The organism is Centipeda flueggei ATCC 43531, assembly GCF_000160695.1.
In the GTDB taxonomy this organism is placed as follows: Bacteria; Bacillota; Negativicutes; order Selenomonadales; family Selenomonadaceae; genus Centipeda; species Centipeda flueggei.
In genome coordinates, this window is the sequence record NZ_GG694006.1 from 724,049 (window position 1) to 838,576 (window position 114,528).

The 114,528-nt window shown below is 56.6% G+C and carries 115 protein-coding genes, 9 tRNA genes and 2 riboswitches (2 of these 126 only partly in view); of the genes, 11 read left to right on the forward strand and 113 right to left on the reverse strand.

Going from position 1 to position 114,528, the window contains the following annotated elements:
* From HMPREF0908_RS03405 to rny, 21 genes are all read right to left on the reverse strand, one after another.
* On the reverse strand, positions 1-166 hold the 5' portion of the coding sequence (locus HMPREF0908_RS03405; protein WP_006690041.1) for a DUF1385 domain-containing protein. Its footprint begins 758 nt before the window's first position; only the first 166 of its 924 coding nucleotides appear in the window; its start codon is at positions 164-166; its stop codon lies beyond the left edge, outside the window.
* A 154-nt stretch (positions 167-320) separates the two neighbouring features.
* A complete protein-coding gene (gene rpmE / locus HMPREF0908_RS03410) occupies positions 321-521 on the reverse strand; it encodes a 50S ribosomal protein L31 (protein ID WP_006690042.1) in 201 nt (66 codons plus the stop codon).
* A gap of 150 nt (positions 522-671) precedes the next feature.
* Positions 672-1,955, reverse strand: coding sequence for an NAD(P)/FAD-dependent oxidoreductase (locus tag HMPREF0908_RS03415; RefSeq protein WP_006690043.1), 1,284 nt, complete (start codon positions 1,953-1,955; stop codon positions 672-674).
* A gap of 160 nt (positions 1,956-2,115) precedes the next feature.
* A complete protein-coding gene (locus tag HMPREF0908_RS03420) occupies positions 2,116-3,489 on the reverse strand; it encodes an MATE family efflux transporter (RefSeq protein ID WP_006690044.1) in 1,374 nt (457 codons plus the stop codon).
* 35 nt (positions 3,490-3,524) lie between these two features.
* Positions 3,525-4,664 carry an N-acetylmuramoyl-L-alanine amidase gene (locus HMPREF0908_RS03425; RefSeq protein WP_040572383.1) on the reverse strand — a complete coding sequence of 380 codons (1,140 nt, stop codon included), beginning with the start codon at positions 4,662-4,664 and terminating at the stop codon, positions 3,525-3,527.
* A gap of 249 nt (positions 4,665-4,913) precedes the next feature.
* The gene (locus tag HMPREF0908_RS03430; protein WP_006690046.1) at positions 4,914-5,507 is read right to left on the reverse strand and encodes a MotE family protein; all 594 of its coding nucleotides are present in this window, start codon (positions 5,505-5,507) and stop codon (positions 4,914-4,916) included.
* Positions 5,508-5,555: 48 nt separating this feature from the next.
* Positions 5,556-6,164 carry a lytic transglycosylase domain-containing protein gene (locus HMPREF0908_RS03435; protein ID WP_006690047.1) on the reverse strand — a complete coding sequence of 203 codons (609 nt, stop codon included), beginning with the start codon at positions 6,162-6,164 and terminating at the stop codon, positions 5,556-5,558.
* Positions 6,161-6,628, reverse strand: coding sequence for a flagellar export protein FliJ (fliJ, locus tag HMPREF0908_RS03440; protein WP_006690048.1), 468 nt, complete (start codon positions 6,626-6,628; stop codon positions 6,161-6,163). The genes HMPREF0908_RS03435 and fliJ overlap by 4 nt, the downstream gene beginning before the upstream one ends.
* On the reverse strand, positions 6,625-7,998 hold the full coding sequence (gene fliI / locus HMPREF0908_RS03445; RefSeq protein ID WP_006690049.1) for a flagellar protein export ATPase FliI: 1,374 nt from the start codon (positions 7,996-7,998) through the stop codon (positions 6,625-6,627). Before fliI ends, fliJ begins: the two co-directional genes overlap by 4 nt.
* Positions 7,995-8,786, reverse strand: a complete 792-nt coding sequence (locus tag HMPREF0908_RS03450) for a FliH/SctL family protein (protein WP_006690050.1) — start codon at positions 8,784-8,786, stop codon at positions 7,995-7,997. Before HMPREF0908_RS03450 ends, fliI begins: the two co-directional genes overlap by 4 nt.
* Positions 8,779-9,798 carry a flagellar motor switch protein FliG gene (fliG, locus tag HMPREF0908_RS03455; protein WP_006690051.1) on the reverse strand — a complete coding sequence of 340 codons (1,020 nt, stop codon included), beginning with the start codon at positions 9,796-9,798 and terminating at the stop codon, positions 8,779-8,781. The genes HMPREF0908_RS03450 and fliG overlap by 8 nt, the downstream gene beginning before the upstream one ends.
* 2 nt (positions 9,799-9,800) lie before the next feature.
* Positions 9,801-11,381, reverse strand: a complete 1,581-nt coding sequence (gene fliF, locus HMPREF0908_RS03460; RefSeq protein WP_006690052.1) for a flagellar basal-body MS-ring/collar protein FliF — start codon at positions 11,379-11,381, stop codon at positions 9,801-9,803.
* Between the two features lie 65 nt (positions 11,382-11,446).
* Complete coding sequence (gene fliE, locus HMPREF0908_RS03465; RefSeq protein ID WP_040572384.1) at positions 11,447-11,749, reverse strand: flagellar hook-basal body complex protein FliE; 303 nt, start codon at positions 11,747-11,749, stop codon at positions 11,447-11,449.
* 33 nt (positions 11,750-11,782) lie between these two features.
* A complete protein-coding gene (gene flgC / locus HMPREF0908_RS03470) occupies positions 11,783-12,238 on the reverse strand; it encodes a flagellar basal body rod protein FlgC (RefSeq protein ID WP_006690054.1) in 456 nt (151 codons plus the stop codon).
* Between the two features lie 17 nt (positions 12,239-12,255).
* Entirely contained in the window at positions 12,256-12,675 is a 420-nt protein-coding gene (flgB, locus tag HMPREF0908_RS03475) for a flagellar basal body rod protein FlgB (protein WP_006690055.1), read from the reverse strand.
* A 146-nt stretch (positions 12,676-12,821) separates the two neighbouring features.
* Positions 12,822-13,679, reverse strand: coding sequence for an Asp23/Gls24 family envelope stress response protein (locus HMPREF0908_RS03480; protein WP_006690056.1), 858 nt, complete (start codon positions 13,677-13,679; stop codon positions 12,822-12,824).
* 45 nt (positions 13,680-13,724) lie between these two features.
* Complete coding sequence (locus HMPREF0908_RS03485; RefSeq protein ID WP_006690057.1) at positions 13,725-14,555, reverse strand: PHP domain-containing protein; 831 nt, start codon at positions 14,553-14,555, stop codon at positions 13,725-13,727.
* A 19-nt stretch (positions 14,556-14,574) separates the two neighbouring features.
* Complete coding sequence (locus HMPREF0908_RS03490) at positions 14,575-15,357, reverse strand: TIGR00282 family metallophosphoesterase (RefSeq protein ID WP_006690058.1); 783 nt, start codon at positions 15,355-15,357, stop codon at positions 14,575-14,577.
* A gap of 27 nt (positions 15,358-15,384) precedes the next feature.
* Entirely contained in the window at positions 15,385-15,942 is a 558-nt protein-coding gene (locus HMPREF0908_RS03495; protein ID WP_006690059.1) for a hypothetical protein, read from the reverse strand.
* A 26-nt stretch (positions 15,943-15,968) separates the two neighbouring features.
* Positions 15,969-17,744 carry a sensor domain-containing diguanylate cyclase gene (locus tag HMPREF0908_RS03500; RefSeq protein WP_040572385.1) on the reverse strand — a complete coding sequence of 592 codons (1,776 nt, stop codon included), beginning with the start codon at positions 17,742-17,744 and terminating at the stop codon, positions 15,969-15,971.
* A 114-nt stretch (positions 17,745-17,858) separates the two neighbouring features.
* Complete coding sequence (gene rny / locus HMPREF0908_RS03505) at positions 17,859-19,415, reverse strand: ribonuclease Y (RefSeq protein ID WP_211204780.1); 1,557 nt, start codon at positions 19,413-19,415, stop codon at positions 17,859-17,861.
* Positions 19,416-19,617: 202 nt separating this feature from the next.
* Here rny and HMPREF0908_RS03510 point away from each other — a divergent pair, with 202 nt between their 5' ends.
* A complete protein-coding gene (locus HMPREF0908_RS03510) occupies positions 19,618-20,694 on the forward strand; it encodes a M48 family metalloprotease (protein WP_040572386.1) in 1,077 nt (358 codons plus the stop codon).
* A gap of 55 nt (positions 20,695-20,749) precedes the next feature.
* On the opposite strand, the gene HMPREF0908_RS03515 is transcribed toward HMPREF0908_RS03510, so the two are convergent.
* The 44 genes from HMPREF0908_RS03515 to motA form a co-directional block, all read right to left on the reverse strand.
* Positions 20,750-21,202 carry a hypothetical protein gene (locus HMPREF0908_RS03515; RefSeq protein WP_006690063.1) on the reverse strand — a complete coding sequence of 151 codons (453 nt, stop codon included), beginning with the start codon at positions 21,200-21,202 and terminating at the stop codon, positions 20,750-20,752.
* 10 nt (positions 21,203-21,212) lie between these two features.
* On the reverse strand, positions 21,213-22,211 hold the full coding sequence (gene floA, locus HMPREF0908_RS03520) for a flotillin-like protein FloA (protein ID WP_006690064.1): 999 nt from the start codon (positions 22,209-22,211) through the stop codon (positions 21,213-21,215).
* A gap of 20 nt (positions 22,212-22,231) precedes the next feature.
* Positions 22,232-22,870: an NfeD family protein gene (locus HMPREF0908_RS03525; RefSeq protein WP_006690065.1), complete on the reverse strand. Its 639-nt coding sequence runs from the start codon at positions 22,868-22,870 to the stop codon at positions 22,232-22,234.
* Positions 22,871-23,179: 309 nt separating this feature from the next.
* Positions 23,180-23,256 (reverse strand) — tRNA-Pro (locus HMPREF0908_RS03530).
* A 35-nt stretch (positions 23,257-23,291) separates the two neighbouring features.
* Entirely contained in the window at positions 23,292-24,095 is an 804-nt protein-coding gene (locus HMPREF0908_RS03535) for a hypothetical protein (protein WP_006690066.1), read from the reverse strand.
* Between the two features lie 59 nt (positions 24,096-24,154).
* Positions 24,155-24,487, reverse strand: coding sequence for a hypothetical protein (locus HMPREF0908_RS03540; protein ID WP_006690067.1), 333 nt, complete (start codon positions 24,485-24,487; stop codon positions 24,155-24,157).
* A gap of 15 nt (positions 24,488-24,502) precedes the next feature.
* Complete coding sequence (locus tag HMPREF0908_RS03545; RefSeq protein WP_006690068.1) at positions 24,503-26,101, reverse strand: flagellar assembly protein A; 1,599 nt, start codon at positions 26,099-26,101, stop codon at positions 24,503-24,505.
* Between the two features lie 65 nt (positions 26,102-26,166).
* Positions 26,167-26,925 (reverse strand): FliA/WhiG family RNA polymerase sigma factor, encoded by a 759-nt coding sequence (locus tag HMPREF0908_RS03550; protein ID WP_006690069.1) that lies wholly within the window; start codon positions 26,923-26,925, stop codon positions 26,167-26,169.
* 29 nt (positions 26,926-26,954) lie between these two features.
* A complete protein-coding gene (locus tag HMPREF0908_RS03555; RefSeq protein WP_040572388.1) occupies positions 26,955-27,362 on the reverse strand; it encodes a hypothetical protein in 408 nt (135 codons plus the stop codon).
* A 15-nt stretch (positions 27,363-27,377) separates the two neighbouring features.
* On the reverse strand, positions 27,378-27,863 hold the full coding sequence (locus HMPREF0908_RS03560; RefSeq protein WP_006690071.1) for a chemotaxis protein CheD: 486 nt from the start codon (positions 27,861-27,863) through the stop codon (positions 27,378-27,380).
* Between the two features lies 1 nt (position 27,864).
* Positions 27,865-28,491 carry a chemotaxis protein CheC gene (locus HMPREF0908_RS03565; protein ID WP_040572389.1) on the reverse strand — a complete coding sequence of 209 codons (627 nt, stop codon included), beginning with the start codon at positions 28,489-28,491 and terminating at the stop codon, positions 27,865-27,867.
* A 53-nt stretch (positions 28,492-28,544) separates the two neighbouring features.
* The gene (locus HMPREF0908_RS03570) at positions 28,545-29,009 is read right to left on the reverse strand and encodes a chemotaxis protein CheW (RefSeq protein ID WP_006690073.1); all 465 of its coding nucleotides are present in this window, start codon (positions 29,007-29,009) and stop codon (positions 28,545-28,547) included.
* A gap of 19 nt (positions 29,010-29,028) precedes the next feature.
* Entirely contained in the window at positions 29,029-31,068 is a 2,040-nt protein-coding gene (locus tag HMPREF0908_RS03575) for a chemotaxis protein CheA (protein ID WP_006690074.1), read from the reverse strand.
* 18 nt (positions 31,069-31,086) lie between these two features.
* Positions 31,087-31,698 (reverse strand): CheB methylesterase domain-containing protein, encoded by a 612-nt coding sequence (locus HMPREF0908_RS03580; protein ID WP_006690075.1) that lies wholly within the window; start codon positions 31,696-31,698, stop codon positions 31,087-31,089.
* Positions 31,688-32,383 (reverse strand): flagellar brake protein, encoded by a 696-nt coding sequence (locus HMPREF0908_RS03585; protein ID WP_006690076.1) that lies wholly within the window; start codon positions 32,381-32,383, stop codon positions 31,688-31,690. The genes HMPREF0908_RS03580 and HMPREF0908_RS03585 overlap by 11 nt, the downstream gene beginning before the upstream one ends.
* An 18-nt stretch (positions 32,384-32,401) precedes the next feature.
* Entirely contained in the window at positions 32,402-33,316 is a 915-nt protein-coding gene (locus HMPREF0908_RS03590; RefSeq protein ID WP_006690077.1) for a MinD/ParA family protein, read from the reverse strand.
* A 1-nt stretch (position 33,317) separates the two neighbouring features.
* Positions 33,318-34,679, reverse strand: a complete 1,362-nt coding sequence (gene flhF / locus HMPREF0908_RS03595) for a flagellar biosynthesis GTPase FlhF (RefSeq protein ID WP_006690078.1) — start codon at positions 34,677-34,679, stop codon at positions 33,318-33,320.
* Complete coding sequence (flhA, locus tag HMPREF0908_RS03600; protein WP_006690079.1) at positions 34,680-36,764, reverse strand: flagellar biosynthesis protein FlhA; 2,085 nt, start codon at positions 36,762-36,764, stop codon at positions 34,680-34,682.
* 99 nt (positions 36,765-36,863) lie between these two features.
* Positions 36,864-37,988, reverse strand: a complete 1,125-nt coding sequence (gene flhB, locus HMPREF0908_RS03605; protein WP_006690080.1) for a flagellar biosynthesis protein FlhB — start codon at positions 37,986-37,988, stop codon at positions 36,864-36,866.
* Positions 37,951-38,733, reverse strand: coding sequence for a flagellar biosynthetic protein FliR (fliR, locus tag HMPREF0908_RS03610; protein ID WP_006690081.1), 783 nt, complete (start codon positions 38,731-38,733; stop codon positions 37,951-37,953). Before fliR ends, flhB begins: the two co-directional genes overlap by 38 nt.
* A gap of 12 nt (positions 38,734-38,745) precedes the next feature.
* Positions 38,746-39,015 carry a flagellar biosynthesis protein FliQ gene (gene fliQ / locus HMPREF0908_RS03615; RefSeq protein ID WP_006690082.1) on the reverse strand — a complete coding sequence of 90 codons (270 nt, stop codon included), beginning with the start codon at positions 39,013-39,015 and terminating at the stop codon, positions 38,746-38,748.
* 15 nt (positions 39,016-39,030) lie between these two features.
* Positions 39,031-39,801 carry a flagellar type III secretion system pore protein FliP gene (gene fliP, locus HMPREF0908_RS03620; RefSeq protein ID WP_006690083.1) on the reverse strand — a complete coding sequence of 257 codons (771 nt, stop codon included), beginning with the start codon at positions 39,799-39,801 and terminating at the stop codon, positions 39,031-39,033.
* A 6-nt stretch (positions 39,802-39,807) separates the two neighbouring features.
* The gene (locus tag HMPREF0908_RS03625) at positions 39,808-40,320 is read right to left on the reverse strand and encodes a FliO/MopB family protein (protein WP_006690084.1); all 513 of its coding nucleotides are present in this window, start codon (positions 40,318-40,320) and stop codon (positions 39,808-39,810) included.
* A complete protein-coding gene (locus HMPREF0908_RS03630; protein WP_009753940.1) occupies positions 40,320-40,682 on the reverse strand; it encodes a response regulator in 363 nt (120 codons plus the stop codon). The genes HMPREF0908_RS03625 and HMPREF0908_RS03630 overlap by 1 nt, the downstream gene beginning before the upstream one ends.
* Before the next feature lie 199 nt (positions 40,683-40,881).
* Positions 40,882-42,072 carry a flagellar motor switch phosphatase FliY gene (gene fliY, locus HMPREF0908_RS03635; RefSeq protein ID WP_006690086.1) on the reverse strand — a complete coding sequence of 397 codons (1,191 nt, stop codon included), beginning with the start codon at positions 42,070-42,072 and terminating at the stop codon, positions 40,882-40,884.
* Positions 42,065-43,066, reverse strand: coding sequence for a flagellar motor switch protein FliM (gene fliM, locus HMPREF0908_RS03640; RefSeq protein WP_006690087.1), 1,002 nt, complete (start codon positions 43,064-43,066; stop codon positions 42,065-42,067). Before fliM ends, fliY begins: the two co-directional genes overlap by 8 nt.
* Before the next feature lie 39 nt (positions 43,067-43,105).
* Positions 43,106-43,627 carry a flagellar basal body-associated FliL family protein gene (locus HMPREF0908_RS03645; protein ID WP_006690088.1) on the reverse strand — a complete coding sequence of 174 codons (522 nt, stop codon included), beginning with the start codon at positions 43,625-43,627 and terminating at the stop codon, positions 43,106-43,108.
* Positions 43,628-43,746: 119 nt separating this feature from the next.
* A complete protein-coding gene (locus tag HMPREF0908_RS03650; protein ID WP_040572391.1) occupies positions 43,747-43,947 on the reverse strand; it encodes a flagellar FlbD family protein in 201 nt (66 codons plus the stop codon).
* A gap of 152 nt (positions 43,948-44,099) precedes the next feature.
* Entirely contained in the window at positions 44,100-44,831 is a 732-nt protein-coding gene (gene recO / locus HMPREF0908_RS03655) for a DNA repair protein RecO (protein ID WP_006690090.1), read from the reverse strand.
* Positions 44,831-45,511 (reverse strand): DUF502 domain-containing protein, encoded by a 681-nt coding sequence (locus HMPREF0908_RS03660; protein WP_040572392.1) that lies wholly within the window; start codon positions 45,509-45,511, stop codon positions 44,831-44,833. The genes recO and HMPREF0908_RS03660 overlap by 1 nt, the downstream gene beginning before the upstream one ends.
* 21 nt (positions 45,512-45,532) lie before the next feature.
* Positions 45,533-46,432, reverse strand: coding sequence for a GTPase Era (gene era, locus HMPREF0908_RS03665; RefSeq protein WP_006690092.1), 900 nt, complete (start codon positions 46,430-46,432; stop codon positions 45,533-45,535).
* A complete protein-coding gene (gene ybeY / locus HMPREF0908_RS03670) occupies positions 46,429-46,890 on the reverse strand; it encodes an rRNA maturation RNase YbeY (RefSeq protein ID WP_006690093.1) in 462 nt (153 codons plus the stop codon). Before ybeY ends, era begins: the two co-directional genes overlap by 4 nt.
* Positions 46,853-47,860, reverse strand: coding sequence for a PhoH family protein (locus HMPREF0908_RS03675; protein WP_006690094.1), 1,008 nt, complete (start codon positions 47,858-47,860; stop codon positions 46,853-46,855). The genes ybeY and HMPREF0908_RS03675 overlap by 38 nt, the downstream gene beginning before the upstream one ends.
* Positions 47,861-47,872: 12 nt before the next feature.
* Positions 47,873-48,502, reverse strand: a complete 630-nt coding sequence (locus HMPREF0908_RS03680) for a hypothetical protein (RefSeq protein WP_006690095.1) — start codon at positions 48,500-48,502, stop codon at positions 47,873-47,875.
* Positions 48,499-49,404 (reverse strand): DMT family transporter, encoded by a 906-nt coding sequence (locus tag HMPREF0908_RS03685; protein ID WP_006690096.1) that lies wholly within the window; start codon positions 49,402-49,404, stop codon positions 48,499-48,501. The genes HMPREF0908_RS03680 and HMPREF0908_RS03685 overlap by 4 nt, the downstream gene beginning before the upstream one ends.
* 4 nt (positions 49,405-49,408) lie before the next feature.
* Complete coding sequence (gene glmM / locus HMPREF0908_RS03690) at positions 49,409-50,764, reverse strand: phosphoglucosamine mutase (protein ID WP_040572393.1); 1,356 nt, start codon at positions 50,762-50,764, stop codon at positions 49,409-49,411.
* Between the two features lie 90 nt (positions 50,765-50,854).
* The gene (locus HMPREF0908_RS03695; protein WP_006690098.1) at positions 50,855-52,456 is read right to left on the reverse strand and encodes an NAD(P)/FAD-dependent oxidoreductase; all 1,602 of its coding nucleotides are present in this window, start codon (positions 52,454-52,456) and stop codon (positions 50,855-50,857) included.
* Positions 52,453-53,382, reverse strand: coding sequence for a CdaR family protein (locus HMPREF0908_RS03700; RefSeq protein WP_006690099.1), 930 nt, complete (start codon positions 53,380-53,382; stop codon positions 52,453-52,455). The genes HMPREF0908_RS03695 and HMPREF0908_RS03700 overlap by 4 nt, the downstream gene beginning before the upstream one ends.
* On the reverse strand, positions 53,379-54,221 hold the full coding sequence (gene cdaA, locus HMPREF0908_RS03705; protein WP_006690100.1) for a diadenylate cyclase CdaA: 843 nt from the start codon (positions 54,219-54,221) through the stop codon (positions 53,379-53,381). The genes HMPREF0908_RS03700 and cdaA overlap by 4 nt, the downstream gene beginning before the upstream one ends.
* 238 nt (positions 54,222-54,459) lie before the next feature.
* A complete protein-coding gene (locus tag HMPREF0908_RS03710) occupies positions 54,460-55,485 on the reverse strand; it encodes a branched-chain amino acid aminotransferase (RefSeq protein ID WP_006690101.1) in 1,026 nt (341 codons plus the stop codon).
* Between the two features lie 69 nt (positions 55,486-55,554).
* Positions 55,555-57,111 carry a bifunctional ADP-dependent NAD(P)H-hydrate dehydratase/NAD(P)H-hydrate epimerase gene (locus tag HMPREF0908_RS03715; protein ID WP_006690102.1) on the reverse strand — a complete coding sequence of 519 codons (1,557 nt, stop codon included), beginning with the start codon at positions 57,109-57,111 and terminating at the stop codon, positions 55,555-55,557.
* Positions 57,111-57,485 carry a holo-ACP synthase gene (gene acpS, locus HMPREF0908_RS03720; protein WP_006690103.1) on the reverse strand — a complete coding sequence of 125 codons (375 nt, stop codon included), beginning with the start codon at positions 57,483-57,485 and terminating at the stop codon, positions 57,111-57,113. The genes HMPREF0908_RS03715 and acpS overlap by 1 nt, the downstream gene beginning before the upstream one ends.
* A 108-nt stretch (positions 57,486-57,593) precedes the next feature.
* Positions 57,594-58,520: a flagellar motor protein MotB gene (locus HMPREF0908_RS03725; RefSeq protein ID WP_006690104.1), complete on the reverse strand. Its 927-nt coding sequence runs from the start codon at positions 58,518-58,520 to the stop codon at positions 57,594-57,596.
* 1 nt (position 58,521) lies between these two features.
* Complete coding sequence (gene motA / locus HMPREF0908_RS03730; protein WP_006690105.1) at positions 58,522-59,313, reverse strand: flagellar motor stator protein MotA; 792 nt, start codon at positions 59,311-59,313, stop codon at positions 58,522-58,524.
* A gap of 225 nt (positions 59,314-59,538) precedes the next feature.
* On the opposite strand from motA, the gene HMPREF0908_RS03735 reads away from it, so the two are divergent.
* Positions 59,539-60,435, forward strand: coding sequence for a LysR family transcriptional regulator (locus tag HMPREF0908_RS03735; RefSeq protein WP_006690106.1), 897 nt, complete (start codon positions 59,539-59,541; stop codon positions 60,433-60,435).
* Between the two features lie 177 nt (positions 60,436-60,612).
* Here the strand turns inward: HMPREF0908_RS03735 and HMPREF0908_RS03740 are convergent, their stop codons facing one another.
* From HMPREF0908_RS03740 to HMPREF0908_RS03780, 9 genes are all read right to left on the reverse strand, one after another.
* The gene (locus HMPREF0908_RS03740) at positions 60,613-61,956 is read right to left on the reverse strand and encodes an anaerobic C4-dicarboxylate transporter (RefSeq protein ID WP_040572395.1); all 1,344 of its coding nucleotides are present in this window, start codon (positions 61,954-61,956) and stop codon (positions 60,613-60,615) included.
* Between the two features lie 360 nt (positions 61,957-62,316).
* Positions 62,317-64,359: a flagellar hook-basal body complex protein gene (locus tag HMPREF0908_RS03745; RefSeq protein WP_006690109.1), complete on the reverse strand. Its 2,043-nt coding sequence runs from the start codon at positions 64,357-64,359 to the stop codon at positions 62,317-62,319.
* Positions 64,360-64,522: 163 nt separating this feature from the next.
* The gene (locus tag HMPREF0908_RS03750) at positions 64,523-64,900 is read right to left on the reverse strand and encodes a TIGR02530 family flagellar biosynthesis protein (protein WP_040572396.1); all 378 of its coding nucleotides are present in this window, start codon (positions 64,898-64,900) and stop codon (positions 64,523-64,525) included.
* 112 nt (positions 64,901-65,012) lie between these two features.
* Entirely contained in the window at positions 65,013-65,816 is an 804-nt protein-coding gene (locus HMPREF0908_RS03755; RefSeq protein WP_006690111.1) for a class I SAM-dependent methyltransferase, read from the reverse strand.
* Complete coding sequence (gene mutL, locus HMPREF0908_RS03760; RefSeq protein WP_006690112.1) at positions 65,813-67,681, reverse strand: DNA mismatch repair endonuclease MutL; 1,869 nt, start codon at positions 67,679-67,681, stop codon at positions 65,813-65,815. Before mutL ends, HMPREF0908_RS03755 begins: the two co-directional genes overlap by 4 nt.
* Positions 67,678-70,260, reverse strand: coding sequence for a DNA mismatch repair protein MutS (mutS, locus tag HMPREF0908_RS03765; protein WP_006690113.1), 2,583 nt, complete (start codon positions 70,258-70,260; stop codon positions 67,678-67,680). Before mutS ends, mutL begins: the two co-directional genes overlap by 4 nt.
* Positions 70,261-70,688: 428 nt before the next feature.
* Positions 70,689-72,002, reverse strand: a complete 1,314-nt coding sequence (miaB, locus tag HMPREF0908_RS03770; RefSeq protein WP_006690114.1) for a tRNA (N6-isopentenyl adenosine(37)-C2)-methylthiotransferase MiaB — start codon at positions 72,000-72,002, stop codon at positions 70,689-70,691.
* 75 nt (positions 72,003-72,077) lie between these two features.
* Positions 72,078-72,151, reverse strand: a tRNA-Cys gene (locus HMPREF0908_RS03775).
* A gap of 6 nt (positions 72,152-72,157) precedes the next feature.
* A tRNA-Gly gene (locus tag HMPREF0908_RS03780) sits at positions 72,158-72,232 on the reverse strand.
* Between the two features lie 143 nt (positions 72,233-72,375).
* Between HMPREF0908_RS03780 and HMPREF0908_RS03785 the strand changes: the two genes are divergently transcribed.
* Positions 72,376-73,365, forward strand: a complete 990-nt coding sequence (locus HMPREF0908_RS03785; RefSeq protein WP_006690115.1) for a DDE-type integrase/transposase/recombinase — start codon at positions 72,376-72,378, stop codon at positions 73,363-73,365.
* 86 nt (positions 73,366-73,451) lie between these two features.
* Entirely contained in the window at positions 73,452-74,849 is a 1,398-nt protein-coding gene (brnQ, locus tag HMPREF0908_RS03790; RefSeq protein ID WP_006690116.1) for a branched-chain amino acid transport system II carrier protein, read from the forward strand.
* A gap of 90 nt (positions 74,850-74,939) precedes the next feature.
* On the opposite strand, the gene HMPREF0908_RS03795 is transcribed toward brnQ, so the two are convergent.
* The 5 genes from HMPREF0908_RS03795 to codY form a co-directional block, all read right to left on the reverse strand.
* A complete protein-coding gene (locus HMPREF0908_RS03795; protein ID WP_040572514.1) occupies positions 74,940-75,548 on the reverse strand; it encodes a DedA family protein in 609 nt (202 codons plus the stop codon).
* 80 nt (positions 75,549-75,628) lie between these two features.
* Positions 75,629-75,704: transfer RNA gene (locus HMPREF0908_RS03800), tRNA-Phe, on the reverse strand.
* An 11-nt stretch (positions 75,705-75,715) separates the two neighbouring features.
* Positions 75,716-75,792: transfer RNA gene (locus HMPREF0908_RS03805), tRNA-Asp, on the reverse strand.
* A gap of 5 nt (positions 75,793-75,797) precedes the next feature.
* Positions 75,798-75,872, reverse strand: a tRNA-Glu gene (locus HMPREF0908_RS03810).
* A gap of 116 nt (positions 75,873-75,988) precedes the next feature.
* Complete coding sequence (gene codY, locus HMPREF0908_RS03815) at positions 75,989-76,819, reverse strand: GTP-sensing pleiotropic transcriptional regulator CodY (RefSeq protein WP_006690118.1); 831 nt, start codon at positions 76,817-76,819, stop codon at positions 75,989-75,991.
* 339 nt (positions 76,820-77,158) lie between these two features.
* Here codY and rpmB point away from each other — a divergent pair, with 339 nt between their 5' ends.
* Positions 77,159-77,350: a 50S ribosomal protein L28 gene (gene rpmB, locus HMPREF0908_RS03820; protein ID WP_006690119.1), complete on the forward strand. Its 192-nt coding sequence runs from the start codon at positions 77,159-77,161 to the stop codon at positions 77,348-77,350.
* 154 nt (positions 77,351-77,504) lie between these two features.
* Positions 77,505-78,053 carry a beta-class carbonic anhydrase gene (locus HMPREF0908_RS03825; RefSeq protein ID WP_006690120.1) on the forward strand — a complete coding sequence of 183 codons (549 nt, stop codon included), beginning with the start codon at positions 77,505-77,507 and terminating at the stop codon, positions 78,051-78,053.
* A gap of 42 nt (positions 78,054-78,095) precedes the next feature.
* Here HMPREF0908_RS03825 and HMPREF0908_RS03830 read toward each other — a convergent pair whose 3' ends face one another.
* The 11 genes from HMPREF0908_RS03830 to htpG all read right to left on the reverse strand — a co-directional run bounded on the left by HMPREF0908_RS03830 (position 78,096) and on the right by htpG (position 87,822).
* Positions 78,096-78,830, reverse strand: a complete 735-nt coding sequence (locus HMPREF0908_RS03830; RefSeq protein ID WP_006690121.1) for a M48 family metallopeptidase — start codon at positions 78,828-78,830, stop codon at positions 78,096-78,098.
* A complete protein-coding gene (gene hslO / locus HMPREF0908_RS03835; RefSeq protein WP_006690122.1) occupies positions 78,827-79,732 on the reverse strand; it encodes an Hsp33 family molecular chaperone HslO in 906 nt (301 codons plus the stop codon). The genes HMPREF0908_RS03830 and hslO overlap by 4 nt, the downstream gene beginning before the upstream one ends.
* Before the next feature lie 6 nt (positions 79,733-79,738).
* The gene (yfcE, locus tag HMPREF0908_RS03840; protein ID WP_006690123.1) at positions 79,739-80,302 is read right to left on the reverse strand and encodes a phosphodiesterase; all 564 of its coding nucleotides are present in this window, start codon (positions 80,300-80,302) and stop codon (positions 79,739-79,741) included.
* Positions 80,303-80,306: 4 nt separating this feature from the next.
* A complete protein-coding gene (gene ribH / locus HMPREF0908_RS03845) occupies positions 80,307-80,771 on the reverse strand; it encodes a 6,7-dimethyl-8-ribityllumazine synthase (RefSeq protein ID WP_006690124.1) in 465 nt (154 codons plus the stop codon).
* A gap of 12 nt (positions 80,772-80,783) precedes the next feature.
* Positions 80,784-81,401, reverse strand: coding sequence for a DJ-1/PfpI family protein (locus HMPREF0908_RS03850; RefSeq protein WP_006690125.1), 618 nt, complete (start codon positions 81,399-81,401; stop codon positions 80,784-80,786).
* 17 nt (positions 81,402-81,418) lie between these two features.
* On the reverse strand, positions 81,419-82,633 hold the full coding sequence (locus HMPREF0908_RS03855; protein WP_040572398.1) for a bifunctional 3,4-dihydroxy-2-butanone-4-phosphate synthase/GTP cyclohydrolase II: 1,215 nt from the start codon (positions 82,631-82,633) through the stop codon (positions 81,419-81,421).
* Between the two features lie 132 nt (positions 82,634-82,765).
* Complete coding sequence (locus HMPREF0908_RS03860) at positions 82,766-83,401, reverse strand: riboflavin synthase (protein WP_006690127.1); 636 nt, start codon at positions 83,399-83,401, stop codon at positions 82,766-82,768.
* A gap of 9 nt (positions 83,402-83,410) precedes the next feature.
* Positions 83,411-84,514 (reverse strand): bifunctional diaminohydroxyphosphoribosylaminopyrimidine deaminase/5-amino-6-(5-phosphoribosylamino)uracil reductase RibD, encoded by a 1,104-nt coding sequence (ribD, locus tag HMPREF0908_RS03865; RefSeq protein ID WP_040572515.1) that lies wholly within the window; start codon positions 84,512-84,514, stop codon positions 83,411-83,413.
* 110 nt (positions 84,515-84,624) lie between these two features.
* A riboswitch (FMN riboswitch) is annotated at positions 84,625-84,765 on the reverse strand.
* A 37-nt stretch (positions 84,766-84,802) separates the two neighbouring features.
* Positions 84,803-85,189: a dihydroxyacetone kinase phosphoryl donor subunit DhaM gene (gene dhaM, locus HMPREF0908_RS03870; RefSeq protein ID WP_006690129.1), complete on the reverse strand. Its 387-nt coding sequence runs from the start codon at positions 85,187-85,189 to the stop codon at positions 84,803-84,805.
* Between the two features lies 1 nt (position 85,190).
* A complete protein-coding gene (locus HMPREF0908_RS03875; protein WP_006690130.1) occupies positions 85,191-85,862 on the reverse strand; it encodes a TerC family protein in 672 nt (223 codons plus the stop codon).
* Between the two features lie 10 nt (positions 85,863-85,872).
* Positions 85,873-87,822 (reverse strand): molecular chaperone HtpG, encoded by a 1,950-nt coding sequence (gene htpG, locus HMPREF0908_RS03880; protein WP_006690131.1) that lies wholly within the window; start codon positions 87,820-87,822, stop codon positions 85,873-85,875.
* Positions 87,823-88,027: 205 nt separating this feature from the next.
* Here htpG and HMPREF0908_RS03885 point away from each other — a divergent pair, with 205 nt between their 5' ends.
* From HMPREF0908_RS03885 to HMPREF0908_RS03895, 3 genes are all read left to right on the forward strand, one after another.
* Entirely contained in the window at positions 88,028-88,330 is a 303-nt protein-coding gene (locus HMPREF0908_RS03885) for a hypothetical protein (RefSeq protein ID WP_006690132.1), read from the forward strand.
* 83 nt (positions 88,331-88,413) lie between these two features.
* Positions 88,414-89,148 carry an SIMPL domain-containing protein gene (locus HMPREF0908_RS03890; protein ID WP_006690133.1) on the forward strand — a complete coding sequence of 245 codons (735 nt, stop codon included), beginning with the start codon at positions 88,414-88,416 and terminating at the stop codon, positions 89,146-89,148.
* Positions 89,135-90,271, forward strand: coding sequence for an acyltransferase (locus tag HMPREF0908_RS03895; protein ID WP_006690134.1), 1,137 nt, complete (start codon positions 89,135-89,137; stop codon positions 90,269-90,271). Before HMPREF0908_RS03890 ends, HMPREF0908_RS03895 begins: the two co-directional genes overlap by 14 nt.
* A gap of 87 nt (positions 90,272-90,358) precedes the next feature.
* Here the strand turns inward: HMPREF0908_RS03895 and metK are convergent, their stop codons facing one another.
* From metK to dapF, 7 genes are all read right to left on the reverse strand, one after another.
* Positions 90,359-91,543: a methionine adenosyltransferase gene (metK, locus tag HMPREF0908_RS03900; protein WP_006690135.1), complete on the reverse strand. Its 1,185-nt coding sequence runs from the start codon at positions 91,541-91,543 to the stop codon at positions 90,359-90,361.
* A 90-nt stretch (positions 91,544-91,633) separates the two neighbouring features.
* A riboswitch (SAM riboswitch) is annotated at positions 91,634-91,740 on the reverse strand.
* A 73-nt stretch (positions 91,741-91,813) separates the two neighbouring features.
* A complete protein-coding gene (gene coaBC, locus HMPREF0908_RS03905) occupies positions 91,814-93,010 on the reverse strand; it encodes a bifunctional phosphopantothenoylcysteine decarboxylase/phosphopantothenate--cysteine ligase CoaBC (RefSeq protein WP_006690136.1) in 1,197 nt (398 codons plus the stop codon).
* A gap of 1 nt (position 93,011) precedes the next feature.
* On the reverse strand, positions 93,012-93,242 hold the full coding sequence (gene rpoZ / locus HMPREF0908_RS03910; protein ID WP_006690137.1) for a DNA-directed RNA polymerase subunit omega: 231 nt from the start codon (positions 93,240-93,242) through the stop codon (positions 93,012-93,014).
* A gap of 15 nt (positions 93,243-93,257) precedes the next feature.
* Positions 93,258-93,851 carry a guanylate kinase gene (gene gmk / locus HMPREF0908_RS03915; protein ID WP_006690138.1) on the reverse strand — a complete coding sequence of 198 codons (594 nt, stop codon included), beginning with the start codon at positions 93,849-93,851 and terminating at the stop codon, positions 93,258-93,260.
* Complete coding sequence (locus HMPREF0908_RS03920) at positions 93,848-94,099, reverse strand: DUF370 domain-containing protein (RefSeq protein ID WP_006690139.1); 252 nt, start codon at positions 94,097-94,099, stop codon at positions 93,848-93,850. The genes gmk and HMPREF0908_RS03920 overlap by 4 nt, the downstream gene beginning before the upstream one ends.
* A gap of 3 nt (positions 94,100-94,102) precedes the next feature.
* Positions 94,103-94,984 carry a YicC/YloC family endoribonuclease gene (locus HMPREF0908_RS03925; protein ID WP_006690140.1) on the reverse strand — a complete coding sequence of 294 codons (882 nt, stop codon included), beginning with the start codon at positions 94,982-94,984 and terminating at the stop codon, positions 94,103-94,105.
* Entirely contained in the window at positions 94,981-95,820 is an 840-nt protein-coding gene (gene dapF / locus HMPREF0908_RS03930) for a diaminopimelate epimerase (protein WP_006690141.1), read from the reverse strand. Before dapF ends, HMPREF0908_RS03925 begins: the two co-directional genes overlap by 4 nt.
* Before the next feature lie 267 nt (positions 95,821-96,087).
* Between dapF and HMPREF0908_RS03935 the strand changes: the two genes are divergently transcribed.
* Complete coding sequence (locus HMPREF0908_RS03935) at positions 96,088-97,842, forward strand: Rqc2 family fibronectin-binding protein (RefSeq protein WP_006690143.1); 1,755 nt, start codon at positions 96,088-96,090, stop codon at positions 97,840-97,842.
* A gap of 79 nt (positions 97,843-97,921) precedes the next feature.
* Here HMPREF0908_RS03935 and HMPREF0908_RS03940 read toward each other — a convergent pair whose 3' ends face one another.
* From HMPREF0908_RS03940 to HMPREF0908_RS03995, 13 genes are all read right to left on the reverse strand, one after another.
* Entirely contained in the window at positions 97,922-101,689 is a 3,768-nt protein-coding gene (locus HMPREF0908_RS03940) for a PolC-type DNA polymerase III (protein ID WP_006690144.1), read from the reverse strand.
* The gene (locus tag HMPREF0908_RS03945) at positions 101,686-102,303 is read right to left on the reverse strand and encodes a lytic transglycosylase domain-containing protein (RefSeq protein ID WP_050755855.1); all 618 of its coding nucleotides are present in this window, start codon (positions 102,301-102,303) and stop codon (positions 101,686-101,688) included. The genes HMPREF0908_RS03940 and HMPREF0908_RS03945 overlap by 4 nt, the downstream gene beginning before the upstream one ends.
* Positions 102,248-102,850: a dephospho-CoA kinase gene (gene coaE, locus HMPREF0908_RS03950; protein WP_006690146.1), complete on the reverse strand. Its 603-nt coding sequence runs from the start codon at positions 102,848-102,850 to the stop codon at positions 102,248-102,250. The genes HMPREF0908_RS03945 and coaE overlap by 56 nt, the downstream gene beginning before the upstream one ends.
* Positions 102,851-102,853: 3 nt before the next feature.
* Positions 102,854-105,478: a DNA polymerase I gene (gene polA / locus HMPREF0908_RS03955; protein WP_006690147.1), complete on the reverse strand. Its 2,625-nt coding sequence runs from the start codon at positions 105,476-105,478 to the stop codon at positions 102,854-102,856.
* Positions 105,475-105,984: a cob(I)yrinic acid a,c-diamide adenosyltransferase gene (locus HMPREF0908_RS03960; RefSeq protein ID WP_040572399.1), complete on the reverse strand. Its 510-nt coding sequence runs from the start codon at positions 105,982-105,984 to the stop codon at positions 105,475-105,477. The genes polA and HMPREF0908_RS03960 overlap by 4 nt, the downstream gene beginning before the upstream one ends.
* A gap of 80 nt (positions 105,985-106,064) precedes the next feature.
* Positions 106,065-106,478 (reverse strand): nucleoside-diphosphate kinase, encoded by a 414-nt coding sequence (gene ndk, locus HMPREF0908_RS03965; RefSeq protein ID WP_006690149.1) that lies wholly within the window; start codon positions 106,476-106,478, stop codon positions 106,065-106,067.
* A complete protein-coding gene (locus HMPREF0908_RS03970; RefSeq protein WP_006690150.1) occupies positions 106,478-107,008 on the reverse strand; it encodes a gamma carbonic anhydrase family protein in 531 nt (176 codons plus the stop codon). Before HMPREF0908_RS03970 ends, ndk begins: the two co-directional genes overlap by 1 nt.
* 58 nt (positions 107,009-107,066) lie before the next feature.
* Positions 107,067-108,299 carry a tRNA nucleotidyltransferase/poly(A) polymerase-related protein gene (locus tag HMPREF0908_RS03975; RefSeq protein WP_040572517.1) on the reverse strand — a complete coding sequence of 411 codons (1,233 nt, stop codon included), beginning with the start codon at positions 108,297-108,299 and terminating at the stop codon, positions 107,067-107,069.
* A 59-nt stretch (positions 108,300-108,358) separates the two neighbouring features.
* A tRNA-Ile gene (locus tag HMPREF0908_RS03980) sits at positions 108,359-108,435 on the reverse strand.
* Between the two features lie 73 nt (positions 108,436-108,508).
* A tRNA-Gly gene (locus tag HMPREF0908_RS03985) sits at positions 108,509-108,583 on the reverse strand.
* 4 nt (positions 108,584-108,587) lie between these two features.
* Positions 108,588-108,662: transfer RNA gene (locus tag HMPREF0908_RS03990), tRNA-Gly, on the reverse strand.
* Between the two features lie 56 nt (positions 108,663-108,718).
* Positions 108,719-108,883: a hypothetical protein gene (locus HMPREF0908_RS11015; protein ID WP_006690152.1), complete on the reverse strand. Its 165-nt coding sequence runs from the start codon at positions 108,881-108,883 to the stop codon at positions 108,719-108,721.
* A 4-nt stretch (positions 108,884-108,887) separates the two neighbouring features.
* A complete protein-coding gene (locus HMPREF0908_RS03995; protein ID WP_006690153.1) occupies positions 108,888-110,606 on the reverse strand; it encodes a HAMP domain-containing methyl-accepting chemotaxis protein in 1,719 nt (572 codons plus the stop codon).
* A gap of 180 nt (positions 110,607-110,786) precedes the next feature.
* On the opposite strand from HMPREF0908_RS03995, the gene HMPREF0908_RS04000 reads away from it, so the two are divergent.
* Entirely contained in the window at positions 110,787-111,116 is a 330-nt protein-coding gene (locus HMPREF0908_RS04000) for a hypothetical protein (protein WP_006690154.1), read from the forward strand.
* A 43-nt stretch (positions 111,117-111,159) separates the two neighbouring features.
* Here the strand turns inward: HMPREF0908_RS04000 and HMPREF0908_RS04005 are convergent, their stop codons facing one another.
* From HMPREF0908_RS04005 to HMPREF0908_RS04015, 3 genes are all read right to left on the reverse strand, one after another.
* Positions 111,160-111,945 (reverse strand): response regulator transcription factor, encoded by a 786-nt coding sequence (locus tag HMPREF0908_RS04005; protein ID WP_006690155.1) that lies wholly within the window; start codon positions 111,943-111,945, stop codon positions 111,160-111,162.
* On the reverse strand, positions 111,938-113,641 hold the full coding sequence (locus HMPREF0908_RS04010; protein WP_245522901.1) for a sensor histidine kinase: 1,704 nt from the start codon (positions 113,639-113,641) through the stop codon (positions 111,938-111,940). The genes HMPREF0908_RS04005 and HMPREF0908_RS04010 overlap by 8 nt, the downstream gene beginning before the upstream one ends.
* A 131-nt stretch (positions 113,642-113,772) precedes the next feature.
* Positions 113,773-114,528 carry the 3' portion of an ABC transporter permease gene (locus tag HMPREF0908_RS04015; RefSeq protein WP_006690157.1) on the reverse strand. The gene runs 909 nt beyond the window's last position, so 756 of the gene's 1,665 nt are visible here — the last part of the coding sequence; its start codon lies off the right edge, out of view; it ends in the stop codon at positions 113,773-113,775.

A 114,528-nucleotide genomic window follows, 5' to 3' on the forward strand; every position in this document is an offset into this window, starting at 1 on the left:
TGAGGATGGGATAACGGTCGCGGATAGAGGAAACGGTACGCGTCTCGACATCGATGTCACCGCTTGGCAGGCGCACGGCGGTCGCTGTCTTTGATGCATTGCGCATCATTACCCCCTCAATGACCGCCTGACCCCCGACGGCAAGATCTGTCATTTTCTTTGGCATAGTTTTCCTTTATCGAAAATTTTCATATATCAAAAAAGACGACTGCACGATCTCTCGCACAATCGTCCCTCCCTGTTTTCGTGCACGAGGAATCACCGGAGTATTTCGCGATGATTCCTTAACAGGCAAGGCGCAATGCACCCTACCGCCGTCACTATTTCTTTGCGTAGCGTTTCTGGAACTTCTCGATGCGCCCGCCCGCCTGGACGTCACGCTGACGTCCCGTGAAGAACGGATGGCACTTGGAGCAGACATCGATACGCAGATCCTTCTTCGTCGAGCCGGTCTTGAACGTATTGCCGCAGCCGCACGTCACCGTCGCCTCGAAGTACTCGGGATGAATACCTTCCTTCATGTTGATACACCTCGTTTCTTTTGCCGGATACAAGCACCCTTGTGTGCGCTTGGTTGAACTCGGCTGTCTCGCCGAGAACGAGTCATGGAAACAAACGCCCTGCGTTCATTACCGCGCAAGTATAGCATAAAATATCGATGCGCGCAAGGGCTACTCCAACTTACTGTGGATGATGCGTGCCAAACGTGTACCGAAGAAGAAATTCCAAATCCACTTGACTGAGACGGTAAAGTCCGCATACCTCCCCGCAAGTCGGATGAGATGAACGAGCATCCACGCAAACCATGCAAAGAATCCGCTTGCTTTGATATTAAAGCCGAGCACGGGCATCGGGCCGTTCATGACCGCCTCGCCCCTGCCGATCGTCGCCATTGCGCCGAGATCGTGATAGACAAACTTGCCGAGCTGGTCCGGCGTTTTTCCCGCGATAAGCGCCATGATGTTCGTCTTGACCTGCATTGCTTCCTGTGTCGCCACGGGCGCGACCGTGGGGAGAGGACGCTCCGTCCCATGCTGGAAGTTTGCACAGTCACCGATCGCAAAGACGCAGTCACTGCCCTTCACGAGGAGGTTCTCCTCAACGATGACGCGTCCCGCACGATCAACCTCACCGCCGCAGTCCTTGATGAAGTCCTGCGCACGCACACCTGCTGCCCAGATCACCGTCTTGGTTGGGATGATCTCTCCGTCCTTAAGGACGAGGTCATTGCCGTCGTATGCCGTTACCGCCGTGTTAAGGCGGACATCAACGCCCTTTTTGCGCAGAACGTCGATCGTATGCTGCTGCAGATCGGGCGGCACCATCGGCAGGACGGAGCCCATCGCCTCAAGCAGAGTAACGTGCACCTCGGAGAAATCGATGGTATGGAACTCCTTCTTGAATACATCGATGAGTTCCACGATCGCGCCTGCCATCTCAATGCCCGTCGCACCGCCGCCGACAATGACAAAGTTGAGGTGACGAAGGCGCTCTTCTGTATGGGATGGATCCGTCTTCTTCGAGGCGCGCTCGAACTCATGCACAATATGTCCGCGCAGGGCAATCGCCTCCTGCAGCGTCTTCATCCCATAAGAGTTGCGTGCGACACTCTCGTTTCCGAAAAAGTTCGTCGTGCCGCCCGCTGCAAGGACGAGGTAATCGTAGGAGATCTCGCCGTGATCCGTCAGCAGCACGCGCCGCCCCTGATCGACCCCCGTCGCCTTTGCCATAAAGAAATTAACATTGTTGTTGTTCCGGAAAAACGCACGCGTCGGATAGGCAATCTCAGATGCAGAGAGCACTGCCGTACTCACCTGATAGAGGAGCGGCTGAAAGAGATGGTAATTGTGGCGGTCAACCAGTGTAATTTGTACATTCTCCTTGGCGAGTTCCTTGGCAAGATGAACTCCTCCAAAACCGGCACCAACGATGACGACGTGTTTCTGATCCGCCATGATAAACCCCTCTCCTTATTATAAAAGTGAAAAAAATCACATGGTCAAACCATACCCCATTTACGAAGAAAGTACATCCTATGTCCCCTCCGCATATCGTACATCATATCACATTTCAGGGGAAATTCAATAGAACTTTTTTCACAGACCTGCGGCAAATTTATCTTTTTCCCGGTACCGCATGCATCGCTCGGCGCATCCGTTCCTCAATGATACGCAGACGAATCATAAGAAGAAGTGCACCGACGACGATGCCGCCGATGAGGCCGATCCAGTATCCATATGGTCCAACTCCCATACACTCAGCGAGTACATAACCGCTCGGCAGTCCAATCCCCCAAAATGAAAGTACGGCGAGCCAGAACGTCACAGTGACATCTTTGTATCCCCGCAGGGCCCCCTGCAGCGGTGCATTGACACAGTCGCTGAACTGCATGAGGAGCGCATAGAGAAGAAATACCCGCAGAAGTTTCTGTACCTCCGGATTCGTCGTGTAGAGCGCGGCAACGGCATCGCGCATTGCTGCAAGGATGAGTGCAATGGCTCCGACAAAGATAAGGGTTAATACACGGCTGAGTCGGATGTAGGCACGCGCGCCGCTCTCACGCCCACCACCGATTTCAAAACCAACAAGGATCGTGATCGCCATGGAGACCGAGAGCGGCAGCATATAAACGATCGTTGTGAAGTTCATTGCCGCTTGGTGGGCCGCGAGCACAGTTGTCCCATACGCCGCCATGAGGAGCCCTACTGCACCAAAGATGCTCTGCTCGCAGAAGATGGTCAGCCCGATCGGAATACAGATTTTCAGCAGCTTCCACCAGTCGTGCAGAAGGGGCTTCGGCGGGCGCGCAAACACATGATAGCGCGCAAACTGCTTGATCGAGAGTGCGACAATAATATTCAGCACAAGGAACACACCATAACTCAGTGCCGCACCAAGCCCCGCCCCCGCACCGCCGAACGCGGGCACGCCGAACACTCCGTACATAAAAACGTAATTCAGTACGATATTGATGGGAATGGTCGCCATCGTGATGTACATAGTGAGATGCGTCCGTCCATGCGCATCAATAAGGTTGCGCAGAACAACGGCAGGCGCAACCGGCAGCAGTCCAAATGATATATAGGAGAGATATTCCATTGTGATGTCTTCGACGACAGGGTCGAGCGCAAGTGCATGAACAAATGCCGGAACGGTCAAAACACCAAGGACGAGGATGAGCACAGCAAGAAGCGTCGCCCAGTAGAAGCTCTGCTGAACGACGCTCCGAATCGCGCGCATCTGCCGCGCGCCGTAGTGCTGTGCAATCACGGGAGTCAGCCCCGAGATAAGTCCCATAAAAGCGCCGAATATGGGGAAGAAAATGCTCGCCCCGACCGCAATGCCCGCGAGATCCTCCTTGCTGATATGCCCTGCCATGACAGTGTTGAAGAAGCCCGGCGCCATGAGAGAAATCTGTGTAATAAGGATCGGAAAGAGCACGATGAAGAACTGCCACGCACGCGCCGGATAGCCGTGAACCTCCTTCAAGGTCCCCCTCCTTTCACCACAAGTCTATATTGTCCTTAACCAAAGTAGTCGGCAATGCCGTCAGCGATCCCCTGCGCAATCTTCTTTACCCCGGTTTCACTGTTCATCATACGTTCCTCGTCCGCGTTCGAGATGAAGGAGATCTCCACAAGTGTTGCGGGCATATCCGTATGCTTGACCACGTAGAAATTACAGGTCTGTGTTCCGCGGTCGAGGGTTCCGATGGAATCAATGAGCGCAGTACGTACACAATCAGCAAGACGTTTGGACTGCTCCGATCCTTTCACATAGTAGTAGGCGGTCGTTCCCTTTACGTCACGATTGGTGAAAGCATCTGCATGAATGGAAAGGAAGATATCCGCCCCTGCACGGTTGGCAATATCACACCGCGCCTCAAGTTCCTCGACCGCAGTGGCGTTTGCCCCCTTAACAGAGACTTCCGTATCGGCCGATCGTGTGAGCACGACCGTCGCCCCCTCCGTTTCAAGGAGACGTTTCAGTTCACGGCTGACACGCATCGTGATATTCTTCTCCATGACCCCCGTCGGTCCGATCGCTCCCGAATCACTGCCGCCATGTCCGGGGTCTATGGCAATTTTTTTCCCCTTCAGTCCGGTAATGACGGCAATATCATGCCCTATGTCACCACCGTCCTCGGTGTCCTGTTCATCCGGCTGCTGCGGTTTTGGCAGCGGCGTCATTACGGGCGGTACTGTCTTGGGCGGTGCTGTTCTCCCGGCACCTGGCGCGGTGCCGAAATCCATAACAATACGCGGCTTTCCTCCATCCAGAGAAAAGGTCTTCCAGCCGCCCTTTCCCACTGATGTTTCCACCACAATACGCACCGTCTTTGCATCGAACTGTGCGACACGAATGGCGGAGACAAGCGATGAGTCCACCGTAATATTCTTCTTCAGCGTCGGCATAATCCACGCATTTTGGAGATCCAATACCACACGTGTCGGATTGGCGAGAACGATCTGCTTGTAGGCAACAGGATGATCAGAGTCCACGACAATACGGACATTGCCGTCAGTACGTCCGATGCGGATATTCGTAATCTTCGCCATGTCCTTCGCACGATCACTGAATGCAGCATCCGCTGTACCGGCAGGAAGCAGGATACTGAGCACCCCAATAAGTAATGCAGCAGACAATAAAAATATGCGGTGCAAGCGTATACCCCCTATCGGAAGCACCGTCCATCCCCATGGCCGAACTTCCAAAAAGCCTGCGAAGAGCTTTTCAGCAGCTTCGCAGGCTATCCCGTTACGGATAAATTCAATACCGTCATCTTAGCGCATTTTCCCATAGTCGGGCGAAAAATCTTCCGCAAGGCACCACGCCGCATCCGATTCTCCGCCTCGGCCGGATGAAAAATCTGCACCCATCTGACGGACTTCATTTTATCAATGATTTCTTAACTATTCCTGTGACGTGTTCGCCGTTTCGTCTGCTTCGCCTGCCTCGCCTGGCACGGCAGGCTTACGCGGAGCAGCCGCTCTGCGCGGCACCCCTTCATACATGATCTGCGTAATCTGCGCTGCTCGATCCGGCTCAAACTCCGTCAGGATCTTCGCTGCAGTGCCCTCATCCATGCGTTGGAGAATAGCAATGCACAAGTCCAGATCCAAGGACTCCATGACCTTCGCTGCATCTGCCGGTTTCATATCATTATAGAGACGGGCAAGCTTGCTGACGCGCTTCTTCTCCGCAGCTTCACGCGCTTTCTGCTGCTTTTCGATCTCCTCTTTGGTGATCTTCACAGTCTCCGGCGTTTTCTTCGGTTTCGTCACTGTGCTCGCTGAGGAAGACGATGAAGACGACTGCGCGCCTGTCTCATCATTTCCCGCAGGCGGAACAAAGTACTCACCGATCACAGGCAGTTCATGGAGTTTATACTCCTCGTTGAGTGTCTTCGTATCAAAGAGGCGGAGATAGACACCGAGAGCAAATCCGCCTACAATCAGTACGAGAATTAAGATCAGTACCAATAGGATCTTCAATTTCTTCCGCATGGATTTCCTGCCCTCTTTCTCTTCCCCTTACTTGCCTATCTCACTTGCTCAGCGGTATATATCGAGCACGCGATTAACATAGTCCTGTGTTTCCGCATACGGCGGCACACCGCCGTACGCCTTGACGGCATTGGGCCCTGCGTTGTAGGCGGCGACTGCCTTCTTCACATCACCGCCGAAAGTATTCATCAGCTCGCCCAGATATTTCGCGCCGCCCTCGACGTTGCCTTCCGCCGTGTATGGGTCGACCCCAAGTCCGGCAGCCGTTTCCGGCATCAGCTGCATGACACCGACTGCTCCTGCGGGAGAGACGGCATCCTGACGCCCGCCGGACTCCACCTCAGCAACGGCAGAGACGAGTTTGGGATCCACATGATATTTCTGCGCAGCAGTGTGAATCATCTGCGCCAGATCCGGATGAGCGAGTTCTGACCGATTCACCTTCTTCGACGGAGCAGCCGACTGCACCGCCTGCGTCTCCTGCACCTGCTGGACAGGATGCGCCTTGGAGGATGCCGCAGCCGCATTCTTATGAATTTCCTGTTGAAGTTTCGATGCGAAATCCAGCCCGGGGAGATTCTGCTGCTTTAGATTAAACTGTCCCTCAATCTCCGCAATGCGTGCCTGGATCTGCTTGATCCCCGAAAGGTCTATCATACTGCTTCCTCCCATTCCCTGTTTCGCATAGTCAGCTGCAGACCGATTTCATCAAGCATCTTCTGCTCTTCCTGCAGCACCTCCGCCTTGTATTCAGCAAGACGCTTTTCCCTTAGTTTCTCTATGCTCTTGAGCGCACTCATCTGTTCCATGAGAACCTTCAGTGCTTTTTGCCGCACAGCGTTTGCCTGCAGAATCACCTGCTGCTGCTCTTCAATCTGCTGTCGCTTCCATCCAAAGAAACGATTAAAACTCATGAGACGCCCAATTTTGATGTGCGTTCCTGCCTTGGAAAGTTCTTCATAGTCGCGTTGTCCCTGCGCCATCTCTTCAAGCAGCTGGCGCTGATAGGCACGTTCCTCCTCGAGGGCACGCACGGCTTTTGCGAAGGCGACCTCCGCCTCTTCCTTTTTCATGCGTGTTACCTTGAGAAGCGTCTCAAGCTGAAATCGAAATCTCTTCATGATGCTTCCTCAGCCGCAGGCTGCTCTTTTCCGGTCAGCCCGATGAGCCGCTGCTCCGTCTCCTCATAAGAAGTCACCTCGTAGATGCCCTGACAGAGGAATTCGTTGATTCCGTCGATCTTTTGGATCGCCGCGTCAATCTTTGGACTGGAACCTTTGACGTACGCACCGATATGAATGAGGTCTTCCGCTTCCTGATAGACTGCCATGAGCTGGCGCATCTCCTGCGCTGCCTCCAGATGTCTCTTTTCAACCACCTCATACATGACGCGGCTGACACTGCTGAGAACATCAATCGCCGGGAAATGGTTCTGAGCGGCAATCCGACGTGAAAGGACAATGTGTCCGTCGAGAATCGAACGCACCGCATCGGCGATCGGCTCATTCATGTCATCGCCGTCAACAAGGACGGTGTAGATGCCTGTAATCGATCCCTTCTCGCTGGTTCCGGCGCGTTCCAAAAGACGCGGCAGCATAGCAAAGACTGATGGGGTGTAGCCGCGCGTTGCCGGCGGTTCCCCAATGGTGAGCCCGACCTCACGCTGTGCCATAGCAAAGCGCGTCACCGAGTCCATCATAAGGACAACCCTGCGTCCCTGATCACGGAAATACTCCGCAATTGCAGTCCCTGTCATCGCGCCCTTGATACGGACAAGTGCGGGCTGATCGGAGGTTGCCACAACCACCACCGATCGTTTCAATCCTTCTTCGCCGAGGTCACGCTCAATGAAGTCACGCACCTCGCGTCCGCGTTCTCCCACAAGGGTGATAACACTGATATCTGCCTCAGTATTGCGTGCAATCATCGAGAGCAGCGTGGATTTGCCGACGCCGGAACCTGCCATAATGCCAATGCGCTGACCATCGCCAAGCGTAATCAGTCCGTCAATCGCACGCACGCCGACATAGAGATTGTCGTGAATGCGCGGTCGTGTGAGCGGCGGCGGCGGTGCCTGCAGCGGGTACTCTTCCTTGGCAAGAATGGGACCCTTTCCGTCGATCGGATTGCCGAGGCCGTCGAGCACACGTCCAAGGAGCTCCATACCGACCTTTACACGCAGGCGTCGCCCGGTCGCTACGACTTCACAGCCAGGGCCGATGCCCTGCATCTCGCCGACCGGCATGAGGAGAACACTTCCCTCACGAAAGCCAACGACCTCGGCCGGCACTGGGGGCATTCCGGAAAAGTGTGAACTCACATAACAGAGTTCGCCCACGGTCACCGTCGGACCCTGGGACTCAATGACAAGGCCGATGATCTGTGTCACCTTGCCCGTCATCTTCATCGGTGAAGCCGCGCGAAGTGCATCCTGGAACTTATGGATATTTATGGAAAATGGGGGATTGCCCCCCGTCTCACTTGTATTCATAGCATAACTTCCCGCACCGCCTTCTTCAGCTGTTCAATCTGTGTCTGCAGGCGTGCATCGACACTGCCGTTAGGCGTCTCCACAAGGCAGTCGCCAGGCTTAAGCCCATCGTCGGATGTGATGGAGAGGTTCGTATCACCGGCGGTCAGAATGCCGCGCAGTTCATCCCGTGCCATCAGAACGAAATCATAGCTGTCCGGCGGAACGTGAACAACGATTTCCTTTTGATCCTTAACGCGTTCGATGGCATCGCGTACAATCGGCAGCACCATTTGAGGCACATCAATGAAGTGCTGGGGAAGAACTCGCTCGACCGCCGTCATGGCGATGGAGACAATATCCTGCTCAGCCTTAACGAGATAGTCACGCGTCGCATCATCTGCATCGCGCAGGGTCTTTTCCGCCTTCTCATTGGTCTGGCGGATAAGCTCCTCCATCTCCTCACGTGCGGCAGCTTTACCCTCTTCTTTTCCCGCAGCAAAGCCCTCGTCATACCCCTGCTGACGCGCCTCTTCACGATCCTTTTCAATCTGTTCCTTCGCCTCATTGAGAAGGCGGTCGCGCTCCTGGGCTATTTCACCGCGGCGAACGGAGATCTCCATGTCCAGTTCTTCACTGCGCACGTCCATTGCGTGTTCACGCTCTTCGATACGGGAAAGAAGGTACTGAACAGTCTCTTCACTGACCCCATCTCCGCTGCCGTCCTCTGAGGACGAAACAGCCGGTGGCGGGACATCGATAAGATGCGGGTTTTCTTCCCAGACAGCAGCCTTGATAACTCTAGACAATCATCTCGTCTCCCTTGCCGCGCGAAATCACAATCTCGCCCTTGTCTTCGAGGACGCGGATGACGCCAACGACCTTCTGCTGTGCTTCTTCCACATCGCGGATCTTGACCGGTCCCATGAACTCGATCTCCTCACGCAGCATATCTGCCGCACGGGTCGACATGTTCTTGAATACCTTCTCTGCGACTTCCTGCGGTGTTGCCTTGAGCGCGAGCGAGAGGTCCTTGGTATCGACCTGACGCAGAACGAGCTGAAGTGAACGGTCGTCGATCTGCACAATGTCCTCGAACACGAACATCAGCTTCTTGATCTCTTCGGCGAGCTCCGGGTTGTCGACCTCGAGCGTCTCGACGATCGCCTTCTCCGTGGTACGGTCGACACGGTTGAGGACTTCGACAATCGCCTTGATGCCGCCTGCTGTAGTAAAGTCCTGCGTCACAATGGATGACAATTTGCGCTCCAGCACGCGCTCGACTTCGCGGATGGAATCCGGCGAAGTGCGATCCATTGTCGCAATACGCTTCGTGACCTCAACCTGCGCTTCCGGAGGCAATGCCCCAAGGACAAGTGCTGCCTGGTCCGGCTCGAGATATGCCATAATGAGCGCAATCGTCTGTGGGTGCTCGTTCTGGATAAAGTTGATGATCTGTGCCGGATCGGTCTTGCGCAAAAAGTCGAACGGACGCACCTGAAGGCTCGTCGTAAGACGATTGATGATCTCGAGGGCCTTGTCCGGCCCAAGTGCCTTCTCCAGAACGTTCTGCGCATACTGCAGGCCGCCCGAGGAGATATAATCCTGTGCCATGCACATGGAGTAGAACTCTGAGATGACTTCGGCCTTGAGTGCAGCTGACACCTGCTTTTGGTTCGCGATTTCGAGTGTCAGATGCTCGATCTCATCATCGTCCATATGCTGAAACAGCTTTGCAGAATACTCAGGACCAATGGCGATAAAGAGGATCGCCGCTTTTTGCTGGTTGGTCAGATCACCGCTGCCATACATATCCGGCATGGTTACTCCTCCTCCGTAAGCCACGTCTTGACAAGAAGCGCCACCTCTTCGGGCTTGCTGTCAATAAGCGCGAGCAGTGCGAGCTTCTGGTTCATCTGCTGCTGCTCTTCTTCAGAGAGATCTTCTTCCTCGACCTCGCCGGCGGCAATTGCTGCGGCCCGCTCTTCTGCAAGGCGTTCTTCTTCAAGACGCTGTGCCTCCTCGGCCGCCTCACGCTCGAGGCGCTTCTTGCGGCGATACATGAGGACGGCAGCAACGATGAGTGCGATGATGAGGAGAACGGCGCCGACCTGCATATAGAAAATACGATCCTGCCGGTCTTTCTCTGCCTGCAGTTCTGCAGCGCGGCGTTCTGCTGCCTCCGTACTGAACGGCAGCGGTTCAACGGAGATCGTGTCACCACGTGCCTGATTGATGCCGGCAGCACTGCTCACGGTGCGCAGGATGCTCTCCTGCTGCGGCTGCGTCACGTCATCATTAACGAGAACGGCGACCGTCATGCGGCGAATCGATCCCGGAGAGGCGATGACATGCTGACGCTCCTCATTGATCTCATAGTTTTTCGTGGATTCTTTTTTCTCATAGGCAGCATTCGCATTCGATTCCTGCTCTACATAGCCCGGCACATTGCTCTGTACGCCCGCCGGGCCGCCCGGATTCGTTGAGCTGCCCGTATAACTCTCGGAGATATCCTGCTGGCTGCGCACGATCCCCGAATCATCCACCACAGGCGTGAAGGTCTGACGATCCGTCAGGCGGTCATCAAAGTCAAGTTCCAAGCTGACACGGGCAAATGCGCGTCCCTCCCCCAGCGTCTGGTCGAGGAGGGTCTGTATCTTTTTCTCGATGCTGTCCTGCATCTTGCGCGTCATATCGAGCTGCGTGATCGTCTTTACGCCAAGCCCCTTCTCGTCCTGATCGTCCGGATCATTTAAGATCTTGCCTGTATCGTCGACGATGGTGATATTCTCGGGCGTCAGCCCCTTGACGCTGTGTGCGGCAAGATTGACAATCCCCTTGATCTCTTTCTTCGTCAGCTCCGTGTTCGGCTTAAGACGCAGCATAATAGAAGCCGTCGCAGGCTTTTCCTCTTTTTTATAGAGGCTGTCCTCCGGCAGCACAATGTGTACACGTGCCTTATCTACAGCCTCGATCTGCTCGATGGTACGTGTCAGTTCTCCCTGCAGCGCCTGAAGATAATTGACACGATTCTGGAACTCGGTCACGCCAAGCTTGCTGTCATCGAAGATCTCAAACCCCTTGTTGCCCCGCGGAAGTCCCTGCACGGCCAGGTTGAGACGAGCTTCATGCACGTTTGCTGTCGGAACGAGGATCGTTGTCCCCGACTTATTCTCTTGTATCTCGTAGCTGATCTTCGACTCACGCAGCTGATTGGCAACCTCGCCTGCATCCTTTGTTTCCATATCGGTAAACAGCGGCACCATATCAGGTTTGCTGCCATACCAAAAACTCAGTCCAAAGATCAATGCGAGGATTACGAGTGCCGAGCCGAGCATGATGTAGCGCTGTCGCTTGTCAAAGCGTTTCCACAAGGCAAGGCCGCGCTCTTTCCACTCTCCCATATTTTCTTTCCCTTCAAGTCATCACGGTGTGCTTCCCTACCGGGGTGTGCAAAACAGCGTTCTTCTTACACCTGCATCCGCATGATTTCCTGATAGGCAGAAAGTGCACGATTGCGCATCTGCAGCGTGAGCTGCAATGCGATATCAGCCTTCTGCCCCGCCACTATGACCTGAGAAACATCCTGAACTTCACCCGCCGCCAGAAGCTTCGTCTGCTCCTCCGACGCGAGCTGAAGATGATTGACCTCGGAGAGGGCATCCTTAAGATACATACCGAAACTCTTTTTTTCGGCCTTATCGATGGTCTCACCCAGATGGCTGGTTGCACGCATCGCAACAGGGGTCATTTGCAGTGCTTGTACTTCCATATACATTGATCTCCCTTATCATGTGCGCAAAAATCAGTTGCCGCTGCCGATGCGAAGTGCCGCCGAAACCATGGACTTTGCCGCGTTTATGGTGGTGGTATTCGCCTCATATCCACGGGAAGCCGATATCATATCGACCATCTCTGCCACGATATTGACATTCGGACGCTCCACATACCCATCTGCATTTGCATCCGGGTGCCCCGGCTCATAGACGAGCGGTCCCTGTGTATTATCCGCCTGAATAGAGACAGCGCGTACGCCGTCTCCGGGGCGAAGGCGATTCGAAGCGCGCGCCAAAAAGGACTCAAATCCAATTCCGGTGCCCTTCTCACGCGGCTGAAAGACCACGTAACGGCGGTGATAGGCTCCCCCGCCCTGCGTGCGTGTCGTATTGGCATTTGCAATATTGTTGGAGATCACGTCCATGCGCAGACGCTCTGCCGTGAGTCCGGAAGCCGCCGCATCAATACCCAAAAACATTCCCATATCATGTCCTCCTGCTATCAGCCCTGACCGCTGGTGATGACACTCTTCAGTTTGCCGATATGGCTGCTCATCTGATTCGCCAGTGCATTATAATAAAGCTGATTTTTGGCAACTTCAGCCATTTCAATATCGATATCGACGTTATTCCCATCCAGCCGCATATTGGTCGTCGATTCCTGCTCAATGAACGCATGTGTCTTCCCATGATAGGGAATGGGGAGATGCCGGTCATGCGTACGTACAAGTTTCATCAGAGGGTCGTCCTCCAACCCCAGTTCTTTTCTCAGCAGATCTTCAAAGCGGACATGACTCCGCCTAAAGTACGGTGTGTTCACATTGGCGATATTATTACTGAGCACCTCATGGCGAAGGTTCGCAGCCGACAGTGCACGGCTGCTGACGTCAATTACCGAAGTGTTTACCACCTGCTCAAGCATGAAACGTCACATTCCTTTCTCCCATTTTTTATGCGTGAAAAAGACTGCACACACAACAGATATATATTAGTTCTACATTTCTAAAAAAAATCCTTTTCATTCTAACATTTTTTCCATAAAAAGTGAAGAAAGGATTTCGCCCCCCACTATCTCTTCAGCGGCAGGGGGCTGTGTGTATCGACATGCAGCGTTTTGACAAGAATATTAATCTCATGGACCACCATCCCCGTCATCCGTTCGATCTCTGCCTGCAGTCTGCTGCGGAGCACAGCCATCAGATCAGGGATCGTATGCCCATAGGAGAACACAACTTCCAATGAAACGGTTATGCCAAGATCGTCATCCCCGCTGACAATATGACGGACGCGCGTCTTTCCTACATGATACACCGCATCGAAGCGTTCTGCAACAATGCGCACAATGTTCTTGATCACCGAGTCATCAATAACGAGCTTGCCATAGTAGCTGAAAACAGGACGCACGATGGAGCGCTCCCCAAGCCGCCGCCGCTTCGCCGAAGAGGTCTTGAAAAAACTCCTGAGCGGGTCGATGAGGTAGCCCGAAAAATGCGGCTTCAGTTCAATGCTCGGAACGGGAATGATGTGTTCTCCGCGTTTCAGGCGATGGTATTGGGCGATCTCCATATCCTTTTTGGAGGCGACGTCCTCGATGCGGATGATCTTTCCGACAGGGCCGATATGCAGTGCCTTCGCAATCTTCTGCACCATATTCTCTGATGTTCCGAGAATCAGGATGCGGCGCGGTGTACACTCTTCAATCGCATGCCGCACAGCGGCGGCGTGTCCCGGAAGGACAAAAATAGCACGTCGTACGGCCATGATGCGGTTCTTCTCTTTTTTTGCCGACGTGCCGCCGACCACTTTTCCGTCTTTGATGAGGATGCCGTCATCAATAATGGCATCCGCACCATTTTTTCGGGCAACCCACAACGCACGGTGACTTTTTCCTGTCCCGCTGGGGCCGACCAGGGCAATCACGTCCATCGTGTCCCTCCTCTGCTTCTCTCATCTGCATATCGCTGATGCAGATCATGTATGCTGCGGCGGTCGATAAAAATTCTCCGCGTAGATATCGTCGATGGCGAACTGTCCAATTTTCTCTGCCCCGCGTCCAGAAAAGCCGCGGTAATCTGAACCGCCTGACACGAGAAGACCATGTTTCTGCGCAACGTCCAAGTAATGCTGCGTATCCTGGCAGTCATAGGTTGGGTAATACGCCTCGATCCCTTGGATTCCTTGTGCGATGAGCGCCGCAATGGCCTGCTCATCCCCCAGTGCCTTTGGGTTGGCAAGCACCGGAATCCCGCCCGCCTCTTTGATCAGGCTGATGAGTTCCTCGGCGGGAACACGAAAATGCGGAACATAGGCAGGCCGCCCGCGCTTCAGCAGCTGATCAAAGCACTCACGTATTGAACTGAAATATCCCTTTTTAACAAGTACTCGTGCCACATGAGAACGGCCGATTGCCTTGCACAGTCCCTCATCCGTCAGCACCTCGGTTTCACCAATCTCATAGCCAAGCCCCCGCAGGAGTTCCACGATCTCCGTGAAGCGTGTCCACCGCGCCTCGCTGATCTCTTCAAGTTTTTCCTGCAGTCCTGCATCGTAGATGTCGATGTTATAGCCCAGGATATGAACATCATGTCCGTCATCGCCTGTACTGAAGCCCACGCCGGAGATAAGCCGCAGACTGCCGGAGGCAAAATGTCCGCTCTCATACAGTTCCGTTACGCCCTCAACCGTGTCGTGGTCCGTGATGGAAATATAACGCAGCCCCGCTTCCTTTGCTGCCTCTACGATCTCCTCCGGCGTATTTCTTCCGTCGGAAAAGGTCGTATGGATATGCAAATCGCTTGGCATATATCTTCTCCTTAGCTGCCTATCCTGCTTCCCGCAGCAAGATCGGCTCAATCGTTGCGGGCCGCTTTCCTGCAACGTCAATATCCACAATAACCGCAGCATACTCTGCCGGCCCCTCTGCCGTCTCGAACCGTACGGGCATTCCTGTGCGGAATTTTTGGATGACAAGATCTGTGCGCACACCGAGCACGGAATCCTGCGCACCGACCATGCCAAGATCCGTGATGTACGCCGTCCCCCCTGGCAGGATGCGGGCATCCGCCGTCTGTACATGCGTATGTGTGCCGACAATGATGTCCGCACGGCCGTCCAGATAATGCCCCATCGCCAGTTTCTCCGATGTAGTCTCCGCATGAAAGTCCAGCACAATGATATCAGCCTGTCCCTCCAGTGCGGCGAGGATCTCGTCTGCCTTCTGAAAAGGGCAGTCCATCGGCGGCATAAACGACCGCCCTGAAAGATTCAGCACACCAATGTTCGCTGTTTTTGCGGGAAAGACGCAAACCCCTTTCCCCGGTGTCCCCGCAGGATAATTTGCGGGGCGGATGAGGAATGGCTCATCATCGACAAAAGAAAATACATCCTTCTTGTCCCAGACGTGATTGCCCGAGGTCACAACATCAGCGCCGCCTGCATAAAGCTCATCCAGCGCCTTGCGCGTATAGCCCTTGCCGCCCGCCGAGTTCTCCCCGTTGACAATGACCGCATCGATGCCGCGCTCCGCACGCAGGCGCGGCGTAAAGGAACGAAAGGCGCGCCGTCCCGCACGTCCGACGACATCGCCGACCAATAAAATGCGCACAGTGCCCCTCCTCCGACCATAGATACATCAGCGATTATAAACCACGACCTGGTCACGTTCCCGTATACCGACGAGACGCTCACGCAGCGGCATCTCGCGCACGGCGGTCAACATGCGGTCGAGCGTCTCATGCTGCATCTGCCGAAACTCCGCATCAGGCACATCCGCTCCATGCGGATCTACGAGCAGCGCCTCACCAAAACGATCCACAAGCAGCTGTACTGCAAGACCGATCTCCTGCTCTGTCACCTCATCCATCCGACGTGCCAGATGCAGCATCGTAAGCCCCTCATGCCGCTCATAGGAGAAGTCCATCGCCGTCACAACACTCCCCTCGATCATCTGGAAGGTCTCAATGCTCTCACCAAGAAACGCAGTGAACTCCTCCGCCTCTGCGGGTGACAGCTGTGCACGCACGAAAAAGTCCATCGTCAGCATCCCCTCGCATGGATCGTAGGAAACCGCCTCGATCTCAGGAAAGCAGACGAGCACGGAAGCAAGCAGCTGCACGCCCGGACGTGCCTGTTCACGAGACGTTCGAACCGATCTTTGCCCCAAAAACATGCTGCGAAAAAAATCCCACATGTTGCGGTCCCCCCTTCCATGACCGGCTATTCCTCACTGCTCACACGCCCGAAACCGAGCGCATATACCACATTGCGCCCCGCCTTCTTCGCCTGATAAAGTGCTTCGTCAGCATTCTTGAATAGCTGGAGCTCATTGTCCTGCTCCGGATCGAAGGCAGCTGCGCCGACACTGATCGTGACATTGTGGTGAAACGGCATCTTCGCCTCCTCCACCCTGCGGCGGATGCGCTCTCCGACCCTGCCCGCAACCGCGAGCGGCGCCCCTTGGAGAATAATGAAAAACTCGTCCCCGCCCCAGCGGCAGCCCGCATCTGAGCCGCGGATCGTGCGGGAGATTGCATCCGACACCGTAAGGAGCACCTTATCCCCCATATCATGCCCATAATTGTCATTGACCGCCTTGAAGTGGTCGATGTCCATAAGGATGACCGAGAGTGGTGTCTTTTGTGCCTGTGAGAGTGCCACCGCCTCCTTCAGGAGGCGCTCCATCTCGCGGCGGTTCAGCAGATTCGTCAGTGTATCGCGGATGGCAAGCTGCGTGAGCTGCTGGTTCGCCGTATGCAGCTCCTCCTCCGAAACACGGATGAAGTGCGACATGAACGCAAGCATTTTCCGATCGTAGGACAGCGGTGCCACGCGCTTGGGCTCCAGCTTGGCAGCCTTGACGTAATTGGATTTCTCCTTCATGCCTACAAGCAGGACATTCAGATTCGCCGGAACAATGCGTCTGCCAACACGCCGAACCTCCCCAAACACAAATATGGTCGACGAGGGGAGCCCCGCACAAGGAGACATTTCCGTCACGACATCTTCGCCGAGCAGGAGATAGTGCCCGATGCACGCCGTCCCGAAAATCGCCTGCGGTGAGAACGCAGACATATCACGTGCATTTTCTGCCGCTTTCGTGAGAATGCCGTAGGGGTCGCCATAGGCAAGGCGAAACTTCGTCCCCGCCTGCATGGGCAGGCCGAAGGTGAGTTCTCCCGACCCCGCCTCGATCTTAAGAGGGACCCGCGCGGAGACCGAGCCATCCTCCTCCTCAAAGCAGAGCGGGAAGAGTGCTGCATCGGAACTGAAGTCGCCGTCCCCCTTGATGCCGAAATAACGCTCATAGATGCGCAGCGGTATGCCGCCGTCCAACTCCTTGATCGTGTAGCCGTCCACACGTGTCGCAACAATCTCACGGCCGAGTTCATTCCAGCCGAAGTTGCATACTGCATGCGCATCCAGCGTCTCACCGTGAAACACAATGGCGGCCATTCCGAACCGCAGCTCCGCATCGTCCGCAATCAGATAGCCGTGCACTCCCATAGGCGGCGAATCAACAAAGGCTCCAAACACTGCGATGTGTTCGTCCATCACAGTGCATCCCTCAAGCAGTGCGCCGAGCTGATCCATAAGGCCGACCACAAAGAATTCGACTGCCTTGGTATGCGGACGTGCGCCGACAAAGCGGGCAATACTCTCCTTTGCCTCTGATGCCGGCGTATTTCCTTCGACCGTGACAAACTCCACCCGCGATGACTCAAACGCCGTAAAGGTAAGCATGGCCCCTTCCGTATCAAGGGACAGATCTGCCATCTTGAGGGCACAGGTATGCGCCAGAATTCGCGCATGCGGGAACAGCTCCCGCACAGCATTCACCATGCTCCCTGCCTTCTCAGCAGCCATCTCACAGGGGGCGGCAATCGTAATGAGCAGAGACTCCACACGCGGAATCCGATCCAGTTTTTCCTTTGCCTGTTCCGCCTTGCGCTGCGCATCGGCAGTCCCGGAAACAATATAGGTCAGCTGCTGCATGATGCACTCCTTGTTGAACGTCGGGCAGTTCCGCTTCTCCGCCGCGGATATTGTCCATCCTCCATATTTCCCACAAATAGGGGGCATGTGCCCCCTATTTGTATATTTCTCGCCTTACTTCGCATAATCGACAACGCGCGTCTCACGGATCACCGTTGCCTTAATCTGTCCCGGATACTCGAGATCGCCCTCGATCTTCTTTACAATATCATGAACGAGAACTGCCGCTCCCGCATCATCCACCTTGTCCGGCTTTACCATCACGCGGATCTCACGCCCCGCCTGAATGGCAAAGCAGCGCTCTACGCCGTCAAATGACTCCGCAATCTCCTCGAGCGCCTTCAGTCGCTTGATATAGGACTCAAGACTCTCTCGCCGTGCCCCAGGGCGTGCTGCAGAGACAGCATCTGCAGCCGCGACCAGCACAGCCTCCACCGTCGTTGCCTCCTCATCACCGTGATGTGAGGCAATGATATTGATGACTTCCTTCGACTCACGGTATTTGCGCGCGAGTTCGGCGCCCACCGTGACATGCGGGCCCTCGATCTCATGGCTGACCGCCTTGCCGATGTCGTGAAGAAGTCCACCGCGCTTGGCGAGCATGACATCGCAGTCCAGCTCCGCCGCCATCAGCCCTGCAAGATGTGCGACCTCGATGGAGTGTGCAAGCACGTTCTGCCCGTAACTCGTACGATAGCGCATCCGCCCCAGCAGGCGCACCAGCTCGGGATGAATGCCGTGAACGCCCGTCTCGAACGTCGCCTGCTCGCCCGCCTCCTTGATGCGCTGATCGACCTCACGGCGTGCCTTCTCGATCATCTCCTCGATACGCGCCGGATGAATACGCCCATCCTGGATCAACTTCTCGAGAGCGATGCGCGCCACCTCGCGGCGCACGGGATCAAACCCTGAAAGGATGACCGCCTCGGGCGTATCATCGATAATGAGGTCAATGCCCGTGAGGGTCTCAAGTGTGCGGATATTGCGTCCCTCACGCCCAATGATGCGTCCCTTCATCTCGTCATTCGGCAGGGCGACGACCGAAACCGTTGTCTCTGCCACATGGTCAGCGGCACAGCGCTGGATGGCGACACTCAAAATCTCGCGTGCTGCCTTGTCTGCCTCATCCTTCGTCTGCTGGATGTATTCCTTGATCTTACGTGCCTTCTCATGCTTCAGCTCTTCCTCCGCCTCCGCCATAAGAACGGTGCGCGCCTCCTCGGAGGACAACCCCGAGATACGCTCGAGCTCCTGGCGCTGGCTCTCATAGAGTGCGTTGATCTCCGCCTGTGTCTTGTCGATACGCGCCTCCTTGCGCGACAGGCCTTCCTCCTTCTTTTCGATCAACTCCAATTTGCGGTCGAGATTCTCCTCCTTCTGGATTGTGCGGCGCTCCATGCGCTGCAGTTCACTGCGCCGCTCCTTTGTGTCACGCTCGAAGTCCTGCCGCTGACGCTGGATCTCCTCCTTGGCTTCAAGCAGCGCTTCCTTCTGTTTTGTCTCCGCCGCCTTTCCGGCCTCTTCGACAATCCGTTTTGCTTCACTTTCGGCTGATCCTATCTGTGCCTCTGCCGCACGCCTGCGCGCCGTATAGCCGGCAGCAGCGCCAACGGCAACAGCGATAATTATCATGAGTATTTCCGTAATGATAACGGCCACCTCCTCGTTCATAAATAAGCGCATATTCTTATATATTTTAATGTTTTTTGCCTATGGTGTCAAGAATGGCACGCCCTCTGTGCATGCGGCGAAAAAATCCCGCAGGCTGGGCCCCTCGTTTGCATCTCCCTATGCCGTACTTTCACGGAGGTACTGGACAGAAATATTTTCATTCGGTATAATATGTTCATCGGTTCATATGTTAGGAGGAATTATGAATAAGAAAAAATTGATGCGAAGCGGAGTCGCACTTGCTCTCTCCATCTCCATGGCGAGCGGCATTACCCTCAGTACCCCGGCGGTGGCCGAGGCAGGCACGGGCAACATCATTGGTGCGATCGTCGGCGGTATTGCGGCGTCCGCGGAGATGAACAAAGAGATCAAGTACTACAATACGACGGAAGAGGGTCGTCAGGCACTAAACAATCAGCTGCGTGAGAAATACGGAGTCAACAACGACTACACGCTCAACAGCCAGCTCGACCGCATCTTCACGAATCTGACGGCAGCGATCGGTTCACAGGACGCGACCATCTATGACCGTCCGTATATGTATTTCATTAACAACGAGGACAGCTTCAACGCATTCTGCACCCTTGGACACAACATGAGTGTCAACACAGGGCTTTACAACTACCTCAACAACGAGGATGAGATCGCCGTCGTCCTCGCACACGAAATGGGGCATGGGCAGAAGGATCATCCTGCGAAGGGGATGAAGCGTTCTCTCGGGCCTGCGATCCTTGCGAGTGCGACAGGCTCGGTGCTCGGTGCAATCGCCGCAAACATCTGGAACGGACAAGGGCTCACAAAACCGATGGAATGGGAGGCGGACAACCTCGCCTTTGACTACATCTCACGCTCTCCGTACAACCCGGGAGCAACGGCTGCCGTGTGGCAGAGGATCATCGACATGGACGGCAACAACTCTTCCAATGTCATCGCCATCATGTCCGGTGCTGCCGACCATCCGTCGAACGCTTCGCGCCGCGACAACTATGCCAAGAAGCTGACAGAGATGAGCGGCGGCAAAGTTACGGTAAACAACGGTACGGTCTACATCAACAAGAAGGAATTCGTCACCCCCGCCCCCGCCTATGGCATGACCTCGGCAGAACGTGCCTACTTTGTCATGGGCAACCTCGCCGCTGCCTATAAGAACGGTCATGCTGCCTCCGATGCCTACGCAGACGGCTCTACCGTTATTCTTGGTGCGCAGCCCATCATCACTGCCGTGAACGGTGACCGCAGTGCATCAGACATGGCAAATCAGCTGAATAAGATCAAGTAAGAGGAACACAAAAAAAACGAGGATTGCCCGCATCGGCAATCCTCGTTTTTCTCTGTTATCGCTGTGGAAAACGGCGCAGTGCGCGCGGTTTACCCAAGATCTCCGCCATCACTACCGCCTGCTGCATCGTCTGCGGTGTCCACTGCGGCAGCCCCTTTATCGCAGGAGATGCTGCAGCGGACAGTACCTCAGCGCGCCGTTCCTGTGTGGCGCGCTGCTTTCCCGCTTGTCGGAGCGCCGCCTCTGCCTTCTCGGCAGCTCTGCGCTCCGCCTCCCACTTTTGGCGCAGTGCACGCTCTGCCTCCGCCGGATCAACCGTCCCAATCTCGATGCGGCTGGGGATGCCGCGCATCGGAGGGATCTCGAACGCACCGCCCTTTGTCGCTCCGCGTTTATGACGGGGAATCTCCTGCGGCACGGTCGGCGGCGGAACTTTTTTCTTTCCGCGCACACGATCATCGAGCACACTGATCGCGATCAGGATGCCGACTACGACGAGAAATTCCATGGTGCATGCCTCACTTTACGGGAACAGACGGATGCTTGTCATCCTGCTTCCCCGACGCGCTGATCGCATGGCGCATCTCCGTATCCGACTGAATGTTGTTCAGCTGATAGTAATCCATGACACCGAGTTTCCCATCACGGAGTGCCTGAGCCATAGCGTGGGGTACCTCTGCCTGTGCCTCGACTACCTTCGCCTCCATCTCCTGCGTGTACGCCTTCATCTCCTGCTCACGAGCAACCGCCATCGCACGGCGTTCCTCTGCCTTTGCCTGGGCGATACGTTTATCTGCCTCTGCCTGATCGGTTTGCAGCTCTGCGCCAATGTTGCGCCCGACATCAACATCGGCAATGTCAATGGAGAGAATCTCAAATGCCGTTCCCGCATCGAGGCCTTTCCCCAAGACAGTCTTGGAAATATCGTCCGGATTCGCAAGCACATCGTTGTGACTCTGCGACGAGCCCACTGTCGTAACAATCCCCTCGCCGACGCGTGCAATGATCGTCGGCTCACCCGCGCCGCCGACAAGGCGGTCGATATTTGCCCGCACTGTCACACGTGCTTTGATTTTCAGCTCGATGCCATTTGCTGCCACAGCAGAGACAATCGGCGTCTCAATCACCTTTGGATTGACGCTCATCTGCACTGCGTCAAGGACATCGCGTCCCGCCAGATCAATCGCCGCCGCGCGCTCGAATGGGAGCGCAATCTGCGCGCGGTGAGACGCGATCAGCGCATCGACCACCTTATCCACATTGCCGCCTGCGAGATAGTGTGCCTCAAGCTGGTTGACACTCACATCCAACCCTGCTTTATTTGCCTTGATGAGCGGCAGAACAATACGGCTCGGCGGCACACGGCGCAGGCGCATCCCGATCAGGGAAACGATACTGACCGAAACATTGGCTGAGATTGCCGATACCCACAATCCAAGTGGGACAAAGTGCAAAAAGATGGATACCGCCAGAATGATAATGACAATGAGGAATGCTCCGCCAAACAATGTGCCCATAAATACCTCCTAAATATGTCTTACCTGTCTGCTTCACGCACTACAACACGGCTGCCGCTCACCGAAAGCACAACAACGTGCGTTCCCTTCGATATAAACGTCCCTTCGGAAACGACATCCACAGGATGCCCATCGATTCGTACCGTACCCGCAGGACGAAGCTCCGTGAGCACCTCTCCCGTCTTTCCGACAAGATCGACGGCTCCAACGCTGCTGACATACCCCTCCTCCGTCCGTGAGCTATTGTGAAGCACCAACTTGTTCCACAGACGGCTCGACGGCAGACGCGCAACAATGAGGAGAAAAGCAGCCACAGAGATCGCAAGAGCGATTCCCAGTGCCGCGAGTGCGCCGATGTCGCCGCCGAGCGCGAGCACAATACTATAGAGCATCGCTGCAACGCCCAGCCCCGCGAGCAGTCCGACCGTCGGCAGCAGAATCTCCACAATGATCATCAGCACACCAACAAGAAATACTGCGATGTGATAGAACTCCACCAGACCGCGCGTATACTGACTTCCCCAGAACACCGCCGCCGCGACAATGCCGAGCAGGACACCGACCCCCAGACCGCCCGTCTTGATCTCCACCATAATGGAGAGAAACATCACGGCGAGCAGCAGCACCTGCAGTACGCCGCGATCCACGATAACATCCATACCTGCCCTCCTTCGACAGATGCCGCGCACACCATCCGTCCATCACGCTGCAAAAGAAAAACCGCCCCTGCGTCCCAAACGTGAGCGGTGTATTACCTAGCCTTGTGAAGAAGCAGCCGCCAGAGAGGGGTTCTCCTTTCCTGTCTGTATGATAACAGATTCACACGGTGTTCGCAAGATATTTGTACAATTCTCCTAATTATCAAGCAAAACGACTGTATGAACCATCCGCCGCATCTCTTTTCCATCAAAAAACAGAGGATTCAGCATTACATACTGAATCCCCTGAAATTCCATTCCCCAAATAAATGGTCGGAACGACAAGATTTGAACTTGCGGCCTCTTCCACCCCAAGGAAGCGCTCTACCAAGCTGAGCTACGTCCCGAACAGTGGCTATTATACCGACCTTTTCACTTCTTGTCAATCCTTTTGTGTCATCTGCTTCATCAGCCGCAGAGCCCCGATCTCGACGCCAGTCTCGCGTGCCACCTGTTCGATGGTGCGCCCGGCACGCAGGAGTGCACGCGCCTTGATGATGGTCTCATCCTCCGGCAGTTCTTCCTCCTCAGTCGGCGGAGCAGGCTGCTCCATCCGTTCCGGCGGCATCTGCTGCACGGAGGCTGCAGATGCCGGCATAACTGCGGATGAAACAGACGGCGGCACGGCACGCGGCGAAGGAGATGCCTGCGCCGGCGGTGGCGGTATCGGTGCAGGTGCCGCAGGTGGTGTCCCACCGCGCATTTGTTCACGCAGGATGGACTGGTGCAGCACAGCAGCAAAAGCATCGCCGTCCGTACGCTGTGCCTCTGTCGGCTGCATGACAAGGGGAGGCACCTGTCCCCCGAGCACTCCGCTGATCTGTGGGGACGATGCCGGCGAAACAGGAACTGCGGCACGTCGCTGCGGCTGAATGGCAGGAGGCAATGTCTGTCCCATGTCACTCAGACGACGTTCCAGCTCCTCAATGCGCTGATGAAGTGCCCATTCAAGGCGCTGCGCCTCTGCAGCACGGGTCTCCAGCTGAACACGCCGATCATCCGCCTCGCGCAGAAGTCCCTCAAGTTTGGTCACATGACTGCCAAGACGCTTGATGATGGTGTCTGCGGACTGCTGCAGTTCCTTTTTCAGTTTCTCAATGGACTCTGCCAATTCCTCGTCATCCTCCTCGCTGCGCTGGCGGCGATGGATGACATAGCGCACGATGAGGAGCAGGACTGCTCCCATGATGATGAGTGCGCCCAGAATTTCGGTGATGGAAATAATAGCAGGCCGCCTCCCTTATCCTATAAGCTAATATCGAGGTGCACACCACGGTTGGGGTCGACGGCAAGACGCTGCAGCAATTCCTGTCCATGGTCTTCCTGCCTTCCGCGCCTCCCTTGACCGCCGCGTCCGCCCTGCCGGCGCTCACGCTCAGGATCGTCCTTGACGCGCGCATCGTCACTTGCCTTTTCCTTCGCACGCACCTGCTGGCGGGCAAGTTCCGCATCCTGCTTCTGTCGGAGAGATTCAAAGGTCTGCTGAACGTTGACCTGGTTCTGCATATTGCTTTGAACATTTCCCGCCTCATTGGACTGCGGAATCATCATCTGCATACTGATTGGCGTGACATTCATGGCGCTGTCCTCCTTTTATAGGATACCTACGACGACTTCTCCTTCGACAACCTGAAGCTTTGCATGGCGAAGTTCACTGTCAACGGACTTTTTCACCCCACTAATGACAATATTTACCCCAGGGAAAATAGTATCCGACGCCTCAATGGAGCCATTCTTCATCTGGTCAAGGGCATCATGCATCTCCTGCAGTCTCTCCTGCATCCGCTTGATCTTGGCCGCCAGAGGAAATTGCAGATGTGTCAGCTCAACGAGCTGTTCACGCCGACGCTCCGACAGACTCATAAGAGGTTGTTTCTTCAATGTCTCAAGAGAGCGACGTACTTCCGACAATTGTTTGCTCGATGTTTGGTAATCCTTCAAAAGTGTGTCATATTCCTGCTTGAGATTCGGATCTACACCGACCTGCAGATTTGTTTGCACAAAGAATGCATTCCCAAAGATCTTTCCTCGGATGGATTCTCCTGCACCGACGGAGCCGCCCGTGATAAAGCCGCGCTGCCCCTCAACAATGACATGGTGTCCTGCTCGCATCTCAGAGTGAAGTACCACATCGTTGACAAAGATATCCCGCCCCGCCATAATATTTGCGTTTTCGACAAAGGCGATACTCACATCCTCGCGGGCACGAATTTTTCCCACATTCATACCGCGGATGCCGCCATGCACAACGATGTTGCGCCCCTCGACCTCCGCGCCGCCGATCATTCCCTTGATCTCGACATCACCCGCCGCCTTGACGGAGAATCCACTCTCAACATCGCCGCAGATCTCGACACTGCCGGCAAAGTCGATGTTGCCCGTACCAACATCGACACCGCTGTCGATGACAAGATGCGGATCGACGCTGATCTTCTTTCCATCGTCGACGATCTGCCCATCAATCATCGCAACGAGTTCGTTGCCATTGACCACCTTGGTGTTTTTCCCTTGTGGAAGATTGATCGGCTTTCCAGGTCTCGGGGCGACCTCTTCACCGAATACATTCTTGCCGGGTGTTCCAGCCGTCTCCGGGATGCGTACGACAAGGACATCGCCCGTGACTGCCTTAATAAAGATGTTCATATCCTTATAGTCGACGCGGTCATAGGCGCGCTCGGCAGGACGTCCCTTGGCCCCCATATCGAACTTTCTCTCAATGCGTGCATCCTCTCCCGCAATCGGTGCCGTTCCACGCGCCGCCATAAACGGCGTCAGACGTGCAACGCCGCGGCCAATGGCAGCACGGTCAATGCCATAGACGACTTTCTTTGCTCTGAGTCCATCCAGTACATCGGAAACACTTGGCGGCAAGTTTCCCTTGCTGTCGTCAAAACGAATCGCCGCCGACATTCCATCCGCGGCAATCTCGACAGAAAAGGGAATGACAAGATTCTCTTCTCCATCTTCCGGGGCAGGATCGAGTTTGGTCTCTATTCCCTCTGCTGCACGCACAAGGTATGCGAGCTGGAGGACATCATAATCTGTGACTCCTTCACGCTCCAGCTTCTCACGAAGAGACGAAAGGTCAACAACTTCTGTCCCCTCTTCCTCCGGATAGATGGTAAGATATGCACCGTCTTCACGCAGGATGAGCTGAAACCCCTCTTTTCGTTCCCCAACGATACGTTCCATAATACACTCCCTTGTCCTCAAAATTGCGCTTCGATTACAACGATTTTCGTTGGGGCGATGCGCTGTTATTCAACATCATTCATACGTGCAAGCGATCCGCGCATACGGAAAATCGCCTTTGTATGCAGCTGCGAAATACGCGCCTCAGAGAGGTGAAGAATCGCCGCGATTTCCTTCAGTGTCATTTCATCATAGTAGTAGAGGGCAATGACGGTGCGCTCCTTCTCGGGAAGCTTTTCAATCGCTGCTGCAAGGGTCTCCTTGACCTCCGTCCACTCTGCATGTTCTACGGGACCGTCTTCCAATGAGGCCTGCGTGTCTGCACGCAGGTATTCCTCCAGAGGAATGACGGTGGCAGCACTGACCTGACTTTCCAGGTGATGCAGTTCCTCGATTGACAGGTTAAGTTCTTCTGCCAGTTCTTTATCTGTCGCTGCTCGGCCAAGTTCTCCTTCCAGCTGCGCAACGGTTTTTTCATATTTTTTGATGTTCTGACGCACGCTGACAGGCACCCAGTCCTTTGCGCGCAGGTGATCAAGCATTGCACCGCGCACACGCACACCTGCATAGGTTTCAAATTTATTGCCGCGCGCGAGTTCATAGCGCTCAATCGCATCCAGAAGGCCAAAGAATCCGCTGCTCAGCAGATCCTCCCGATCGACATGCTGCGGAAGACTGATGGCGATGCGTCCAGCAACCAGACGTACAAGCGGCAGATAATACTCGGCAATGCGGTTTCGTACAGCAACGGTTTTTTCCCTCTCGTACTCCTGCCACAGTGCTTCAATATTCTCTTCTTCCGTCTGTTCCGCCATCTGCATCATCTCCTCTCAGCACTGCCAAGACACCTAGTTCATGCAGGTGCCGCTTCCGATGTGTCTTTGTCCTGCCGATCCTCCTCTGCGGGCGGAGTCTTCATGTGAACAAACCTCTCCTCAGAAAGCGGCTGAAAATCTTTTGAGGAAGCAAAGGCCTCTACATCCGCCTCATCATCATCCTCTGCATCGAAGTCAATGTCATCTGTATCATAAAGAAGCTGCTGCATATCCTTCATGCGCTCCTCCGGAACTTTATCAAACGCAGCCCAGCCCTTTGCCTCAAGGATAAACGTAACAAGATAAGTGAATACGCCGGCACAGACGAAGGCAAGCAAGCTGCGCACGAGCGCAGTCACAAGACGCGCATCACTCAGCAATCCTGTCAAAAACACAATGAGTGCTGCAATAACAGAAAACAGGAGTGCCATCCCCACTTTAAACAAAAGATCACCTTCTCCCTAGATTGTTTTATCCCCTTTGCTGACAGTCTTGACCGTATAGCTGCCGTCATTCAGATCAATTGAAACAGTACGTCCATAGTTCAGTCCCGTGTCCTCAGCAATAAGCCGAATCCCCTGCGCGGCCAAGAGCTCCTTTGCCGCCTGTGCATTTCGCTCACCGACGCGCATGACATTCGTCGTATTGGAGAATGCAAACATCTGCGCACCGCCGGCTATCTTGGCCACAAGGCGCGACTTCACTGCACCGAGTTTCAGGACATCCGCCAGCATGAGAGGAAAGCCCGTATCGATGAATTTCGCCGGCGTATCTGACGGGCGCGCCTGTGTGCTGTCCGGCAGCATATAATGGAGCAGTCCTCCGACTTTTACACTAGGGTCGTAAATGGAAAGGCCGATACAGGAGCCCAATCCATAGCTGATCAGCGTGGAAGGAGCTTTGCCGACTTTGTAGTCGGCCATACCGACTTTAATCAAATCCGGCATATCATCCAACTCCTACCGCATCCATAATGCAGCCCAGTGACCCAGGGTCGGGCACAAGAAAGAAATGACCGCTGATGCTCCGATCATTCGCCACGAAATTTGTCTCGATGAGAAGTGCATGATCCCCCAGTTCACCGAGCTGAACCAAAACAACATTGAGAATAGCCCCCGCCATATCTACGGCAAGCGCTGGGACAGACGGAAGCATACTGATTCCCGTAAAGCTGTAAAACGCATTGAGATACGATCCCGCCAGGATGTTGCCGATCTCCATCAGCGCCGATTCGTCCATCAAATCAAATTCCGAGGTTGCGCCGCGTTCCCGCCCGTACAGGGTATCCACAAGTGCAAAGGCACTCTCCCGCGGGATGAGAAAGAGGATATTACTTGGCGCCTTTCCATAAACGCGCAGGAAAATACCGGCGACCACAAGTTCCGGCCCGCCGACAAATTCCGGTACTTCTTCAATTGGCACGAGCGCCACATGCGGCACATTCATTTCAATGCGATACTTAATAAGACGAGAAAGTGCCGTCGCAGAATTTCCTGCACCGACATTCCCAATCTCCCGCAGCACATCCAGCTGCGCCTCAGACAGCGCCGCCAGCTCCTCCTCATCAAAAGTCATGAAGATACCTCTCATCGTGGGACAGATTCCATCCCCACATGAATTTCCGGCTTTTATTTGGAATCTCTTAATCCAACGATCTCCTCAAGGTTAAGCAGAACAATCAGGCGACCGTTAATATTGCCGATGCCGCTGAGGAATTTGCTGCTCTCGCGTGCGTTTGTCGCCTTTTTCGTATCGACGGGCGCATTCTCTAGGCTCAGCACCTCGGTCACCGCATCAACGAGCATGCCGACGTGGACATCTTCGACCGACACTGTGACAATGCGCGTACGGTCCGTATAGGGTGTCTCCGCGAGGCCAAGACGCTGCTTCAGGTCAATGACCGGGAGAACCGAACCGCGCAGATTGATGACACCCTTGATAAAGTCCGCCGCATAGGGAACACGTGTGATATCCGTAAGATTACGGATCTCCTGCACATTCAGAATGCTGACGCCATATTCCTCATCACGCAGATTGAATGCCACATACTGATTATTCTGCGGTGCATTTCCCTGATTCATATCCTCTGCCATCTTCTTTGCCCTCCCCTGCTCACTGCTGAATCATCGTTGCGACATCGAGAATGAGCGCAACCCTTCCATCGCCAAGCACGGTCGCCCCGCCGAAGAGCTTGAGTCCGGCGAAGAGATTGCCAAGTGTCTTGATAACGATTTCCTGCTGACCGATCAGATTGTCAACGACAATCCCCGCCTTCGCCTCGCCCGCATGAACGACAACCACGAAATGCTCGTCGGAGTCTTTTGTATGCGGAACTTGAAGTGCCTCCTCCATACGGATGATCGGGATGATCTCTCCGCGCAGAACGATGACCTCCTTGTTCTGGACCGTCTGGATATCCGTCGGCTCAATGTTGATCGTACTGTCGATCGAGGTGAGTGGGATGGCGTACATCTCCTCCTGCACGCGAACAAGCATCGCCTGAATGATGGCAAGAGTCAGCGGCAGCTTAATCTTAAAGATAGAGCCTTCATCGATGTGTGTCTCGACATCCACGTGTCCAGAGAGTGCTTCGATCTTACTGCGCACAACGTCCATACCGACGCCGCGTCCGGAGATGTCTGTAATCTGTTCCGCTGTCGAGAACCCCGGCAGAAAGATCAGGCGAACGGCATCCGCATCGTCGAGGCTGTCCGCCTCACTCTGCGAAATCATTCCCTTCTCGACCGCCTTTCGGCGAATCTTGTCCGCATCAATGCCCGCACCGTCATCCGTGATCATGATGACGACGTTATTTCCCTCATGACGCGCGATGAGTCCGACCTCGCCGACGCGCGATTTTCCCTTTGCCTCACGCGCATCGGGGCTCTCAACACCGTGGTCGAGGGAGTTGCGCAGAAGGTGCATGATCGGATCCCCGATCTCATCGATAACGGTGCGGTCAAGCTCCGTCTCCTCGCCCTCGATGGTGAGGTTGATCTCCTTCCCCAGTTCCTTGGACACATCGCGCACCATACGCGGGAATCGGTTGAACACAGCACTGACCGGAACCATACGGACCTTCATAACAATGTTCTGCAGGTCGCCCGTCACGCGGTCCATCTGCTCGAGCGTCTCCATAAGATCGCTCATGCGATGCGTTTGTCCGATCTGTTCAAGACGCACCTTGTTGATGACCAACTCACCCATGAGGTTCATCAGAGTATCAAGTTTTTCAATGTCGACACGGACGCTCTGACTCTGATGCGGCTTCTTCGCCGCGGGCGCAGATTTCGCGCCTGCCTTCTTCGCTGGAGCTGCCGGCTTCTTCGCCGCAGGTGCGGCTGCCGGTGCAGTCTGCGCGGGAGCTGGCTCAATCTGCTTGCCAAGTGCATCGGGATCGAGTTCCTCTACACCGATATCCTCGATCTCTGAGACCGTATCAACGGCGTTCTTCACCGCCTCCGTGTCAGCACTTGTGGCAATCACCACGTCGAAACTGTGCTCAAACTTTTCCTGTTCGAGATCCTCTGCCGGAGGAACACTTTTGATAACATCGCCGACCTCATCCAGGGCATGCATGACCATGACCGAACGCGCCGCCTTGAGCACACAGCTCTCCATCAGCGTAACCTTGACATGGAAGATATTCATGCCGGCCTCTTTGGCCTTCTTCATGACATCGATATCAATATCATCGATTCCCAGATCGGATGACGCTCCGTCCGCCGCAGGAGCCGCAGCAGCAGAGGGAGCCGCCTCTGCCGGAGCCGGTGTCCCCTTTGAGATGGAACTGAGTTTGGCGACGAGATCCGAGACATCGACAACATCCTCTGCCTCACCGTTGCCAACGCTGTCCACCATCTGCTCAAGTGAGTCCAGGCACTTAAACAGCGTATCCATGATGTCCTCATTGAGCTTCAGCTGTTCCTTGCGAACAAGATCCAGGACATCCTCCATCTCATGCGTCAGTTCAGCGATCTTGGCAAAGCCCATCGTCGCCGACATACCCTTCAGTGTGTGAGCATTACGGAAGATGTCATTGACGGCACTGATCTCCTCCATGTTCTCTTCGAGGCGCAAAAGCCCTTCATTCAGGGACTGCAGATGTTCATGCGACTCATCCAAGAACATGTCCATATACTGGTTATCCATTGATACTCCCCCTACTTCCTATCTTCTCACAGCTGCCTCAATCGCATCAGCGATCTGCGGCAATGGGCATATCTCATCGGCCAGCCCCGCGTCAACTACGGATTTTGGCATTCCGTAGACAACACAAGTTGCTTCGTCCTGCGCAATGCAGTAGCCGCCATTTTGCTTGATCCGGCGCATCCCTTCTCTGCCGTCACACCCCATCCCAGTGAGGATAGCAGCGACAACGTCGTTTCCCAGATGTGCCACGGAGTCATACATTACGTCCACCGCAGGACGGTGGTTCCCAACAGGCGGCTCATCACTGAGGACGATACGCCGTACTCCTGCCTCCTGCTGAATGCGCAGATGCCGATCCCCCGGTGCAATATAGACACACCCCGGGCGCAGCACCTCACCATCACTGGCCTCCCGAACCTCTACCTGCGAGATGCCGTGCAAGCGCTGTGCGAGCGCATGTGTAAACCCGGCCGGCATGTGCTGCACCACCACAACAGGACAGGGAAAATGCTCTGTGAATCCTGTGAGAACCGTCTGCAGTGCCTGGGGCCCCCCTGTCGAGGAGCCGATCACGACGAGCCGTTTATGGGAGCGAGGTGCTCCTCGAACATCCGCTTCCTTATTCGTCATTGTCTACGCGCTCCACCTGAGCACGCTGCACTTGGAAGAGATATCGGATAATCTTATCCCTCATGCTGCGTGATACCGCCTGAAATTGAATCCCTATATGATAGATTGGCATATCATCCTCACGCTCAATACGTGTGACGCGCATGACTTTCGACATCAGCTCAAGCGTTCCGACGCCGGGGATATCGTTTATATCCAGTGCTACCCCCGTACCGACTGACACGCGCCTTGTCCAGGCAAAGGACATTCCGCTGCCGCTGAGATCAATGATCGGCACGCGCTCCGGCGCATCAATCGTTCCCTCGGCATCGACGTGACGAATCGTCGCCATGAGATTCACCTTAATGCGGAACAGACCGCGCTTCTGAAACTTTTCCGCAAACTCCGGGATAGTAATGCGCAGCGTTGGAATGTGTCCATCATAATGCCCATGACTGCGATGTACACTAAAGAAGCGATAGTGACAGCCATCGCCCCCGGCAAGTACATATAGATTCTCACCGGGACGGGGAATGACAGGGATAAGCCGCTCATCCACGGGCATGGCAATGACAAGTTCGTCACCGACAATATCCTCTATACGGCTAGTATAGCCAGGAGTTCCCTCCTCGGTGTTTTCAAAGAATATTTCAAGCCTCTGTCCGATTGCTAAAATACTCCTTGCCTCTACCAATTCGCCTGCCATCCAGAATTTCCTCCTTGACTACGCTGAAAAGTTGAAAATTTGCTGTAAAAAACCTTTCCAGCCTCGTTTCACCTGCATCTCTTCCCCGGTAATAAGAGCGTCTGCCAGGGCATCAATGCAGCGAGCTGCGGCAGAACTCGGTGCCGCCTTAATGAGCGGCTGCTGACGCCGCACTGACTTGGTTACCGATGCATCCTCAAAGACGTAGCCGAGACAGTCCACCGACATGCGCAGGAATTTCTCAGCGGCACGCTGCAGCTTCAGTGCGACCTCCCGGCTCTCCTTCGGTTCATAGACGCGGTTGATGACAAGTCGGAGATTCTTTTGCGAGGCGTAGATGCTGTACGCCTTCATCACGGCATAGGCGTCCGTGAGCGACGTCGGTTCAGGCGTTGTCACAAGGAGAACCTCATCTGCCGCGAGGATAAAGTCCATCACGTTGCGTCCAAGACCTGCCCCCGTATCAACGAGAATCACATCAGCACGCGCCGCACAGTCGGCAAGTTTCTGCTGCAAAAGCAGCTTTTCTGCCCGATCATACTCCAGTGCCTTTTCGATCCCCGAACCGCCGGAAATGTACTGAACGCCATGCGATGTCTCGACGATGACATCGTCCAATGAGACGTCCGGGCGCAAAAGATCAAGCAAGTTCCGCCGCGATGATACGCCAAGGAGCACATCGACATTGGCCATGCCGAGATCGGCATCGATCACAAGTACACGATAGCCTTTACTCCGCAGAGCAATGGCAAGATTGACAGCAATATTCGTCTTGCCGACGCCGCCCTTACCGCTTGTGACTGCAACGACACGTACGTCTGCCCACGCATTCACCTGCGCAGATGAAAGCGTTGGCTGTGTCTGCACAGCTGCATGAGCGGCCTCTCCCTCAGCGCCGACCATCTGCCGCAGGCGCGTTGCCTGATCTGTCATGTCATTCCCTCAAAAGCAGTTCCGCCAGCCGTTCTGCTGTTGCCGGAATGATGTCGTCCGGCACACTCTGTCCGTTGGACAAGAACGAAAGGGGAAGGCTGTGGTCAGCGAGAAGATTGAGCACCATGCCGACGGTCTGCGTCTCATCCGTTTTTGTAAAGATGATCCGGTCCGGATGACACGGAGCGAATCGTTCGATGATCTGCGCCGCATCCTGTTCCTTTGTCGTCGCACTGACGACAAGGTGCTTCTCCATGCGCGGATGTGCGGCAAGGAAATCCTTCAGTTCATCCATCTGAAATTCATTGTACTGACTGCGTCCCGCTGTATCGACGAGAATAAAGTCCTTGCTGCGGTGACGTGTGATCGCCTTTCTGAGATCCGCGGCCGAGTATACGACCTCCACAGGAAGCCCCAAAATCTCCGCGTATTTCTTTAGCTGCTCCACCGCTGAAATGCGGTACGTATCCGCTGTGATGAGTGCGCCCTTGAGATTCTGTTCCAGGACAAAATGCGCCGCGATCTTAGCCAATGTCGTTGTCTTTCCGACACCGGTGGTCCCAATAAAGGCAAAGACACGTGCCCCATGTGTCCCGGGATGCAGCCCGTCGGTGAATTTCATCACCTGGGCAAGGTAGCCCGCAAGAACTTCTGTCGCGCGCGGATCAAGACTGTCAAGATTCGCGTCAGCGATTGGGATTTTACCGGAAAGATCTTCACAAAGCTCGTCACGGACATCCTGTCGGCGAAGTGCATCACGGATGGAGACGATTTCCTTTGGTTTACTCTCCGCCATCATAGAAGCGAGCATCGTCTTCATCTGCGCAAGCTCATCCTCGAGCATGCGAATGCGCTCCGCGGAACCATTCTGTTCCGCGGCAGAGGGCGGCACCGATGCCGCGGGAGCCGGGGGCGGGGACGTCTCATAGACAGGCGCTGACTGTACGGAAGCCGCCGGCTGCACCGGATACTGTCCCTGCGGGTATACGGGTGCTGCGGGCACTGCCTGTGCCGCTGCATAAGCCGACGGAACCTCCTGTGCATAGGCGTCATACGCGGGAGGAACACTCCCGCCCGCCATCATGCCGCCATCCGTCATGGGCTGTTCATTCATCCGATACTGATTCACAACATTGGTCGGCAGGATCGGCGAAGCCGGCGGAACATAGGCGGACGAAGCACGCGGCGTACGCGGCTGGGTCTCATCAACAGCTGCAGTCACCTCAATCATCTCCTCACCGCCCAGGACACCCCCTTCACGATATTTCTTCGTATGAAGGAGCACGGCATTGCTGCCAAGTTCGTCCTTAATTTGTTCCATAGCTTCCTTCACAGAGGATGCACGTACGGTCTTAACCTGCACTTAGATTTTCACCACCCCGAGAATTTGGATTTCAACGTTCTGTTCAATCTCTGCATGGGAGAGAACAATGAGCCCCGCAATGGAGCGTTCGACCAGGTTGCGGAAATATGGACGCACCGTCGGGCTCGTAAGCACAATGGGCTGATACCCCTGATCCGTCAGCTTCTGCAGTTGTTCTTGGAGTGCCGTGAGCAGCTTCTGCATGGTATCCGGATCAAGGCTGACATAAGAGCCGTGCTCCGTGCGCTGCACGCTGCCCGCAATCTTGTTTTCGATGGCAGGATCAAGGGTAATGCAGGGAAGCACGCCATTCTGCACATTCTGCTGCGTGATCTGACGCGCCATTGCATGACGAACGTACTCCGTCAGGACGTCGGTATCCTTCGTCGCCGGAGCATAATCGGCAAGAACCTCCAATATGGTGCTCATATCGCGTATCGATATGCGCTCGTGCAGAAGGTTGGCAAGAACCTTCTCCACCTCGCCCACCGTGAGCAGGTTCGGCACAACCTCTTCAACAAGAGCTCCATTGGTTTTCTGGAGATTGTCAAGCAGGTTCTGCGTCTCCTGACGTCCAAGAATTTCTGCCGCATGCTCCTTGATAATCTCCGTGAGATGCGTAGCCAGGACGGAAACGGCATCCACCACGGTATAACCGTTCAGTTCTGCCTGCTCGCGCTCACTCTCCGCAATCCAGAGTGCAGGCAGACCAAATGCCGGCTCTGTCGTCTCGATGCCCGGCACCTCCTCAAAGACCGTGCCGGAGTTCATCGCAAGATAATGATCGAGCATCAACTCGCCGCGCGCAATCTCAACGCCCTTCAGCTTAATGATATAGGCATTGGGCTTGATCTGGATATTGTCTCGGATGCGGATGGTTGGCACGACAAGGCCGAGCTCCAGCGCGCACTGACGGCGAATCATGACGATACGGTCGAGAAGGTCACCGCCCTGCCCTGTATCAACAAGAGGAATAAGGCTGTAGCCGATCTCGAGTTCCATCGGGTCAACCTGAAGGAGCGAGACGATATTCTCGGGCGTTGTTGCTTCTTTTTTCGCCTTTGCCTTCTGCTCGACCTTCTGTACCTCTTGCTGGACAGTCTGCCCGCGGTACAGGTTCCACGCAATGAACCCGCAGAGTGCTGCAAGGACAGAGAACGGAATCCCAGGCAGTCCCGGCATGATTGCAAGAAAGAGAAGGACCCCCGTCAAGATCATAAAGATGCGTGCATTATGGAAGAGCTGCTTGACGAGATCTCCGCCCAAGTTCCCCTCTGCTGCCGAGCGTGTGACAATGATACCCGTCGCCGTCGAGATGAGAAGTGCCGGAATCTGCGCGACAAGCCCCTCGCCGACGGTCAGCAGTGTGTAGGTCTGGAGTGCCTGCACCGCAGTCATATCCCGCTGAAGCATACCAATGACAAAGCCGCCGCCAATATTGATCATCATGATAACGATGGCGGCGATTGCATCGCCTTTGACGAACTTCGATGCACCATCCATCGCGCCGAAAAAATCCGACTCACGCTGGACTTTCTCACGGCGGCGCTTTGCCTCTGCGTCCGTGATCGCCCCTTGATTAAGATCGGCATCGATGGCCATCTGTTTGCCGGGCATCGCGTCGAGGGTGAATCGTGCCGACACTTCGGCGACACGTTCCGACCCCTTCGTGATAACAATGAAGTTGACAATCACGAGGATGACAAACACGATAAAGCCGACGACTGCATTGCCGCCGACGACGAAGTTGCCGAATGCTGTAATCACTTCACCGGCATTGGCATTGAGAAGAATCAGACGCGTGGATGAGATATTCAATGCCAGCCGAAAAAGCGTTGTAATAAGAAGCAACGACGGAAAAACCGATAAATCCAGTGCCTCTACATTGTAGATCGCCGACATAACAACGAGCAGCGCAATGGTGATGTTGAGACAGATCAAAACATCCAACAACACCGTTGGCAACGGAATGATCATCATAATGACAATCGTTACGATAGCAACGGCGATCAGAACATCACTGTATCGCTGGATGAGATTGCCGGATGAAAGAGGATTTACACTGCCGGTCTGCGGTGCTGCCATGTTCTTACTCACTCCCCTTATTCCCGTTTCCCTTTTGTGGACATACAATCCACCATCTAATATTATACCAAATATTGAAATCCCGTCAAATGGGAATTACTATGCCCCGCGGCGCGTATTCTTGAGGCGGTAGACATAAGCAAGTACCTCGGCGACCGCCTGATAGAGCTCCTGTGGTATTGCATCTCCAATCTGGACAGCTGCATAGATGGCACGAGCGAGCGGCTTGTTCTCAACGATGGGAACACGAGCCTCACGCGCAATCTCCTTGATGCGCTGTGCCACGATATCCTGCCCCTTCGCAACGACGAGCGGCGCAGACATTCCCTGCTGATAGGAGAGAGCAATGGCAAAGTGGGTCGGGTTGGTAATGATGACATCCGCCTTCGGCACTTCCTTCATCATGCGTGCCATTGCCATCTGGCGCTGCTTCTGCCGGATCTTCCCCTTGATCTGCGGATCTCCTTCGGACTGCTTCATTTCATCTTTGACTTCCTGCTTTGTCATTTTGAGATCCTGTGTGGTTTGCCATTTCTGATAGCCATAGTCCATCAGCGCCATAACCATAATGACACCAATGACGATGAATGCCATGTGGAAAATAATCTCTGCCACAAGGGAAAGGCTCGTCGTCAGATCGAAGAACATGAACTGCGGCATCGCAAGAATCTGCTCATGAATAAAGCGATAAAGGAAAAAGCCGATGACGAGGATCTTAAAAAATGACTTTGCCAGCTCGACCAAAGAGCGTTTGGAAAAAATACGGCCAAAACCGTTGATGGGATTCAGCTTATCCAGCTTGAATTCAATGGACTCCGTATTAAACGTCAGACCGACCTGAAAAAAATTGATGGCCAGCCCAATCAGCATAATAGCGAACATAATGGGAAAAGCGGTCTTGGCGAGGACAATGGCAATGCCGATAAAGATGCGCAGAATATTCTCCGCATCCACGACCTGATTCAAATTGCTGAACACATAGGTTGTGTAGCCGGCAATGGAAAGATAAATATAATCCCAAAGGAGTTTCAGCGAAAAGAAGCCAATGAGGAGCACGAACGCCGTGTTCAGCTCCTGACTGCGCCCGACCTGCCCTTTCTTTCGGGCATCGGCGCGCTTCTTTGCCGTTGGTTCTTCCGTCTTTTCCCCGCCGGCGAAACGCTGGAGGTCAAAGGCAAATAACTCCCTATTGCAGGGCGCGTATCGCAAGTGATATATTTCCATACATTTCATTGAACAGCACATCCAGGAATAAGACATAGAACGGAATAATCATGGAAAGCACGGTGATGCCGATCATCAGCTGCAGCGGAATGCCGACGACGAAGATGTTCATCTGCGGCATCGTTCGCGAAAGGATCCCCAGTCCCACGTTGGTCAGAAGGATGGCAAAAGTAATCGGCATGGCAATCTTCATTCCGGTGAGGAAAATCGTCCCTGTAAAGTTGGCAATGAGGAGCGCCAGCGACACATTTCCTTCCATTCCGGCGATAGGAACGGCGCGAAAGCTCTCAACAAGCGCCGCCAGGATCATGTGATGCCCATTTGTTGCGAGGAGAATGATCGCTGCCAAATTATAAAGAAAACTTCCGATAAGCGGTATCTGCTGACCGGAAGTCGGATCGACAACATTGACGATGGCAAAGCCTACCTGCATATCCATAACCTTGCCTGCCATCGTGATAGCAGCAAAGGAGATGTACGCAACAAAACCGATCAGCCACCCAATAAAGAGTTCTCCGACGGCCGTCAGCGCAAACATGATAAGGTTCTCTGGTACGTATGGTGTCCCGAGTCCATCCACCACAGGAAAGAGGACAACGGTCATCGAAAGGGCCGTGCCTACACGAAAAAAAATAGGAATATTCATACTGCCGAAAAACGGTGAGATAAGAAAAATTCCGCTGGTCCGTACAAGCATCAGCAGGAATACGGCGATGTGTCCCTGGAGCAGCTCATACAAATCCATACGCCGCCCCCCTTATCGCAAATACTGGGGGAGGTTGACAAAGACATTTGTCACATACTCCACCATAATGCGCAGCATCCACGGTCCAAAGATCAAGATAGCGACAAACACGGCGATGATCTTCGGGATGAACGCAAGCGTCTGCTCCTGAATTGATGTCGTTGCCTGGAACACCGCGACCAAGAGGCCGACAATCAGGCCGAGACCAAGCATTGGCGCGGAGACCAAAAGGACGACCATAAGAGCTTCCTGCGCGAGCTGAATGACCAAATCTCCGGACATATCAGCGCCTCCCCGTCATCGGAAACTCATGATGAGTGACTGGATCAAGAGATGCCACCCATCGACCATAACAAACAGCAGAATCTTAAACGGCAGTGAGATCATGACCGGCGGCAGCATCATCATACCCATGGACATAAGTGTACTTGCGACAATCATATCGATGACAATGAACGGAATATAGATCATAAAGCCGAGCTGAAATGCCGTCTTGAGTTCACTAATGATAAATGCGGGAATGAGCGTGAACGTCGATACATCCTCCGGCCCGTTCGGGCGCGGTGCATCCGACAAATTGACAAAGAGGGCGAGATCTGACTCCCGTGTCTGCCGCAGCATAAATTCACGCATAGGGTCAACAATGTTCTCGAGTGCCTGCTCCTGCGTGATCTGTCCCGCAAGATAGGGCTGTATCCCATTCTCATTTGCCTGCCCCCAATAGGGTGCCATGATATAAAATGTGAGAAACAAAGACAGTGCGATGACCACCTGATTCGGCGGCACATTCTGTGTCGAAAGTGCATTGCGCAGGAAACCGATAACGACGACAATGCGCACGAAAGACGTCGTCATAACGAGGATGGCCGGTGCCAGTGACATAATCGTAAGCACCGCCAGAATCTGCATGCTGGTTGCAACGTCCTGCGGATTCTCAGATGTCCCGACACCGACACTGACCGTCGGGATCAGAGGGGCAGCAGATGCCTGTCCTGCCCCCAGGAGCAGGAGCGCTGTACCTCCCAACACGAACAAGATGCGCCCCAATTCCTTTCCCCCATTTCTCATGGCCCCCTACTTTCGGAAAAGCGGAGGGATCTTCTGCACAAAGTCCGAGAGTGAGCCGAATTGATCGTGAAACACGCCGCCCTCTGTCGGTGCCGCCGTGCGAATCTCCTCCACCGTCTCTGGATCGTCGATCTCCGTGATCAGATGAATATTGGCATCCGTCACACCGAGAACAAATACGCGCCCAAAGAGCTCCACCACACAGACGGAGCGGTTCGGTCCAAGCGGGAGCTGCAAGTAGACCTGTCCACCGCGTGCCGCAAGCGTCCGCATAGAGCTCTTGCCAAAGGCACGTGCTGCGAAATAGGCGAGGATGACAACAAACGCAAAGACAGCAAAAAGGCTGACCACATAGGCGACCGTCGACCACCATGATACGGCCGACGGGCGCGGGTCAGCCTCCTGATATCCGGCCAGGTATCCGCCGCCCGTCTCACCTGCGGCAGATACATCCCCCATACATAGCACAGAGAGTATGCATCCGAGCAGCAAGGACAGAGAAAATATCCAGGTGCGCATCAGCCGACGGCTTTGCGGATGGCCTCCAGAACGCGGTCTGCCTGGAACGGCTTCACAATGAAGTCACGTGCGCCCGCCTGGATTGCCTCGATAACCATAGCCTGCTGTCCCATCGCGCTGCACATAACGACCTTTGCGCCCGGATCAACCTTCTTAATTTCTTTCACTGCCGTAATTCCATCCATTTCCGGCATCGTAATGTCCATCGTCACGAGGTCGGGCTTGAGCTCCTGGTACTTCTCCAGAGCCTTCATGCCATTCTCTGCCTCACCGACGATCTCATAGCCGTTCTTTGACAGAATGTCCTTCACCATCATTCGCATAAAAGCTGCATCATCGACGACCAGAACGCGAGTTGCCATTTTCTCATCTCTCCTTAATTTCGACAGAACATCCTTTATTCCCAAGGGCATCATCGCGCACGCAACGTGCCTTTCAAATCGCTCTCATTATAGCGAAATCTGCCTTCGGTGACAAGGATTTTCTACACTTCTCTCCGAAGGAAGCATGGATCATTCACGGGCTTCAGCCGATCCGCACTTCCTTAAAATATTCCTTTCGTCACTGGAGACGTGCCGCACGTTCAAGCGGGCTGACGATCTCTGTGATACGGACACCGAAGTTCTCGTCGATGACAACGACTTCGCCTTTTGCCAAATATTTTCCGTTGACCATAATGTCCACGGGTTCTCCGGCGAGCTTATCAAGTTCCACGATCGACCCCTTGGTCAGATCGAGAATCTCTTTGATGGACTTCTTTGTACGGCCAAGCTCAACATTTACCTGAAGAGGAACGTCAAGGATAAGGCCGATATTGGCATCATTGACCTGAACCGGTACGGTGCTGAGCGGCGTAAACTGCGCAGACTGTACGGGAACATTCGATGCGACATGTGGTTGCATAGGCTGTGCTCCATATCCATTACTTGCCGGCGCTGCAGCAGCTGCTGCAGGTGCCGACGCGGGTGCTGCGGCAGGGGCAGCCGCCGCAGATGCGGCAGCTGCAATCTCTTCTTCTTCATCGTCGACATCCGGCTGCTGATTCATCAGCGCATCGACCATCTCACGCGCCACATCAAGCGGCAGGAGCTGCATGATCTCACTGTCGATGAGTCCATCCACCTCCATACGGAAGGATGCCTGCACGATTGGATCGACTTTATCCAGCAGTTTTGAAACGACTTCTGCTGTGCTGAAATCCACAAGGGTAACAACCGGCGGAGTGATATCCACCTTCTTATTGAACATCGAGGAAAGCGAAGTGGCAACGCTGCCCATCATCTGATTCATGGACTCGCTGACTGCACTCATGTGGATCTCGCTGAGTTCCTCATCCGGATTCGTCCCATCGTTGCCCATCATCAAATCGGCAATGATGGCTGCATCTTTCGCCTGAATGCAAAGGACATTGTTGCCTTCGATACCGATGCTGTACCCAACCTCAACGACGAGGAACGGAACGGGATATTTCTCCTTCAGCTGACTCATGTTGGAGATGGACACTGTCGGTGTCGTAATGGACACCTTCCGTCCGAGCAGGACGGACAGTGTCGTCGCCGCACCGCCCATGGAGATATTGCCGATCTCACCGAGTGCGTCACGTTCCATATCCGTTATGCCGTCTTCGCCGGCAGGAGACACATCCGCAGCAGGGGCGTCGCTCGACGCGGCATCGTCCGCAGGCGCATCTCCGCCCGAACCGCCGCTCAGGAGGGCATCGATTTCCTCCTGTGAGATCATATCATCACTCATTCGCGTTGTCCTCCCCTTCTATAACACCAGATATCTGCACGGCCATACGTTTTCCGGCTGTGCCAGGGCGTGCAAGGAATTTGGGATTTGAACCGACATAGCAGACGAGTTCATCCTTCGTAAGCGTATCAAGCTGGAGAACATCGCCAAAGCCGAGCGTCAGGAACTCGTTGATCGTCATCTCGATCTCACCGAGCTGTACCGTAAACGGCACCGACGTCCGTTCAATCTTACGCTGGAGCTCCTCGACCTGCTCAGGAGAACTCTCCCGATCCATGGAAGCCGCCACCCAAAACGAGGTCGTCAATTTCGACATGACCGGTTCCAGTACCAGATACGGGATGCAGATGTTCATCATGCCATCCACATCACCCATCTTAATGTGAATGGTGATGAGCACCACCATATCATTGGGCGGAACAATCTGGGCAAACTGGGAGTTTGTCTCCATCGTCTCAAAGTTCGGCCGAAACTCGACGACGTTGCTCCACGCCTCACGGAAATAATTGGTAGCCAGCTCGATGAACCGCCGCATGACCGCCATTTCAATATCCGTCAGGACACGTGTCTTGACAGCAGGCCGTCCCTCACCGCCAAAAATGCGGTCAATATAAGCAAATGCGATGCCGGGGTTGATCTCAATGATGATCTTCCCTTTCAGCGGCGGCAGTGCAAGAATGCCAATCACGGACGGATTCGCCATGGACTGGACAAACTCCTGATAGGTCACCTGCTCGACAGACGAGACATCGATATCGATCATTGTGCGCAGGCTGGCCGACAGATACGTGTTTAAGAGACGCGAAAAACTCTCATGCAGCATGAAGAGCGTCCGAATCTGATCCTTTGAGAATCGGTCCGGCCGCTTAAAATCATAGACCTTGACCTTGCGTTCCTCTTCTTCCGCCTTGACCTCCTCGGCGGAAACCGAGCCATCCGAAAGTGCCGAAAGAAGCTTGTCTATCTCGGATTGAGACAGTACGTCCTCAGCCAAGACTCTTCCCCCTTCCCATTGTGCAGTACTTCATCGAACTTACTGCAGCAGGAAGCTCGTGATGTAAACTTCGTAAACGGACCCCTGTCCGAGCCGATCGTTCAGTGCGTCCTTCAGCTGCTTTTTCAGCGCGTCCTGTTTTGCCGCATCAAACTCTTCCAGCGGCGCGGCACGCAGGAACTGCATCGTTGTGTCGAGGATCTTCGTCTCTGCGACAGGATTCACCTTGCCGTCCTTCACTACCTCAGACTTACCGGGATTGAGCTCTACGACAACGCCCGCCTTGAGGAACTTTCCGGCACGTCCGCCGCCGACATTGACCAGAATACCTTCTTTCGGGTCGCCGAGCTTATAGAACACACCGGGGTCGTGATTGCTCTTGCTTCCGCCTCCATCTTCCGCATGCGACGGGGACTCTGCCTGCGAGATAATATAATACGAGATACCGCCGGCTGCCGCTACCGCGACCAGCACCGCCACAAACACCACAACAATCATCATAACCATGGATGATTTCTGCTTTGGCTGCTCTGCTGCCTGTTCTTCCTTTTCCTCCGCCATGAGTTAATTCCCTCCCTAATAATGACTACGAAGCCGCAGCGGCTCCACACCGGGGCACTCCCTTGCCGCGTGGAGGAACACCGTCCTCCTATTATAACAAAGGAATGGAAATTCGCCAACTAAATTTGATGAAGCGCACGACGATATTTGATTGTCCGCCGCACAATTTCCTCCATCGGTTCCTCAACGATCAGCTTCTTGCCGTTGGTGAGTGTGATTACCGTATCCGGCGTCTCCTCAATGCTCTCGATGATCTCTGCATTGAGGACAAACTCCCCCTTCTGGTTCGTCTTGGAGTTGAACTTCGTCAGCATGATCATGACAGGCTTCCCCTCCATTTCCTTTTACAAGTTTTTCTTACGCACAGAAAAAGCATGTATAAACTCTACCTGATATACTTTCGCCGTCATCTTCACTTTTCCTTTTTTTTCACAGTGTTTTTTTCATTATATCTTAAATTTTAACCCAAATATTATCCAAGCTGTGCAAGAAAAGCCAGTGAACGCAATGGGTGTCCAAGAAGTTCCTGAACATGAGCGAGCACGATTTCCTCTGCCTCCATAAGAGCTCCGCCGCGCACCCGCATAGGCGGCGGATCTGTCCAGTCAAGGTGCTGAAGATCGGTGAGAAGTGCGCGCAGTGCCGCAGCAAATGGCCTTGCCCCTGCAGCCGCACATGTCCCGCAAAGTGCCCCCCCCTCACCTGCATGAAAGAATGCATCGCCCTCGATTGCCGCGCCGCAGTGGATGCAGTGATCATACGTCTGCTGCAGGCCCGCTGCATCCAGCGTGCGAAGGACGGCGGCCAGCGCGGCAACGCGCGGATGACGCGTCTCAAACGCCGTCACGATCAGTGCAAGTGTATCGAAGAAATGCTCATCCGCCACGCCCTCAGGCATAAACGCACAGACGACCTCTGCCGTAAATGTTGCATAGGCAAGTGCCATAAGGTCGTCCGCAATCCGATGGTGCGAAGCACGCACAGAAGCCGTCTTGACCGTCTCCAAACGGCGTCCCTCCGCGAACTGTAAATCGGCATGAACGAACATCTGCATTGCCCCCGCCAAAGGGCTGCGCGGACGACGGCAGCCGAACGCTGCCGCACGCACAAGACCGCGTTCCTTCGTATAGATTGTCACGATCTTGTCTGCCTCGCCCCAGCTGCGCGTGCCGAGCACGATCCCCTCGGCAGGATACAGTGCCATTATATCTCCTTACTGCACGTTTCATCCGACGGCACAACAGATGTCTTGCGAATGCTTTTTTGTGCAATATTTTTTTTGTGCTCGGCAAGCGGCATCACCGCACCTGCTGTCAGCATGTACTGAAGTGCCTCCTCCTTAGAGATATCAATGGTCACGGCCTCCTCCTCCCGCACGAGCAGTGTCGTCCCCGAGGTCATGTTGAGACTCCACGGAATAAAGACGCAGATATAACCGCCGCCCATCGCCTTCTGAAAACGTGGGGACAGATCCGCCATGACAAAGCCGAGTGCGCGTCCGCCCATATACGGCACATGAACAACACGCTTAAAGTTGCTGTTTGAATCGAGTACCGCTTCGGAAAGGCGTTTGACGCTTGTATAGATAAACTTGACGAACGGAATCGTCCCGATCATTGTCTCCCCAAGTGAGATCAGCTTCGCAAGAACCCAATTCGTCGACCCCCAGCCGACCAAATAGATCACGCAGACGAGGGTGATGATGCCCATGCCGGGAAAATAAAAAGGCAGATACTGCCCGAGGACGCCTTCGGTAAAGCGCAGTGTCCACTCAATCACAAGCGCCGTGATGATCACGGGAACGAGAACGAGCAGGCCATTCACGAAGCGGCGTGAAACACGTTTCATGGCACGCCGATAGATATGATTCAGCCGCAGTGACATACTCCGTCCCTTTCCTTCTCCCTATGCATCTTCCTCGGTAAACCCGAATTCACGCAAGGCATGTGCCTTGCTGCGCCAGTCCTTGCGTACCTTGACCCACAGGTCGAGATAAACCTTCGTCCCGAGCAGCGTCTCGGCATCGGTGCGCGCGCGCTGGCCGATCGTCCGCAGAAGCGCACCGCGCGCACCGATGACAATGCCCTTCTGCGAGGTACGCTCGACATAGATCACCGCACGGATGTAGACATCCCCCTTAGGACGCGTCGTCATCTCCTCGACGTCCACGGCAACCGCATGAGGAACCTCATCCCGTGTCAGTTCGAGCACCTTTTCACGTATCAGTTCTGCGATAATCAGGCGTTCCGGCTGATCGGTCACCATATCCTTGGGATAGTACTGCGGTCCCTCGGGGAGTTTTGCCTTGATCTCATCGATCAGCCCCGTAAGATTTTCCTCCTCACGCGCCGAGATGGGGACAATCGCCGCGAAATCATACATCTGCGCATAGGAGGCGATCACGGGCAGACTTTCCGTATGCGGGATACGGTCAATCTTATTCACGGCAAGGAGAACGGGGGCCTGCACCGCTGCAAGCTGCTTCAGAATATACCGTTCCCCCGCGCCCATCTTCTCCGTTACATCCACGACAAAGACAACAACATCGACGCCGTGCAGTGCCCCTTCTGTCGCCTTTGCCATATATGCACCAAGGCGATCCTGCGGACGATGCACCCCGGGCGTATCGAGGAAGATGATCTGCGCATCCTCCTCCGTCAAAATGCAGAGGATGCGGCTGCGCGTCGTCTGCGGCTTGTCACTCATAATGGCGATCTTCTGCCCGATCAACGCATTGATCAGCGTCGACTTTCCGACATTCGGCCGCCCGATTACGGCGACAAATCCCGATTTGTATGTGCTCATCGTGCAATCCCCAGTGCATCCATCACATGCCTCTGCTCTTCTTCCATTTCCAGCCGCTCCTCCTCCTCGATATGGTCATAGCCAAGGAGATGCAGCATTCCGTGCACCGTGAGAAAGGAAAGTTCCCGCAGAAAGCTGTGCCCATACTCCTCCGCCTGTGCCGCCGCACGCTCAAGCGAGATTACGAGATCGCCGAGCACCACGCCGCACGGCGCGTCGATGATCTCGGGTTCCTCGCTCTCCGTAAGGGCAAAAGAGAGGACATCCGTCGGACGATCCACACCGCGATAGTCACGGTTGAGCACATGGATGTGCGCATCGTTCGTCAGCGTCACACTGACCTCTGCGTCCAGTGCGCCGTACAGCCGTCCGACGGTCAGTACGGCGCGCCGCACGGCATCCACATCCTCCTGCGGCACCTCAAGAGTGTCCGGCTCTTTTCCGATCGCGATCTCCATCCTGCTTCTCCCGTTTCTTTTCCCATGCGCCGTACGCCTCAACGATCCGCGTGACGACCTCGTGACGGATGATGTCAACCGGCTCGAGGCACACGATGCCGACGCCCTTCACGCCTCTCAGGATTCGGCACGCCTGTCGCAGCCCCGAGGTTGTTCCGCGCGGCAGATCGACCTGCTCAAGATCCCCCGTCACCACCATGCGCGAGCCGAAACCAAGACGCGTGAGGAACATCTTCATCTGCGCGCTCGTCGTATTCTGCGCCTCATCAAGAATGACAAATGCGTCATCGAGCGTGCGTCCGCGCATATAGGCAAGCGGCGCAACCTCAATCAGCTGACGGCTCATCATCTTCTGATAGCCCTCCGCACCGAGGATGTCCTGCAGCGCATCGTAGAGAGGGCGCAGATATGGGTTGATCTTCTCCGTCAGGTCACCCGGCAGAAAGCCCAGATGCTCTCCCGCCTCCACCGCGGGACGCGTGAGAATGATGCGGCTGACTTCGCGGTTGCGGAGTGCTGCCACCGCCATAACGACAGCGAGGTAGGTCTTTCCTGTTCCAGCAGGGCCCACGCCAAGTGTCACAGCATGTTTGCGGATCGTCCCTAGGTAGTCGCGCTGACCAATGGTCTTGGCACGTACCTCTCGCCCCTTTGCCGTCACGAGCAGCACCTCGGAGAACAGTCCGTGCAGTTCCTCCACACGCTCTGTATATACGAGACGTGCCCCGTAATGTACTTCATGTGTCGTCAGACGCACTCCCTGCCGATGGCAGAAGAGCAGTTCTCTGATGAGCGTCCGCACAGCGGAGACATCCGCCGCCGTCCCCGTCACCGCAATGCTGTTGCCGCGGCTCACCATGCGGCAGGAGCAGTCCTCCTGCATGATTTGAAGAAACGCGTCGCGCTCGCCCAGAATCGCATACGCTTCCTGCTGATCCTTAAACTCGATAATGTCTGTTGTCTCCGTCAAAGGCAGCCTCTCCTATATAAAATACTCGATGGTCGCGTCCGCTGTCCGCTTCGTCCGTTCATCAAAGAGCAGCACCGCTTCGCGCGACGTCATGGGGCCAAGGGCATACAGTTCCTTTGTTTCGCGATTAAAACAGGAAAACGGTGCAATGCGGTTGTACTCATGCGGATGTGCGCACGTCACTGCAATGCCCTCCCGCACAAAGGACACATCTGCCTCACGCAGATAGTACGGATCAAAGAGACGGATGTGCTCCCCCGTCATCCCTGTGAGGAGTGCGTAGTGCTCGACCTCATAGAAAAGGCGCACCACCACAACACCGCCGCGTGAGAGTGCATCGTTCACATAGCTGTGCGCACCGATATATACGCTGCGTCCCGTGATGTACTGACAGGAGAGCGGGAACTGCGTTGCACGCGAGAACCCCTCGAGCCAGTTTGTGAGGTACATCATCGCCATGCGCGACGTCCCCTCCTTGCACGCTGCACCGCCCATCCCATAGCAGTCAAGCGAATAGAGCATAACGCTGCGGATGATTTCAGGTGGAACCTCGGCGCGGGGAAAGAGGTAGCTGACCGCATCGAGCAGTGCCGTCGGACCGCAGTCGTACTCCGACATCTGATAGCGCAGAGGAATCTTCATGTATACCCCCATTTCCGCAGGAGATTCGGCATCAGGATCGCAAGAATGACGAGCACTATGCCGCCTGCCTGCACGGGGGCAAAGTGTGTATCAAAAATCAGCCAGGCAAAGAACACGCTCGCAACCGGTTCAATCGTCGCCGTGATCGCCGTCTCCGCAGGACTGAGCCAACGCAGCCCAAGCGCGAACGCGAAGAAAGCGACCACCGTGCCCAGCCCGATGATGACGAAGAGATCAAACCACGTCTGCGCCGTAAAGAAAGAGCCAACATCTGCGATCACCTGCGTCACAGGAAGAAGAGCAGTCCCGCCAAAAAACATACAGACGGCAAGCAGGAAGAAACGATCAAACCGCCGCAGAAGCTGCACCGGATAAATCATCGCAAAGACAAATGTCGCGCCCGAGATGAGACTCCAGACAACACAGTCCATCGGAACCGAGAGGCGCGTTGGATCGCCGCCCGTCACAAGCAGGAATACACCCACCACGGCAGCGGCCACGGTCAGCAGCTCTGCCATGTGCGGCAGCCGCCGCCGGCGGGCGGCGAGATAGAGAATCATCAGTGCGGGGCTGGTCGAACAGATGACCGTCGTTGCCGCCGCATCTCCTGCTGCAATCCCCTTGAAGTAGGAAAACTGAACAATCATAATGCCGAGGATGCCGTGCACCGCCATCTGCAGGAGCAGGCGCGGGCTGCGGCACAGCGTACGCACACCGCGCCGCAGGCCGCCGCTCCACCACGCGAGCAGGAAAAAGAGTCCGCTGGAAAGGAAAAGACGCACCTGTGTCAGTTCCACAGGGATATGATGTGACTGTACGTAGAAGTCCTGTGCCGCTGTCCCGCTTGCCGCCCACATCGTCCCGGCAAGCAGGACGAGGAGCACCGCAGAGACGTGCGACATAGGTTCAGCCCTCCCCCTGCTCCCGCTTCACCACATCGGCAATCGCCGCACAGACCTTCTCAAGCTGTTTCTGGTCGGTGCCCTCCGCCATCACGCGGATCAGAGGTTCCGTTCCCGAGGGGCGCACGAGAACGCGCCCCTCACTGCCGAGAATGCGTTTCCCTTCGGCAATTGCATCACAGATGGCAGGATTTTTCTCCCATCCCTCCTTGCTCTTAACGTGCACATTGACAAGGAGCTGCGGATAGGTTGTCATCATGGCGTTCAGTTCGGACGCCTTTTTTCCGCTGCGGTGCAGGGCTGAGAGCACCTGCAGTGCTGTGACGAGGCCGTCGCCCGTTGTCGCATGTTCCGCAAAGATAATATGCCCCGACTGCTCACCGCCGATCGTATAGCCGCTGCGGCGCATTGCCTCAAGCACGTAGCGGTCTCCGACCGCCGTCACCTCAACGCGTCCGCCGAGTGCCGCAATCGCCTTGTGGAAGCCGATGTTTGCCATCACTGTCGTCACCACTGTCTTGTGCGGCAGATGCCCCATGCGCATCATCTCTGCTGCACAGACGACGAGAATGTGGTCTCCATCGATCAGCGTGCCTGTCTCATCAATACAGAGGCAGCGGTCAGCGTCGCCGTCATGGGCAATGCCGATATCCGCACCGCATTCGAGTACCGTGCGGCGCAGCGAGTCCAGATGCGTTGATCCGCATCCGTCATTGATGTTCACGCCATTCGGAAGCGCATGGATCACCTTGACGTCTGCGCCGAGACGGCGCAGCACCTTCGGCATTGCCTCATACGCCGCACCATTCGCGCAGTCGAGGACGATTTTCATCCCATCAAAACGCTCTGTGCACGTACTCACAACATAGTCGATGTACTGATTTAGCAGATCGTCACGGTACTCCACCACACCGATCTCTTTCCCCGTCGGACGTGCTTCATGGTCGCCGCTCTGAAGGCCGCGGACGAGTGATTCCAGTTCATCTTCCACTGCATCGGGCAGTTTGTAACCATCCCCGCCAAAGAACTTGATTCCGTTATCGTGAAACGGGTTATGCGATGCCGAGATGACAATGCCTGCACTGGTCTTGTGTTCCCGCGCAAGGTAGGCAATCGCAGGCGTTGGCATAACCCCCGCGAGAAGAGCGACTCCTCCTGCCGAGCAGATGCCTGCCGTCAGTGCTGCTTCAAACATCTCACCCGAAACACGCGTATCCCGTCCAATCAAAATACGAGGACGCACCTTGGCATGTGCTCCAAAATAGAGCGTCGCTGCGCGACCAAGCTGATAGGCAAGTTCAGGTGTAAGCTCCGTATTCGCCACACCTCGCACACCATCCGTCCCAAAAAGTCTCACAATAACAGCCTCCTGTGTATCTTCAGCATCATCTTGTGCAATGGGGTGCGTGGATTTTCACACACCCCAAATTTCCTTTATCCTCATCATAATCTACTGTATTCGCTCCAAAAAAGCAAGTGCCGCTTTCAGTCCGTCAAGTGCGGCACTCATAATGCCGCCTGCATACCCCGCCCCCTCACCGATGGGATAGAGCCCTGCCGCATTGACCGCCTGCATGGTCACCGCATCACGCAGGATACGGCAGGGCGCAGAGGAGCGGGCCTCTACGCCAGTCAGCGGCACATCCGCCGCGCCGAAACCCGGCACACGCTGTTCCCAGTGCTGCAGGGCACGCGCGAGCGACGCTGCGCACATATCGGGCAGCACCATTCCCAGCGCGGCATCACGCACACCGGGCATATAGGTCGGTGTAACACAGAAATTCATCAATCCCGTCCGTCCCGCAAGAAAATCTCCTACGGCCTGCACAGGCGCACGATAGTCGCTCCCGCCTGTACGAAAAGCACGCGCTTCAAGTTCCCGCTGGAAGCGAATGCCGCCAAGCACACCGCCGCCGAAATCGACAGGATTGACCTGAACGAGCAGTGCGCTGTTCGCTGTCCCCGAGCCGCGGCAGTAGTTGCTCATCCCGTTCGTCACGAGACGTCCTGCCTCCGAGGCTGCCGCGACCACCATGCCGCCAGGGCACATACAAAAGGAGTAGACCCCGCGTCCGCCCTCCTCATCCCGATAGGTCAGTGCATAATCCGCAGCAGGAAGATACGGACTGCCCGCTGCCGCGCCGTACTGCATACGGTCAATGAATTCCTGCGGATGCTCAATGCGCACGCCTATGGCGAATGGCTTTGCCTCCATCCGTATGCCTGTCTGATGCAGCATGGCATAAGTATCGCGCGCCGAGTGCCCAATGCCGAGAAACACTGTGCCCGCCGGAATGACAGCATCTCCATTGACGATGAGCGCAGTGATGCGCCCCGCATTCAGTGCAATATCTGTTACCTGTGCGCCGAAGCGCACCTCGCCGCCCATAGCGATGATGCTCTCACGCAGATGCTTTACGACCGTGCGCAGCACATCCGTCCCGATATGCGGCTTTTGAAGATACCGTATCTCCTCGGGAGCACCCGCAGCAATAAACGCCTCGATGATCTCAGTCATCCGCGGGTCACGACTGCGTGCTGTCAGTTTTCCATCGGAAAACGTCCCTGCCCCGCCCTCACCAAACTGTACATTCGATGTGGGATCGAGCTGTCCTGTCTGCCAGAAGCGTGCGACATCCCGCATACGGTGATCCACATCCCGCCCACGTTCGAGCACGAGAGGGGCAGCGCCGGCACGGGCAAGCAGCCACGCGGCAAAAATCCCCGCAGGACCAAATCCTACAACAATGGGACGCTCGCAGCCGCGCTGCGGCGTATAAGGAGGAACAGCGAGGGGCTGCGGCTGCTCCGCCCGCTGCACATTCCCGTCACGGCGCATCCGCATGAGGATTCCGCGAGATCCCTTCACCTCGACGTCAATCGTATAGTTCCACCGTATGGGCGTATCGTTCCTGCACCTTGCATCCAGAGCCTTATGAACGACAATCACCCCGTGCACTGCACAGGGTGATACGCCAAGACGTTCTGCGGCAAGGGTTTCAAGGGAACGTACTTCTTCATAGGGTACGAACAAGTTTTTGATGCGTATCATTGTATCGTCCCGACCTTGATCTCCACTGTCACCGTCTGATTCGCTGCCGTTACTCCATTGGGAAGGCGAAGGTGTACCTGCCGCGTACCGCTTTCCTTTACATCGGAGAGAGAGAAGTCCTCCGTTTCGATGCTCGTCACCTTGTCGAGTACATCCTTCGTCCCTGAGATCTCAATGCGTGCTGGCTGCACGGCAATTCCCTCCAGCTTTAGCTGAGGAGGAAGATCACTGCGTGGTTTCGCCTGTACATCGACGGTCTTGCGGGACAGTCCGCGGGCAATCTTCCCCGTAACCTCGGTTGACGCAGGAGAGAGCGTGACGCCCTGTACTTCCCTGCCGTCCGCATTCAGCGGAACGAGAGAAACCGTCGTTGTAAAATCGCCCGTCCGGTCACTGAGACTGACATAGGCAGCAATCTCCGTCACCTGATCGACGAGAGAGCGTGGTCCTTCCACTGTGACCTTGTCATTGGACTGTTTCAGTCCCTCAACGGTAAAGCCGTCAGCCGGCTTCCCACTGGCTGACAGATTGATGCGGAAGGTCCTCTGGATAATGCGGTCGAGGGTTATATTGATCCTATCCGGCGATACACTGACAAGCTCGAATCCATAGGGGATAGATGTCTTCACCGCATAGGCACGTTCCCCCTCCGTAAAATTGGACAGATCCACGCGTGCATGAAAATCACTGTTGTCCGCTGAAACGAAATATGAACGCGGCCCGCGGACACGAATGGTCACCGTGTCCGTTCCCGCGTGCATCAGATAACCATCCGGCACACTCTCCATTGTCACAGGCACGGTATAGGATGCCTCCATGGAGGGGTTCTGATCGTTCATCACATAAAGCCAGAGCACCACGGCGACAATGAGTGCCGCGAGCTTGGCAAGCAGATTGTGCTGAACGAGACTGCCTAGCCTGCTCATGATTTCCCCCTCCAGCTCCGAATCGTTTCCAGAATCGACGAGTGCGAGCTATAGGCAAACGCAGGCGTCAGGATATGGGTCAGGCGCTCCCCGTCCAGATGACGATGCAGACGGCCGTTCTCTGCAATCGAGATCGTTCCCGTCTCCTCACTCACCACAACGATCAGCGCATCGCACTGCTCCGACAGCCCGATTGCCGCTCGGTGACGCGTCCCGAGCTCCGTTGAGAGCGACCGGTTCTCCGTCAGCGGCAAAAGGCAGCCCGCTGCGATCAAGCGTTTGCCGCGGATCACTGCGGCACCGTCATGCAGAGGCGTGTTGGGAATAAAGACATTCATCAGGAAATCCGACGTAATGAGTCCGTCGATCTGAATGCCCGTCGCACTGATATCGTTCAGTCCCATATCACGCTCAATGACCAGCAGCGCGCCAATCTTATTTGCCGAAAGAATTTTGACAGCACTTCGTATCTCGCGGATTGTACTCTGTGCCTCCTCATCATCTAAGAGGGTACCGGGACGGAAAAACTTTCCCTGACCGAGATGTTCGAGCGCACGCCGCAGTTCCGGCTGAAAGACAATCGGCAATGCGACAAAGAGCAGCGTCACACATTTTTGAAGCAGCCATGAAATCACATGCAGATTCAGATAGCTTGCCACCACCGTTATTCCAAGCAGGACAAGAATGCCCTTGCCGAGGGTAATGGCACGCGTATCCTCGAGCATCAGGTAGACACGGTACAGAATGAGCGCGACAATCAGAATATCAAGGACATCCAGCGGCGTGATGGTCGACAGGATGCCGCGAAATTGTGTCGGCATTGTGAAATCAAGCGGCATAAGAACCCCCCACGTTCAAAACATCCCTTTCCAGCTGTATCTCCCCAAATACAAGTCTGCGTATTTTCCCCGGCATAAATCGAGTATCACGGATGATGTTCAAATCTGCCTATATTAAAGTTTCGATTCGAATAGGAAAAATCCTTGTGACCTATACGGCTCTGAAAAAAAAAATTTCGGGACCGCCGTACGAGGTCTTTCAGCCTCGTACAGCAGTCCCGAAATCAGGGGGTCAAAATCAGCAGATCTTGCGGATCCAGCCTTCGGGCGCCTCGACCGTGCCGAGCTGAATGCCGCGCAGCGTATCATAGAGCTTCTGCAGCACAGGTCCCATGTGCTCCATGCCGCTCGGGAACGCGATCACCTGGTCGCCGTGCGTCACCGAGCCGACGGGGGAGATCACCGCCGCCGTACCGCAGAGCCCGCACTCTGCAAAGTCATTCAGCTCCTCGAACGCCACGGGGCGATGCTCCACCTTCAGCCCGAGCACGTGCTCCGCGATATAGACCAGCGAGCGGCGCGTCACCGACGGCAGGATCGACGGCGACTTCGGCGTCACCACCGTGCCGTCCTTCTTGATGAAGAGGAAGTTTGCCCCGCCTGTCTCCTCGACGTGCGTGCGCGTCGCTGCATCGAGGAACATATTCTCGTCGAACCCTGCCGCATGCGCCGCCATATAGGCGTGCAGGCTCATCGCATAGTTCAGCCCCGCCTTGATATGTCCCGTGCCGTGGGGAGCTGCACGGTCAAACGCACTCACGCAGAGGCGGATCGGCTTGATGCCGCCCTTGAAGTATGAGCCCACGGGTGTCGCGAAAAGGCGAAACTGATATTCATCGGCGGGCTTTACACCGATGACCTCGCCTGATGCGAAGATAAAGGGGCGCAGGTAGAGCGATGCGTCCGTACCATAGGGCGGAACGTAGTCACGGTTCGCCTTGACCACCGCATCGACCGCCTCCAAGAAGCGCTCCTTCGGAAAGGACGGCATCTCAAGATACGCTGCCGAGTCATACATGCGCGCCGCATTAAGATCGGGGCGAAACGTCACAATATGCCCATCCGCCGTCTCATAGGCCTTCAACCCCTCGAAGACCTCCTGGCAGTACTGCAGAATCCCTGCGCACTCGCTGATCGCGACTGTCGAGTCAGAGGTCAGACCTCCCTCGTCCCACGTCCCATTCGCATAATTTGACACATAACGCTGCGGCAGAGAACGATAGGCAAACCCCAAATTCTCCCAGTCCAAATCCGCCTTTGCCATAAAAAGCGCCCCCTTCTTTCAAAATGTACGTCCTATCATAGTACCATCATGCGTCCTTGTCAAATGGATTTACCGCGCCGCAGCATCCAGCTCCCTGCGTGCACGCGGCAGACGCTTTAGAATATCACCTGCGATCAGGCCGTTTCCGCGCTTCTCGTAAGCGCGATCCCCCGCATATCCGTGCAGCCACACGCCCACGATTGGCGTCATCCCGCTCTCCATCTGGCGCATCAGTCCGACAATCGCTCCCGCGAGCACATCGCCTGCCCCCGCCGTCGCCATGCCCGCATTGCCGCAGGTGGTAAAGAATGCATCCCCATCGGGGTAGACCACAATGGTGCACGCCCCCTTGACCACAAACACCGCCTGATGATCGCGCGCAGCGTCCCGTGCCATGCGGAGCAGATCCTCTTCCGCCTCCCCCGTCTCCACGCCGAGGAGCGCGGCAAACTCACCGAGATGCGGTGTCAGAATCGGCACCTGCGGCAGGTCGCGCAGCGCATCGAGATGTCCCGAGAACGCCGCAATCGCATCTGCATCCATCACAAGCGGAGCCTTGACCTCCGCCGCAAAAAGACGGACAAATTCGCCCGTCTCCGGCATGCGCCCGATGCCGGGGCCGATGAGCACGGCATCCGCATGCGCCGCGAGCGAGAGTGCCTTCTGTCGTGCATCTTCCCCGCCGAAACAGCCCATGCCCTCATCGGGCAGCGGAACGACCATCACTTCCGTCAGTTTTGCCGCCAAGACGGGATAGATGCGCTCCGGTACGGCAAGCGTCACAAGCCCTGCACCGACGCGCAGGGCGGCCTCTGCCGCCAGTGCTGCCGCCCCTGTCATGCCGAGCGAGCCGGCCAGTACGAGAATCCGTCCGCACGTACCTTTATGTACATCACGTGCACGCGGAGGAAGAAGTTTCGCTGCTGTATCCTGCGTGATGAGAGACTGCCGCAGGCCCTCTCCCGCAAGGAGTGCGTGAGGAATGCCGATGTCGTCAACGAGCAGCTCTCCAACGGCATTCGCTCCCGGACCTAGGAAATGCCCCACCTTTGGCAATCCAAGGGCGAGTGTCCGATCTGCACGAACAGCGACGGATATGATCCGTCCCGTATCCGCCTCTACTCCGCTTGGAATATCGATGGCAATCGTCGGTTTTCCTGCCGCATTGATCTCCTCGATCAGGCGCAGTGCTGTCTTGCGCAGCTCGCCCTTCACCCCTGTGCCAAGGATCCCATCAATCACCGCATCAGCAAAGCGCAGGGAGACCCGCAGGCGATCCCAGTCCCGATCCCCCGCAAGGGAACGGACCTCTGTCCCCATCGCCCTCAGCGCACTGTACATCGCACGGGCGGCAGGACTGAGATGTTCCTCCTCGCCCGCGAAGAACATCTTCACGCGCGCCCCCATATTGATGAGATGCCGTGCTGCTGCAAAGGCATCACCGCCATTGTTTCCGCCTCCGGCAAAGACAGCAAACACCTTGCCCGGCGCACCGCCGATCATCTGCCCCGCTTCCTCTGCCGTCCGCCGCCCGGCATTTTCCATCAGAGCGACAGCGGGCAGCCCATAACTCTCCTCCACTGCTCCATCGATGCGGCGCATATCCTCTGCAAACGATACATTCATCACTGACCCTCCAACATACAGTAAGCCGTCGCATACTCCTTCTCGTGGCTGAGCGTAATCCATATCCGCGTCACGCCCATCTCCGCTGCACGTGCCGCGAAGTACCCATAAAGATGCACCTCGGGCGCGCCGAGTGCACCGGGCAGAATCTCCACATCGTGGAGAGTACCGCCGCGCAGCCCCGTACCAAACGCCTTCAGCACGGCTTCCTTGCCGGCAAATCTGGCGGCGAGGCTTGCTGCCCCTGCACGTCCGCACTGCACGGCATAAGTCCGTTCCGCCTCCGTATAGACACGAATGAGAAAACGTTCATTCTTTGCCGCACGTTCCACGCGCTCCACACGGACGATGTCACAGCCGATCCCAAGAATCATAACATCTCCTTTATCATAACATCCTCTATCATAACAGAAAAGGGATTATTGCGCCACGCAATAATCCCTTCAAACAACCACTGATTCCCTCATCCGCCCGGCAAATTTTTAATGCTGCAGCGGTGCCGGAACGACACCCGGCTGCTGCGGCGCAGGACGCATATCCGTTGACAGCTTATACACACCCTCATCCGATGCGGGCGACGACGCGGATGATGCCGACGGTTCCGCAGCTGATGTGCCGCCGGCCTGAACCGCCCCCGTACCAGCGTCACTTGCCGTATTGCCCGAAAGCTTCATGCTGCGTGCGATGAACACCTCGACGCGTCGGTTCTGCGCACGTCCCTCCTCCGTATCATTCGATGCGATCGGCCGATACTCACTGTAGCCAAGGGCACTAAAACGTGCAGGGTTCAGTGAGGGCTGCACCGCCATCACACCGCGCATCAAGCTGACGGCACGCGCCGAACTCAGCTCCCAGTTCGATGGATACTGTGCCGTTGAGATTGGCACATTGTCCGTGTGACCGGAGATCGTTACGCGCTCGGGAAGCGAGGCGAGCACCCCGGCAATGACGGGAACAATCTTTTCCGCGTCTCCTTGAAGGACGGCAGAGCCGGAGGAGAAGAGCGCCTTCTCCTTCAAGCGAACCATTAATCCTTCTTCGGTTAGTTCCGTGCTCACCTGATCCTGCAGATTATTGTCCTTGATATACTGGTCCAGCTTCTTTTGTGCCTCTGAGAGATCCTGATTCTCCTTCATGTAGGCGGCGTCTGCCGTATTTGCACCGTTCGTCATCGTTGGAGGACTGGGTGCTGTCGATGGTCCCATCCCGCTGAAGAAGGACGGCCCTCCCATATTGAATGCCGCCGTGAAGGCCTGCGCGAGAGCCTGCATCTTCGACGCATCCGTCTGCGACATGGCAAAAAGTGCAATAAAGAGCGCCAAGAGCAGCGTCATCAGATCAGAGTAGGGCAGGAGCCAAGCCTCGTTGAGTTCCTCCTCATGGGGCTTCCCGCGCTTCTTTCTCGCCATATCAGCCCTCTCCCTTCAGCGCCTCACGCTCCGTCTGCGGGATAAATACCATGAGCTTCGCTTCAATTGCTGTCGGCGAATCGCCGGCCTGGAGCGACAGAATCCCCTCGATGATCATGCGCTTCTGACTGACCTCGTGCTCCGATATGATCTTGAGTTTATTCGCAAATGGATGCCAAAGAACATATCCCGTAAAGATACCGAGGATTGTCGCAACGAACGCCGCCGCGATCGAGTGACCGAGCTTGTCGATATCGTTCAGGTTGCCGAGTGCCGCGATCAGACCGACAACGGCACCCAGAACGCCAAGCGTCGGCGCATACGTACCAGCCTGTGTGAACATCGAGCGTCCTTCGGCATGACGCTCCTGCATGATCGCAAGCTCGGCATCCAGAACATCCCCCACGAAGTCCGGATCCATACCATCAATGACCATGCCAAGCCCCGTGCGGAAGAACGGATCCTGGATCTCCTGCGCCTTGCTCTCAAGGGCAAGAATGCCCTCGCGGCGCGCAATCTGCGACAACTCGATGAACTGCTGCACGAGCTGCCCCTTTTCCTGAAGCTGGGGAACTTGGCAGGTCTTCTTGATGAGATTGAAAAAATTTCCCAGCTGTTCCATGCGAAATCCAATGAACAGGCACGAAAACGTACCGCCAATGATGATGAGGAACGCCGCCGGGTTATTGAGCGCCGTCAGCGGTGCCCCCTTCAATATCATACCGACAAAGACCGAGATGAGTCCCATAATAATCCCGATGACTGTTGATTTTTCCAAAACAAAAGCCCCCAATCCATTTTCTCGATCGTCGAACGCACACCTGTCTGATCCGTCAGACACACGTCCATATCTTCCTATATTATTCCATAACGGAGGGAAAAATCCTACCCCTTTTTTAAAAAAAGTTAAAAAAAGAGTAGATTTTTTTCAATAAATTTTTCTTATCCTGTCATATATTGTCTAAAAATATGATATAATAAGCCGTGAATAAAAAAGAGTTATTAGGAGGATGGTCACATGGAATTGCGGCAATTGGAATACTTCCAAATGGCGAGCCGCCTCAAGAATATCACGCGTGCTGCCGAACGTCTCCGTGTTTCCCAGCCGAACATCACTGTCGCGATAAAAAAACTCGAAAGCGAACTTGGCATCCAGCTCTTCGACCGCAGCCAGAAGCAGCTCTCCCTCACGCCCGAGGGCGCAGTCTTTTTGGAGCGCGTCGAGGTAGCACTGCGCAACATACAGGATGCCGTGCTCGAGGTGAACGACTACAAGCAGCTCCAAAAAGGAACGATTAAAATTGGTATTCCTCCTATGATGGGCGCCTATCTCTTCCCAAAGATCTTCTCCAGTTTCCAGCGCCGCTATTCCCACCTCGATGTCTATCTCCATGAAGAGGGCTCCGTCGCCATCCGTGAACAGCTTGAACGCGATGAACTGGACTTTGGCATCATCATCATCCCTGAGTCCTCGCCAAACCTGCAGCTGCTGCCGATGACACGCAGTCAGATTGTTTGCTGCGTCCCCGAAGACAGTGAACTGGCTGAGCGCAAGGCTGTCACATTACAGGACATCGAAGGACGGAATCTCATCATGCTGAAGGAAGGCTCCTTCCTCCGACAGACCATGCTTCAAAAAATGAAAGCAGCAGGAGTCTCTCCGAACATCGTACTCGAGTCCAATCAGGTCGTTACCATTATGGGACTTGTTGCAAGCGGGGTGGGCGACGCCTTCCTGCTGGACATGATCGCACGCGAGGCGCACGGCATCCGTACTCTTCCGCTTGCCGCTCCCGTTTATGTAGACGTAGGGCTCGCATGGAAACGTGACCGTTACATCTCACGCGCCGCACAGTCCTTTATCGATTTTGCCAGGGATACCCTCAGCCACAAAGGAAACACGCCTATACTCTGAATGCAGAAAGGCCTGCGGCGTCCATCGGCTCATGGTACTCGTCACTTCCCCGCAAACAGGGGAAGTGAATCCGGAAAATCCGTGCAGAGGACTGCAAAACGGCAAAAGAGTCACAAGAAGGGGCTGTACACGAAGTTTTCTGCCTCCGTGTACAGCCCCTTCTTATAGTATTAAAACTCAGAAAATCAGATGTGCGATCACGTAGCCGACGCAGCATCCCGAGGAGACCCCGATCAGTCCGGGGATCATGAACGAATGGTTCAGGATGTACTTGCCGATACGCGTCGTACCCGAACGGTCAAACCCGATGCACGCAAGATCGGACGGATATGTCGGCAGGAAGAAGTAGCCGTAGCATGCCGAGATGAACGAAAGGATGAGGATCGGGTCAACCCCGACGTTGATCGCCATCGGCACGACAATCGCAATCGCCGCCCCCTGCGAGTTCACCAGTTTCGACGTGAGGAACGCCAGCACGGCGTACGCCCACGGATAAGACTGCACCGCAGCGCCGAGGAACTGCTTGAGGAAGGCAATGTGATTCATGAAATAGGTATCTGCCATCCATGCGACGCCGTAAACCGAGACGAGAGCAACGACGCCCGAACGGAAGACCTGCGAGTTGCCGACATCCTTTGCCTTGACCTTGCAGGAGACGAGAATCGTCGCACCGACGAGCAGCATGACCATCTGGATGACAACAACCATCGAGATTGCCTTCGGCGCGGCATCCGGTTTCGGCGGGAATTTCGGCAGAAGCTCCGGGAAGTTGCCGAGCACAGCAATCGCAATGATGCCGATGAAGAAGATAATCATCGCACGATAGTATTCCTTCGGCAATTCCTTATCAAGGAGGCTCTCCGAATCACCATAGACATACTGCTTGTTCTCCGGATCACGGATGAACTCCTGGAAGCGCTCATCCTGGTCAAGATCCTTGCCGCGGCGATAGCTCCACAGCGCCGCAAAGAACACACCAAGCCCCGTGGCAGGGATGGACACCGAGAGCACCTGGAACACGGTAAAGTCGTGTCCCGACACGGAGAGAAACGCCACCATCGAGACAACAGCGACCGAGACCGGCGATGCGCAGATCCCCATCTGCGATGCAACGGACGAAACCGCCATCGGACGCTCGGGGCGGATGCCTTGCTTGATGGCAATATCATAGATGATCGGAAACATCGTATAGACGACGTGCCCCGTGCCGCAGAGCACCGTCAAGAACCACGTCGTCAGCGGCGCGAGAATCGTGACGTGCTTTGGGTTATTGCGCAGGAACTTCTCCGCGTACTTCAGCATGACCGTCAGCCCGCCCGAGGTCTGCAGGAAGCCTGCGCAGGTGACCACCGCGAGGATGATCAGCATAACATCGATCGGCGGCTTCCCCGGCTGATAGCCGAAGATAAACGTGTAGATCACGAGGCCGAAGCCGCTGATCACCGCCAGTCCCAATCCACCGTGCCGCACGCCGACGATCAGGCAGACGAGCAGGACGATGAATCCCAGCATCATTTCCATGAAAACAACTCCCCCATTCTGCTGCGCAGAGTCCCAACTCTGCACAGGTATAATAACAACGTGTCTTATTATACATCATGTATACATCATTAGTAAAGTCTAAGTTTTATAGGGGAAAACTATCTTTCTTTGTTAAGGACTCACTGATAAAACGAAATTCGTCAGATTAGCGTAGATTTTTCGTCCAAATGAAGCGGAAAATGGGACGCAGCGTGCTGCTCTGCACTAGATTTCCCGCCGAAATGCGGGCAAAAAAATGCGTCAATGGCTGAATTTATCAGTACCTCCTCAATATCCAGAAACACAGCGAAATAGAAAAGAGTCATCTGTACAGATGACTCTCCGCCTAGCTATATGGCTTTACCGCTTCATATTGATCAGCGTCTCAAGCATCTCATCCGAGACCGTAATCATCTTCGAGTTCGACTGGAAGCCGCGCTGGGTGATGATCATGTCGGAGAACTGATCGGCAAGATCCACGTTCGACATCTCGAGTGCCGAAGTCGTCAGCTCCGTGCCGATATCCGACGCGCCGCTGATCGTACGCGTACCGGAGTTGTTCGACTCCTGATAGAGGTTCCCGCCCATTTTCGTGAGACCGGACGGGTTGTTGAACTGCGCCATCGCGATCTGGGCTTCCTTCTGGCGAACGCCGTTCGTATACGTGCCAGTAATCACGCCCGTACTGTCAATATCGACACTCGCGAGCGTACCTGCCGCATGTCCGTCGGAATCCGCCGCAATCGTCGAGGTACCCGAGTACTGCGTGATGGCAGCGAGGTTCATCGCCACCTGCTGAGGTGCCGCACCGTTCTCATACGTGAGGCTCAGCGAGGCCGTACCGCTGACGTATGAGCCTGACGTATCAAACTTCAGATCCGTCTTGGTCAGCGCAACTGTCGTCGTTGTACCATCCGCCTCGGTGATGTTGAACGTATCGCCGCCGCTGCCGAGTGAGAGCGTCCACTTGTTATTCGATGCCTTCGTAAAGACGACGGGAACGCTATGCTTCGCCCCAAGCGAGTCGTAGACCGTAATCGTCGTCGCCACCGAGGGATAGAAGGTATCGTTCCGCGCGTAGTCCTTCCCCACCAGACCGTCGATTGAACTGCCGCTCTTCGTGTTCAGCACCACGCTGGACACGGTCTTTCCGCCGAACTGATAGACGGACTCACGCGTGATCGACTGGATCGTTCCATCCGTAGCGCTGCCCGTATGTGCATACGTAGCGGCCGCACTTGTAATGGCGGGAATTGGCGCCGCCAGCTTAACACTGTTGCCGTCCGCCGTGGTCACCGTAGCCCCTGTCTGCGGCGTAAGGCTCGTGACCTTCAGCTGTCCCGTATAGGTATCGCCGACCGCATAGGTGAAGCTGTTCGGGTTTGGAACTTTGACGGTAACGACTGTTCCCGGCGTAATCGTATTGTTCGCGTCCAGCGTCAGAACAACATCGGAGGGCGGCGAGCTGACAACACTCGTAATCTTGCCGCTGATGTTGAACACATCCCCAAAGGCATAGGTTCCGCTTGTCAGGGAAGTCGCGCCCGTACGCGTGATGGTCGCCGTTGCCGAACCATTGATCTCCTTCGGGCTGGAGGGATTGCCGCTGTCCATCGCAAGCACCGCATCCACATGTCCCGTTGTACTTGCGGTAACATTGGAGATTGTGGAGCTGTAGAGGGTACCCGTCGGAGCGCTGCCGACGGTCTGGGCAGGAGCACTGGAATCAAGGTAGATCTTTCTGCCGTTGTCCATGGTCAGAACGAGCTTTCCTACTTCGCTTGGTGCATAGGAATTGGTCGTCTGTGTCGTGCCGTCTGCATAGCGCACAAGCACGTTCGCCACCTCATAGCCCGGTGTCGTCGCGTTGAGGTTCTTCGTATAGGACGCTGTTGCGGTTGTCTGTGCCTCCATGGACTTTCCTGCGGGGATGCGGATATTCGTCGTGTTGTCGCCCGCGACCGAGATAACGCCGTTGTTTGCCATGTACCCCTGCACATAGAGTCCCGTGCTGGGGATCGTGAGGTTTCCCTCTGCGTCAAACGAGAACGCACCGTTGCGCGTATAAAATTTCTGCTGCCCCTTCGAAACGACGAAGAGACCGTCGCCGCGCGAGATGGCAATGTCCGTATTCTTGCCCGTCTGTTGGACGGAGCCGTTGGTATAGAGGAGGTCAGTCGACGCGACGGACATACCAAGACCAATCTGCTTCGGGTTCACGCCGCCGATTGTTCCGTTTGGAGCGGATGCACCCGAGAGGTTCTGTGAAATCATATCTGCAAATGTGACACGACTTGCCTTAAACCCAGTCGTATTGACATTTGCAATGTTGTTGCCGACAACATCCATGCGGGTCTGATGGCCTTTGAGGCCGGAAACAGCCGAAAACATGGAACGGATCATAGTGAATCTCTCCTTTGTCAGTCTGACAGTGCAAAGGAAGAGCCATATCTGCTATGGTCATGCGCTCCTCACTCCGAGGAAATGCACACGCAGGGATGCCTGGCACCCCGTCCTGACCGCGCCAGTCGCGCGCGGTCAAAAGCCTCCCGTAGGTCCGGCTTCGTCAGATGATGGCTGCACTGTCAATGTTCGTGAAAATACTGTCTGCCGCCGTCACGTCGTCAAGCGCCGTGATGACGGTGCGGTTGGTCACGGAGACGACCATCGCCGTACTGTCCTTCATGTAGATTAGAGCCTCCCTTGCCCCCTTCTCTCTCATGCGGTCAATCGTACTGCCCAGCTTCTCGAGCTCCGTATTCGTGAGCGTCACGCCGCGCCGCTGCAGCCGCTCCTCCGCATGCTGCGAAAAGCGAACGCGCTCTTTCGCCCCTTTTAGTACCTGTGCAAACGATGCGCCGCTGCTGCCCATCGCTCTTCGTCCATGGTCGGTCCCCCTGCTTCCCTGCCCGACCAGCGCCATCGAATCGTCTGCAATTCTCATCGCCTCACCTCCTTTTTTGCACAAAAATAAAATGTTCCACCTTCTATATCGGCGGAACATAAAGGAAACTTAAGTATAAATTATGAAGTTGTTTGACAGGCTTTAGAAATTCTCAGAGTTCCATCACGCCGTAGGCGATGCGACTGTACCTGCCGCCTGTGAGGTCAGTAAACCCAAGGCGGGCGAACTCCCCGCTTCCCCGCCGCTCCTTCATCACAACGCGGCGGCATGCGACACGCCGCGCCTCAGCAATGGTCTCTGCCGTGAGGGCGTGCCCGTCGGCGAGCACGCGCAGGGCATTCATCCCCGCGCTCTCATGGACAGGACAACGAAACATCGGGTCAAAGTAGACGGCGTCATAGCTCCTGTCCGCCTGCGCGCGCAGGTAGTCCAGCGCATCGGCCGCATGGACGCTGATGCGCCGCATCGCCGCGTGCATCTCGTAGTTGTCCCCCGTCGCGTGTGCGAGTCCGTCGCCGATTACCGCCGCGATGATGGGATTCGCCTCGAGTGCCGTCACGGCACCCGCGGCCCCGACGGCAAAACTTTCGATGATGGCATCCGCGCCTGTGCCGAGCGTGCAGTCGAGGACGCGCATCCCCTCCGTGAGGCCGAGCGCATGGACGAGATGGTCTCCCTGTCCGCTTCGCAGAGTCTTGATGCGCAGATGTGCCATGCCGGGATGAAAGAAGAGCTCGCCCTCCGCCGTCACCGCCGTCAAGAGGCCGCGCCGCGCGACGAGCACGGCATCCACACCGTACACTGTTCGCATCTCATCGAGCGAGTCACTGCCGCGCGGGACGTTTGGAATACCGAGCTGCGCCGCCGTCCGCGCCGCAAGTGCACGATTTGCTGCGGCGAATTTCTGGCCGCGCCGCACGGTCGTCACGACGGCGCTGACCGTCCCGCACGTCACAGCCCGAACCCCGTGCGCTTGAACATCTTCGCGAGGTCGTGTGTACCGAACTTCAGAATCGTTGGCCGTCCGTGCGGACAGGTAAAGGGAAACGGCGTTGCCCGCAGCTCCGCCAAGAGGATCTCCATCTGGCGGATGCTCAGTTCCTCGCCCGCCTTGATCGCTGCACGGCACGCCATCGTCGCAATCCCCGCCTCGCGCAGATTCGCGGGGGTCGCGGTGTGCAGGTCGCCGAGGGATGCGAGGATCTCACGGATGATGCCCTCTGCCTCCTCCGTCGGGACGTCGGCGGGCGTCTCCGTCAGGCGATAGGTGCGCTCCCCCGCCGCCTCCAGATGAAAGCCGAGACGGTCAAAGAGCTCCGCATTTTCTTCAATATATTGTGCCTCATGTGCATCGAACGAAAGAATGGCATGCACGAGCATCTGCTGGGAGGGAATCCCATCCGTCTGCGCCGAAAAGCGGTCAAAGAGGATGCGCTCATGCGCCGCATGCTGATCGATGATGTAGAGCGTCGCAGTGCTCTGAGCGATAATGTAGGTAAGGTCGACCTGCCCGATGGGAAGCATTCGCTCCTCCATGGAGATATCGTCCCCCTGCGCCGCCCGCGGTGCAGACGGTACGTCCGAGAACGCCGCACGCTCCTGTGCGCGGACCTCCTGCACAGCATCCTGTGCCGTACGCAGATCGACGCGTGCGCCTGCCCACTGCACCGCCTCGTGGACGGTCTGCGGGTGCGGCGGCGGAGCGGCATAGCCGCGTGCCGGGGCAGAGACAGGCGATGCGGACAGCGTGCTCACATCGAGCGGCACTGCTTCGTAGTGGAACTTCGGCTTTTCCACGGCGGCGGCAATCCCCGTCGTCTCTCCTGCCGCGCCGCGAATGGCGTCGAGCACCGCCTTGTAGACTGCCTTAAAAATACGCCCCTCATCCTCGAACTTCATCTCCGTTTTCTGCGGATGCACATTCACATCAATCGTGCGCTGCGGCACGGTGATGACGATGACGGCGAGCGGGAAGCCCATCTTCGGCACGAGGGAACGGTACACATTGTCGATCGCCTTCGCAATCGCGCGGTTCTGGATCGTCCGCCCGTTGACGATGTAGGTCTGCCACGCGCGGCTGCTGCGAATCAGGGATGGCTTCGAAATATAGCCCGTGATGCGGATATCCGCCGCATCGTCGTAAAAATCCAGCGGAATCAGTGCGCTCGCCGCATCGCCGCCGTAGATGCTCCCAATCGTACGGGCGAGGTCTCCGTCTCCCGCCGTCATGATGGTCATGCGGTTGTTGTTGATGAAGCGGAACGCAATGTCGGGGCGTGAGAGTGCGAGGCGGATCACGTAATCGCTGATCTTCCCCGCCTCGGTCGCATTCGTCTTGAGAAATTTCTTGCGCGCGGGTGTGTTGAAGAAAAGATCCTCGACGCGCACACTCGTCCCGACCGCACAGCCCGCGTCCTCAATCATGGGCGTACCGCCGCCGCTGATGTCGACGCGCGTGCCGAGATCATCCGCCGCCTGCCGCGTCAGAAGAGAAAAATGTGACACGGACGCGATCGTCGGCAGCGCCTCGCCGCGAAAGCCGAGGGTCGCAATCGTCTCGAGATCGGAGGCGGCGGCAATCTTGCTCGTCGCATGGCGCAGAATCGCCGCGCGCGCATCCTCTCCGGTCATGCCGCGTCCGTTGTCCGTCACACGGATAAAGCTCGTGCCGCCGCCCATGATCTCGACCTCGACCGCTGTCGCGCCCGCATCCATCGCGTTCTCGACCAGCTCCTTTACGACAGAGGCAGGCCGCTCAACCACCTCGCCTGCCGCGATCTTGTTGATGGTTGCATCGTCCAATACGTGAATCCGTGTCATCCCTCACCCTCCTCCTTTCGCGCCTGTTCCTGCAGACGATAGAGTGTATTCAGTGCCTCAAGCGGCGTCATCGTCATCACATCGAGCGCACGCAGCTCGTCGAGCGTCCCGCCCGCAAAGAGCGACGCCATCCCCGCATCGGATGTCTTCTGTACCGACGTCTCCTGCGGTGCGCTCTGCGGCGCAGCCGCCTCCAGTGCGTGCAGGATCTCCTCCGCGCGCTCCGTCACGCGCTGGGGCAGACCCGCGAGGCGTGCAACGTGGATGCCGTAGGACTTATCCGCCGCCCCTGCGACGATGCGCCGCAGGAATACGACATTTTTCCCCTTTTCGCGCACGGCAATACAGTAGTTGCGGATGCGCTCGTTCTCCATCTCCGTCAGCTCATGGTAATGCGTCGCAAACAGCGTCTTGGCGTGGATGCGGCCGTCGATATGCTCCACCACCGCGCGCGCGATGCTCATGCCGTCAAAGGTGCTCGTGCCGCGCCCGATCTCGTCGAGAATCACGAGGCTGTCCCTCGTCGCCTCGCGCAGGATCTGTGCGACCTCGTTCATCTCCACCATGAAAGTGCTCTGCCCGCTCACGAGGTCGTCGCTCGCGCCGATGCGCGTAAAGATGCGGTCGACGGGTGCGATCTCCGCCGTACGCGCAGGGACGAAGCTGCCGACCTGCGCCATGAGCGTGAGGAGGGCAACCTGCCGCATATAGGTGGATTTCCCCGCCATATTCGGTCCCGTGATGAGCATCGTCTCTGTTCCGCCGTGGCTGAGTTCCGTATCGTTTGGGACAAACACATCGCGCTGCAGAATGCGCTCGACAAGCGGATGCCGCCCGTCACGGATGCGGATGCCGCCGTCTGCGCCCACGGTCGGGCGGACATAGCGGTACGATGCCGCCGCCGCCGCAAGGCTCTGCAGGACATCAACGCGCGCAATCGCGCGGGCGACGCCTTGAATCGGCACGAGCTGCTCGCGTACGCGCTCGCGCAGCTCTGTGAAGAGATGATACTCAAGGGCGGTGATCTTCTCCTCTGCGCCGAGAATCTTCGCCTCGAAGTTCTTCAGCTCCTCCGTGATAAAGCGCTCCGTATTCGCGAGCGTCTGCTTGCGGATATAGCCCTCAGGCACCTGATCGCGCCCGCTGTGGCGCACCTCGATGTAGTAGCCGAACACCTTGTTGTAGCCGATCTTGAGCGTCTTGATGCCCGTCCGCGTGCGTTCACGTTCCTCCATCTCCTGCAGAAGTGACTTGCTGTCATGGGAAAAACGGCGGAGTTCGTCGAGATCGGCATCATAGCCTGCACGGATCATGCCGCCCTCGCGCACCGAGAGCCCCGGCTCATCCACGAGTGCATGCGTGAGCTCGTCACGCAGAGCATCAAAGGTCTCGATCTCCCCTGCCGCACGCACAAGGAGGCGGCTCACTGCCGCTGCGAGGCACGCGCGCACGGCGGGCAGGGCGGCGAGCGAGATGCGCAGAGCGACGAGATCGCGTGCGTTCGCCGTCTGCGTCTCAATGCGCGTCAGGAGCCGCTCGAAGTCATAGACCGTATGCAGGGCATCACGCAGGGCATCGCGCAGCGTACTCTTTTCCACCAGCTCTGCCACCGCATCCAGCCGTGCATCAATGCGGTGCGGCGTGAGCAGAGGATGTTCCAGCCACGCCTTGAGAAGGCGCGTTCCCATCGGCGTGCGCGTGAAGTCGAGCACGTCAAAGAGGGTATTCTTTTTCCCGCCGTCGCGCAGACTGCGTGTGATCTCAAGATTGCGCAGCGTATAGGTGTCGAGCTGCATCGTCTCCGCCGCATCGAGGAAGGCGAGGCGGTTGATCTGCGAGAGATCCGCCATCACCGTCTCATGCAGATAGGTGAGGAGCGCCGCGAGTGCCGCTCGCGCCCCCGCATCGCACGGAATCTCCTCCGCAGGGAAATGCTGCGCGGGAAGTGCCGCATCCGCCTCCCTGCTGACGACGGAGACCACACAGTGCGGCAGACGGTGCGCAAGAAAAGCCCGCACCTCATCCGCAAGGGAAAAGCCCTCCGTCAGGAGCAGCTCTGCCGCCATACGGCGATAGAGCTCATCCATGATCTGCTGCGCCGCATGCTCGCCTGCGTAGACGGCATAGAACGCTTCGCCCGTCGTGATGTCCGCGCCCGCGAGGACGAACTGTCCCGGCGCAGGCTCGTGCAGGAGCACGATGTAGATGTTGGACGCATCACGCAGTGCCTCATCGGAGAGCGCCGTGCCCGGCGTGACCACCTTCACTACTTCGCGGTGCGTCAGCCCCTTTGCCTTCGGGTCGCCGATCTGCTCGGCAATCGCCACCTTGAACCCCTTTGCGACGAGACGCGCGATATAGCTGTCCGCCGCATGATAGGGAACGCCGCACATGGGATTCTTCTCGAGATCGCCGCTGCGGCTCGTCAGCGTCAGCCCGAGCTCCTTCGCCGCCACCTTCGCGTCGTCGAAGAACATCTCGTAGAAGTCACCCAGACGAAAGAAAAGGAGCTCGCCCGGATGCGCCTCTTTCGCGGCGAGATACTGCTGCATCATCGGCGTCACATTCTGCGCGTCCATAACAAACCTCCTAAATCATGTGATAAAAACAAAAGATGGCAACGCATTGTTCAAAGCGCCCCCACCGTCACGCTAATGCGTGTCACCTCCCCCGCTCTGGCAGGGGAGGCTTTGTGAGTGCAGTGTGTACATGATGTGAAGCCCTGAGCGAACCCTAGTGAAGCAAGTGAGAAAATACTGACCTGTCCAAGAAGCAAGCCCGCAGGGCGTAGCTGATTGGGAAACAGGTCGTATGGGAAAACGTCCCAAGAACACGAGCGTTAGCGATGTGTGATTGGTCGACGTTGACCGCTCGCGCGTTTCGCCCCGACGGATTTCTGCCGTCCAAGCGAAGCGCGTTTCAGGAATCCGTCGGTATTTAAGCGAATAAGCGCGCGAACACTTGCGCAACGAAGTGTTCGCGTGGAACTCGCCCCCTATACCGAAATCTACCGAACAACCTCGCCCTTCAGCACCCAAGTCTGCGGCTGCGTGATCTTCACCTGCACAAAATCGCCCACGCGCTCCGCCCCATGCGGAAAGAGGACAATCTTATTCGTGCGCGTGCGCCCGCTCCACACGGCGGGATCGTTCTTGCTCGCGCCCTCGACCATCACCTCGGCCTGCGCGCTGCGCAGCCCCTCATTGATCGCTCGGCTGATCTCGTTCTGCACTGCCATCAAGCGCTCCAGACGTGCGTGCTTCACCTCATCCGGCACCTGCGCCGCCATTGCTGCGGCAGGCGTGCCCGAGCGCTTCGAGTAGAGGAACGTATACGCCGCGTCATAGCGCATCTCGCGCAGGAAATCCAGTGTCTCTGCGAAGTCCTCCTCCGTCTCCCCCGGGAAGCCCACGATGAGATCCGTCGTGAGGCTCGCCCCCGGCAGGGCCTCGCGCACGCGCCGTGCGCGCTCACGGTACTGCTCCACTGTATAGACACGGTTCATCGCCTTCAGGATGCGGTTGCTCCCGTACTGCACAGGCAGATGAATGTGCTCGCAGATATGCGTGCCGTTTTTGATCGTGTCAATCAGCTTGTCGCTGATGTCCTTCGGATGCGACGTCATAAAGCGCACGCGGCGAATCCCCTCCACCGCATCCACCATGCGCAGGAGATCGGCAAAATCCGCCTGCCCATGATCTTTCCCGTAGGAGTTGACATTCTGCCCGAGGAGGGTCACCTCGCGATAGCCGTCCGCCGCTGCACGGCGCACCTCCGCCACGACCTCCTCGGGCATGCGGCTGCGCTCACGTCCGCGCACGTAGGGGACGATGCAGTACGTACAGTAATTGTTGCACCCATACATGATCGGCACCCACGCTGAGAGCGTCCCGCTGCGTGCGATGGGCAGATGCTCCTCCACCGCGCGTGCATCGAGCGCGACATCCACTACGGGCGTGCGCTTCGCCGCGATCTCGGCGACAATGCGTCCCAATTCCTGCACCTTGCCCGTACCGAGCACAAAGTCGATGTGCGGTGCGCGGCGCATGAGGTTTTCCCCCTCCTTCTGCGCCATGCAGCCCGTGATGCCGAAGATCAGCTGCGGATGACGCTCCTTGACCTTCTTGATCTCGCCGATCTTCCCGTAGACCTTGTCCTCTGCCGTCTCGCGCACACAGCACGTATTGATGAGGATGACATCGGCATCCGCCGTCTCCTCCGTCCGCACATAGCCCGCCGCCTGCAGCTGCCCCTCCATGCGCTCCGCATCGGCGATATTCATCTGACAGCCGTAAACCAGGATTTTATATCGTCCCCGCATTCATTTCCCTTCCATATAATATAACATAATAACATAAAAAGTCTGGAAGGAATCCTTCCAGACCGTGTTTCATATTGGAGGCGACACCCAGAATCGAACTGGGGATAAAGGTTTTGCAGACCTCGGCCTTACCACTTGGCTATGTCGCCGAAAGATGGAGCGGAAAACGAGGCTCGAACTCGCGACCCCCACCTTGGCAAGGTGGTGCTCTACCACTGAGCTACTTCCGCAGATACTCTCTGCACCGCTGTGATGCGATACTTAGACAGTATAGCGATAAATATATCCTCTGTCAAGTCCAAAAAATGAAAACATGTAGGATTACAATAGATATGTTACACAAGTAAATAAAAAGAGAAAGCCAATTTGTGTTATGCTCTATCTACCCAAACAAACCACACACAAAGGAGGCTTTCTCATGAAAAGCATAACACAGGACATCAAGTATTATCAAGCGATTCTTTCCTATGCCGATCAGCACGGTGTCACAAAGGCGGCCATCAAATACCACACCTATCGCCAGTTCATCTACCGTCTACGCAATCGCTACGATGGTACGCCGGAATCCCTCGATCCAAGGTCACGGCGTCCCCATCATCACCCCAACGAACACTCAGACAGGGAGATCGCTCTCATTCGTCGCATGCGCAAACGTCGTCCCAATACAGGCCTCATCTGTTTCTGGGTGCATCTACGCAAAAAGGGTTATACACGTTCCATAACAGGTCTTTATCGCTGCATGAAACGTCTTGGACTCAAAGCAGGAAAAGCGAAGAAACCTGTATATAAACCTAAGCCCTACGAACAGGCAACCTTCCCCGGGCAAAAGGTACAAATCGATGTCAAAGTCGTTCCCTCTGTCTGTATTGTTGGACAAGCAAAGGAACAGGGAGAGAAGATGTACCAGTATACGGCAATCGATGAATATACGCGTTTTCGCTTTATTGCAGCATTTAAGGAGCAATCGACGTATTCGTCCATGTGCTTTCTGCAGCAGCTCATCCGCCGTTTCCCGTTCAAGATACATAAAGTACAGACGGATAACGGAGCGGAGTTTACCAAGCGCTTCCAAGCGGCGGATGAAGCAAATCTGACGCTGTTTGAAAAGGAGTTAAAGCGTCTTGGTATTGCACACCAGAAGATTCGTCCTTATACCCCAAGACATAACGGTAAGGTAGAGCGTTCTCACCGAAAGGACAACGAGGAGTTTTACGCCTCACATACCTTTTACTCGTTTGAGGATTTTAAGATGCAGCTTGCACGGCGAAACAGGGAGTATAACAATTTTCCTATGCGCCCTCTCGGGTGGAAATCTCCTCGTGAGGCTCTCTCTCTTTTTCTCTCTTGTGTAACATATGATTGACAAACCTACAAAAAAATGAAAACACAATTTGACCACGATTCCTTAAAATGATTTGACAGGACGCTCCAATTCTGTAATAATGCAAATTGAACTATTTTATAGAAACTTTTGGATATGATCAGGAGGGATCAATCATCAACAAGTTAAATAAAAAGGATCTCCTGACGCTTGGCTTTATGATGTTCTCCATTTACTTCGGCGCGGGCAATCTGATCTTTGCGCCGGCACTTGGACAGGCAGCGGGCGAGCATACGCTGCTTGCAATCATCGGTTTTATGACGACGGGCGTCGGGCTGCCGCTCCTAGGCATCACGGCGATCGCACTCGCGGGCGGAGAATACGTCCCCCTGCTGCGCACAAAGACATGGCCTCTGTTTGCGACGGTGCTGCTCGTCATCCTCTATCTCATCATCGGGCCACTGTTTGCGATGCCGCGTACGGGTGCCGTCTCGTTCGAGATCGGCATACGCCCCTTCCTCACCGCAGACAATCTCGCCCTCGGGCAGCTGATCTACACGGCGATTTTCTTTGCCGCATCTTACTATCTCGCGCTGAATCCAAACAAGATCATTGACCGTGTGGGAAAGATGCTGACGCCCGCGCTTCTCCTCGTGCTCTTCATTCTCTTTGCGCAGGCATTCCATACGCCGCTTGGAGGGATTCTGCCGCCGACGGGAACATACGTTGATGCGCCGTACGCTCAGGGATTCCAAGATGGCTACCAGACGATGGATCTGCTTGCCTCCATCGCCATTGGTGCGCTCGTGACAAACGCCGTCCGTCTGCGCGGCATTACGGACAGCCGTGCGATTGGCTCGGCATGTCTGATCTCAGGGCTGATTACCGTGGTGCTCATGACGGTAGTCTACGGGTCGCTTGCCTACATCGGTGCAACAAGTGCCTCAGTACTCGGAGATACAGAGAACGGCGGACAGATTCTCGCAGGCGCCGTCGGTATTTTCTTTGGTTCTTCCGGCAATCTCCTGCTTGCCGTCATTATTGCCCTTGCATGCCTGACGACATGCTGCGGCATTACGTCGAGTGCAGCAATGTTCTTCAGCAAGCTGCTGAAGGGGCGCATCTCATACGAGCGCCTTCTGCTTCTCTCCATCCTGTTCAGCTTCGCTGCATCGAACATCGGGCTGACTCAGATCATCGCCCTGGCTGTTCCGTTCCTCGTCACGATTTACCCTCTCGTCATCGTCTTTGTCATTCTCTCACTCTTCGATCATTTCATTGGCTGGCGAAAGAGCATCTATCAGGGAGCGATCTTTCTCACACTCATATTCTCGCTGATCGACAGTCTTCATGCGGCAGGGTTGTGTCCCGCCGCTCTGCATGAGCTGCTCTCACGCACGATCCCGTTCTACGGCATCATGATGGGGTGGGTCTGCCCTGCCGTGATCGGTGCACTCGGCGGATTCTGCATTTCTCTCTTTCAGACGGCTCCCGCATCGGCAAAAGAAGCGCATACGCGGGCATAAAAAAGCTGCTGCACACCTTATGACCTGACCCCCAAACGTTAGACTTGAGGAATCTAACGTTTGGGGGTCACTGCATCATGCAGCAGTTTTTTAACCCCCGCTGTTTTTCTTTCGCCGCCAACGCAGGTAAAGGACAGCGATCCCAACAGCAGCGACGACAATAACGATTATGCTTGCCTCGTGTCCGTACGCCATAAGATCCGTCCAGCTCTCGCCGAGCACCATGCCGGCACAGAGGATTGCTGCCGTCCATGGGAGGGAGCCCGCTATCGTGTAGAAAAAGAATCGCTTTGGGTTGACACGGGCAAACCCAGCAGGCAGGGAGATAAAGGTCCGCACGACGGGAAGCATGCGGCTGAAGAATACGGCCTTCAGTCCATACCGATCAAACCAATCCTGTGCGATGTTCACGTGTGACTTCTTGATAAGGAAATATTTTCCATACTTGTCCACGAAGGGACGTCCGCCGCGCGCACCGACCTCATAGGCAAAGAGCGAACCGAGGAGTCCGCCTGCCATCCCTGCGAGAAGTGCTCCCTCGAACGACATGTGCCCTGCAAAGATGAGATAGCCGGCAAAGCCAAGGATCAGCTCACTGGGAATGGGAATGCACGCGTTCTCCGCCGCCATAAGAACAGCGACAGCAACATAGCCCCACGAGGCAATGAATGAAAGAAATATCTGCGTAAAATGCTCCACAGGGATGCTCCTTCGCATGATGATGAATGCCAACAAAAAATCCCCAGTGCATCGACAACACCGGAGACTCAGCTACAAGGTGGTGCCTCAGAGCGGAATCGAACCACTGACACGGGGATTTTCAGTCCCCTGCTCTACCAACTGAGCTACCGAGGCAAAAGGAAAAATGGCGACCCGAAGGGGACTTGAACCCCTGACCTCCGCCGTGACAGGGCGGCATTCTAACCAACTAAACTACCGGGCCGTTTCTGGTGACGCGTACGGGATTCGAACCCGTGAAGCCGCCGTGAAAGGGCGGTGTCTTAACCACTTGACCAACGCGCCGTATTCGCGCTGTGCGGCGGATGATCCTTGCAGACCATCCGCCGCACATTCACGAACGCCATTATATGGGATTTTACCCCACTTGTCAACAAATTTTATTTACAAATAATCCCATCTCAAAGGCTCATCCCGCCGCCGAGATTGGCCCACTGGACATCTGCGGCGTATTCCTCGAGCTCCGGCAGTTTCTCCATGAGGTACGAGTTCGTGACACGCACGAAGGTTCCCTTCATGCCGAGTGATTTCGACTCGATGACACCGGCGGACTCAAACTTACGGAGTGCATTAACGATAACTGAGCGCGTGATCTTTGCCTCATCGGCAATACGCGACGCGATGAGTCTGCCCTCGAACTTCCCTTGGCTCGCAAGTTCCTGCAGAATCGCATGTGCTGCCTTGCGCTCAGAGTACGAGAGTGTCTCCACCGCAATGCGTACTGCCTCACGCTGACGTGCCTCGATTTCACTCTTTTGCGCTGTGTCGCGCAGCATCTCCATGCCGACGACGGTCGCGCCGTACTCGCTGAGCAGGAGGTCGGGATCACCGAACTCCTTCCTGCCGCTAGCAACGACAAGCGTTCCGAGGCGACGGCGCGGCCCATAGATTGGCGTCACAACGATGTTCTGATCATGGAACAGCGTCGCCATCTCCTTCTCGAAGGACGCACCATCTGCGCCCACACGAATGTTGGAACGTGTCTCCTCGAGTCGGTTGAGCCAGTCCACGAACTTGCGCGGGAACTGTCCCAACTCAATCGCCTCATTCGTCATGAGGTCGTCATCATCGTCATAGAATGCATATCCGCAGATTCTGCCGCCCTCATCGGTGATATAAACGTTTGCCTCCAGGACATTACTCAACACGCGTGAGATCCCGTCATACTCCACGCTTTCCGAACGTTGGAGCAGACGATTGATTTGCCGCGTCTTTCCCAGCAATGTAATCATCTGAATCCCCCTCTTTCCCGAGCTGCACCCATACAGCTCTGCGAAACGACAACCACACCCCGTAAGATACATTTTTCCTTTACCTACATCATACTACACTTTTCCCAAATTTCAAGAAATACTTGAATGTTTTTCATCTTTCATTGATAAAATTATTCTATCGATTTATAGTTCAATATGATAATTATGAAAAATCTGTCTTATTCGGATGGCACTGCATCTTGTCAGCAATTCCTTAGAATTTTTTTTGTGACACCTTGCTTAACGGACAAAATCATAGTATAATGACACGGTGTTTGCGTGCGGCTTGAGTGAAGCCCACGTTGAGGAGGTGTAACAATGGCAAGTGTATGCGAGGTCTGCGGCAAAGGGATGATGAGCGGCAACAATGTGAGCCACTCCCATGTAAAGACGAAGCGTAAGTGGAAGCCGAACATTCAGCGCGTCCGTGCCCTGGTGGAAGGTGAGGTCAAGCGTGTCAATGTGTGCACACGCTGCCTGCGTTCCGGCAGTGTCGAGCGTGCCGTTTGAGCGAATACGCGCATAGAAAAAGCCGTCTGTTTAAGGAACCGCTGATAAAATGAGGTATGCCGGATTGGCGTACTGAATTTATCCGTGTTTTCTTAATTCGGGCGGTTTTTTCATAAGAAATTGCAGCGATGTCAGAGAGAGAAGGGGTTCGCCAATGGGAACAAATGTCACGGAGATCTGTGCGGCAAACGAGCGCTACGCCGCTGCATTCGGCGACAAGGGAGGGCTATCGCACGATCCGGCGCGGCGTTTTGCCATCGTCACCTGCATGGACTGCCGCCTCGATCCGGCAAAGTTCGCAGGGTTCGCGGAGGGCGATGCGCACGTGATCCGCAACGCAGGCGGGCGCGTGTCGGACGATGTGATTCGCTCTCTGCTGATCTCCTACAGGATGCTCGGAACAAATGAATGGTTCGTGATCCAGCATACGCACTGCGGGATGCAGGGCCCCACCAATGAGGCGATATGTGCGCGATTCGAGGAGGATGCTGCCGCGCATGGCGGGGATGCCGTCGAGGCACACTACATCGACTTTATGCCAATCGCAGGAGAGCTTGAGGAGAATCTCGTCCGCGATGTGCGCCGCCTGCGCACGCATCCGCTCGTCCCCGCATCCATCGTGATTCACGGCTGTATCTACGACGTGCACACGGGACGCCTGATCGTCTCGGAGGAAGCGGAGAAGATCGGCGCGGCAAAATAAGATAAATCAGCACAATAAAAAATGCTCCGAATGGAGCGTTTTTTATTGCATCTCACTGTTTTCCCGAGCCCAAGTATTTAGTACCTTCTTTACTTCACGCCAGTCGGGGAAATAGCGATCCATGCGGGCGTAGAACTGCGCGTTGTGCCCGCGCACCCATAGGTGCGTGAGTTCGTGCATCATGACATAGCGCAGAGCACGCACGTCATACTGTACCAGCTGCAGATTGAGCGTGATGTAAGCCGTCCGCACATTGCAGCTGCCCCAGCGTGTCTTCATCGCGCGGATGCGCCAACGTTCGGCATGTTTTCCGACGACTGCCTCACAGTGCGGTGCTTCTCGTACGATTGCCGCTGCGAGTTCGCGGCGCCAGAGTGCATCGACTGCCGCGCGGCGCGTTTGTGCATCCGCGCCCGCAGGCGCGTGGAGCAAAATCATCCCGCCGACACATTCGGCATACGCCTTCCCCTGTACCAGCGGAGCATCGACAATAGGATATCCCCTGCCCCAAAGATGCACAATATCCCCCACCGCACAGAGCGACGGGGGCTTTTTTGCACGCATGGAAAGCAGACGTGCATCAATCCACGCACGCCTGCGCCTGACGAAGTTCTCCATATCGCGCATCAGCATCCGGCGCGGCACGCTGAGTTCGATCCGGCTGCCATCTCCACTGATGCGGAGGTAGAGGTTCTTGATGTTCTTGTAGCGGATGACGGCAGGAATCCCCGCCAGTGTCCGCTCCACCTCACGCAGGATGCGCCCGTGCCCCTTCATTTTTCATGTCCTGTACGCATCGCACGCATCTTCTGCGCGACGTTATACATGGCGTCGAGTTCTTCCTGATCGAAGGTATAAACTGCACTGCAGAAGTGGCATTTCACCTCCGCTGTCCCGTCGTCGCGGAGCGCACGCAGATCCGCCTCACCAAGCGTCAGCAGTCGATCGGTGATGTAGTTCTTCGAGCAGTTACAGCGAAAAGCGAGATCGGTATGGGAAAGGATCTTTACATCGTCAAACCCGCCGAGGACGCTGCGGACGATGCCCTCCGCATCCAGACCGCCTTCCACCATGTGGGAGACAGAGGAAATTCCCTTCAGGTTCCCCTCAAGACGGTCAATCACCGCATCCGATGCGCCCGGCAGAGGCTGGACAAAGAAACCGCCCGCGCCGAGGCACTGTACCTCGGGGCTGACGAGGACACCGAGCCCGATCGAGGACGGTGTCTGCTCCGAGGTGTAGAGGTAGTGGATGAGATCGTCGGCGATCTCTCCGCTGACGATATTGACGCTGCCCGTCACGGGCTCTTTCAGCCCCGTGAAGCGCGTGACGGAGAGGATGCCCTGCCCAATGCCGCCGCCGACATCGATCTTGCCGTGCGCATTCAGCGGCAGATGCACATGCGGATGATCGACACAGCCGCGCACCGAGCCATCCGCCGTCGCATCCGCCGTCACCGTGCCGAGAGGTCCATCTCCCTTGAATTTGATCGTGACGGATTCCTTGTTCTTGAGATTTGCGGCAGAGAGGAGCGCGCCCGTCATCGTGCGCCCGAGTGCCGCCGCCGCAACGGGCCAACAGTCATGCCGCCGCATTGCCTCGGCGACCACATCCGTCGTCACCGCCGCAAATACGCGCAGCTGTCCGTTTGCCGCCGTTGCTTTTACCAGTTGATCCATATTGCCTTACCAGTCGAGCGCGCGCTCATGCAGAACATCGCCCGTATCAATATCAAAAATCCGAATCGTGCCGTCCTCGAGGACAGCGACGGTATTGCGCCCGTCGGGGCGCTTCGAGAGCGCCGCCGAACCGGGGTTGAGAAACACCGTATTGCCGCGCTTTTCGAGAACGGTGATGTGCACATGCCCGCTGATAAAGAGATCAGCGCGCAGATGCTGCGCCATTTCATCTTTCTCCGCATCCGTCATAACGGCATCGCCGTGCGTGACGATGATGCGCCGCTCCTCCCACACAACGTAGGCGTAGGGAGACAGAACGGGAAGTGTGAGACAGCTCGCATCCACATCCGAGTCACAGTTTCCCTTGGCAATGATGACGGGGATCTCCGAGGCGTTGATGCGCTCGATCAGCCCCATCGGATTATAGTCCGCCTTCATTGGGTTGCGCGGCCCATGATAAGCGACGTCACCTGCATGGAGGATAAGGTCTGCCCCCGTGAAAAACTTCTCGCACGCGCGCGTCCATGCGTCCTCATGTCCGTGTGTATCACTGATGATGCCAATCTTCATCGCATCACAGCTTTCCGAGGAGACTTGCCATCTCCATCGCCGCCATCGCGGCATCGGCGCCCTTGTTGCCTGCCTTCGTGCCCGCGCGCTCAATCGCCTGCTCGATGTTCTCCGTCGTCACGACGCCGAAGATCGTCGGCACGCCCGTCTGGAGTCCAACCTGTGCTACGCCCTTCGATACCTCGCTGCAGACGTAGTCGTAGTGCGTCGTCGAGCCGCGAATGACCGCCCCGAGGCAGAGCACTGCATCATATTTCCCGCTCGCCGCCATCTTCTTCGCCGCAAGAGGGATCTCGAACGCCCCCGGCACCCATGCCACGTCGATGTCACTGTCCGCCGTCTCATGGCGGTGCAGCGTATCGAGTGCGCCGCCAACCAGCTTGCTCACAATAAACTCGTTGAAACGCGCCGCGACGATGCCGAATTTCAGCCCCTTGCCGCTGATGTAGCCTTCGATGATGTTTGCCATATTATTTTCTCCTTACTCCTCCATCATCTTCACAAATTGATTGTGTGATGATGCATTATAATACCCCAATTTATGCAGGCTGTACCAATCCTCAATCAGAGTTTCCTCCGCAGCATGGAGCGCAGTCAGAACTTCTCTGGCAAATTCCAGAGGTGCAGCCCCGTTTGCCGTAATGATGTTCTTATCGCAGATGGCTTGTCGCGCTTGAAAGTTCTCCGCTCCCTTGTACTTCGTCCCCTGCCATTCCTCGAGTGCAGACAAACGATTGCCCGTATGTTTGACCGAATCGAGCACACCGATGGATGCTAAAAACGCCGCCGCATCGCAAATCCCGCCAAGTATCTTGCCGCTTTTCACACAATACTCGACCAATGGGATCATCTTCTGTGCACGCTCTTCGCGCCACCTCATACCGCCGATGAGGAGCAGAGCATCGTAATTCTTCGGTGCAGAATCCACCGTATAATCCGCCGCCGCATGAATGCCGCCAATGGAAGTAATAGGTTCTTTCGAGAGGGAGACTGTCTTGACCTCAAATTTTCCCTGACCAAGCATGTGAATTGCTGTCGACACGTACGCAGCTTCCCAGTCTGCATACTGTTCAAGAAGTGCCAGTAAAACCGTCTTCATCTCTCACACCCTCGCACTCATTTCCCCAATTCCTCATCGCTGAGGATATGTCCCATCTTTTCCTTCTTCGTCTCCATGTAACGACGGTCATGCTCATTCGGATGGATGACCAGCGGTACGCGCTCGACGATCGTCAGCCCATAGCCCTCAAGCCCCGCACGCTTTGCGGGATTGTTCGTCAAGAGACGGATGGTCGAAAGCCCGAGATCGGCAAGGATCTGTGCGCCGATGCCGTAGTCGCGGAGATCCGGCGCAAAGCCGAGCTCGACGTTCGCCTCGACGGTATCACGCCCCTGATCCTGCAGTGCGTAAGCGCGCATCTTGTTCGCAAGCCCGATGCCGCGTCCCTCCTGCCGCACGTAGAGGACGACGCCCTCGCCCTCCGCCTCGATGCGGCGCAGTGCCGTTGCGAGCTGATCGCCGCAGTCACAGCGCATCGAGCCGAGCGCATCTCCCGTCAGGCACTCCGAGTGTACGCGCACGAGAACATTTTCCTTGCCGCGCACATCCCCCTTGACGACGGCGAGATCACAGCGTTTGTTGAGCGTGTTCTCGTAGGCGATCAGTTTGAAATGCCCATACTTGCTCGGGAAGTCCACCTCCGAAATCCGATGGACAAAGTTCTCCGTATGCTTGCGGTACTCGATGAGATCCTTGATGGTGATGATGTTCAGCCCATGCTGTTTCGCAAACGCCTTCAGCTCAGGCGTACGCATCATGTGGCCGTCATCCGCCATGATCTCACAGCAGAGCCCCGCGGGGAACAGTCCCGCCATCCGCGCAAGGTCGGTCGTCGCCTCGGTGTGTCCCGCACGGCGCAGGACGCCGCCCTCGACCGTACGCAGGGGGAAGACGTGCCCTGGGCGGCGGAAGTTCGCGGGCTTTGCCGCAGGATCGAGCAGCATCTTGACCGTGTGGCACCGCTCGTACGCCGAGATGCCCGTCGTCGTATCGTACGCATCGACACTGACGGTGAAGGCAGTCTCGTGGTTGTCCGTGTTGTTCTCCACCATCTGACCGATCTCAAGCTCGTCGAGACGGCTGCCGATGATCGGCGTACAGATCAGTCCGCGTGCATGCGTCGCCATGAAGTTCATGTGCTCCGGCGTCATCTTCTCTGCCGCGACGATGAGGTCACCCTCGTTCTCCCTATCCTCATCGTCCACGACGACGAGCATCTTTCCATTTTTGATATCCTCAATTGCCTGTTCAATCGTTGCAAAATCTGACATGCTATTTCTCCTAAAAACTTGATCCATTGTAAAACAAGCGCCTCTACCCCAATGTGGTGCAATGTCCCTAAGCGAAACGAGGTGTTCGCGTGGGACTTGCACCACAGGGAGGAACCTATCACACGGCATTGTCTAAAACCCATGCTGCATCAGATATTCCCGCGTCAGCCCCGTCTTCCCCGCAGCAGAACTTTCACCCCCGAGCAGCTTCAGCGCATATTTTCCGAGGATATCCGTCTCTATATTGAGCAGACTGCCGATGCGCTTCGCACCGAGATTCGTCACCGTGCGCGTGTGCGGGATGAGGCTGACGGTAAAGTCCGCCGCGCCGACTGCCGCCACGGTGAGGCTGATGCCGTCGAGGGCAACCGAGCCCTTCTCGACAATCCCGCGCAGAATGTCTGCATCGGCGGCGACCGTCATGAGAATTGCATTTCCCTCCTCGCGCATGGCTCGTATCTTCCCCACGCCGTCGATGTGCCCGCTGACGAAATGTCCGCCCATGCGCGTCGTCGGCAGCAGCGCCCGCTCCAGATTGAGCGGTGCGCCGCGTGTCAGCTCCGCGAGCGAGGTGCGCCGCACCGTCTCGGGCATCACGTCGGCAGAAAAGCCCTGTGCATCGAATGAGGTGACCGTGAGGCAGATGCCGTTCACGGCGATGCTGTCGCCAATGTGCGCATCCGACTGGACGAGATGTGCACCGATCGAGAGCACGCCGCCCGAGAGGCGGGCAAATGTACCGACCTCCTCGATGATTCCTGTAAACATATCCTCACCTCACTCCGCCGGTGTGTGCAGGCTGCCCGTCACGAGGAGATCCGCGCCGACCTGTTCAACGTGCATATCATAGAGGTGCAGTGCCTCCTGCGGTGCGTCAAAGCCCACACCGCCGACGGGTGTAGGTGCCTCCCCGCCGCCCATCAGCATAGGGGCGATAAAGGCGCAGATCCGATCCACATAGCCGCCCGCAAGAAATGACCAATTCACCGCAGCACCGCCCTCGACGAGGAGGGACGTGCAGTCACGCGCGCCGAGCCAGTCGAGCACGCGCGGGAGCTCCACGCGCTCCGCCCCGAGTGTCACCACCTCTGCGCCGCATGCGCGGAGGCGATCCACGCGTCGCTGATCGGCACGCTCACTCACGGCGATCACCGTCGGAGCCGCTCCGTCCGTCACCAGTCTCGCATCATGCGGCGTGCGCGCCGCCGAATCCAGTACGACGCGCAGCGGATTCTTCCCTGCACGATGCGGCAGTCGCGTTGTCAGGCTCGGGTCATCCGCGAGCACAGTGCCGATGCCGACGAGAATCGCGTCGCTCGCATCGCGCATCTCATGCACGCGCAGACGTGCCTCCTCGCCCGTAATCCAGCGCGACGCCCCCGTATGACTTGCGATCTTCCCGTCGAGCGTCATCGCCGTCTTGAGCGTGACGAGGGGGCGCTTCGTTGTCACCCACGTGAGAAACGCAGCGTTCTGCCGCCGCGCTTCCGCCGCGCAGACGCCCGTCACGACCTCGATGCCCGCCGCCTCAAGCATCGCGATTCCGCGCCCTGCGACAAGCGGATTCGGGTCACGGAGCGCCACCACGACGCGCGTGATCCCCGCGGCGATCACCGCCTTGGCACAGGGGCCCGTCCGCCCCTGATGCGCACACGGCTCGAGCGTCACATAGAGCGTCGCACCGCGTGCCAACTCCCCCGCCATGCGGAGCGCGTGAATCTCCGCGTGCGGCTCGCCCGCCGCACGGTGCCAGCCGCTCGCAGCGACGATCCCGTCGCGTACGATGAGCGCCCCCACGAGCGGATTCGGCGACGTGCGCCCGCGCGCAAACTCCGCCAGATGCAGAGCCTCGCGCATATAGGATTCGTCCGTTTCGTTCATAACCGTCCATTCATAAAAAAACAAAAAAGCCGCCGGAAGAATCTCCTCCGGCGGCACATAAATCGTCCCAAGAAGTCACAGATATTGCATATCCATGTTCCTATCATAAGACGCGCCTTTTCTCATCCAGACTGCGAAAGCATCTGCCTTCTTCACTGTCGGCTCCGGAATTACACCGAATCATGCCGCTCTCACAAGCAGCTTGCGGGCTGTACCGCCGGTGGGGATTCTCACCCCGCCTCAAAGAGCATCATTCGTATGCTATTGTATCATTCTGTATTTGGACTGTCAATTGTAAATCTTGCACGTGCCGCGTGTCTCCTCAGCGCGGCGCACGACCTCATCGAGATCCGCCCCGCAGACCGCGGCAATCGCGGCGACCACACTGCCCTCAACGATGGGGCAGTCCGCCATGCGCACGCGGCTGCTGCGCATCTCCTCGATGATCGTCTCCGCCGTCAGCACAGAACTGCCCGCATCCGCGAGCACAACGACGCCGTCAGCGCTGCAGACGCTGTCGATCGCTGCCGTAATGCGCGCATAACTCGTCCCAAAGCCGCCGTCCTCCATGCCGCCCGCCGTTGCGATATGCGCATCCTTTGCCATCATGCGGCACGTCTCCGCGATGCCATGCGCGAGCACGGCACTGTGCGTTACAATCACAAGTCCGACCATATCAGCCTCTCCGCCGTGTCCATGCCCCAATGCCGCACACCGCTCCCGCGAGTATCGCCGGCAGGAGATATGCCGCCTGCGGCAGTGCCGCCAGAATCATCACACCAACCGTACGGTCGTGCACAATCATCGAGCCGCCTGTCCAGCCCAGAATCGCCGCACCGAGCACAACGAGCACGGGATACTTTTCCATCAGCTTTCCGATGAGCTGACTGCCGCTGACGACAATTGGAACACTGATGAGCAGCCCGAGCACCACGAGCAGGAAGTCGCCGTGCGACGCGCCCGCAATGGCAATCACGTTGTCGATCCCCATCGCCGCATCGGCGATGATGATCGTCTTGACTGCCCCTGCGAACGTCTCCGCCGCCTCGATATGCTCCTCGCCGTGGGCAGGGCGCAGGAGCTTCACGGCGATCGGCAGCAGCACCAGCCCGCCGAGTGCCTGTAGGTACGGCACAGAAAGCAGCTGCACCGCAAAGAACGTCATGATGAGACGTACGACAATCGCGCCCGCCGTCCCGACATAGATGGCGCGCTTTCGAAGATGCGCAGGAAGGCGGTTGGACGCCATCGCAATCACGACGGCATTGTCCCCTGCGAGCACGAGATCAAGTACAATGATCGAGAAGAGTGCCACAAAGAACTGCGACGAGAAGAGTTCGACTTCCACAGCTTCTCCTTTACTTCGCCATCATCTTGGCAAGCTTCTGTGCAAAGGCGACGGGGTTCTCCGGCAGAATGCCCTCGATGAGCAGCGCCTGCGTGTAAAGCAGATCACAGTAGTCCTTGAACTCCTCGCTGTCCTTGCCTGCCGCGTGCACCTGCTGCAGTTTTGCAAAAAGCTCATGATGCGGATTGATCTCAAGAATGCGCCGCGCCTTGAACATCGGATTATTCATCTCGGCAAAGGTCTGCTCCATTGAGAGCGACGGGCCTGCCTCATCCGCGACAAGACAGACGGCACTCGACCGCAGACGCTGTGATATCTTCACCTCAGCGACCTTGTCACCGATGGCTTCTTTTACGTCCTTGATGAGATCGTCGTTCGCCTTGGCGATGTCTTCCGTTTCCTTCTTCGCCGCCTCGCTCTCCGCATCACCAAGATCGAGGTCGCCGCGGCTGATCGAGTGGAAGTTCTTTCCGTCATACTCGCGCACAGTCTCAATGGCGAACTCATCCACCGGGTCGAGCAGAAAGAGCACCTCAAAGCCGCGCTCACGCAGCTGTTCCATCTGCGGCAGCTGCTCAATCGTCGTCTGATCCTTTGCCGTTGCGTAGTAGATGCTCTTCTGGCCCTCGGGCATCCGCTCAGCGTATTCCTTCAGCGAAACAAGCTTACCCTCCTTCGAACTGTGGAAGAGCAGGAGATCCTTCAGCTTGTCCACCGTATCGCGGCCGGAGTACATACTGTTGTAAATGCCGATCTTCAGCGCGCGGCCGTACTGCTCCCAGAACTTTTCGTAGTCCTCGCGGTTCTTGTCGAGCTTTTTGCCCAGCGCCTTGAGAATGTTCTTCTCCAGTGCGCGTCCGATGGTCTTCAGCTCACGGCTCTGCTGCAGCAGCTCACGCGAGATGTTCAGCGAGAGATCGGGCGAGTCAACGAGACCCTTGACAAAGCGCAGGTAGTCCGGCAGCAGATCCTTGCATTTGTCCATGATGAAAACATGGCGCGAGTAGAGCTGAATGCCCGGCTCATAGTCCGCCTGATAGAGATTGAACGGAGCTCGCGCCGGGATCTCGAGGAGCGCCGTATACTCCACCGTTCCCTCCGCCTTCGTGTGGAACACCTCCATCGGCGCTTCCCACTCGTGGAACTGGTCGCGGAAGAAATCGTTGTACTCCTCGGGTTTGATCTCGGACTTCGCGCGCGTCCAGAGCGGCTGCATCGAGTTCAGCGTGCGCAGCTCCGTCTTCTTGATCTTCTCCGCACCCTCGATGATCTTTCCCTCATCATCGCGCGGCATCTCCTCCGTCGTCACGTTCATGCGGATCGGATAGCGCACGTAGTCGGAGTACTTCTTTACAAGGCTCTCGAGCACAAACGTATCCGTGTAGTCCGTCTCGCCCTCCGTGAACTCCTTCGCGAGGTGGATCGTCACCGTCGTGCCGCGCGACTCCTTCTCTGCATCCTCAATCGTATAGCTGCCGTCGCCCGCCGACTCCCAGCGCGTTGCCTGCGTCTCACCGGCACGGCGCGTCACGATCGTCACGCGCTCTGCAACCATGAACGCAGAGTAGAAACCCACGCCGAACTGTCCGATCAGATCCTTGTCCGGTGCGCCGCCGCTCTCCTCCTTCGCCTTTGCCAGCTGCTCCATGAATGCCTTCGTGCCCGACTTTGCAATCGTTCCGATGTTCTCCACGACCTCTGCACGCGACATGCCGATGCCGTTATCGGAGATCGTCAGCGTCTTGCTGTCCTTATCCGGGACGAGGAAAATCTCATAGTTTTCGTTGCCCTCAAGGATGTCGCGGTTCGTCAGACTCTCAAAGTGGAGCTTGTCGATCGCATCCGACGCATTCGAGATCAGCTCGCGCAGGAAAATCTCGCGGTTTGTATAGATCGAGTGGATCATCAGCTCGAGAAGCTGTTTTGTCTCTGCCTGAAACTCAAATGTCTCTTTTGCCATATATCGTTCCCCCTGTTTCTACGCACCACTAGATAAAGGTGATGCAAAACTATGCCTATCGTACACGAAAAATGACAAAAAGTCAAATTCTTTCTCATCATGCGCGCTTCGAGTCTCGAATTTTCCTGTTTGCAATCCATGGCTTTTTTCGGTATACTCTAAAGTGATTTTTATACGCAGTTCTTTATTGAAAAGGAGATGTACCATGGATCAGGAGCAGAACACACAGCAGCCGCAGCAAGAACAAAACACGCCGCAGAGGCCGCAGACGATCATTGTAAAGTCGACGAAAAATGTCGGGCTTGCCGCGGGTCTCGGATTCTTCTTCGGTCCGCTTGGCATGTGCTACTCGACACTTAAGGGTGCACTCATCATGTTTCTCGTCAACATTGTCATCGGAATCTTCACACTTGGATTTGGTGTGTTCCTTACATGGCCGATCTGCGCGATCTGGGCATACGTGGCGGCAAAGAAATATAATGAGCAGCTATACGCCGAACTCGGTTAATGCTGATTTCATTGAACCTCTGCGAGATTATGCTATAATGAACACAGTTTTAGGCGTTTTGCTCTAAAGAACGGAGGATTTTCATGAAGCAGATTTCGTTCACTTCGCTCGCGCACACCTCTGTGCTCGCACTCGCACTTGCCCTGCCAATGGGAGCGGCATCCGCTGCCGAGACCACGGCGCCCACGCCCGCGACGATCACGATCGGGGGAACGGGCACCGCCTACGTTGCCCCCGATACGGCGGAGATCACTGTCGGCGTTGTCACGGAGGAGGCGGATGCCGCACGCACGCACGCAGAGAACGCCGCACAGACGGCACGTGTCCACAATGCCGTCCGCGCACTCGGTGTCGCCGACCGCGACATTCAGACCGTGCACTATGACTTTTCACAGCGTTACGATATGCGCGACGGCAGCCGCAGCGAAGTCATCGGCTATACCGCACAGAACTCCGTCGTCATCACCGTGCGGGATCTCAACAATGTCGGTAAGATCATCGACGCAGCACTTGCAAATGGGGCGAACCGCATCGACTCGCTGAACTTCACGGCGAGCGATACGAGCGCCGCGAAAAATGAGGCTCTCACAGATGCGGTACGTGGCGCAAAAGAGAAGGCACAGGCGGTCGCCAGTGCACTTGGCGTCCGCCTCGTCCGCATCGCAAACGTCTACGCCGATACACAGGCAGACATGCCGCGCAACGAAAACTATATGCCGATGATGATGGCGAAGGGCGCATCGGCCGCAGCGACGCCGATCGCACCAGGCGAACTCTCGGTCGCTGCTACGGTCAACGTGACCTATGTCGTCGAGTAAGCGCCCGCGCGTATCTGCTGTCGAGGCAATTCGCGGCATCTCTATGATGGGCGTGATCGGCATCCATATCGGCGCGGAGTATCTCGCCAACCCATCGCCAAACATTCATCTGGTAGCGCTTTTCGACATCGGCACGCGCTTTAGCGTGCCGATTTTTTTCTTTATCTCAGCGTTCGGTCTGTTCTATGGAAAATCCCCATCCGCTCCGTTTTCCTATCGGGATTTCCTCACGCGCCGTACCCATGCTGTCGTCATTCCCTACCTCATCTGGTCGCTCTTTTATCTTCTTCATGACGCATGGCACTACGGTGTCGGCTTTCCGCCTCTTCTGTCCATTCCGGGGATTCTCTTTTTCGGCAACGCAAAGTATCAGCTCTACTTCATGGTCATTCTGATCTGGTTCTACCTCTTGATGCCGCTCTGGCGCATCCTCCTGCGCCGCATGACGCTGCCGCTGCTCATGGGCATCCTCGCTCTCCAGATTGCCTTTGACTACTGGTCAAGCTTCGATACGGCGTTCAACCTCTACGTCTACGGACTGCCCGAGGGATCGCTTCTGCGTGCATTGCTCTTTTATCGGCTGAACTATTGGGTCGTGCATTACGTCTTTATCTTCCTTCTCGGCGGCTATATTGCCCTCCACTGGGAGACATTTCGTACGTGGATGCTGCACCGAGCGGGTCAGCTCTATGCATTCGGTATTCTGAGCCTCATCGCCCTCCTCGCATGGTACTACAAACTGCTCCTCGTGGACGGCTATACCCCGCTTGAGGGAATCTATACCGCACATCAGCTCTCACCGCTCGGCATCTTCTACACCATCGGCGCATCGCTCGCACTCTTTGCGTTCTTCACACGGCTGGGGACAGAGACTATGCCGGGGCGTGCGTTTCAGATCCTCGGAAAGCACTCCTACTTCATCTATCTCGCCCACCCGATGGCGATCACCTATCTGCTCGCTGTCCTCCATCGGACAGGACACATACTGACCGCCCCGCTCGCCCTCGCCATGTATGCGGCAGCGCTTCTGCTGTCGCTGTGCGGCGCGGTCATCATGCGGCGCATCGGGGAGCGTATCCCGCTGGTGAATGAACTGACCATCGGAATGAAGGAAAAGAAATAAAAATGTCCAAAAAGGGCTGCTGTACGAATTTTTCTCTCTTCGTACAGCAGCCCAATTTTATGTCTTAGACCGTATCAGTCCAACGCCTTACAGCCCGGCTTCCTTCTTCAGAAGCGCCGCCTTGTCCGTGTGCTCCCACGGCAGATCGACGTCCGTACGCCCGAAGTGTCCGTACGCTGCCGTCTGGCGGTAGATGGGACGGCGCAGGTCGAGCATCTTGATGATGCCCGCAGGGCGCAGATCGAATGTTTTCTTGACCAGTGCGACGATTTTCTCCTCATCGACCTTGCCCGTGCCGAATGTCTCGACCATGACGGAAACGGGATGTGCCACACCGATGGCGTAGGCAAGCTGGATCTCTACACGGTCAGCGAGCCCCGCCGCGACGATGTTCTTCGCCACATAGCGCGCCGCATACGCTGCACTGCGGTCCACCTTCGTGGGATCCTTGCCCGAGAAGGCACCGCCGCCGTGACGCGCCCAGCCGCCATAAGTATCGACGATGATCTTGCGCCCCGTAAGGCCCGAGTCGCCGTGCGGGCCGCCGATGACGAACTTGCCCGTCGGATTGACGAAATACTTCGTCTCCGCACGCAGGAGTTCTGCCGGGATGATCTCCTTAATGACCTTCTCGATCATGTCCTTGCGGATCGTTGCGAGATCAACAGCCTCGTCGTGCTGGGTCGAAATGACAACCGTATCAACATAGACGGGCTTGCCGTCCTCATAGGCGACGGTGACCTGCGTCTTTCCGTCGGGACGCAGGTATGGAAGCATCCCGTTCTTGCGCACTTCGGTCAGGCGGCGTGCCAGCTTGTGGGCGAGCACGGTCGTGAGCGGCATATACTCAGGCGTCTCGTTCGTCGCATAGCCGAACATCATGCCCTGGTCGCCGGCACCAATCGCCTCTGCTGCGTCCATATCACCCTCGCGCGACTCGATTGCGCGGTCAACGCCCTGTGCGATATCCGGCGACTGCTCGTCGAGCGAAACAAGGATGCCGCAGGTGTCGGCATCAAAGCCGTAGCTGGCATTCGTGTAGCCGATCTCGCGCACGGTCTGGCGAATGATCTTCGGGATATCGACATAGCACGAGGTCGAAATCTCGCCGACGACATGCGCCTGTCCCGTCGTGACGAGCGTCTCACAGGCGACACGCCCCATCGGATCCTGTGCAAGGATCGCATCAAGGATGCTGTCCGAAATCTGGTCAGCGAGTTTGTCCGGATGTCCTTCGGTGACGGATTCGGACGTAAAGAGCATTTTCTTCATGTAGAACCTCCCCTAGTTCATAGGTCGTCCCTCTCCATTTTCCATAAGAAAAGCCTCCCGCCGAGATGTGGGAGGCTGTGATTTCTGCCGCTCTCATCTCATAGGCGCTCCGCCTATAGGAATTGGCACCGTTGGCACACATTGCCATGGTTGCCGCAGCTTCATCGGGCCATTCCCTCCGCTGCTCTGGATGAGGTATATTCATTTCTATGTAATGTATTATAGTGAATGCCATTCACTTTGTCAAGGGCGAATTTTACCGTGTGCGGGTCAAGAAAATACATTCTCCAGCCGATCGAGGATCACGCCCGCGAGCGCGGTCTTCTCCATCATGGGGCACTCCTCTATACGACCGTCCGCATAGAAAATCTGCACATGGTTCGTCGGAACAGCAAATCCCGCATGCTGCTCCGCGACGTTGTTCGCCACGATAAAGTCGAGATTCTTCTTCCGAAGTTTGTCGCGCGCATACTCCTCCACGTTCTGCGTCTCTGCCGCAAAGCCGACGAGCACCTGATGCGTCTTTTTCTGTCCCAGTTCATAGAGAATATCGGGATTGCGCGTCAGGGTGAGGGTCAGCGTTCCCTCCGATTTCTTGATCTTCTGCTCCGCCGTCTCTGCAGGACGATAGTCAGCGACAGCCGCCGCCTTGATGACCGCATCCACGCCGTCATAGTCAGCAAGCACTGCCGCATACATCTCGCGTGCCGTACGCACGTCCACGCGCCGCACATCTGCGGGCGTTTCGAGCGGCGTGGGGCCGGAGACGAGGATGACCTCTGCGCCGCGCCGCGCCGCCTCTTCCGCAACGGCGTAGCCCATGCGTCCCGTCGAACGGTTGCCGAGGTAGCGCACCGGATCGAGCGGCTCCTCCGTCCCTGCCGCCGTCACGAGGATGCGCCGTCCCGCGAGGCTCTCGCTGCGGGTGAAATGCTCCTTTACAACGCGCACGATTTCCTCCGGCTCAGGCAGGCGGCCCGCGCCTGTGGTGCCGCAGGCAAGCATCCCTACGGCGGGGGAGATGATCTGTACACCACGTGCGGAAAGACGCCGTACATTCTCCTGTGTGACGGGATTCTCCCACATGACCGTGTTCATTGCCGGGGCGAAGAGGAGCGGTGCGCGCGTCGCGAGCAATGTCGTCGTCAGCATGTCGTCGGCAATGCCCGCCGCCGCCTTCGCGAGGAAATTTGCCGTAGCGGGCGCGACGAGCACCATCTCGGCAAAGGACGCCAGAGAGATATGCGCCGCGTGATGCTGCGGCGCCCCCCACATGGTCTCTGCCACGGGAGCATTGGCGACCTCACGGAAGGTGAGCGGCGTGACGAAGGAGGCTGCCGCCCGCGTCATGACGATGCGCAGCTCCGCTCCCTCCTTGCGCAGAAGGCTAGCGACCTCAACCGCCTTAAAGGCGGCGATCCCGCCCGTCACGCCGAGAACGATGCGCCGTCCTGCGAGCGTTCCCATGTCAGACACTCTCCATGCAGAGGTTGTAGCTGATCTTGCCCTCGGCAATCTCCTCAAATGCATTCGTGACATTTTTCGTCGAGCGTGCACGCTCAGACTTGATGGGATCTCCCTCAAGAATCTGGCGTGCACGCTTTGCCGCGAGCACCACCATCCCGTAGCGGCTGTCCACCTTCGTCATCAGTTCATCCGTCGAAGGGTTGACCATGCCGATTTCTACATTCGTCTTCATTGTTATTTCTGCCTTTCATATATCAAACTGGCTTGGATTCATATCTGCGCGCAGCCGCTCCGCCGCAAGGATCGTCTGAATCTGTGCCGCCGCATTCTCCACTGTATCATTGAGTACGGCGTAACGGTAGCGCCTGCCGAGTCGGATTTCGTCGCGTGCCGCCGCAAGGCGCCGCGCAAGACTCTCCTTGGATTCTGTGCCGCGCCCCGTAATGCGGCGGCGCAGCTCCTCAAGGGAGGGCGGCAGGAGGAAGATAAACGTGCCGTCGGGGCAGCGCTCCATCACATTCAGCGCGCCCTGCGTGTCGATCTCAAGCAGGATGTCCTCGCCCGCACTGCGGCGTGCCTCAATCGGAGCGAGCGGCGTGCCGTAGTAGTTGCCGTACACATCCGCGTACTCGAGAAACGCCCCTTCTGCGATCATCGTCTCGAACTCCGTGCGCGTGCGAAAATAATACTCGCGTCCGTCCTGCTCCCCCTCACGCGGGGTGCGCGACGTAGCAGAAACCGAAAAGGCGACACCGCGCTCACGGGCAAGGAGTTCCTTGCAGACCGTTCCCTTTCCTGTGCCCGATGCGCCCGAGACCACAATCAGCAGCCCTTTTTTCATGTCTCCTCCTCCTTCCGTGTTCCCATGCGCCCTGCAATCGTCTCCGGCAAAAGGGCCGAGAGGACGATATGCCCGCTGTCCATGACGACAACGGCGCGCGTCCGACGCTTGTACGTCGCATCGATCAGCCGCCCCGCATCGCGTGCATCCTGCACCATACGCTTGACGGACATGGAGGTCGGCGCGACAATGGCGACCATGCGTCCCGTCAGGACAATGTCGCCAAACCCAACGTTGACTGTCTCCATCGGTCACTCCAAATTCTGCACCTGCTCGCGCAGCTTCTCCACCTCGTTCTTCATCGCGACGACCACCTGCTGGATGGCTGCACTGTTCACTTTTGAGCCGATTGTATTCGTCTCACGGTTGATCTCCTGCAGCAGGAAATCGAGCCGCCGCCCGACAGGCTCCTCCTCTGCGAGGATCGTGCGGAACTGGGCAAAGTGACTCGCCAGACGAACGAGCTCCTCCGTCACATTCACGCGGTCGGCATAGAGTGCTGCCTCCTGCATGATGCGTGTCTCATCGGGCATTACGGCGCGAAACTCTGCCAGCACCGCGGTGAGATGGGCACGATAGTCCGCTGCGATCTGCGGTGCATGCTGCTTTACCTCTTCGCGCTGCTCCTCAAGGCGCGCGAGACGCTTTTCAAAGTCGCGCACGATATGCGCGCCTTCAGCGAGGCGCATGACATCGAGCGCATCGAGGGCCTGCGCGGCAGCGTCCAAAAAGACCGAGCGCGCCCCCGAGAGATCTGCATCCTCGCTGATCGTGATGACGCCCTCGTACGCCGCCGTCATGCGCACGCCGTCCGACAGCGGTGCGTCCACGGCATGCGCCACACGGCCGAGCGCCGCATAATAGGCGCGGGCAAGACCCTCGTTGACATGAACGGCATAGCGTTTCTCACTGCGATCCTCAAAGCTGACATAGACATCGAGCTTGCCGCGCGCCACGCGCGTACGGATGAGATCCCGCAGATCGCCTTCCCATGCGCCAAAGGCACGCGGCATGTGCGGTGCGATCTCAAGAAAACGCTGGTTGACCGCCTTCATCTCGACCACGACACGATAGTCCGCCGTCTCCGCCGTTCCCGCGCCGTAGCCCGTCATACTCCTGCGCTGCGTACTCATCGCACCCCCGGCCACTCACCCGTAAACACCTGCTCGGCAGGACCTGTCATCACGATATGACCGTCCTCGCGCCACGCCACATGGATCACGCCGCCGTCCACCTCAATCGCCGCCTCACGGTCAAGCACATTGTTCAACACACCTGCCGTCAGCGTCGCGCACGTCCCTGTCCCGCAGGCGAGCGTAATGCCTGCGCCGCGTTCCCAGACGCGCATGCGCGCATGGCGGCGGTCACGCACCTCGACGAACTCCGTATTGATCTTATGCGGAAACGCCGTGTGATGCTCAAACTGGGCACCGAGCTTTTCCAGAGGAAAGCCGTCTGCATCATCCACAAAGACCACGCAGTGCGGGTTGCCCATCGAGACACAGGTCATCGCGTATTCCTTGCCCGCGACCATGATGGGCTGTGCCACAACGTGCTCCGTACCGAAGCCCGCCACGGGGATACGCGCCCCCTCAAGCACGGGAATGCCCATATCCACAGCGACCGCCGACACGGTGCCGTCCTGCACAATGACGTGCGGCACCATCGTCCCCGCCAATGTCTCGACGGTGAACTCGTCCTTCGTCACGTACCCCTGTTCATAGAGCCAGCGCGAAAAACAACGGATGCCGTTCCCGCACATCTCCGGCTCTGTCCCATCAGGATTGAACTCGCGCATCCGCACGTCCGCCGTTTCTGAGGGGCACGCCGCCATCAGCCCGTCCGCACCGACGCCGAAATGACGGTCGCACATCTCGCGCGCAAGTACCGCGAAGTCCACCGGTTCATGATCGAGAAAATCCACGATCACAAAATCATTGCCGCAGCCCTGCCATTTGCTGAATTTCATAAATTCCCTTTCCTCATTGTATTATCTCCCCTATTATAGTATGAATAACAGCTGTGCGCAAGGCACACACTCTTCCCATATGATGATAATTGGCACAACATGCAGGGACGGCAATACGCCTAGGAAATCGCTGATAAAATGAAATTCACCGGCTTGCGCATCAATTTTTTGACGTGTACAGGAATCACTGATAAAATGAAGTATGCCAAATTTATCCGTGCTTCCTAAAATTTTCCTCATCCAATAAAGAAAAAGAAAGGTGATACGATGAGCCTTGACGGCTTCTCCATGTCCGCCCTCGTGCGCGAGCTCGCAGATGCTCTCACGGGCGGGCGCATCGACAAGATCAACCAGCCGAACAAGCAGTCCATCGTCCTCGGCATCCGCCAGCCGGGACAGAACCTGCTGCTCTATATCAATACAAATGCGGGCAATCCCTCGGCGCACCTCATCGAGACGGCTCCCGAGAATCCTGCCGAGCCCCCGACCTTCGTCATGCTCCTGCGCAAGCAGCTTGAGACCGGACGCATCGCCGCCGTGCAGCAGGAGGGGCGTGACCGCATCATCCATCTCGACATCGACGTCATCGCAGCCGGCGGCCGCATCGTCACGCGCACGCTCACGCTCGAACTCATCGGCAAGTACAGCAACATCATCCTCCACGAGAACGGCATCATCACCGAGGCACTGCGGCGCATCGGCGAGAACACGAGCCGCGTGCGCACCGTCTACAAAGGACTTCCCTACATCCTCCCGCCCGCACAGGAAAAATGCGATCTCTTCACGGCGAACACAGCAGATATTATCGCACGCATACAGGCGGACCCCGAAGCGAAGCTCTTTCAGGCACTCATCAGCGCCGTCCTCGGCTTTGGTCCCGTCTCGGCAAAGGAAGCGGCATTCCTCGCGGGACTCACGCCGAACATCCCCGTCGCCCGTCTGGACGATACGGACTTCACCGCGCTCGCGGATGCACTGACCGAACTGCGCACATGGATGGAAAAGCCCGCCCCCTCCCTGCGCCTTGACGAAAACGGCAAGGTCACTGCGATGGCTGCGTTCCCGCTCAGCGCCCTGCCGAAAACGACATGCCTCTCCTATCCCACGGTCAGTGCTCTCATGATGGACGCAGATCGGCGGCTCGGCAGCTACGTCATTCCCGACCGTGAGCGCTTCCGCCGCCTCGTGCGCACGGAGCTCACCCGCGCGCGGGAAAAATACGAGAAGCTCGGTGCGGAGATCGCCGCCGCCGAAAATGCCGAGGAGCAAAAGATCGCTGCTGACAACCTCATGACCTATCAATACAACTATGCGGATCATGCCGACGATGCAGTCACAGTCACGAACATCTACAGCGAGACAGGAGAGGCGCTCACCATCCCGCTCGACCGCCGTCTGAGCATCATCCAAAACATGCAGGCGTACTATAAGAAGTACGACAAACTGAAGCGCGCGCAGAAGCTCCTCGCCGTCCAGCAGGATGCGTGCCGTGCGAACATCCGCCATCTCGAGAGCATCGAAGCATCACTCGACTCTTCCACGCGGCTCGCCGAGATCGCAGAGATTCAGGAGGAGCTGATCGCCTCGGGCTACCTGCACGAGAAGATGCCAAGGAAGAACAAGGATCGCCGTGCCCACCCCTTTTCCTTCACCGCGCCCGACGGCATGACGATCCTCGTCGGCAAGAACAATACGCAGAACGACGCGCTCACCTTTCGGACGGCCGCGCCGACGGATCTCTGGCTGCACGTGCGCGATATCCCCGGCTCACACGTCATCCTGCGCACGGACGGTGCTGCGCCGAGCGAGGAAACGCTCCACCTCGCTGCACAGATTGCGGCGCATTTCAGCAAGGCACGCGGCTCCTCGACCGTCCCCGTCGACTACACCGCCATCCGCTTCGTCAAAAAGCCCTCGGGATCCGTCCCCGGCTTCGTCCGCTTTACCCATGAGAAAACGCTCTTCGTCACCGAGGACGAGGAGGCTCTCGCGCCTATCCTCGCACAGGATCCAACTGTATAACAAACGAAGTACTAATAAAAAGAAGGCGTCTGTACGAAGTTTTTCGCTTCGCACAAGACCCCTTCTTTTTTCTATGTTTTTACGCAAACAGCTCAACCTGATTGCTCTCCATCATGCCGTCGAGGCAGCCGTGCGTACGCAGTACCTCAATGGCAGGCGCGGCCACATGAGCGCGCGTCGCGAGATCCTCGACGGAGATGAACCGTCCGTCCCGCCGCGCCTCGACAATCGCCTGCGCCGCCTTCTGTCCCATGCCCGGAATGGCAGTGAAGGGAGGCAAAAGGGAGGTTTCGTGCAGGATGAACTTCTCTGCGTCAGACGCATAAAGATCGACGGGCTCACAGGAGAAACCGCGCAAATACATCTCCCAGGCAAGCTGCAGAACGATGAGCGTGTCCTGCTTCTTGTTGTCCAGCTTGCCGCGGTGCTCGCGCGCCTCGGCGAGGAGCGTGTCGATTGCCGCACGCACGGCATCCTTGCCCTTCGAGATGATATTCGCATCGAACTCTGCGGCGCGAATGGAAAAGTAAGCGGCGTAGTAGGCGAGCGGATAGTGCACCTTGCAGAACGCGATGCGGTAGCCCATCATGACGTACGCGGTCGCATGGGCGCGCGGGAAGAGGTATTTGATCTTCTGACAGGACTCGATGTACCACTCGGGAATCCCGCCCGCGCGCAGTTTCTCCACGACATCGGGCGCGATACCTCTGCCCTTTCGTACGTTTTCCATCGTCTTGAACGACAGCAGCGGGTCGATACCGTTCTGCATGAGGTAGTTCATGATGTCGTCGCGCGCGGAGATCGCATCCTTCAGCGTACTTGTGCCCGCCTTGATGAGATCCTGCGCATTGCCGAGCCAGACGTTCGTCCCATGGGAAAAGCCAGAGATCCTCACGAGATCGGCGAAACAGTCGGGGTTCGAGTCGTCAATCATCTTCTGCGTAAACGACGTGCGGAACTCCGGGATGCCGTACGTCCCCATATTCGCCCCGAGATCCTCAGGCGTGATGCCGAGCGCGTCGGTCGAGGTGAAAATGGACATGGTCGCGGGATCGTCAAACGGGATGGTCTCGGGGTCGCGGTGCGTCAGCTCCTCGAGCATCTTGATGACCGTCGGATCATCGTGTCCGAGAATATCGAGCTTGACGAGGCGCTCACTGATGGAATGGTAATCAAAATGGGTCGTGAGTGTATCCGACTCCATATTGTTCGCAGGGCGCTGGATGGGCGTGAAATAGTGCACGTCCATGTCGCGCGGAACGACCATGATGCCGCCCGCATGCTGGCCCGTCGTTGCCTTGACCCCCATGCAGCCGCGCATCATGTGCTCGATGTAGGGACGGCCCTTCGCCGCGCCCTGATCCTCGTAGTAGTGCATGGCGTAACCGTAGGCATTCTTGTCCTGCAGACCTGCGATCGTACCCGCACGGAATACATTCATCTTGCCGAAAAGAACTTCCGTGTACTTGTGCGCGACGGGCTGATAGTCGCCCGAAAAGTTCAGATCGATATCGGGCACCTTGTCCCCGTCAAAGCCGAGGAACACGGCGAACGGGATGTTGTGTCCGTCCTTGATGAGCGGCGTGCCGCAGACGGGACAGTCCTCGGACGGCAGATCAAAGCCGCTCCCGACCGAGCCGTCGTCGATGAACCGATTGTACTGACAGTGCGGACAGCGGTAGTGCGGCGGCAGCGGGTTGACCTCGGTGACGCCGATCATCGTCGCGACAAAGGAGGAGCCGACTGATCCGCGCGAGCCGACGAGATAGCCGTCGTCGTTGGATTTTTTCACGAGGCGCTGAGCGATGATGTAGAGCGCGGCAAATCCATGCCGCAGGATCGGCTTCAGCTCGAGTTCGAGACGGTCGGAGACGATCTTCGGCAGATTCTCGCCGTAGAGTTTCCGCGCGCGTGCGTAGGACATCTCCTGAATCTCGCGGTCCGCACCCGGTACCATCGGCGCATAGAGCTCATCGGGGATCGGGAGAAAGCGCTCCGTCTCCTCCGCGATGCGGCGCGGATTCGTCACAACACACTCGTAGGCGCGCTCCGCACCGAGGTAGTCGAACTCCGCGAGCATCTCCTCCGTCGTGCGCAGATAGAGGGGCGGCTGACGCTCGGCGTCGCGGTAACCGTTCGCCTTTTGGATCATGGCGCGGTAGACGGCATCCTCGGGATTGAGGAAATGCACATCGCAGGTCGCAATCAGGGGTTTTCCAAGTTTGCGCGCCAGCTCGTCCACCTTGCGGTTGATGTCCCTGAGATCCTCGTCCGTCTGCATGGGGAAACGATCGTCAAATTTCAAAAAGTCATTGTTGTGAATGGGCTGGATTTCGAGGAAGTCGTAGAACTGCGCCATCTCCTCCAGCTCCGCATTGGGACGCCCCGCGACAATGCCGCGGATCAGCTCGCCTGCCTCACATGCGGAGCCGACGATAATCCCCTCGCGGTGCTGCTGCAGGACGGCACGCGGCACACGCGGGCGGCCGCGCTTCTTCGTCCCGCGGAAATAGCGGATGTGCGAGAGCGAGACGAGCTTATAGAGGTTATAGAGCCCCGTCTTGTTCTTCGCCAAAAAGATGATGTGAAAGGCACGGGCGTCGTCCTCGCCGTCGACGAGATAGCCCTCCATGCCGTAGATGATCTTGATGTCGATGCCCTTTTTCGCGAGGGCACGCGCCGTATTCATCGCCTCGGGGAATGCCTGCACGACGCCGTGGTCAGTGATGGCGACCGCCGGCCAGCCCCAGCGCGCCGCCGTCTCGACAAGCACCTTGGGCGGGACGACGGCATCGAGCGCGCTCATCTTCGTATGCGCGTGCAGCTCGACACGTTTTTCCTTCGACGTATCCTCGCGCTGCGGGACACTGCGCTTCTCCATGCTGTCGATAAAGAGCACGTAGTCGCTGATAAATTTATCGTATTCGATTTTTCCTTGGATACGCACAGCCCCGCCCTTGCCGATCGCCTTGAGAATGCGCACGACCTCTGCATCGATCTCCTCCTGCGTCGTCTTTCCTCGTGCGGAGAAGAATTTTTTGCAGCTGATGCCGTTCGTCGCATCGGCAAATTTGAGAAGAAGGATGTAGGCGCCGGACTTCAGCTGATTCGCCTGCGGGTCAAAGACCTCACCCTCGAGGACAACGTTCTTTACTTCATCCTCGATTACGCCCAGCTCACGCGCCTCGCCCGACACACCGCGCCCGATAATAACCTCGGGGGAAAGTCTCTTCGTCTTCGCATTCTTTGCCGTATGCGCGGGTGCCGCAGACGGAGTGGCGGCCTTCGCCGGAACGGCAGGCACAGCGGGCGGTGTCCAGTCTGCCCCGGGGAGTGCCCCGCTGAGCGCGGACTCCTCGCAGACGACGCGGCAGGCACAGCCGACACGGGTGCGCACGGCACTCTCGATGCGCCCTGCCGCACCGCTCTGTGCGAACAGTTCCGCACCGAACGTTCCCGGTGCAGAAAGGCGTATCACATTTCCGTCCACGGCATAGTCCGCCTGCATCAGTGTGTGATAGAGAACGGCATCCCCGGCGGCGGCATCGCGAACGATACTCTCCCACAGAGGGGCAACAGCAGGTGCGAGTGCAACGATATTCTGCTGGATGAGCACCTGCGACAGCTGATAGTTTTCTGCTACCTGTGCTGCGGCGCGGTCTATGAGTGCGTCATCCATGATCATCTGCGTGCCGACGACGATTTCCCACGTATCGCCGCGTACCTCGACATGACGCACCGCACAGGCACGCAAAAGAGCCCGCTCCTCATCGTCAAGAGCGAGCCCGTGCAGCAGGCGCAGCAGCAGATCCGCTGCACACGGAAGGATGCGGTATGTCTTCGTCATTTCTCATACAGCCTCTTATAGTGTTCCCTGTCCTCCAGAACGCGGCGCACGTAGAGCCGCGTCTCCGGATAGGGGATCGCATCGATTTCATCAAACTGATCCGTCCAGTGACTGCGCTCCATCCAGTCGCGCACATTCCCGCGTCCTGCGTTGTACGCAGCAAGTGCGAGAATGTCGTTGCCGCCGAACTCACGCTCCAGCTCTGCAAGATACCACACGCCATAGCGGATGTTGAGCGCAGGGTCATAGAGATAGTCCTCCGTAAACGGTTCCCCGAGCTGCCCCGCAATCCATGCCGCGGTCTGCGGCATGAGCTGCATCAGTCCGACCGCACCGCCGTCCGAGCACGCCGTTGTCTGGAACTTGCTCTCATGCTTGACGACAGCGGCAACGAGATACGGATCCGTGCGCTGCTGTGCAGCACTCGTCTCGATGTAGCTGCGGTAATCATAGGGGTAGAGCCACGTCCGCTCGACGAGCGTCCAGCCGCCGATGAGGACAAAGGCGATCACTGCCGCGACAATCAGCCGCAGCAGCAGCCATAGCCGAAGCCGCAGATTACGTATGCGCGATGCACGTCTTCCATAGTTTCTCCACACACTTTTTTGTCTCATCCCTTGTCCCACTGTTATCGATCACCACATCCGCCCGCATGCATTTCTCTGCCAGCGGCATCTGCGCATCAATACGCGCACGTGCCTCTGCCTCATCCATCGTATGGTCACGCGCGAGGAGGCGTGCCAGCTGCTCCGACGGCGGAAGGCTAACCACCCACGTATCAGTGGTGAGGGCATCCCATCCCGCCTCAAAGAGAAGCGGAACGTCAAGCACCACTGCCGGAATCCCCGCCATGTGAGCTGCATCCAGGCAATCTTCCACCACCGCGCGGATGATCGGGTGCACGCGGGCGTTCATCTTGTCACGCAGTGCTGTGTCAGAAAAGACGCGCCGTGCGATCTCCGCCCGATCGAGCGTCCCCTCCGGGGTCACGATCTCCGGCCCAAAGAGCTCTACATAGGCGTGAAAGATGGGCTGATTTGGCTGTGAAAGTTCATGGGCTATCGCATCCGCATCCACAATGCGTGCGCCGCAGTCCTTCAGCACCTTGCTGACCGTGGATTTTCCGCAGGCGATGCCGCCCGTCAGTCCAATGATCTTCACGCGTTACTTTGCCTCCGCCCAGTTCTTCCCAACATGTACATCGACGGCAAGCGGCACAGCCAGCTCTGCCGCCCCGCTCATCGCTGTGCGCAGAAGCTCCGTGACCGTCTCCGTCTCCTCTGCCGTGACCTCCATGACAAGCTCGTCATGCACCTGCAGCAGGATGCGGCTCTTTACGTCCGCCGCCTGCAGTGCGTCGTAGGCGCGCACCATCGCGATCTTGATGAGGTCAGCTGCCGTCCCCTGAATCGGCGTATTCATCGCCATGCGCTCCGCGAAGGAGCGCTGCATATAGTTGCGGCTCGCGAGCGCAGGAAGAGCGCGCCGCCGCCCGTAGAGCGTCGTCACATAGCCGTTCGTATGCGCATCCGCCACAATTTTGTCGAGGAAGGTGCGTACGCCGTGATAGCGTTCAAAATAACGATCGATATAGCCGCCGGCCTCCCTGCGCCCGATGCCGAGATCGCGCGCCAGACCAAAGTCGCTGAGCCCGTAGACAATGCCGAAATTGACCGCCTTTGCACGGCGCCGCTGCTCCGGTGTCACCGCGTCCAGCGGCACACCGAACACCTCCGCTGCCGTGCGTGCATGGATATCCTGCCCGTGACGGAACGCGTCAATCAGCGTCGCATCGCCCGACATGTGCGCGAGGATGCGCAGCTCGATCTGCGAGTAGTCCGCCGAGAGGAGTGCGTCATAGCCCTCACCCGGCGTAAAGAGGGCACGCACGGCGCGCCCCTCCTCCGTCCGCACGGGGATGTTCTGGAGGTTCGGGTCGGAACTCGAGAGCCGCCCCGTCGCCGTCACGGTTTGGTTAAAGCTCGTATGGACGCGCCCCGTGGCGGGGCGGATGAGTGCGCCGATGCCGTCGAGATAGGTCGAGCGCAGCTTCGTCCACATACGGTAGGTCAGCACATTATCAATGATGGGATGCTGATCACGCAGCCCCTCCAAGGTTTCCGCATTGGTCGAGTAGCCCGTCTTGGTCTTTTTGACCTTCCCGCTGCCGAGCCCGAGGTGCTCAAAGAGGATCTCCCCGAGCTGCTTGGGAGAGCTGATGTTGAACTCCGCCCCCGCAAGTGTATGAATCTCACGGGCAAGCGCATTGATGCGCTCTGTCGCTGCCGCACGCTCGCGCTCAAGTGCCGCGCGGTCCACGTAAACGCCCGTCTGCTCCATCGCCGCAAGCACAGGGACAAGCGGCAGCTCCACCGTGCGGTAGAGCTGCATCAGCCCCTGCGCGGCGAGCTCCGTCTCCATGACGGGCTGCAGGCGTGCGCCAAGAAGTGCCTCGCGGACAGCGTACGCCTCGGAGGAGAGCCCCTCCGCCGAGGTCGCAGTACCAAGGAACGCAAACGCCGCGCGCGCAATGTCGCGTCGGCTCTCCTCGGGGTGCAGCAGATAGTCCGCCAGCTCCAGATCAAAGACCTGTGCCGTCCCCTGCAGCCCCGCCTGTACGTAGCGCTTCGCATTCCAGAGCGTGACGGAGCGCTCTGCCAAGCATGCCAGAATCGCGGCAAAATGCGGAGACGACGCAGATGCGATGCGCCGCTCCCCATCCACAACGAGGGCGAGTGCCGTAATCTTCACGAAGGGCGGCGTACCCGCAAAGACGCCGCCGACAGCGGCCTTCTCCGCCGTGCGCAGCAGCGCCATATCGGCATCACAAAATTCCGCTGCCGTGAGGTCAGCCGCAGGTGCAGTCTCGCCAAAGAGCGACTGCTGCGCTGCGGCGGAAGCCGGTGTCTCAGCCGCTCCTAAGTACTCCGACAAGGCACGCCCGACCGTGCGCAGCTCATAGGCATGACAGAACGCCTCAAGCGCAGCACGGTCGGGCTGCATGCGGAATGCCTCCGCATCGTAGCGCAGCTCCGGCACATGACATTCGATCGTGGCGAGCTGCTTGGAGAGCAGTGCCTGCGCGCGATATTTCGCGAGCGACGTGCTGAGCTTTTTCCCGCTGACCTCTGTGGCATGGTCAAGAACGTTCTCGATGGTCTCATAGGCAAGCAGGAGCTTCGTCGCCGTCTTCGGGCCGACGCCGGGCACACCCGGAATATTGTCCGAGCTGTCCCCCATCAGCCCCTTCATATCGATCAGGCGGATCGGCGGAAAGCCATACTCCTCCTCGAACGCCGCCGTATCATACGCCTTCGTCTCACTGATGCCCTTCTTCGTCAAAAGGACGGTGAGCTGCGGACGGATGAGCTGCAGGGCGTCGCGGTCGCCCGTAATGACGCGTGTCTCCACGCCCTCTGCCGCCGCCTGCACCGCGAGCGTGCCGATGATGTCGTCCGCCTCGTAGTCATCAAGTTCGAGAAACGAAATGCCGAGTGCCTCCGCCAGCTCCTTCAGCAGCGGAATCTGGGCGATCAATTCCTCCGGCGTTTTGTCCCGCGTTCCCTTGTAGTCGGGATAAAGAGCCGTGCGAAACGTCGTACGGCTCCTGTCGAATGCGATGACGATCTGTGTCGGCGACAGCTCCTTCAGGAGCTTTACGAGCATCATGGCAAAGCCATGTACTGCATTCGTATGAATTCCGCGCGCATTCGGCGGGAGCTGCAGCGCATAGAACGCGCGAAAGAAGAGGCTGCTCCCGTCAATGACGGCAAATATTCCGCTGCTCACAGGTTCGGCTTGTCCTGATCCTCAAGGCGCATGAGGATGAAGATATAGTCCGAGAGACGGTTGAGATAACGCAGGTCGATCTCTGCCACAGAACCGCGCCGCGCCAAGGTCCACGCATGGCGCTCCGCCGCCCGTGCCGTCGTGCGCGCGAGATCGAGCATTGCACTCGACTTCTTGTCGCCCGGGATGATGAACTCCCGCAGCTCGGGCAGGCTCTCCTCAATGTCCGCGATCGACTTCTCGATGCCTGCGACCATTTCCTCTGTGATGCGCGGTGCCTTGTTGCGGCTCGCGAAGTCCGCCATCAGCACACCGAGCTGCTTCTGCAGGTTGTAGATACGCTCCTTGACCTCGGGGCTCGTCACGAAAGCACGCGCCATTCCGAGGGTCGAGCCGAGGCTGTCCACGGCTCCATAGACCTCCACGCGCATATCATCCTTCGCGATACGCTCCCCCGTAAAAAGGCTCGTCATCCCCTGATCGCCGGTTTTTGTCGTTACACTCATCGTCATATTCCTCCTCTGCCGATAAATGCACCCGATCATACCGTGTATGATCGGGTACAGCAAACATCATTAATTAATTTCTAGAAGATCTCCGTCTCACTGAAGAAGATATGCACCTCGCGCGCCGCACTCTCGGGACTGTCGGATGCGTGAACGGCGTTCTCACTCCCATTTTTCGCAAAGCGCTTGCGGATCGTTCCCTCGGCCGCGTTCGCAGGATTCGTCGCGCCGTGCAGCTCGCGCACGCGCGCAATCGCATTGTCCCCAGCGAGTACCATCGCCACGAGCGGTGCCGAGGTCATGAACGCGGCGAGCTCTCCGTAAAACGGCTTTTCAAGATGCTCTGCATAGTGGATGCGCGCAATGCGGTCCGTCATCTGCGTCATCTTCATCGCGCGGATCTCAAGCCCCGCCTCCTCGTACGCCTTCGTAATGTCCCCGATGTGGTGGGCACCGACAGCATCCGGCTTAATGAGAACCAAGGTACGTTCCATTACTTCATCTCCTCAATGATACGTTTATACTCTGCTCCAAGGTCGGCGTAGTTGAGTGCCGCCGCCTGAAGTGCCTCGATTTCGTCGTCGCGCAGGGCGCGTACGATCTGTGCGGGATTGCCGAACACAAGAGAATTCGATGGAATCTTTTTATGCTGCGAGAGGAATGTCCCCGCGCCGATCACAACGTTTTCGCCGATCTCGGAGTAGCCCATGATGATCGAGCCCATGCCGATCAGCGTATTCGATCCGATATGGCAGGTATGCACCACGGCATTGTGCCCGATGATGACACCGTCGTCAATCCGTACGGGCGCATCACGCATCACATGGATCGTCGCATTCTCTTGGATGTTGGTATTCTTCCCAATTGTAATGGGCTGAAAATCCCCGCGCACTACAGCGCCGAACCAGACGCTCGAACCGGCTCCGATGGTCACGTCGCCGATCACGGCCGCCGTGGGCGCAATAAACGCCGTTTCATCGATAACGGGAGTCTTCCCGCGATAGGGCAGAATGATTTTGTCCACCAATACGCGCCTCCTTCGTACAGATTATCCAGCATCATACAAACGTATTATAACACGCTTATTCCTTCTCCAACAAGAGTTTTTTCAGGATGGCGATGTGCGCCGTACGCAGCCATGCACCAATTTCCGCACCGCGCAGCGCAGGCGGCGCGTCACGCCCCGTAACCGTGCGCATCGCTGTAAGATATGCCTCTCCGCAGCGGAGATACCGCGGCAGACTGCCGTGATCGGCACGAATCACAACGTTAAAGTCCGCGACAGAGAGCCCTGATGATTCAATTCCAAACAGGAGATCCACGATCTTTCCGGGATGCGTCAGGCGCGGCGCACGCATGTGCTGACGGATCACAAACGCCGCCGCCTTTTTCCAATCATGGGGAAGTGTCATGCGTTGATTCCATGATGCGAGTGCCTCAAGCCCTGTTTCTTCATGTCTGTAGTGATGCGGCAGCATCTCCTGCGGCGTTCTCCCCTTGCCAAGATCATGCACGAGCGCACAGAAGCGAACGATGATATTGTCTGACCTCTCCGCGACAACATCGAGCATCGCCATCGTATGAGCATAGGCGTCGCCCTCGGGATGAAACTCCGTCGGCTGCGTCTGCCCGACAAGTGCCGCGATCTCCGGAAACGTCACCGTGAGGAGCTCTGCCGCATGCAGCACCCGGAAGAACACCGAGGGGCGCGGCGTCATCAGTGCGCGCCGCAGTTCTCCCATCAGGCGCTCGGACGGCTCATGGCCCAGTTCCTCCGCACAGGCGTGCATCTGTCCCAATGTTTCCTTCTCCACCCGATACCCGAACTCTGCCGCCTGCCGTGCCGCGCGCAGGGCACGTACAGGATCCTCCGAAAAGTGGGGAGATACGGCGCGGATGATGCCTGCCGCAATGTCCGCACGTCCGCCGTAAGGATCAAGGAGCGTACCTGCAGGAAGCTCCACTGCCATTGCGTTCATCGTCGTATCACGGCGGTAAAGATCCTCCTCAATCGACACAGAAGGATCAAATTCGACATCAAAGCCGTGGTAGCCCATCCCTGTCTTGACTTCTCTGCGGGCAAAGGCAACCTCACAGCACATGCCGTTGATGCGGACATGGTAGACGGGAAATGTGCGGCCGATCTTCTCCGCGCACGGAAAGAGCGCACAGAACTTCTCCTTCGTAATGCCCGTCAGCACATAGTCAACATCCTTTGCCTCTGCCCCGCGGAAGCAATCACGCACACATCCGCCCACACGAAAAACGCGCGCCCCCGCCGCACGTACGACATGCACAAAGGCCGCCTCAATCATCTCCTCGCCTCCCTCACAAAAATAAAAAAGCATCACCTGCGCGATGCTCTCATTTCGATTGGTGGGCCCACTTGGACTTGAACCAAGGACCGACCGGTTATGAGCCGGTTGCTCTAACCAACTGAGCTATAGGCCCCAAGCAAAGGGGAGAGCGTCAAAGAACGCCCTTCTTCAAAAAAACCTGCGCTGTGCGCAGGTATGAAAAACGATGGAGCGGAAAACGAGGCTCGAACTCGCGACCCCCACCTTGGCAAGGTGGTGCTCTACCACTGAGCTACTTCCGCAGAATGGAGCGGAAAACGAGGCTCGAACTCGCGACCCCCACCTTGGCAAGGTGGTGCTCTACCACTGAGCTACTTCCGCATCCTAACAGTGCTGTCAATCAACGGATATTATTCTAACAAGAGACAGGTTTTCTGTCAAGAAATAATTTTAATTGCCGTCACCGTATGGCAGCACATCCCTTCGCGCAGTTCTTCCCGCAAAACAATCTCAAAGCCGCCCCCCTCACAGCAAGTCCAGCCATGCCGTATGTGCTGCACAAAGAAAAATCCGCGCTGAAAGTCAGCGCGGATTCCCTTCATCCATTTACACCTTGAACTGATCCGTCTCTGTCTGCAGATCGTTTGCCATATCGGCCAGGCTGCGGCTCGAGGAAGCAATCTCCTCCATGCCGGCGGCCTGCTCTTCCGTTGCCGCAGATACATTCTGCGACTCGCTGCCGATCCCCTTTGCCGAGGCATCCACCTCAGTCATGCCATTGATGATCGTCCCCATATTCTCACGCAGATGCAGCACGTGATCACTGACGACAAGCGATGCCTTCTTGACATCCTCCACCATCTTCAGGATCTCGGAGAAGCTTTCGCCCGTTGCCGTGACGTTCTCCTTGCCCTTTTCGGCCTCACGGCGTCCTTCCTCCATCGAGGCGACCGCCTGGTCCGTCTCATCCTGAATGCTGCGGATGAGCTCAGAGATCTGCTGTGAGGCGTTCTGTGACTCCTCAGCAAGCTTGCGTACCTCTTCGGCAACAACAGCAAATCCACGTCCATGCTCGCCGGCACGTGCCGCCTCAATCGCCGCATTGAGCGCAAGCAAGTTTGTCTGACCCGAGATATTCGAGATGATTTCGACGATGTTGCCGATCTCCTTTGAACGCTCACCTAGCTTGCTGACGATCTCACTCGTCTGCTGAACCGTCTGTGCAATGGAGTTCATCTGCTCGACCGTCGACTGGACAAAGGCATTACCCTCTGCCGCCTTTTCTGCCGTCGCCTGTGTCTGCTCACGTGCATGACGCTGATTGGTGATTGCCTCTTCGAGGCCCTTCTGGAACTCTTCAACCGTCTCATGGCTCTTGTGGACAATGTCCACCTGTTTCTCTGCCGCCTCTGCAACCTCTGTGATGGACTGCGCCACGCTCTGCGTCACCTGTGCCGACTGGTTTGCATTCGCCGTCAGTTCCTCGGACGAGCCGGCAACATCCGTTGCCGTTGCCTTGATCTTGCGGATCATCTTCTGCATGCTCTCGACCATCGTATTAAACTGATGTGCAATATGTGCAAATTCATCATCGCCGTCCAGCTCGATCTTCGAACGAAGATCGCCGCCGGCAATATGACGTGCCCCATCCAGAATCGTATCGACCGACCTCTTGATGCTGCGAAGGAGCAGGACGAGGGTAATAACCGACAGGATAACAACGATCACGAGCGCAATCAGTGTCGTCGTCTTAACCTCTGAGAAAACATCCTCACTGTATGCCATCTCCGCGCGCGCGAGACGTACGCTGTCCGCCTTGTCCTCCTCTAAGAGTTCGGTCATACGTTTATAAACATCAGACTGATCATTGAGAGCCAAAGTGATTGCCGCATCATGATCGCCTGCATCCATAAGATCCGTCGCACGCTGACGCACATCGGCGTATTCTTTGCGCTCATCCTTTAGTTTGCTGATGCGTGCAAGCTTCTGTGAACGATCCGACTCGTTCGGAAACGGTGCCTCCTGGATGGCCTGCTCATACTCTTCGTATGCCTTATTCAGCTTCGGTGTGAGTTGGGATATGAGCCCTTCCGCACGGGAACGCTCTGCTTCGTTCGGCGCCATAATGCGCATCAGCTCATACTCACGCCCGTCGGCCGAGAGAGCCTGCACCTGGCTGCCCACATTGATAACATGCGCCCACTTGAATACGCTGACCGTATTTTCATTCAGCGTACTGCTTGAATGATTCGCATAGAATCCGTAGGCAGCAAACATAACCACCAGGAATCCGACGCTCAGCACAATTTTCTTTGCTACTGACATTTCTCAAACCCCTCCACAAAACCCGCACAGGGCTCATCTCCCCGTGTCCAATGATACGGTCTTCCTCAGATGATTTTCATTATAGCATCATCCCTGCCGAATTACCATATGGCAATAAAGATTTTTCTATGATATACTAACATTATTACAGCAAATAAATAGACAAGAGGACGAATACTTATGGCAAAAATGTTAAAAAAGCTGCAAAGCAAGACAGCGCCGCAACAGGAAGAAAAACAACAGCGTCCGCCAGGCAAGGACTACGTTCTCCTCATTCTGATGGCGATGTCCGTGATCCTCGTCATCGCGGCATGGGACACTCTTGATACGCTGACGATCACCATGTACATCCTGCTGACGCTTTCACTCGGGTTGACATACACGCGCCGCCATGCGGCAGATCGTCTGACAGAGACGCAGATGATGCTCGTCACGCGCGGCAGCATGGTCACCATCGGCATCGCAGGCGCACTTTTCCTGCTCGACGCCTACTATCGCTACATCGCATAGAACCGATGCGAAAGCCCCGACCTGCACTGGGTCGGGGCTTTTTCTATTCATCTGCCGCATCCCGTTCGCTTCGCGTGCGAAATTGTCCCGGTGTGCAGTTCATGTATTTCTTGAACACGAGCGTAAAGTACTTATAGTCCTGAAACCCGACGCGTGCACCGATCTCATAGATTCGCCCGTCTCCCGCACGAAGATATTCCGCCGCCCGCAGAATGCGGTAGCGGTTGAGGAAATCGTTAAAGGTGTACTTCGTATCCTGTTTGAAACACTTCTGCAGATATGTCTCGGACACACCGTACTCGGCGGAAATATCCCGCAGCGACAGTCGTTCTGCATAGTCCGCGCGAATGCGGCGCAGAAGTTTTCCCGTATATTTGCCGACCGGTGCCCCCGCCGAGGGAAAAATCTCCACTGGTGCAGATGCGGCATGTTCCTGCGCCAGGCGCTGCGTCTCTGCCCTCCTCCGCAGGCGCTCCTTCGCACGTACAAGGCTCTCATGAAGCGCATCGAAGTCCACGGGCTTCAGCAGGTATTCCGCGACATCGAGAGAGATTGCGCGTTTGGCATAGCTGAATTCATCGTACCCCGAAAGAATGATCGCCTCATAGCCGCGATCTCGGCTCTGCTCGAGCATCCCGAGCCCATCGAGGTACGGCATCTTCACATCAGTGATAACAATATCCGGACGGAGTGTATCGATTTTTTTCAGTCCGTCTATGCCGTCCATTGCCTCGCCGACAACCACACAGTCCTCCTTCAGCCAATCCACCGCATAGAGGAGTCCGCGACGAATGATATCTTCATCCTCAACGAGCAAAACTTTATCCATGTTCTTCCCCCTGCTGCAGCGGCATCCGCAGGATGACCTTCAGCCCGTTTCTATACTCCGCAATCGTCACGCCATAGGCACCGCCGTAAAGCAGGCGGAGCACCCGATGCACGTTGTAGAGGCCGATGTGTTCCGGCTCTGCCGACGCCGACGCAAGCATAGCGCAGATCTCTGTATACTTTGCCGAGGTCATGCCTGGACCGTCGTCTATCACGCACAGCAGCAGATCTCCCTGTTCCGCGCGGCACTCGACGCGCAGGCGCAGTTCACGCGTCTGCTCCAGTCCATGGACAATGCTGTTTTCAACGATCGGCTGAAGGAGCAGCTTTGGCACACGGCAGCTGCGCAGTTGCGCAGGGAGCACGATATCGTAGGTCAGCCGATCGCCGTAGCGCATCTTCTGGAGGGTCAGATAATCCTCCACATAGCGGATGTCCACGGCAAGCTCTGCCATGTCCCCGCTCGCACGAATGCCGTAGCGCATCAGGCGGGCAAAGGCGACAACCATCTCTGAGGCGCGCTTTGGATCGATGAGGATCTCATAGCGCAGTGCCTCCATTACGTTAAAGACAAAATGTGGATTGAACTGTCCCTTAAGCTGACGTACCTCCATACGGCGCTTGCGCTCGGCGAGCTCTGCATTGCGTGCGAGCAGACGTCGGATGCGCGCAAGCATCGCATTATAGTCTGCATAGAGGACGTCAAACTCATAGAAGCTCTGCGGCAGATCCTGCGGTCCCATATCGCCGTCCCGACACGCACGTACTGCACGCAGAAGCCCGTCGACAGAGCGCAGGCTGCGCTCCGTCACCCTGCGCGTGAGCACCGGCATGGAGAGAAGGAGCAACACACTGAGCGTGAGCAGAAAGACTGCCCCCGTCGCGGCAAGCTGCTGCTGCCGCAAGAGCGAGGTCATCGTGACAACGCGCACACGCCCCTGCGCACAGGACTGCACAGCGGCATAGGCAGGCTGCCCATCTATTTCCGTTCTGCCGCTCTCCTCCACCGATGCCGTAAACTTTCCAAGCGTCTTTTCTGTCAGGCGATCCGTTGCGAAAATCACATGGTCAAAGGGGTCCATCAGTACAACCTGGTCGGCGCCGCCGCGTATGGCGAGTGCATGGAACGCCTCGGTCCGCAGGGCAAAGACGAGATAGCCTGCCGTTCCGCCGTCCTCGCCAGGCACAACAGCAGAAAAGGCATACACTGCCCCCTGATCGTAGGCAAGCGGCAAAAGTACCGTGCTGCTCACTGCTGCATCCGGCGTCCGGTTCAAACGCAACAGTTCCCTGCGGATACCATCATGACGGGCAAAACTGTCACTGTTTACCGCGTAAAGATTCGACGCGCATACTGTCCCGTCCTCCCGCAGCAAGGCAAAATCGGCGCGCAAAGGGCCTGCGAACGAGAATGCATAGAGACGGCGGTATGCCTCCGTAACTGTCTGCCCATCCAATGCACCGCGTACATCCTCCATGCGGGCAAGGCTCTGTACCCCCGCATCATAACGCTGCCACTCGGCATCCGCCACCGCTGCGATCGCCGCGCATTCCTGCTCAGTCTCACGAACAACGCAGACTTCATAGTATAAAACGACAAACACAGCATAGCTGACGAGCATCAGTGCAATAAAGACAAGGATGGAACGCATGAAAAGGCGGCGGATATACGTGCGAAAGCGAACCGACTGTGCCACGGATCCTCTCACCTTCTCTTCCAATATAATCAGTCTTTCCGAAATATTATAAAACGAGAGCACTGCAAATGCAACGCTCTCGTTTTCAATCGTATCACCGGCGTCTGACCGGCACGATCAGAAAGAGTGGATCAGATACTGATATCGCGCCGCCCTGTCACTTTGTAAAAGAGCAGCAGGGAGAGGATGGACGTGACCGTGAGGATGGTCGCATAGGCGGAGGCATTCCCATAATTGCCGCGTATGACCTCCGTATAGATCGAGACAGTCAGTGTTTGATTGGCATTAGTATAGAGGATAATCGACGAGCTCAGCTCACTGATGATCGTCACCCAGCTCATGATCGCACCCGCACAGACCCCCGGAAGCATCATCGGAACGGTCACGCGCGCGAACGTCGTCATCTCCGATGCGCCGAGCGACACCGCCGCCTCCTCGATGCTCGGGCTGATCTGTCCGAGGGCAGCAGCACTCGATCGCACCGTATACGGCATCCGTCGTACACTGAACGCGATGATCATGATGAGCATTGTCCCGCTAATGACAATCGGCGGACTGTTGAACGCGAAGAGGAAGGCAATGCCGAGCACCGAGCCCGGGATGATAAAGGGAAACATCGTAATCGTATCGAGCGCATTGTTGACCGCATTTCTCTTACGCATGCTCAGATAGGCGACGAGAACACCGATCACGACAACGACGGCAATGCTGAGTATCCCAAGCAGATAGGTGTTCAGCACCGCATCGTTATCCTTCGCAAAGAGCGTCGCCTCATAGCTCTGCAGCGCATAGCCGCCCGTAAACACCTGCCCGCCGTTGCTGCGGAGGAACGACGTATAGATCACGACGACCTGCGGCAGGATCGCAAGCCCTGTCACAAGATAGGC

Excerpts from the sequence above, each read along its gene's own strand:
- fliJ (WP_006690048.1), bottom strand. The coding sequence starts at position 6,628 with ATGAAGAGATTTCGATTTCAGCTTGAGACGCTTCTCAAGGTAACACGC.
- flhB (WP_006690080.1), bottom strand. The coding sequence starts at position 37,988 with ATGGAAATATATCACTTGCGATACGCGCCCTGCAATAGGGAGTTATTT.
- dapF (WP_006690141.1), bottom strand. The coding sequence starts at position 95,820 with ATGAAATTCAGCAAATGGCAGGGCTGCGGCAATGATTTTGTGATCGTG.
- HMPREF0908_RS03715 (WP_006690102.1), bottom strand. The coding sequence starts at position 57,111 with ATGAATGTATCGTTTGCAGAGGATATGCGCCGCATCGATGGAGCAGTG.
- HMPREF0908_RS03630 (WP_009753940.1), bottom strand. The coding sequence starts at position 40,682 with ATGGCAACTCGCGTTCTGGTCGTCGATGATGCAGCTTTTATGCGAATG.
- HMPREF0908_RS03480 (WP_006690056.1), bottom strand. The coding sequence starts at position 13,679 with ATGGACGTGATTGCCCTGGTCGGCCCCAGCGGGACAGGAAAAAGTCAC.
- fliP (WP_006690083.1), bottom strand. The coding sequence starts at position 39,801 with ATGAGAAATGGGGGAAAGGAATTGGGGCGCATCTTGTTCGTGTTGGGA.
- HMPREF0908_RS03860 (WP_006690127.1), bottom strand. The coding sequence starts at position 83,401 with ATGTTTACAGGAATCATCGAGGAGGTCGGTACATTTGCCCGCCTCTCG.
- dhaM (WP_006690129.1), bottom strand. The coding sequence starts at position 85,189 with ATGGTCGGACTTGTGATTGTAACGCACAGTGCCGTGCTCGCGCATGGC.
- HMPREF0908_RS03685 (WP_006690096.1), bottom strand. The coding sequence starts at position 49,404 with ATGTCGCACGTCTCTGCGGTGCTCCTCGTCCTGCTTGCCGGGACGATG.
- HMPREF0908_RS03890 (WP_006690133.1), top strand. The coding sequence starts at position 88,414 with ATGAAGCAGATTTCGTTCACTTCGCTCGCGCACACCTCTGTGCTCGCA.
- HMPREF0908_RS03585 (WP_006690076.1), bottom strand. The coding sequence starts at position 32,383 with ATGGCAGGCGAATTGGTAGAGGCAAGGAGTATTTTAGCAATCGGACAG.
- fliG (WP_006690051.1), bottom strand. The coding sequence starts at position 9,798 with ATGCCGGATATGTATGGCAGCGGTGATCTGACCAACCAGCAAAAAGCG.
- HMPREF0908_RS03565 (WP_040572389.1), bottom strand. The coding sequence starts at position 28,491 with ATGACTTTTGATGAGGAGGAGCTGGCGGCGCTGTCTGAGGCGCAGCTG.
- flgB (WP_006690055.1), bottom strand. The coding sequence starts at position 12,675 with ATGCTTGAGCAGGTGGTAAACACTTCGGTAATTGACGTCAGCAGCCGT.
- htpG (WP_006690131.1), bottom strand. The coding sequence starts at position 87,822 with ATGGCAAAAGAGACATTTGAGTTTCAGGCAGAGACAAAACAGCTTCTC.
- HMPREF0908_RS03680 (WP_006690095.1), bottom strand. The coding sequence starts at position 48,502 with ATGAAGATTCCTCTGCGCTATCAGATGTCGGAGTACGACTGCGGTCCG.
- HMPREF0908_RS03995 (WP_006690153.1), bottom strand. The coding sequence starts at position 110,606 with ATGTCAGTAGCAAAGAAAATTGTGCTGAGCGTCGGATTCCTGGTGGTT.
- HMPREF0908_RS03560 (WP_006690071.1), bottom strand. The coding sequence starts at position 27,863 with ATGCCGGATTTGATTAAAGTCGGTATGGCCGACTACAAAGTCGGCAAA.
- HMPREF0908_RS03850 (WP_006690125.1), bottom strand. The coding sequence starts at position 81,401 with ATGAAGACGGTTTTACTGGCACTTCTTGAACAGTATGCAGACTGGGAA.
- HMPREF0908_RS03920 (WP_006690139.1), bottom strand. The coding sequence starts at position 94,099 with ATGGAGACAGTCAACGTTGGGTTTGGCGACATTGTCCTGACGGGACGC.
- cdaA (WP_006690100.1), bottom strand. The coding sequence starts at position 54,221 with ATGCCGCTTGATTTCACAATGCCGACACAATTTCGCGGCATCCTGTCG.
- HMPREF0908_RS03515 (WP_006690063.1), bottom strand. The coding sequence starts at position 21,202 with ATGGAATTTCTCGTCGTAGTCGGCATCCTGATCGCGATCAGTGTGCTC.
- HMPREF0908_RS11015 (WP_006690152.1), bottom strand. The coding sequence starts at position 108,883 with ATGAAGGGAATCCGCGCTGACTTTCAGCGCGGATTTTTCTTTGTGCAG.
- flgC (WP_006690054.1), bottom strand. The coding sequence starts at position 12,238 with ATGGGAATGTTTTTGGGTATTGATGCGGCGGCTTCCGGACTCACGGCA.
- HMPREF0908_RS03485 (WP_006690057.1), bottom strand. The coding sequence starts at position 14,555 with ATGCCAAGCGATTTGCATATCCATACGACCTTTTCCGACGGAAGAAAT.
- floA (WP_006690064.1), bottom strand. The coding sequence starts at position 22,211 with ATGGGCACATTGTTTGGCGGAGCATTCCTCATTGTCATTATCATTCTG.
- metK (WP_006690135.1), bottom strand. The coding sequence starts at position 91,543 with ATGAAGAAAATGCTCTTTACGTCCGAATCCGTCACCGAAGGACATCCG.
- hslO (WP_006690122.1), bottom strand. The coding sequence starts at position 79,732 with ATGGATCAACTGGTAAAAGCAACGGCGGCAAACGGACAGCTGCGCGTA.
- HMPREF0908_RS03895 (WP_006690134.1), top strand. The coding sequence starts at position 89,135 with ATGTCGTCGAGTAAGCGCCCGCGCGTATCTGCTGTCGAGGCAATTCGC.
- HMPREF0908_RS03570 (WP_006690073.1), bottom strand. The coding sequence starts at position 29,009 with ATGGCAGAGGATATGAATCAGGGAAATGCACCGCAGAATAATCAGTAT.
- HMPREF0908_RS03735 (WP_006690106.1), top strand. The coding sequence starts at position 59,539 with ATGGAATTGCGGCAATTGGAATACTTCCAAATGGCGAGCCGCCTCAAG.
- mutS (WP_006690113.1), bottom strand. The coding sequence starts at position 70,260 with ATGGACGCGCAGAATGTGACGCCGATGATGCAGCAGTATCTCGCCGCG.
- ribD (WP_040572515.1), bottom strand. The coding sequence starts at position 84,514 with ATGAACGAAACGGACGAATCCTATATGCGCGAGGCTCTGCATCTGGCG.
- HMPREF0908_RS03645 (WP_006690088.1), bottom strand. The coding sequence starts at position 43,627 with ATGGCGGAGGAAAAGGAAGAACAGGCAGCAGAGCAGCCAAAGCAGAAA.
- acpS (WP_006690103.1), bottom strand. The coding sequence starts at position 57,485 with ATGATTCTTGGGATCGGCTGTGACATCGTCCGTGTGGAGCGCGTGGAA.
- flhA (WP_006690079.1), bottom strand. The coding sequence starts at position 36,764 with ATGGCAGCACCGCAGACCGGCAGTGTAAATCCTCTTTCATCCGGCAAT.
- HMPREF0908_RS03785 (WP_006690115.1), top strand. The coding sequence starts at position 72,376 with ATGCTCTATCTACCCAAACAAACCACACACAAAGGAGGCTTTCTCATG.
- ribH (WP_006690124.1), bottom strand. The coding sequence starts at position 80,771 with ATGGCAAACATCATCGAAGGCTACATCAGCGGCAAGGGGCTGAAATTC.
- HMPREF0908_RS03725 (WP_006690104.1), bottom strand. The coding sequence starts at position 58,520 with ATGGCGAGAAAGAAGCGCGGGAAGCCCCATGAGGAGGAACTCAACGAG.
- HMPREF0908_RS03580 (WP_006690075.1), bottom strand. The coding sequence starts at position 31,698 with ATGACGAATAAGGAAGCGGATGTTCGAGGAGCACCTCGCTCCCATAAA.
- HMPREF0908_RS03545 (WP_006690068.1), bottom strand. The coding sequence starts at position 26,101 with ATGGAACGTATCGTTGGGGAACGAAAAGAGGGGTTTCAGCTCATCCTG.
- HMPREF0908_RS03940 (WP_006690144.1), bottom strand. The coding sequence starts at position 101,689 with ATGACGAAGACATACCGCATCCTTCCGTGTGCAGCGGATCTGCTGCTG.
- HMPREF0908_RS03935 (WP_006690143.1), top strand. The coding sequence starts at position 96,088 with ATGAGCCTTGACGGCTTCTCCATGTCCGCCCTCGTGCGCGAGCTCGCA.
- HMPREF0908_RS03575 (WP_006690074.1), bottom strand. The coding sequence starts at position 31,068 with ATGGATAACCAGTATATGGACATGTTCTTGGATGAGTCGCATGAACAT.
- rpmB (WP_006690119.1), top strand. The coding sequence starts at position 77,159 with ATGGCAAGTGTATGCGAGGTCTGCGGCAAAGGGATGATGAGCGGCAAC.
- HMPREF0908_RS04005 (WP_006690155.1), bottom strand. The coding sequence starts at position 111,945 with ATGGATAAAGTTTTGCTCGTTGAGGATGAAGATATCATTCGTCGCGGA.
- fliE (WP_040572384.1), bottom strand. The coding sequence starts at position 11,749 with ATGGAAGTACAAGCACTGCAAATGACCCCTGTTGCGATGCGTGCAACC.
- era (WP_006690092.1), bottom strand. The coding sequence starts at position 46,432 with ATGAGCACATACAAATCGGGATTTGTCGCCGTAATCGGGCGGCCGAAT.
- HMPREF0908_RS03885 (WP_006690132.1), top strand. The coding sequence starts at position 88,028 with ATGGATCAGGAGCAGAACACACAGCAGCCGCAGCAAGAACAAAACACG.
- HMPREF0908_RS03695 (WP_006690098.1), bottom strand. The coding sequence starts at position 52,456 with ATGATACGCATCAAAAACTTGTTCGTACCCTATGAAGAAGTACGTTCC.
- HMPREF0908_RS03535 (WP_006690066.1), bottom strand. The coding sequence starts at position 24,095 with ATGGGAGCAGTCCTGCTCCTCATCGTGCGCTATGTCATCCATCGCCGC.
- mutL (WP_006690112.1), bottom strand. The coding sequence starts at position 67,681 with ATGACACGGATTCACGTATTGGACGATGCAACCATCAACAAGATCGCG.
- HMPREF0908_RS03740 (WP_040572395.1), bottom strand. The coding sequence starts at position 61,956 with ATGGAAATGATGCTGGGATTCATCGTCCTGCTCGTCTGCCTGATCGTC.
- HMPREF0908_RS03540 (WP_006690067.1), bottom strand. The coding sequence starts at position 24,487 with ATGAATGTCACGCCAATCAGTATGCAGATGATGATTCCGCAGTCCAAT.
- miaB (WP_006690114.1), bottom strand. The coding sequence starts at position 72,002 with ATGCGGGGACGATATAAAATCCTGGTTTACGGCTGTCAGATGAATATC.
- fliQ (WP_006690082.1), bottom strand. The coding sequence starts at position 39,015 with ATGTCCGGAGATTTGGTCATTCAGCTCGCGCAGGAAGCTCTTATGGTC.
- HMPREF0908_RS03925 (WP_006690140.1), bottom strand. The coding sequence starts at position 94,984 with ATGAGTACGCAGCGCAGGAGTATGACGGGCTACGGCGCGGGAACGGCG.
- ndk (WP_006690149.1), bottom strand. The coding sequence starts at position 106,478 with ATGGAACGTACCTTGGTTCTCATTAAGCCGGATGCTGTCGGTGCCCAC.
- HMPREF0908_RS03745 (WP_006690109.1), bottom strand. The coding sequence starts at position 64,359 with ATGATCCGTTCCATGTTTTCGGCTGTTTCCGGCCTCAAAGGCCATCAG.
- HMPREF0908_RS03975 (WP_040572517.1), bottom strand. The coding sequence starts at position 108,299 with ATGATTGAGGCGGCCTTTGTGCATGTCGTACGTGCGGCGGGGGCGCGC.
- ybeY (WP_006690093.1), bottom strand. The coding sequence starts at position 46,890 with ATGGAGATCGCGATCGGAAAAGAGCCGGACACTCTTGAGGTGCCGCAG.
- fliI (WP_006690049.1), bottom strand. The coding sequence starts at position 7,998 with ATGAATACAAGTGAGACGGGGGGCAATCCCCCATTTTCCATAAATATC.
- HMPREF0908_RS03550 (WP_006690069.1), bottom strand. The coding sequence starts at position 26,925 with ATGATGCAGATGGCGGAACAGACGGAAGAAGAGAATATTGAAGCACTG.
- fliY (WP_006690086.1), bottom strand. The coding sequence starts at position 42,072 with ATGAGTGATGATATGATCTCACAGGAGGAAATCGATGCCCTCCTGAGC.
- HMPREF0908_RS03415 (WP_006690043.1), bottom strand. The coding sequence starts at position 1,955 with ATGGCGGATCAGAAACACGTCGTCATCGTTGGTGCCGGTTTTGGAGGA.
- rpmE (WP_006690042.1), bottom strand. The coding sequence starts at position 521 with ATGAAGGAAGGTATTCATCCCGAGTACTTCGAGGCGACGGTGACGTGC.
- HMPREF0908_RS03525 (WP_006690065.1), bottom strand. The coding sequence starts at position 22,870 with ATGGATGTTATCGTGGATCGCGGCGTACTGCAGGTGCTGCTGCTCGCC.
- yfcE (WP_006690123.1), bottom strand. The coding sequence starts at position 80,302 with ATGAAGATTGGCATCATCAGTGATACACACGGACATGAGGACGCATGG.
- codY (WP_006690118.1), bottom strand. The coding sequence starts at position 76,819 with ATGATTACATTGCTGGGAAAGACGCGGCAAATCAATCGTCTGCTCCAA.
- rny (WP_211204780.1), bottom strand. The coding sequence starts at position 19,415 with ATGAACGAGGAGGTGGCCGTTATCATTACGGAAATACTCATGATAATT.
- gmk (WP_006690138.1), bottom strand. The coding sequence starts at position 93,851 with ATGAAAAAAGGGCTGCTGATTGTGGTCTCGGGCGCATCGGGCACAGGA.
- HMPREF0908_RS03590 (WP_006690077.1), bottom strand. The coding sequence starts at position 33,316 with ATGACAGATCAGGCAACGCGCCTGCGGCAGATGGTCGGCGCTGAGGGA.
- HMPREF0908_RS03710 (WP_006690101.1), bottom strand. The coding sequence starts at position 55,485 with ATGGCAAAGGCGGATTTGGACTGGGAGAATTTGGGGTTTGCCTATCGT.
- HMPREF0908_RS03495 (WP_006690059.1), bottom strand. The coding sequence starts at position 15,942 with ATGTGGGATTTTTTTCGCAGCATGTTTTTGGGGCAAAGATCGGTTCGA.
- HMPREF0908_RS04000 (WP_006690154.1), top strand. The coding sequence starts at position 110,787 with ATGGCAAAAATGTTAAAAAAGCTGCAAAGCAAGACAGCGCCGCAACAG.
- HMPREF0908_RS03700 (WP_006690099.1), bottom strand. The coding sequence starts at position 53,382 with ATGAGCAGGCTAGGCAGTCTCGTTCAGCACAATCTGCTTGCCAAGCTC.
- HMPREF0908_RS03945 (WP_050755855.1), bottom strand. The coding sequence starts at position 102,303 with ATGAGACAAAAAAGTGTGTGGAGAAACTATGGAAGACGTGCATCGCGC.
- HMPREF0908_RS03855 (WP_040572398.1), bottom strand. The coding sequence starts at position 82,633 with ATGTCAGATTTTGCAACGATTGAACAGGCAATTGAGGATATCAAAAAT.
- HMPREF0908_RS03430 (WP_006690046.1), bottom strand. The coding sequence starts at position 5,507 with ATGCGGAAGAAATTGAAGATCCTATTGGTACTGATCTTAATTCTCGTA.
- HMPREF0908_RS03510 (WP_040572386.1), top strand. The coding sequence starts at position 19,618 with ATGAATAAGAAAAAATTGATGCGAAGCGGAGTCGCACTTGCTCTCTCC.
- HMPREF0908_RS03750 (WP_040572396.1), bottom strand. The coding sequence starts at position 64,900 with ATGAGAATTGCAGACGATTCGATGGCGCTGGTCGGGCAGGGAAGCAGG.
- fliF (WP_006690052.1), bottom strand. The coding sequence starts at position 11,381 with ATGGGAGAGTGGAAAGAGCGCGGCCTTGCCTTGTGGAAACGCTTTGAC.
- rpoZ (WP_006690137.1), bottom strand. The coding sequence starts at position 93,242 with ATGAAGACGAATGTAGAAATCGGCATGGTCAACCCTTCGACGGATGAA.
- HMPREF0908_RS03825 (WP_006690120.1), top strand. The coding sequence starts at position 77,505 with ATGGGAACAAATGTCACGGAGATCTGTGCGGCAAACGAGCGCTACGCC.
- HMPREF0908_RS03435 (WP_006690047.1), bottom strand. The coding sequence starts at position 6,164 with ATGATAGACCTTTCGGGGATCAAGCAGATCCAGGCACGCATTGCGGAG.
- HMPREF0908_RS03625 (WP_006690084.1), bottom strand. The coding sequence starts at position 40,320 with ATGCGCACCTGGATATTTTCTCTGTCCTTGCTGCTCGGATGCATACTC.
- HMPREF0908_RS03960 (WP_040572399.1), bottom strand. The coding sequence starts at position 105,984 with ATGAGTGTAACGACAAAAACCGGCGATCAGGGGATGACGAGCCTTTTT.
- coaBC (WP_006690136.1), bottom strand. The coding sequence starts at position 93,010 with ATGGGAACGCTCGCAGGACGGCGCATCGTTCTCGGCGTGACGGGCGGG.
- recO (WP_006690090.1), bottom strand. The coding sequence starts at position 44,831 with ATGGCACTGTATCCTGCCGAGGGGATCGTGCTCGGCACGCGCAGCTGG.
- fliR (WP_006690081.1), bottom strand. The coding sequence starts at position 38,733 with ATGGATTTGTATGAGCTGCTCCAGGGACACATCGCCGTATTCCTGCTG.
- HMPREF0908_RS03650 (WP_040572391.1), bottom strand. The coding sequence starts at position 43,947 with ATGATCATGCTGACGAAGTTCAACTCCAAGACGAACCAGAAGGGGGAG.
- HMPREF0908_RS03500 (WP_040572385.1), bottom strand. The coding sequence starts at position 17,744 with ATGCAGCAGCTGACCTATATTGTTTCCGGGACTGCCGATGCGCAGCGC.
- HMPREF0908_RS03830 (WP_006690121.1), bottom strand. The coding sequence starts at position 78,830 with ATGAAGGGGCACGGGCGCATCCTGCGTGAGGTGGAGCGGACACTGGCG.
- HMPREF0908_RS03660 (WP_040572392.1), bottom strand. The coding sequence starts at position 45,511 with ATGTCACTGCGGCTGAATCATATCTATCGGCGTGCCATGAAACGTGTT.